We start from the raw sequence: 115,343 nt of genomic DNA, 5'->3' as shown, positions 1-115,343 counted from the left end.
AGGATTGAGGAAGGACATAAAACAATGATTGCTTCCTTATGTAGAAGCCCTATTGCTATGCGTTGTTTTATAGTATGGTATGAAGATTTAGTTAATGAAAAAATGTTACTACGTGATCTGATAGATTTAGAAGCTAACATGTTACATGACGAAACACCCGAAAATGATGAAGAAAATAGTAGTGAGACCGAAGGAGAAGAGCATGAGGATAATCACTTATCTATGTCTAGAGTAGAAACGCAGATATTACCTAATATTATAGAGCGTATGAAAAAGATTGCTTTTATCTGCGAAGAGCTACTCATTGAAGCTAAAAAATGTTATGAGAAATCTTTTGAGCCGAAGGTTTTACAAAATAGCAAAAAATATAATAATTTGGAATTATTAATAAATGAAGTTTCGGAAATACATTTTAATTCTAAAAGAACGGAAGAAATTTTAGGTAAGATGTATGGAATAAATCGTGATTTAATTAATAAAGAAACAGCTTTTTTAAAACTTGCTGAAAAATATGGAGTAACTCGCCAAAATTTCCTTGATGAATATATAGGATCGGTTATCAATGCAGCATGGAAAGAAAAAATGCTGAAAAATAAAAAAGTCGCTTGGAAAGAGTTAATGACTAAAGAATCGGATTATATAGATCAAATGATTGCTGAATTATCGGTTATAGAATCTAAAACCGGTCTTTTAGTTAATGATTTTAAAAAACTAGTGAATACTATACAAAAAAGCGAGAGACAAACGCTACAAGCAAAAAAAGATATGATAGAAGCGAATTTACGTTTAGTTATATCTATTGCTAAAAAATACGCTAATAGAGGATTGCAGTTTTTAGATTTAATTCAAGAAGGTAATATAGGACTTATGAAAGCGGTGGATAAATTTGAATATCGCCGTGGTTATAAATTCTCTACCTATGCTACGTGGTGGATTAGACAAGCTATAACAAGAGCTATTGCCGATCAAGCAAGGACTATACGTATTCCTGTGCATATGATTGAAACAATTAATAAGATACTACGTACTTCAAGACAAATGCTTAATGAACTCGGATACGAACCAACAGCAACGGAAATCGCTAACCGTCTTTCAATGCCGCTTGATAAAGTGCGTAAAGTCATGAAAATAGCTAAAGAACCTATAAGTCTTGAGAATCCCGTAGGTGATGATAGTGACGGCGGTCAATTAGGCGATTTTATCGAAGATAAGAATGCAGTAGCACCGATTGATGCGGCAATTCAGTCAAATTTACGAGAAGTTACCACTAGAGTACTTGCAACCCTTACGCCTCGTGAAGAAAGAGTGCTTAGAATGCGTTTCGGTATAGGTATGAATACTGACCATACATTAGAAGAAGTAGGGCAGCAATTTAAAGTAACTAGAGAACGTATAAGACAAATCGAGTCAAAAGCTTTAAGAAAGTTACAACATCCTATTAGATCCAAAAAACTTAATAGCTTTAGAAGCGGAGGAAAGCGTGGTGACGGTAATTCATCGGATTTACTAGAAGCATGATAATACTTATACTATCATCCCGTGATTTGGGATCTCAGGACACGGGCTGTGATACAAGATCCCGTGGTCAAGCCACGGGATGACAGTGGGCTATTATGTATCGATATAAAATTACCATTGAATATTTAGGCACGGATCTTGCAGGTTGGCAAAGACAAGCAGGAGTAATGTCGGTACAGCAGATATTAGAAGAAGCGATTTATAAATTTTCCGGTGAACAGGTGATATTGTTTGGGTCAGGAAGGACAGATGCCGGTGTTCATGCTATAGGTCAAGTAGCACATTTTGATCTTTCAAAATATTTAGAACCTCACAAAATTATTACAGCTATCAACTATTTTGCAAGACCGTATGCCGTAGGAGTATGGAATTGTGAATTAGCCCCCAATAATTTTCATGCTAGGTTTTCGGCTACTTCTCGTTATTATATATATAGAATTATTAATAGACCTTATCCATCGGTAATTGATTTAAATAGAGCATGGTGGATTAGTGCACCTTTAGATGTTCCGGCTATGCAACAAGCTGCTGTCTATCTATTAGGCAAACATGATTTTACTTCATTTAGGGCTAGCTCATGTCAATCAAAATCACCGATAAAAACTTTAACTGAACTTAATATTATTAAAGAAGACGAAGAAATAAAATTATATCTTTCAGCCCCGTCATTTTTGCATCATATGGTACGTAATATTGTCGGCAGTTTAGTACTTGTTGGTAAAAATATTTGGCAGGCAGAACAAATTAAAGATGTTTTAGAAGCCAAAGATAGAAAAGCCGCTGGTCCTACTGCTCCCGCCTCCGGTCTTTATTTTGTGAAAACAGCGTATTAACAACCATAAATTTTGTCATTACAATGCCTCCCTGCATAGGCATTGTTATGTGGATACCACCTTGTCATTGCGAGGAAATTACGAAGTAATTGACGAAGCAATCTCAGGATATTTGACGAGATTGCCACGCAAGTACTACGGTTGCTCACAATGACAACCGGGTATCCATCTACAAAGCACACTCGTAATGACGTCCTAAATTAGTACACTACGACACTGTCAATAAACTGTATAATTTTTCATGGATGTTAGTTAGCTTACCTATATCATTTCCACCGGCTTGAGCAAGGCTTGCTTGTCCACCTCCGCCGCTGCCACCTAAGAATAAAGAAAGTTTTTTTGCAATTATATCTGCATTGTATTTGTCTGTTATAGCTTTACTCACCGCAACCGTAATAGATAATTTACCAATTCCCTCGGCAATATATACCATTATCAAATCTTCTACTTTTTTTGTTAAATTTTCGGCAGCTTGACGTAATATTTTATTGTCTATATTTCCTACTTTTTTATATAATAGTTTTATTCCTGTTATTTGTGCAGATTGCTTTTCAATTTGCTCTATACTTAAATCTAAACTAGCTAAAAGAGTTTTTTCTAACTCTTTCTCAACTTCCTTGTTACGCTCTAAGATATTATTAACCTTAGTAATAAGTTCATTTTTATTAGTTTTGAAACTGCTTTCTATCGATTTAAGTAAACTATCCTTTTCTCTCATTAATGTAATTACGAATTCACCGCAAACTGCTTCAATTCTACGAACACCTGCTGCTATAGCACTTTCGCTTGTGATTTTAAAGCAACCGATGTCACCGGTACGTCTGACATGCGTACCGCCGCATAATTCTAAAGAAGTCTCACCCATCTTAACTACTCTTACTTCAGAGTCGTATTTCTCGCCAAACAGTGCCATAGCTCCTTGTTTAATTGCATCTTCAGTTGCCATTAATGTAGTAGTTACTTCATGATTATCTCTAATAATCTCATTTACCTTATCTTCGATTAAAGTGATTTCTTCATTAGTCACAGCTTTAGAATGGCTAATATCAAAGCGTAAATAAGTCGGAGCGACTAACGAACCTTTTTGAGTAACATGTTTCCCAAGTACCTCATGCAGTACTGCATGTAATATATGCGTTGCTGAGTGATGAATTCTTAAATTTTGCCTATATCTTATGTCTATACTAAAATTAGCATTCTCGCCTACGTTAATCTGCCCCTTTTTCAAAATACATTTGTGGATTATAATAGAACCTAAATATTTTAAAGTATCTATTACTTCTACTTCAGAATCTTTTGCAAATATCGTTCCGATGTCACCTATTTGACCGCCTGATTCACCGTAGAAAGGAGTTTGGTTGCTGATTAGTAGGAATTGTGTATCTATTTCTTTTATATCATTAACTAAATTATTATTTTTGATTAATGCAATTATTTTACATTTTGCTTCATTAAGTGTATATCCTAAAAACTCCGTGCTACCATGTTGCTCTTTGATATCAAACCACAACTGATCGGTTTTTGATTCACCGGAGCCAAGCCAAGATTTTCTAGCACGTGCTTTTTGCATAAGCATTTGCTCTTCAAACCCTTTGTGATCAACGGCAATATCACGGTTTTTTAGAATATCTTCGGTTAAATCAAGCGGAAATCCGTAAGTATCGTATAGTTTAAATGCTACTTCTCCTGATAATTCATTACCTTTTGTTAGTGTTTCTGTTTCTTCGGTAAGAAGTTTGAGACCACGTTCTAATGTGGCTTTAAATCTAATTTCTTCTTGTTCTAAGATACTGCTTATAAAGCTTTCTGCTCTTTTAAGTTCAGGATAAACATTCCCCATTAAATCAACAAGTTTTGGCAGTAATTTATACATTAACGGTTCTTTTGACCCAAGCATATGAGCATGCCTCATGGATCTTCGCATAATGCGGCGAAGTACGTAACCACGCCCCTCATTTGAAGGAATAACGCCGTCAGCTATTAAAAAGCTACTTGCTCGTAAGTGGTCGGCAATAACTCGGTAAGAAAATTTAGCTTCTCCCTCTACTTTCACTTTTACTATATTTTCGGTAAAATTAATTATTTCCTGAAATAAATCTATATCATAATTGTTGTTAACATGCTGTAATACTGCCGTCATACGCTCAAGACCCATACCGGTATCGATAGATTTTTGCGATAATTCTATGCTAGTATCTTTATCGATTTGTTCATATTGCATAAATACCATATTCCAAATCTCGATAAATCTATCACCGTCTTCATCTTTAGTACCAGGAAGTCCGCCATATATTTGTTCACCGTGGTCGTAAAAAATTTCGGAACAAGGACCGCAAGGGCCAGTATCACCCATTGACCAAAAATTATCGTTTGTTTTGATCTTTATGATGCGATCATCCCCAAAACCTGCTATTTTTTTCCAATAAGCAGCTGCTTCGTCATCAGTATGATAAATTGTTGCATAAAGCTTGTCTTTTGGGAGTTCAAATTCTTTAGTCAATAAATTCCAAGCGTAATATATGGCTTGTTCTTTAAAATAGTCACCGAATGAAAAATTACCTAGCATTTCAAAAAAGGTATGATGTCTTGCCGTATAACCGACATTCTCAAGGTCATTATGCTTGCCGCCGGCTCTAAGAGACTTTTGACTAGTTACCGCTTTGTTATAAGGTCTTTTTCCTTGTCCGGTAAAAACATTTTTAAATTGTACCATTCCGGAATTAACAAACATTAAGCTAGGGTCATTGTGTGGAATTAACGAGCTGGCCGGTACATGTGTATGATTATTTGCTTTAAAGTAAGTTATAAATTTACTTCTAACTTCTTCGGTGGTAAATTTAGTCATGGTAAGATATATTATTTAATGTTATGTCATTCCGGAGAGGATCATTTTTCGTCATGGCGAGGAAAATTACGTAGTAATTGTACGTACGCAATCTCGTGCCAAAGTTCTGAGATTGCCACGCGCCTTATCAGTCGTTCGCAATGACGGTTCGGGTATCCACGCAGAAATGACGTCCAGTATAGTAAAATACACTGAATTATGATTAAAATAAATTTATTTATGAAAAATATTTTTGATTCGATCAAATTACATTTTGTTCAATTTGCTACAAAATTAAAAATATTTTCTTTCAAAAGAAAAAAGATTGTGGTGTTACTAGGTAATAAAGGTGTATTTCTTAGTACTTTTCTCGATAATAAATTATTAGATAAATTATTTATCCCTACTCGGGAACAGATAGACTTAAATCCTTATAAAAACTTTTTTAGTAAATTTCCAAAAAGCGATATTTATTTTTTACTTGACGGCAGTGAATGTAAAACACGGCACGATCAAATACCTATATTACAGTCAATAGTTAAACTTGATCCTATTGAACAATTTATTGAAGGTTATTTTAATAAAGAAGACATTATAGCACATTGTGTTTACGAAATTACTACTACCCCAAGTGAAATTTGGTCGACTTTAATTATGTCGTGTCCATTTGAAGCACCTTTAAGTGATATAATTTCATGCATTATAGATAACAGATCTCTTGATTTAAAAGGAATTTACTTTTTAACGTTAGAGCTAAAAGTTATTATAAATAAAATAGTGCAGAATATAGAAAATGATAAATATAACGATTATTTTCAAATTTGTGTATATGTATCACAAGCTAGCGGTATAAAATTTATTATCAAACATAAAAATAATATAATAACAATTAGAAATCTTGAGTATCCATTTGATAAAACAACCGGCTATGTTCAAGGTATTATAGAACAAGAAATTAATGATTGTTTGATATTATTTAAAAACTATATAAGTAATCTTGACCAAAGAGCCTGTATAATTCTTATAGTAGATGAAGAGTTAAAATCTTTATTAGAATCAACAAACTTTGAAGAACGCCCTGTAATCTTTATACCGGTTGATAATATACTAAATAAGCAAACTCTAGAAAAAGAAAGATTTATAGATACGAATATTAGTAGACTGTTTCTAGAATATAAGAGTTTTCCCGCTTATAATAATAATTTAAAATCAATAAAAAAACTAGTTACTATAAAGGATCTGACATTTAAATTATATAGTGCATTACTTATAATATTAATATTAGTGGTCGGTATTATCAAATATAATACAAAACAAAATTACAAAGACATAAACTCTATTAATGAAAAATATTATGCAACAAATCAAGAATATGATGATATCAAATATAAATATCCTTATATTAAAAATACTACTAGCCTAGCTGATTTATATGTAATAGAAAAATTACTAGAAGCACCGGTACCACTGCCGTTTGATTTACTTAAAAGTCTAATAATTACTTTAAATCCGGCTTTTAAATTAGAAGAAATTAAATGGGAATTAACAAATATAGATAATATTTTGTTAGTTTCTAAGAGACAATTAATAATCAAGTTAATACTTAAATATTATACTAATAATCTATCGGTGGATGAATCTCTAAAGATGCTAGATGATCATATAACAAACGCAAAAAATAAATTATCTAATTTGCAGATAGATTATGTTATATATAAGGATAAAATACTTGATATATTCGGTAAGGTAGTAATTCCTTTATCGGTTAATATAGTTGATAATAAAACGTAATATTCCATGTCATTCCCGCGTAGGCGGGAATGACATAAACCATGCAATGGCACTAATAACCCAAGGTAAAAATAATGTTTGAAAAATATATTATGTATTTAAAGAATCTTATATTTTTTCAATTTATTATATATTTCTTCTTTATTTCCTTAACTATTTGGATAATAAAAATTTTCCAGCAAGAATACAGTAAATCTATTCTTGATAAACAAGTTTTACAAGAAAATCTAACAGAGGAAGTTTTAAAGCTTTATTCTGTCATTAACTCTAAAGAAGAAATATTAGAATCGTACAAAAAATATGTAGATTTAAGCGTGCCAAGTAGTGTGAGTTATTTAAATTATCAAGAACTAATTCCTAAAATAAAAAGCTTAAGCAATAAATATGATTTAGTAGAACCTATAGATGTATTTATAAATTCAGTATTTTTTAAAAATAATGTTCAGGCGATTGAAGGAGAAGGTGAATCGATTCATGTAAATAATTATAGCATAAATATAAAATATGCATGTGCAGATTTTGTGACTTTTCTAAAAATATTCTCTGAAATTTATTCTTATATGCCTCCTAATACTCTTATATCTTTTGTACGAGTACGTAATGAAGAAGTGTTAACACCTAAGAATATATATAAACTTTCAGTAAATCATGCTCCTAATCTTATTTATGCTAAATTGATATTATATATCAGAGAATTAGCCTCAAAATAAATTACCAAAATGAATAATGCAATAGTACTTAATAACGTAAATACTAATTTATTTAAAAAAGATATTGTTAATAATTTTGTCAATAATCTTATGCAATCTACTTGCTCTACTATTGCAAATATGCTTGCTATAGATTATACGCTAAGGCTTAATTCTAAACCAGAGGTTGAAAAATATATTAATAAATGTATTTCTAGACTCAAAAATTATTTAGGTATGCGGGTTATTAACGATGATAATTTTTCCGTAGCATTAGAGTTATTTGCAATAATGATTACTTCTGAAGACGAAAATGAGCAAAATAAGAATAATATTTTAGAGCAATCACAAGATATAATAGCAGAAAATCTTGTAGAAGTTTATTTTGGAGATGAAATAAATAGTACCGAAAAAGAAAAAATTAAAAATATATTTAAAACTCTTTTAAAAGAGAAGAATTTTGATAAAATAATAAATTATGCGGAGTCTCACAAAAAATTATTTAAGGCTTCTGTAATGTATGCCATGAAGAAATATAATAATATTGATAAAGCAACCATCTATATAAAGAAAGAATTTAATAAAATATTAGAGATGTCTTTAGTATTTACACAAAAAAGTAATATATTTAAACAAGCAACTGGAAAAATCGCCGGTGCTGTTTGTGCTTTATTAGTCGGAGCAATCAGTGTTGCGACTGCAGGAGCGGCTTTTTCTATCATAGTTGTACCGGCATCAATTTTTGCCGTCAGATATGCACCTGAACTTGGTGAAAAAATTGGAGGATTAATTTTGAATAATGATAATGCAATAAAACTAGAACAAAGCAATATAGATAAGTTTATGAAAACATTACAAAATGATAAAGAAAGTCTTCTATCTCAAGAAAAAACAAAAAACATCAAACAAAATATTAAAGTTTCTCCTTCTCAAATCAATGTTAAATTAACTAAGAAAGTGGTTAATGAAAAACATAGATAGGGTATATTCATTGCGAAAAGAATTACGCAGTAATTCGACGAAGCAATCCAGTAAAAATTCTGTAAATCAGAATTTTTTTAATTATTTTTCTAGATTGCCACATCTCTACGCTCCTCGCAATGACGACTACGGTATCAACGCAAGCAAAGCTATTTTTACTTGAGAATATAAAATATTATTCTTAGTATCTTTTTTAAATCAATAAAATAACTTAATGAGAAAAGTAGTAATATCCGGCATGATCGGCAACGCTTTAGAATGGTATGATTATGCATTATATGCGCAATTTGCTTATATTATAGGGCAGCATTTTTCCGGATCCAGAAATGCAAGAGACGTTAACTTTTGCGGTATTTGCTGCAGGCTTTGTAGTACGACCGCTCGGCGGTATTATTTTCGGTAATATAGGTGATAGATTCGGTAGACGTAGTTATAAAACTATTGGAATTGCCGCTCCTATTATTTTAACTATTATCAGACTCATACAAGGTTTTTCTTTAGGAGGGGAATTTAGCGGTTGTATTTCGTATATTGTAGAACATGCTTCGTTCGAGCAGCGAGGACTTGCGGGGAGTAGCTCATGTGTTAGTATGTGCGGCGGTATGCTGCTTGGACTTGGTACAGCAGCTGGTTTTTCTTATTTTATGCCTGCCGATATTCTATTTGAATGGGGTTGGAGGATACCTTTTATTGCCGGTTTATTTATTAGCTCCGTAGGTTTATATATTAGAAAAAACCTAGCAGAAAGTCCTATTTATAAAAAAGCTAAGGGAACAAGGCGTTGAGCACGTTTTCCTTTACGAGAAACATTAACAAAATACCCAAAAGAACTAATTATCGCACTTGGTCTGTATATTACCGTAACTGCTTCTTTTTATACTTCTACGGTTTTTATTGGTAATTTTATGCAAACACTCGGTTATACTAATCAGCAAAGCACAATTGTTAGTAGTATAATATTAATCGTAATAATGATAGTATTTCCTATATCTGCGTATGTTTCGGATAAGGTGGGGCGACGTCCTGTACTAATATTGGGGATTATCTTGTTAATTTTATCAGTCTATACTATTTTTGTAGCCTTAGGGTCGATGAATTTTACTTTAGCTATAATATCTCAAGTAATATTTGCTGGAGTTATTAGCATCTATATGGGGCCTATTCCAACGGTTTTAGTAGAGATATTTCTGACTAGCATAAGATTTACCGGTGTTGCACTTTCATACAACCTTGCAGCTGCTATATTTGGCGGTACTGCTCCAATGTTAGCAATGATATTAACGAAAGTTACCGGAGACAATTATGCTATTGCATATTATTTAATTGCACTTGCCTTGTTATCTTCTATAATTCTAAAATTCTATAAAGAAACCTATAAAAAGAATCTAGTAAATTAATATGAGCGAAGTTTTTGAAATACCAAACGGTGAAAGCAAGGTTTTACTCCATTGTTGTTGTGCTCCTTGTGTTGGCCCTTTAATGGAAAAAATGATCGATACCGGCATTAAGTTTATGCTTTTTTTCTATAATCCTAATATTCATCCTAAAAAAGAATATGAGCTTCGTAAAAACGAAAATATTAAATTTGCCGAGAAACATAATATAGAATTTATCGATGCAGATTATGATCCACAAAATTGGTTTAGGCGTGCTAAAGGGATGGAGCTTGAGCCTGAGAGAGGTATACGCTGTACAATGTGTTTTGATATGCGTTTCGAGCGTACGGCTTTATATGCTTATGAGAACGGCTTTAAAGTTATAACTAGCTCGCTTGGTATTTCTAGATGGAAAGATATGAACCAAATTAATGAATCAGGAACTAGGGCGGCATCTCATTATGAAGGGGTGACCTATTGGACTTATAATTGGCGTAAAGATGGCGGTGCTAGCAGAATGTACGAAATTGCAAAAGAAGAGCACTTTTATAAACAAGAATTTTGCGGCTGTGTTTATTCTTTCCGTGATACTAACGATTGGCGAGTAGCAAACAATCGTCCTAAAATCGAGATCGGCAAGGAGTATTATTAAGACCTCAAATTAATAAAAAAATATTTTATTTTTTTGCATATTTATATTATAATAATCTAGACAATCTAGCTATATGAGGATTTTATATGAATAAATGGCAGTTACACGAAGCAAAGAATAAGTTAAGTAATATTATTGATATTGCAATGCATGGTACCCCTCAATGTATTACAAAAAGGGGTGAAGAAGCAGTTGTAATTATTAGTATAAAAGACTATAAACAACTTACTAAACAAAAACCTGATTTCAAAGAATATTTATTGAGCATACCTAAGACAGATAATTTGGATATTCAGAGAGCAAAAGGATATGCTAGAGATTTTGAATTATGAAATATTTATTAGATACTAATGTTGTATCTGAAATTCAAAAGAAAAAATCCAATTCTCAAGTAGCAGCATGGTTTTCAATTATTCATTCTAGCCAGTTATACTTGAGTTGTATTACTATCGGCGAAATAAGAAAGGGAATATCAAAATTAGCAAAGAAAGATAAAATAGCAAGTTTGAAATTAGAAAAATGGTTAGAAAGAATAATAATAGATTATAATGAAAGAATTCTTAATATTGATAAAGAAATATGTGAGGAGTGGGGTGAATTAATGAGTATTGATAGTACAAATGCAATCGATGCTTTAATAGCTGCACAGGCAAAACAAAGTAATATGATACTAGTTACTAGAAATATTAAACATTATAATATGTTTAATATAAAAATATTTGATCCTTTTAACTGATCAAAATTTTCTTTCCCAATAATAATACCCTATGAAAAAACTATCATTTCAGCAAATTATTCTGACATTACAAAATTATTGGCAGGATTATGGCTGTGCAATATTGCAACCTTACGATGCCCATGTTGGAGCCGGTACGTTTCACCCTGCAACTGTACTTCGCTGCCTTGGTACTAAACCTTGGTCTGTTGCATATGTTCAGCCATCAAGAAGACCAGGGGATAGCAGGTATGGCATGCATCCTAATAGAATGCAGCATTATTATCAGTTTCAAGTTATCTTAAAGCCGTCTCCAGATAATATTCAAGAGTTATATCTTAAAAGCTTAGAATGTTTAGGCATAGATTTAAAAATTCATGATATCAGATTTGTTGAAGATGATTGGGAGTCGCCAACCTTAGGTGCTGCCGGGCTTGGCTGGGAAGTATGGTGTAACGGTATGGAAGTATCGCAATTTACTTATATGCAGCAAATCGGTGGTATTGAATGCCGTCCCGTTGCCGGTGAAATCACTTATGGACTCGAGAGGCTTGCTTTATATATTCAAGGTGTTGATGAAGTAAGAGAGCTTGATTGGAGCGGGCAAGTAGGCGAAAAAGCTTTAAAATACGGTGAAGTGGATTTCGAAGCTGAAGGGCAATTTTCAAAATATAATTTAGAGCTTGCCGATAGTGAAATGTTACTGCGACATTTCAAGGATAGCGAAGACCAGTGTGAGAGATTAATCAAAGCTAATTTACCTATGCCGGCTTATGATGAATGCCTTAAGGCAAGTCATGCATTTAATCAACTAAATGCACTTGGAGTAATCAGCGTCACTGAGCGTGCTTCGTATGTTTTAAGAGTGCGTCATTTAGCTAGAATTTGTTGTACAAAATGGTTGGAGATGAACAAGTGAGCGAGTTATTATTAGAACTATTTAGCGAAGAAATTCCGGCTTTTATGCAAAAAAATGCTGAAGAGGGTTATTTAAATATATTCACGAAAATTTTTGAAGAAAACGAAATATTTGCAAAAGTACAAGTATTCGTGGGACCTCGCAGGATAACGCTGCATGCTACCCATTTGCCAAAGATAACTTTGCCAAAAGAGGAAGAAATTAAAGGACCAAGCATAGAAGCTCCGGAAGCCGCTATTAACGGCTTTTGTAAAGCTCATAATGTTAGTAAATTAGAGCTTCCTACTAAATTAATTAGTAATCAGCTATATTATTTCTTTGTCAAAAAAACAGAAGAAAGAGAAATAAAAGAGATTTTGCCGGAGATTATTATAGAGGCTATTAATAAATATAGCTGGGCAAAATCGATGTTTTGGGGTGATTACAAAATAAAATGGATTAGACCTCTGCGAAATATTTTATGCATATTTGACGGCGAAATATTACCGATGCAATTTGGGCATTTAACCGCTAATAATATTACGTATGGGCATCGTCTTACTGATAATAAAAAATTAGAAGTAACAGATTTTGAAGATTATAGAAATAAGCTTTTAGAAAATCATGTTATTTTAGAAAGAGCAAAGAGAGAGGCAATAATTAAAACCGGTTTACTGGAACTAGCAAGTTCTCATGAGTTAATTATAAAAGAAGATAATCGTTTAGTAGAAGAAGTAGTAGGGCTTAGCGAATTTCCTGTTGTGCTGCTTGGAAAAATACCGCAAAAATTTTTAGAGTTACCTAAAGAAGTACTTATTTCTTCGATGCGTACGCATCAGAAATATTTTTGTTTATTTGATAAAACAGGAAATTTCACACCATATTTTCTCTTTGTCAGTAATGGCAGATTTACAAATGCTGAACTAGTTATTCAAGGTAACGAGAAAGTTCTATCGGCACGTCTTTCGGATGCTTTATATTTTTGTAAGCAGGATATAGCTAAAACTTTAGAATCAAGATTAGGCCAATTAGAAGCTGTAACATTTCATGCAAAGCTTGGTAATTTAAGAGAAAAAATTGAACGCATAACCGATATTTGTAATTATATAGCTCCAAATAATAAGGATTTGATTACAGCAGCTAGACTTTGCAAAAGTGATCTTGTTTCTGAGATGGTCGGGGAATTTCCTGATTTACAGGGGATTATGGGTTATTATTATGCAAAACATGAAGGGCTAAATGCAGAAATAGCCGCTGCAATTAGAGACCATTATAAACCGCAAGGTTTGAGCGACAATTTACCAAGTGGAAATGCGGCTTTACTTGCTTTAGCCGATAAGCTAGATAGTTTAGTAGGTTTGATGATAGCAGGGGAAACACCAACAGGCTCAGGTGATCCATATGCCTTAAGACGTCAAGCTCTTGGTATAATAAGAATAATACTTGAAAATAAATTAGAGCTAAATTTTAATGATTTAATTAATTTTTCTATAAACTTATATAAAGATTCATCTGACGAAAATAAGAATTTAATAATATCTTTTTTTGAAGAAAGAGCAAAATTTTACTTTAAAAATGACTATGATATTGCGTTAATTAATGCAGTTCTTGACTTAAATTTAGTAGATACAAACTTTAAGCTTGATGCGTTAAAAGAATTTTTAATAGAAGACGCAGGCAAGCAATTATTAAATGCTTACAAACGAGCTAGCAATATAATTGGTGATCAGAAAATTACCGGCTTAGTTGATGCGAGTCTCTTTAGTACACAACCTGAAAAAGAATTATTTGAAGTAATCCAAAAAATTTCTCCGCAAATTATAGATAGTATAGCTGATAAAGATTATAAGAAAGCATTAAATTTATTATCGTCTCTATTAACTCCCATTACTAGCTTTTTTGATAATGTACTCGTTAATGACTCTGATCCAAAGATCGCTCAAAATCGTTTGTCGTTATTACAGAATATTTGTGAATTATTTGATAAAGTAGCTAAGTTTAACCGCTTATGATAAACAAAGCAGTTCAATTTATAAAATCAGGTAAAGTGGTTGTTTTTCCGACTGAAACAGTCTATGGGATTGGTGCGGATGCCACAAATAATGAGGCGTGTTTAAAGATTTTTCAGTTCAAAGAGCGTCCTGCTATCAATCCGCTTATCGTGCATGTCTCCTCCATAGAGCAAGCAAAGGAAATAGGGGAGTTTGACGATTTAGCTACAAAAATAGCAGAAAAATTTTGGTCTGGACCATTATCTATAGTTGTCCCTTTAAAAGAGAATGCAAATATTGCTCCTAGCGTAACAGCAGGACTAAATACCATAGCACTTCGGATACCATCTTATCCTGTAGCGTTAGAGCTTATCAGACAATCAGGCATACCTATAGCTGCCCCAAGTGCTAACCCTTCAAACTATATTAGTCCGACTAACGCTGAGCATGTCACAAAACATTTTAAGGATAATCAGGAAATTTTTATTTTAGCACCTGAAATCTATCAATCTAAATATGGGCTAGAGTCAACGATAATTGATACAACAACTGTTACTCCTACTATTCTTAGAGAAGGGTTTATAACTGCTGAAATTTTAGGAGAAATACTAGGGATAGAAGTTTTAAAAGCATCAGAGACAAGTACTATAAAAGCTTCGGGAATGCTTGCAAAACACTATTCACCAAAAGTACCGGTTAGGCTAAATGCTATAAATTTAGAGGATAAAGAAATCGGATTAAATTTTAGCAATAGCAATCTTACAGGAAGATTTTCATTAAACTTAAGTGTAAAAGGTGACTTTATAGAAGCCGCTGCAAATCTTTATGCTTATTTAAGAATACTTGACGATTATGCTGCATCTCATGATGTAAGAGGTATAGCAGTTAGCCCTATACCTCAAGTGAATATAGGGGCTGCAATTAATGATCGCCTAAAACGTGCCGCAAAATCATAAATTTCGGCGTTCTATTCGCCTTAATAGCTTTTTGATGATATTTGGTAATTACATAGTTATCGTGCGGTTTTAAATAATCATTTTTATTTATAATTTCAAAATTACCGTTCTGCTGTATTAACTCTATTGCTTCATAAAAATAATTTTCGATATCGGAAGCAAATACTAAATTACCATTGTCTTTTAGCTTATCTTGTAAAAGCTTAAGTCGTTCTTTATTGAAAATACGTTTCTTTTTTTGCTTATTTTTTATCCATGGATCGGGAAATAAAATATAAATTCCATCAAGGCTATTACTTGGTATCTCATTTAATATTAAATCCAAATTATTAGGGAATAATAAAAAATTCGTGATATTTTGTTCGCCTGCAAGCTTTAAAACATTTGCAACTCCGTTTAAATATACCTCTATACCAATAAAAAGTGCATTAGGATTCATTTTAGCTTGATTAATGAAATGCTCACCCATACCAAAGCCTATCTCAAGAAATACTTTACGTTTTTCATTTACAAGCTTTTCTTTAGAAAATAAATATTTTGGTAGTTTGTTATCTAATAAATTCTTTTGCACTCCTGATAAGCTTTTACCGATACGTCTTGCATATGACCGATTGAGATTAATAGGAGAAAATAATATTACCCTACTGTGACCTTGTAGATCCTTATAAACACTTTCAATATTATAACCATGATCTAAGAAAATTTGGGTTACCGCTTCTTCCTGTTTAAACCCTATTTCTAATATAATCTTACCGTTTGGTTTTAAGAATTGTTTGGCATTTTCGGCGATGAGAAAGTAAGCTTGCAGTCCGTCTTTTTCAGCAAATAAAGCAATAGACGGTTCATAATTGATTGTTTCAATTGCCATCTCTGATTTTTCGCTGTGAGCTATATATGGCGGGTTGCTAACGATAAAATCAAATTTCTGAGTTTCAATATTCTCAAACCAATTACTGTGAATAATCTGAATGCGATCCGTTACCTCATATTTTGCCGCATTACTTTTGATAATGTCTATAGCATCAAGACTTATATCGGTTGCAATTACATTAGCATTCGGTAACTCACATAATAGACTGATAGCAATGCAGCCGCTACCTGTGCCAAGTTCTAGGATATTTAAGAATTTGTCATTGCAGTTTTCGCTTATGTCATTCCCGCGAAAGCAGGGATTCGGTTGCTTTTTTTCTGGATTCCCGCTTTCGCGGGAATGACATTGAAATACAACATCCACCAAAACTTCAGTATCGCTTCTTGGAATTAATACATGTTTATTAACAATAAATTCACGTGAGTAAAATTCTTTAACACCTGTAATATATACTATCGGTTCATGCTTTAATCTTCTTGCTAACAGTTTTTCAAAAGCTTCTATCTTGGCTTCATTTAACTGTTCATCAAGATTAATAAGTAAATACTCAATAGGTTTATTTATAACATGCTGTAGTAAAATTCGTGCTTCTAATTGCGGCGAACTAATACCTATTTTATTTAATTTATCTGTAGCGTCACTAAGAATTTGCTTTATAGAACATTGCATGGAAAGTTTTATTTTCTGCCAAAATTTTTCATTTCTAAAATCTCATCTACACTACCTAGTGGTGCTCGTTTTTTAAGTTCAGTAAATTCACGAAATATATTATTACCAAATTTATTCTTATAATATTCGGGTTCCAGAGTTATAATATCTATTTTAAGATAATTTTTGGTTTTAGGTATTTTAATTATTTTCATAAACCGTTTTATGTTATTATATCACCAATTATTTCTGAATAATATCTATATAGCTATTTTTAAAGCTAAGATTTGCTAATGTTTCTAAATCATAAGTGATTAAAGGTTCTTGTTCGTGTTGATTTTTTAATAAATAAGGACTAGTACAAAACCAAGCGAACTCTCCTCTTATCTGGTCAGCAGTTAGTTTATTTAGTACTTCACCATTTTTCCCATACAAAACCAAGTCAGAAAAAGCACCATATCCTGCTTCGGTAAATTTTATGGGAGCTTTCTTCTCACCTAAAATTTGTTTTTTCTCATATTCTTTAATAATAATATGAGTTATATTTTTTGTTGGAACAGTAATCATATATTCTTTTTTGTTAGGATAAATAATCTCTGCACATTTAGCAATAAAATTATGAAGTTTAAGCGAAAGACTAGAATGTTTTTTAGTATTATTATAGTCATATATTGGAGCTTTAAATAAAATTTGCGTTCTGGAAGTTGCCATAGTTATGATCATTTCTATCGATGGTATATCAATACTACTTTTCTGTTCCCATGTTTTATTATAGGTAAAAACTACATATACATCTGTTAAATCTTGGTCATGATATTCTATGCTAGAGTCAAAAGCATCTAGGCCCATAAAAGCTTTTCTATATTCTTTTTCCCGGACTGGTTTATAAACTCCCCCTGTTTCTTTGAGAAATTTTGCCAAGTAGTTACATTTACTCCATTAACTTTTACCATATAAAAATGTAAATCATCTTCTACTTCATAATGATAAATTTCTGATTTTACTTCTTGTGCTTTATATAGCTTTGTAAAAAGATGTTGTAAATTAGAATATTTTTCATCTATTTTACTGAAATCAAATTCGGAGAAAATCCGCAGAGCTTGCATATATTGCATGTCTATATTATCAGGTGCTTTTGCTTCTTTGCATGCAACTTTTATAAATTTATTTAATTGTTCTTCTTGCTCATTAAAATCATTTTTTTTAAATTCTTCTAAAAATTTTTTTAATAAAAGTTCTTTCCTATAATTTGCATCATTAATATACGTACTATTATTAATATCTATGCCTGTTTTTAATCTTAGAGAAAGAATTTCATTAACGAATTCAGAAATTTTAATTTCATGTTCTGTACTATATTGGGAAGAACTAGCAATTTTTATAGATTGCGGTTTAAAAGATAAATTATTACCTAATTTTAAAATAAAATCTTTTGCTTCTGGCCAATCTCTATAATTTTATATCTAAGGAAATAATTTTGTCTGTGGCGGTACTTAAATCTTGCAGAAAAGTAAAAATCTTTTCTAAGCGCGCTTTTTGTTTTTCAGGTTTAAAATACCCTCTTCCATAGAATATAAGGCTTCTTCTAATTTAGCATTAGCTTTTTTCATTTTATAAATAAATATTAATTTTTAATATAATATTAAGGATTAATATTTTGTCAATTATAAACTAATTATCTCTTCCATATCCCTTGGCAACTCACAGGAAAATTCCATAATCTCATTACTAGTCGGATGAGTAAAACTTAAATACCAAGAATGCAGGGCTTGACGTTTAAAATCAATTAATTTTGCTTTTAGTTCAGGGGGAGAATGAGCAATTTTTCGGTCGTTATTGCCGTAAGTTTGGTCGCCGACTACCGAATGCTTTAAATGGCTTAGCTGTACTCTAATTTGGTGAGTTCTACCCGTACTAAGCTTGCACTCCACCATACTAATACTACCTTTATAAAATAATTCTAGAATCTTATAATGTGTAACGGCTTCTTTGCCGCCATATTTTAATATGGTCATTTTTTGGCGATCGCTTCGGCTGCGACCTATATTATTCTTAATGACTCCTTCTAGCGGATTTATTACTCCCCACACTAACACTTTATATTTCCGTATTACCTGCCTTTGTTCTATCTGATTTGCAAGTAGCATATGTGCTTTATTATTTTTAGCAACTACCATCAAGCCCGTAGTGTCTTTATCTAAACGATGTACTATCCCGGGTCTTTCTGATGAGCCGATATCCGATAAGTTTTTTGTATGATGTAATAAAGCATTAACAAGCGTATCGTCATGATGCCCTGCTCCTGGGTGTACCGTCATACCTGCAGCTTTGTTAATTACTATCAAATCATCGTCTTCATATATTATATCAAGTGCTACATTTGCTGCTGCAATTTTTAGCTCTTCAGGTTCTTTAAAAGAAAATAATATAATATCATTCTCCTTGACCAAAACATCAGGATCAGAAATAATTACATCATTAACTAGTACTTGCGAATCTTTAATAGCTTTTTGGATTTGATTCCTTGAAGCATTTTCAAGAAGCGATGATAGAGCTTTATCAAGCCTTATGCCATTTAGTTCGTGTGGTACGGAATATTTTAACATATTTTATTTTAAGATAATGAATAATACGCTTAAATGGTTAAGTGCAATCGGTGTTGAATATTATTGCCATGAACATCCACCGCAATTAAAGGTACGTAATAATACTGAACTAACTGAAAAGCCACAAGTAAAACTTATGTCTACAAAAGAAACTGCATTCAATATGAATGATAAAGTTCATGATAATATAACCCTAGCAAGATCTCTTGCCGATAAAGCTAATAATATCGAAGAACTAAAAGAATCTCTACTAAATTTTAATGGTTGTGAACTTAAGAAATTTGCTACTAATACGGTTTTCGGTGACGGTAATTTGGAAGCTAAAATTATGTTAATAGGTGAAGCCCCGGGAAGTACCGAAGATTTGAAAGGAATACCTTTTTACGGCGAAAGTGGCAATTTACTTGATAATATGCTACATGCTATCGGAATTTCACGAAAAAATAACGCTTATATTACTAATACGGTATTTTGGCGTCCTCCTGCTAATAGACAGCCGACGTTCGAAGAAGTCGATATTTGTAGACCTTTTGTCGAGAAGCATATTGCTCTTATTAACCCGCAGCTAATTATTCTAGTCGGTAGCACGGCTGCAACTAGCTTACTTGGAAAAAATTCGGGTATTACTAAAATTAGACAAGAATATTATTTTTATACCAATAAATATCTATCCGCTCCTATTCAAACTACGGCAATCTTCCACCCTGCCTATTTACTCCGCCAACCTATGCAAAAACGCACCTCTTGGTATGATTTACTCAAGATTAAGGAGTATTTAGTCAATAATAGACTTCTTGCATAACTTGTACATTAATCTAGTACTAACAGCTTCACGTACTTTTCAAAATAATTTTCTACTGGACAATTAGTCGTATATATGTAATCATCTCTAGTTAAGCTTAATATGCAAAACACTAAACAAATACAATTTTTATAACAGATATTCTGCTATTAAATGCAGGTAATAAAGATACTCAAGGCAAAGATATTAAAAAAGCCTTAGAAATAATAGAAGAAGTTTATAAACGAAATTGAGGGTGTTATATGGAAAGTTTACAGATTATTTAAAAGAAAAATTACAACATGAGGAAATATTAGTAGGGTATTATATTAATGAAGCGTTAGAGCAATATTGCGTAGATCATAATAATGAGCTATAATGGCTATTTTAAAAGAAGCCATTATAGCAAGAGGAGGTTGCAAAAATCTCTAAAGAAGCTCATATAAATAGGCAACATACATACATATATATATAATATTATCTAGCAAAGGTAATCCAAGTGTCGACAATATAGGGTCTTTATTAAACGCTTTAGGCTTGCAGTTGAAAGTAGAAGCATGTGCGTTTTTAATTTTCATTAACCTTGCAAGTTGAGCAAGATATCAAAGAAAATTTTTAAATCCTAATAAATCATAATGCATTTCTAATTTCATTAAATTAGGGTTATACTTACTGATGTATAAAAATAAGGTATATCCATATGACCAATGAAAATAATAATGATTCAGAATTTGCTGAATTAAAAATCAGAGGAAAAATATTTAAATTACCTATACTTAAAGCAAGTATCGGTGAGGATGTAATCGATATAAGTAGGGTATCTGCGGAAGCCGATTGCTTTACTTACGACCCGGGTTTTATGTCTACTGCTTCTTGTCAGTCTACTATCACCTATATAGACGGTGATAAAGGAATCTTGCGGCATCGAGGATATGATATTAAAGACTTAGCTGAGAAAAGTGATTTTTTAGAAGTGGCATATTTACTGATTTATGGGGAACTACCAAGTGGCGAGCAGTATAATAATTTCACTAAACAGGTTGCTCATCATTCATTAGTGAATGAAAGATTACACTATTTATTTCAAACCTTTTGTAGCTCTTCTCATCCTATGGCTATTATGCTTGCGGCTGTCGGTTCTCTTTCGGCATTTTATCCTGATTTATTGAATTTTAAGGAAGCAGATTACGAACTTACCGCTATTAGAATGATTGCTAAGATACCTACCATCGCTGCAATGTCTTATAAATATTCTATAGGACAACCGTTTATTTATCCTGATAATTCGTTAGATTTTACCGAAAATTTTCTGCATATGATGTTTGCAACGCCTTGTACGAAATATACAGTAAATCCAATAATAAAAAATGCTCTTAATAAGATATTTATCCTACATGCCGATCATGAGCAGAATGCTTCTACTTCAACAGTCCGAATTGCTGGCTCATCCGGAGCTAACCCTTTTGCTTGTATTAGCACGGGTATTGCCTCACTTTGGGGACCTGCTCACGGCGGGGCTAATGAAGCGGTAATAAATATGATTAAAGAAATCGGTAGTTCTGAGTATATTCCTAAATATATAGCTAAAGCTAAGGATAAAAATGATCCATTTAGATTAATGGGTTTTGGTCATCGTGTATATAAAAACTATGACCCGCGTGCCGCAGTACTTAAAGAAACGTGCAAAGAAGTATTAAAGGAACTCGGGCAGCTAGACAACAATCCGTTCTTACAAATAGCAATAGAACTTGAAGCTATCGCTCTTAAAGATGAATATTTTATTGAGAGAAAATTATATCCAAATGTTGATTTTTATTCGGGTATTATCTATAAAGCTATGGGTATACCGTCGCAAATGTTCACGGTACTTTTTGCAATAGCAAGAACCGTAGGCTGGATGGCACAATGGAAAGAAATGCACGAAGACCCTGAACAAAAAATCAGCAGACCTAGACAGCTTTACACCGGTTATGTACATAGAGAGTATAAGGGTATTCGGGAGAGGTAAACATTTTCGTCATTGCGAGCGACTGCAAGGAGCGTAGCAATCTCAAGAGATTTGATGAGATTTCCACGTCGCTTCGCGCCTTGTAATGACGTTGAAAATATAAATCATATGCATTTTATTGATGAAGTTAAAATATATATAAAAGGTGGAAACGGCGGCAATGGTTGTGTTAGTTTCCATCGTGAGAAATTTATTGACAGAGGCGGACCGGACGGTGGTGATGGTGGACGTGGCGGTAGTGTTATTTTCAGGAGTAATCACCATCTTAATACGCTAGTAAATTATCGATATAAACAGCATTTTACCGCAGAAAACGGCGAAAACGGTAAAGATTCAAATAGAAGCGGTAAATCAGGAAAATCATTAGTTCTTGATGTTCCGATCGGTACTCAAATCTTTTCCGAGGACGGCAATATATTATTTTATGATTTCACTGTGGATGATCAAAGCTTTGAAATAATTAAAGGAGGAAGTGGTGGTCTTGGTAACAGCCATTTCAAATCGTCGGTTAATCAAGCTCCAAGAAAGCGTACGGAAGGAGAAATTGCCGAAGAAATGTGGATTCATTTAAGTTTAAAACTTCTCTCTGATGTTGGGCTTGTGGGGCTTCCAAATGCCGGTAAATCTACTTTTTTATCCGTTGTAACGGCAGCCAAGCCTAAAATTGCCGATTATCCCTTTACTACTTTAGTGCCAAATCTTGGAGTGGTATATGTTGATGACGAAGAGTTTGTCATAGCCGATATTCCTGGTTTAATTGAGGGGGCTCATCAAGGTCACGGACTTGGCGATAAATTCTTAAAGCATATAGAAAGATGTAATGTATTAATACATTTAATAGATGGCTCTAGTAATGATGTAGTTGCAGATTATAATACGGTACGTCTTGAGCTTGAATTATATTCCGATTATTTAAAAAATAAAATCGAAACCATATGTCTTAATAAATGCGATGTTCTCACAGATGAGGAAATACAGGAAAAAATAAATAAGCTGCAGAAAGCTACTAATAAAGAAATTTTTCCTATCTCTACCTGCACTAATGCTGGAGTAAATAAAATAGTTAAACTTGCTTTAGAGACTATAAAAAATCAGAAGTAATACTACTAGGTATTGCCTGCGTGGATACTGAGGATTGTCATTACGAGGATTCCTGAGATTGCCACGTTCACTAACGTTCGCTGGCAATGACAATGAATAAGCTTTAAATTAAAGTAATACGTTGCTCTTCTGCTTCTAGATATTTCTCTAGCTCTTCCTTAGTATATTTCTTTTCTTTAAGCTTTATTTCGTGATTAAATATATATTGTACAGCTTTATCTTCTAAGGCAGGACCTTTAAGTCCTTCAATTGCTCTAGGATTATTTTTATAAAAATCAAATATCATATTTTCCTGCCCAGGAAAATTACGTGCTTGTTGCATAATAACTTTTCTTAAATCATCAGGCTCTAATTGCAAATTTTTAGATTTTGCATATTCAGCAAGTAATAAGCCTATTCGCACACGGCGTAGGGCTAATTTATTATAATATGCTGTTATTTCTTTAGAGGATTTATCTTTCAATAATGATTCATCTTGTTCATTTTTATCGGTTCCGGACTTTAGAATATTTTTTTCTTGCTCTAATAAAGATTCCGGTACATCAAAATCTAACAATTTTTCTAACTTATCAAATAAGTTCATTTTCATTATAGTATTAATAGCTTCTTCCGACTCATTTTCTATTTGTTTAGTAAAATGTGTACGCAATTCTTCAAGGCTATTACTTTGGAATTTTTTAGCAAATTCGTCATCGATAACGGTAGGTTCTGCAGTATGTACTGCTTTAATTTGTACTACAAAACGAGCATCCTTACCTGCTAAATCTTTAGCATGGTAATTTTCAGGAAAAGTAACATTAACATCTACTTTACTACCTGTTTTAGAACCTATTAATTGTTTCTCAAAACCGGGAATAAGCGCATTACTACCTATTATTACCTTAAAATCATTTAATTTACCGTCCTCAAAAGCTTTCTCCTTGATGTACCCGATTGCATCAATAGTAACCTGATCGCCGTCTTTTATTTTTGCTTTACTTTCTTTAGTATAATTTTTTGTTAATGCAGCAAGTTTTTCTAGTTGTTCTTCAACATCTTTAGAGTTTACTTCTAATTTTGGACGATCTAGTGAGATTTTTTTTAAATCCGGAATAGTAATTTTAGGTAATAGCTCTATTTTTACGGTAAATTCTAAAGCTTTATCGGATTCGTTTTGTAATTCTTCAATTTTAGGTCTACCGATTATATTTAGATTATGCTCTTTAATAACGTGATTTACTGAATTGTTAATTCTTCTTTCTATTATATCATTCCTGACGGAAGTACCGTATTTTTTCTTAACAATTGAAACCGGTACTTTACCGGCTCTAAAACCTGCTATTTTAACTTTTTTGGTTAAATCAAGTAATTCTTTTTGAATATCGTCATCTATCTCACTTAAAGGAGTAGAAATTCTTGCATGAAAATCCAATCCTTCGTTTTTTAATATGGTAATTCCCATTTTAATAATCCATTAATTCTGTATATAGTTTGCTAATCAAAATAAACTAAAGAGCTGCAATATGCAATAGTTTTTGTAAAATCCCATTAGGATTAGGCATTGCTAACTGTGAGTTTCGCAGAACTCACCTTTGCTGGCATATAGTCGTCTATTTTTGCAATCACTAACTATTTCGCGTTAGCACTTAACAGCAATTGAACCATTTCCATAGTAGTAAGCTCCTGCTTCTTATAATTTTCAAGGGCTTTAATAATTTTGGATATATCAAATATCTTATCGGTATTATTAATATAACAATATTTAGCCCGATTTCCCTTTTTTATTGTATTAATGTTCGGTTCGATGTTATAGTACGTAATCACCTTAATTTGTGTCTATAAATCATTATGATAATTTTTTTCTGCTACTTTATTCTTAGTGCTAAGTAATCGTTTGCCGTTGCGTGTTTGTACTTTTCGTTTTGTTTTATCAGGATAAGTATTAAACAATCCATGTAGGCTATTTGAGCATTACTAAATTCTTTCCCTGGATGAGCTTTAAGGAACTCAATAACTGCATTTTTACGGTCAAATTTTTTATTATAATATACCTCATTATAATTAACCGCTCTATTAGTATTATTAACATAACAATATTTAGTCAAAAGCCCTTTTTTTATTATCTTAATGTTCGGTTCTATTTGTTGTATAGCGTTCAATAGCTTATTCAATTCATTTCTATAAATCATGATAATAATTTTTCTCTTTCTTACTTTGCTTTTAGCATTAAGTAATCGTTTATCATTGCTTGCTTCCTCTTTTTTCTTTGCTTCTTCAGGATAAGTATCAACTAGCTAGGTTGCTATTTTAGAAGCAGTAAACTCTTTGCCGGCATGAGTTTTAAGAGTTTAATAATTGCAGTTTTGCGGTCAAAAAAAGACATATTCGGTAATTATATTAAGTTAAAATTCATATTACTTTATTTTTTAGACATTGCTAAATTAAAGATGGATATTGTCATGAGCTAAGCGACTAGCCGTAGTCGATTTTGTAGAAGTACTTTTTTCTTTTTTGTTATTGCTCTTTTGTTCTTTATCTGAGTTAACTTTAAAAGCTCAATAATTACATCTTTGTATTGAAATTTTGCAGAAAAAATAAATTATAAATTCTTCAAAGTAAACAAATTAATTATATAGAAATAAAAAATTAATATTATAGTGGTATAAAAATACAACTATTTTTTAAATTATATAAAGATAAGGTATTTATGGGGTAACCCTTTGTTTTTTAAAAAGAATTTAAAGGGTTATATCTTACTTTTTTAGAGTATATTGCAATAAACTAGATGATTTAGGAGCAAAAGCAAGTAAATAAATTGGGTATAAGATTTGTGGCATTGTTAACCAAAGATAGATATCGTTATGAGCTAAATAACTGAAAGTGTTGTTGCGTGGAGGCCAAATCGTCATTGCTAGGCGCGAAGCGACGTGGCAATCCAAAAAAATAATTAAAAAAATTCTGATGTACAGAATTTTTTACTGAATTGCTTCGTCGAATTACTACGTAATTCTTTTCGCAATGACGGAAAACCAATCCACGCAACAATGCCACGCAGGAATGACATTAAGAGCATTTTTTATTAGACCGCTTAGTCAATTACTGAGTAATTTTCCTCACAATGGTGTTAAGCAATAAGATTTAAGCGTACTTCTTCGTTCAGTTCTTTAGCAGAAGATAATTCTATATCAAGTTCGGCAAATATCTGCACTAAAGCTACAGATAAATCATTGATCATTTTGTCGGTATGGGCAGGGGTTGGGATGATGCGGAGGCGTTCCGTACCTCTCGGTACGGTTGGAAAATTGATATGTTGAACGTAAATACCGTATTCATTAAGGAGCATATTTGAGGCTTTCGCCGTTTTAATCGGATCACCAATAATTATCGGCACTATATGACTTTCATTTTTCAAATAAGGTATATTAAAACGTTCAAAAGAATTTTTAAGTTTTGTAACTACTTCTTGATGTTTTATTCGTTCTTCATTCGATTCTTTAAGATGTCTAATACTATGCGTTGCAGCGGTAGAAATTACCGGCGGCAATGAAGTAGTGAAAATAAACCCTGGAGCGGTTAGTCTTATAGCATCGACTAAATTATGGTTGCTAGTGATATAACCGCCGATAGTACCATATGCTTTGGCAAGTGTCCCTTGAATAATATCGATTTGATCACTACAATTAAGAAGCTCGGCAATACCGCCACCCTGTTTACCGTATAAACCGACCGTATGAACTTCATCGATAAAGGTTAAAGCATTATATTTTTTGGCTAAGTTGATTATATCTTTGATAGGTGAGAAAAAACCGTCCATAGAGTAAGCCGATTCAAAAACAACAATTTTCGGTCTATTAATATCGACTGATTGTAAAAGTTCTTCTAGATGCTTAACGTCTAAATGTCTATATATATATTTCTCGGCTCTTGAACTTGTAATCCCTGCAATTATTGATGCATGATTTAGCTCATCGGAGAAAAATACTATATCCGGCATGATTTTAGCAAGACTTGCAAGCGTTGTATCATTTGCAACAAAACCGGATGTAAAAACTAAAGCTGCTTGCTTTTTGTGTAAATTTGCAAGTTCTTTTTCAAGCTCAAGAATGGCAATATTATTACCGCCGATATTGCGAGTTCCACCTGATCCAACACCGTATTTTAGCAAGGCATCTATAGAAGCGTGCATTACTTTTGCATGTTTACTCATACCCAAATAGTCATTAATGCACCACATAACTATTTGTTTATTAGCGTGTTCTGCAAAAGGAAAATTATCGGCTTGTCTTTTTAAGGCCTTAAATTCTCGATATCTTCCTTCGCTTTTGATCTTATCTATATGTTTGCTAAATATAATATCGTAATAAGACATTTTCTCGATGTCATTCCCGCGTAGGCGGGAATCCATTTTATTAATTATAAAATTCTATAATCAGATATTTTGAATGTTCTTTCTAGATTCCCGCCTACGCGGGAATGACATCGAACAGAACAATACTTCCAAACTCACGTTTGCAACTATTCTACATTAAAATTAAAAAAGTTTAAAGTTATAATATGGCTTTTTGTACAATATCGTTTAATCTCTTTGAAAATGCACCTGTATCAGCAACCGGTTCACCCTCTAAAATACAGGCTTGATCAAATATTAGATTAACCAATTCTTCATTATTTTTATTATTTGCTTTTAAGTCGTTAAAGATTTTCTCTATGATTTTATTTTTAGGGTTTAACTCTAGATTTTTAGCTGAGGCATTAGCTATTTGTTTCTGTTCAATCAAAAATCTCTCCATACGAATATCCATAGCAGCGTCGCTAACGGCAAGACAAGCAGGACTTGAAGTAAGTTTTTTAGAGATCTTAACTTCTTTTACCAACTCCCCTAGTGTCTCTTTAAAATAATCTGTTAGCAATTTATATTCATCATTGGATTTTGTACTATCTGTATTTTTCTCCTCAGATTGTGAAGTAGTTTGCTCTACATCGATATCGCTTCTTGTCGCTGATTTAATAGCATGTTCTTTATATTTGCTATTAACATTTACCCAAAAATCATCCACTGTATCGGTAAAAAGTAATACATCGATTTTTTTACTTAACAACCCTTCGATTTGTGGGCTTGAAAGTAATTTATCGGGGTTATCACCGCTTAAATAATATATAGTACTCTGCCCTTCTTTAAAATTCGCTATATATTCGTCAAGGCTGATCATTTTATTATGCAAGGCACTCCTGAATATGCATACCTCTAATAATTTTTCATGGTTGGTAGTAGCCTCACATAAACCCTCTTTTAAAGCACCGCCGAAATTAGCCCAAAACTTATTATATTCTTCAGGTGATTCCTCTTTCTTTTTTCTAAGCTCACCAAGCACTCTTTTTGTAATAGCATTTTTGATTTTCTCAAGCACGCTATTATGCTGCAGTGATTCACGGCTAATATTTAGTGGTAAATCTTCTGAATCAACCACGCCTCGTAAAAATCTTAAATATGACGGGATTAAATCTATATTCTCATCAGATATAAATACTCTTTTTATATATAATTTTACTCGCCTTTTGCGATCAGGGTGGAATAAATCAAATGTTTTGCTTGATGGAATGAAAAGTAGGTTAGTAAATTCTATAGCTCCCTCGTTTTTATTATGCATAGTTATCCAAGGGTCATCAATGGCATAAGATAGACTTTTGTAGAATTCTTTATATTGTTCTTCCGTAATTTCCGATTTCGGTCTTGTCCATAATGCAGAAGCTGAATTAAGCTGGATTTCATTATTACCAGCTTCATCAAAGAAATATATTGGTACTGCTATGTGATCGGAATAGCTTTTAACGATGTGTTTTAATCTAAAATGATCAAGGAATGTATCTTCTTCCTTTTTGATATGTAAAACGATTTCCGTGCCTCTTGTGAACTCTTTATCTGAATCTGAGACAGTATATTCACCAAGCCCGTCTGATTCCCAAATATGGACTTTATCTTCCCCAGCTTTTCTTGAGGTTACAGTCACTTTATCGGCTACCATAAAGCTTGAATAAAATCCAACACCAAATTGACCGATTAGCATATTGTCTTTTTTAGAATCACCGGATAGGCTTTTAAGAAAATTTGCCGTACCCGATCTTGCAATAGTACCGAGATTTTCAATTAAATCGTCTTTATTCATGCCGATGCCATTATCACGGATAATGATTTGTCTGTGATCTTTATCGACTTTAACCGTAATTTTAAAATTGCTATCGCCAGCTACTAATTCACTATTACTTTGAGATAAATAACGTAATTTATCACAAGCATCCGAAGCATTGGAAATTAACTCCCTCATAAAAATCTCTTTATTACTATAAAGAGAGTGAATCATTAAATTTAAAATCTTGCCAACCTCGGCATCAAATTTCTTTTTTTCTTGTATCATAATTATTCCAGTTAATAAATTATTTTTTCGTCATATGACTGCTTATGTCATTCCTGCGGAAGCAGGAATCTAGAAAATAATAAATATAAACTGGATTCCCGCCTATGCGGGAATGACATTGGAAGTCTAGCAACAACTGCACCTTATTTAATATAGGAATTAATAATCAAATTTAAATAGTCTTCATTAATATTTTTTATCAATATCGTTTTTAAGCTATGAGTATGACCTTTAATAATTTCGATATTACTACGTGATAATTTCCATTCTTTTGCTAAATAATTTATGATTTCTTCATTCGCTTTACCTTGTTCCGGTATTGCTTTTATAGATAATTTTAGATATGGGATATTATTAATAATTACAAAATTGCTAATTAGATTTTGTTTAGAATTAGGCTTTACTTTAAAACTAAGTAAAGCCTGATGTGAAGAAGAATTGTAATTGTAGAATTTATCCATGAATATTTTTTATCATATTTGCTTATTATTTTTAATAAAAAAAGAATCCTTGAAAAACTTTGCTTAAACTGATATTATGTTTACCATAAATGTTTAGCACCCTTAGCTCAGCTGGATAGAGCAACAGATTTCTAATCTGTGGGTCAGAGGTTCGAATCCTTTAGGGTGCGCCATTCTGCATTTCTCGGTATTTCTACAAACGTATCAAACCGCAGATGCAGCATAAAATCAAGCTTTTGACCGTTTAACTGAATATTAATTGTCTTTCACCAAGTCTCTAAACTAAGCAGCTTTTCTCTTTCTGCTAAATAGTAAATTTATCACCTTATAAAACGAAATATTAAAAATATTTCTCAAGTTTATTAATTAAAGCTTTAATTTCTTTTGTGTTAACTAATATTTAATAATCATGATATCACAAGTATCGCTCCATATTTAGACATAAATATGAAAATTTGCTTAATGGAGCTAATAATGGATTAAAAGAAGAAATGATTATTAATACCCTCACAGAACTATCATCAGACCATTCTGGTGTAATGCTTAATTTAAAACCGAGTAATAACGAAAAAGAGTTTAAAGAAAAATTAGAAAAGATTATTAATACTTATGAAAAATGGAAGGAAAATCCTGAAAACAAAAAAGCAATTTCTCAATAACTCAAAAAAGAATTAGAGAATCTAGATATATTGTGCAAAGAAACAGCTAAAAAAGATAATTCGCATGTTTTTAAAAATATTGGACAAGTTATAAAACATAGTTTTAAAGCTTTGGCTAACATAGGAAATAAAGAAGCTTTCAAAAAAGAACAGAAAGAAGTAGGTATTTTATATGGATGCTATAACACATGCTAATAAAAATACTAAACAAACACTAGAACGCATAAGGACTACTATTAACAAACATAAATCTCCCCTTCCTCATTTCTTATTACTACTCCCAAGAATATATCGCAAAAAAGCAAGCGAGGATCTGTAGAAAGATAAATAATAATTACTCGAAGCTGGTAAATGTATCGATAATCGTCCACTAGGGTGTGCCATTAACCGAAAACCAACAAGCCGCCTTAATCTCGTTTATTTTCAACTGTGGGGCTGGGGCATTTCAAGCATCAACATTGCAGCAAAAGCTAAACAGAGGTGAATATGCAAACGCTGCTAACGAGTTACTGCGATGGATGTGTGCTAAAGGCGGTCTTAAGCTGCAAGGCTTAGTGAAACGTCAATATTATAGATTATAATTATTACTAATTATTAAAACTTTTGATTATTTCCTGTAATTCTCTAATAATATGCTTAAACTAAGAGATATTACAGGAAACCTGCTATAAATATTTATCAATTAAGCAGACATCACCGGAGAAGGAGCAAAAGATTTTGTCGGATAATTTCCACTTTCTTTCTCCAATTTTTCAAAATGAAATATACCAAATCCAATACTTGTTGGAATCATAATAATTAATACTTCTCAGTTGCTAAAGGTTTTTATTAAATGAGGAAAGCCAAAAGAGCTAATAACATACATACAAGCAGCTGATACAGCATATGTAAATGTTACGGAAGTAAAGCGTTTAAAGATTGGAAAATGTCTAAAACAATTTGGTACAGCCGGCATAACATTAAGGGCAAAAGCCATGATAAGTGCTTGAATATAAATTAATAATATTTCCTAATGCCTAATTACAAATCAGAGGAATATCTAATATATTAGACCAAACTTTATCCCAACCTTTTGCATGAGAAATATTAGGAAAAGTTTGCTTTTTTACACACGGTGAGTTACTTGTTTTTACGTAAAGTGCTGCTATGAAAGGCGGGACTCTTTTGTCATCCATGCCGGAGAGATGTAATTGAGGGATATTATTAACCTGTTTTGCATAATTTATCGGGTTTAAGGATTTAACTAAGTAACCACGATAATTATGATATTTATCAAACTTTTTAGTATCTAAATTACCGGCAATCGTTATAATATCTTTAACATTACTATTTTGAGCGGCAATTAATATTGTAAGCCCGCCGCCACCGGAGAAGCCGACTAAGCTAAATTTTTGTCCGTTATTGATAATATTTATGACATTGTTAATTGAATCTACGACTTCCTGTCCCATTCTTTTATCTAACCAATAATCGCTAATGCATTTTGAGTTCATTTCTAAAGGAGTATATTGGCAAGGTCTTGCTATATAAACAATATTCGGTCTTTTATCCATTGTAGCAAGCTTTAAGAGCATCGGATTAACGGGAGTAGGGTTGTCGGAATTAGCAGATCCATCCGCAAGATGTCCATCTCCCTCAATATAGAATACAAAAGGTAGGTTACGGTCGGTAATACGCTGATAAGTCGTAAGAGTAAAATCACCACCGTTTACTAGCCTCATCTGAAAGTTATTTTGAGTTGCTATATCTTGCGAATGCTTTACCCTTCTAGCTACATCATGAGTAGTAGAACACCCTGAAAGAAATATTGGTATTAAAAATATTATTGCCCAAATAAAATTTTTCATAACAATTTTGATTAAAACGGTATTTCGTCGTCTAAGTCGCTATGGTCAAAGGAATGATTTTTAGTTTCAGGATGTTTATATTCGCTATGCCCTGAATCTTGATTATGATTATTAGAGTTTTTACTATCTAATAATATTAATTGTGAATTAAAGTTTTGTAACACAACTTCCGTGGTATATTTTTCTTGACCTGAATTATCATTCCACTTACGGGTTTGCAATGAACCTTCAATATATAATTTGCTACCTTTTGTGACATAGCGTTCTACAACAGATACTAACCCTTCACTAAATATCACTACTCTATGCCATTCAGTTCGTTCTTTTCGTTCGCTGGTAATTCGATCTTTCCAAGTTTCGGTTGTTGCTAAGGAAAGATTAATGATTTTTTTTCCTTCGCCCGTAGTTCTCATTTCCGGATCACGCCCTACATTACCTATTAATATTACTTTATTTAAACTACCTGCCATAGATTACTACCTACTTTAAAATATTACTATTGCAATAATAAAATAAAAGAGCCTATAATACTACAGGTTTTTTAAAAAATATCTCAAAAATTTTGTAGTGAAGTGATTATGAACCAAGAATATATTAAGGTACGCGGTGCTAAAGAGCATAATCTAAAAAATATAAATGTTAATATTCCAAGGAATAAATTTGTTGTTATCACCGGTCTTAGCGGTTCAGGCAAGTCTTCTTTAGCGTTTGATACTATTTATGCAGAAGGTCAAAGGCGATATGTTGAAAGTTTATCTTCATATGCAAGGCAATTCTTACATTTACAAAATAAACCTAATGTAGAATCTATTTCCGGATTATCGCCTGCTATTGCAATTGACCAAAAAACTACTTCCAAAAATCCACGTTCTACGGTTGGAACTATAACGGAAATTTACGATTATCTTAGGTTATTATATGCAAGGGTGGGTATTCCTTACTCTCCGGCAACCGGTCTTCCGATACATAGCCAAACAGTTTCCGAGATGGTAGATATAATTAACGAACTACCTAAGGGTACGAAAATATATTTACTCGCTCCTATTGTTAGAGGACATAAGGGTGAGTTCAAGCGTGAAATTATGGATTTGAAAAAGCAAGGCTTTCAGAAATTAATAGTTAACGGGGAAGTTTGCGAAATTGATGATTTACCGAAACTTGATAAAAATAAGAAACATAATATAGAAGTGATCGTTGATAGAATAGTTCTAGACGAAAGTTTAGGTAATAGACTTGCAGATAGCTTAGAGAGTTCGTTAAATCTTGCCGAGGGTATTACTTATTTGGAAATTGTAGAATTACCGCCGGCAGTTAAGAGCGAGTTTGAAAAAAATCAGCGTATTACTTTTTCCGAGCAATATTCTTGTCCGGTATCGGGTTTTCAGCTTACTGAAATAGAGCCTCGAATCTTTTCTTTTAATAGTCCTTTTGGAGCATGTCCTAAATGTGAAGGGATAGGTAAGGAGTTTTTCTTTGATAGAGATTTAATAGTTCCGGATCAAAGAATTGCTATTAAAGACGGTGCAATAGTGCCTTGGGGTAGTACAGCTTCTAAATTTATCCTAGAGACATTAAAGGCTCTTGCCGATCATTATAAATTTTCTATTGAAGTACCTTTTGTAAGTTTATCACAAAATGTTAAGGATATTTTATTTGAAGGTTCAGGAGAAGAGGCAATAAAGTTTGAATTTCACGATGGTTCTAAAACGCAAATAATAAAACAACCTTTTGCCGGTATAATACCAAGTTTGCAAGAAAAGGACCGTACTATAGAATCGGTTTTAATTAAAGAAGAACTAGCTAAATTTAAGTCAGAGCATAAATGTACTGCTTGTTCAGGGTTTAGATTAAAAGACGAAGCATTATGCGTTAAAATAGCAAATTTGCATATAGGCGAAGTAGCAGGTATGAGTATTGCAGCCTTGCAAAAATGGTTTAGTCACTTAGAAGAAAAATTAAATAAAAAGCAATTATTTATTGCTGAGCGTATACTCAAAGAAATTACCGAGAGATTAAAATTTCTTATGAATGTTGGGCTTGATTATCTAACGTTATCACGAGAAGCAGGTACTTTATCGGGGGGGGAAAGTCAGCGTATTCGTCTTGCATCTCAAATAGGTTCAGGACTGAGCGGTGTTTTATATGTACTTGATGAGCCGTCTATTGGTCTTCATCAACGAGATAATACAAGATTAATTGAGACACTAAAAAGGCTTAGAGATTTGGGTAATACCGTTTTGGTAGTCGAGCATGATGAAGAAACAATATATGAAGCAGACCATATTATTGATATAGGACCGGGAGCCGGTATTCACGGCGGTCGTGTTATTGCGGAAGGAAATGTTGAAGAAATAAAGAATTTTGAAGAAAGTATCACAGGTAGGTATCTAAGTGGTCGTCAAACAATCAAAGTGCCGTCTGAAACAAGAGTAGGGCATGATAATAGGGCAATTGAATTACTTGGGGCGGTTTCCAACAATTTAGATAATGTTGATATCAAAATTCCGCTTGGTACTTTTACCGCTATAACGGGAGTATCGGGAAGCGGTAAATCAAGCTTGATGATTCATACTCTGTATAAAGCGGCTCTAAAGCATTTAGAGCCAACTAGCAAAGTATTTCCTGGCAAATATAGAGAGTTAAAAGGACTTGAATATATTGATAAAATTATCGATATTAATCAATCTCCGATAGGTAGAACTCCTCGTTCAAACCCTGCGACTTATACAGGTGCCTTTACCCATATTAGGGATTGGTTTGTGGAGTTACCTGAATCAAAAGCTAGAGGGTATAAAGTAGGCAGATTTTCGTTTAACGTTAAAGGTGGTAGATGTGAAGCATGCCAAGGTGATGGGCTAATAAAAATAGAGATGCATTTCCTACCTGACGTATATGTAAAGTGTGATATTTGTAACGGTCACAGATATAATAGAGAAACGCTTGAAATAAAATATAAAGGTAAATCTATTGCCGATATTTTGATGATGACTGTAGAAGATGCGATGCAGTTTTTTGAAAAAATACCGTTAATCTATGAAAAATTAATTACCTTAAATGAAGTGGGTCTAGGCTATATTAAAATCGGTCAGTCTGCTACTACTCTTTCAGGTGGTGAAGCACAACGCGTTAAGCTTGCTAAAGAATTATCAAGACGTTCAACCGGTAAAACGCTTTATATACTTGATGAACCGACTACGGGATTACATATCGACGATATTAATAAATTGTTAAAAGTGTTACATAAACTTGTTGATATGGGCAATACCGTTTTAGTTATCGAGCATAATTTAGATGTTATAAAAACTGCAGATTATATTATTGACGTCGGTCCTGAAGGTGGCGACAAAGGTGGTAAGATAGTTGTATGTGGCACCCCTGCCGACATCGCTGCCTGTGAGGAAAGCCATACCGGTAGATATTTAAAGCAATATTTGGTGTGATCTAATATAAATAGCAAGTTACTCTATATAATTTGCTATTTGATGTATTTCTAAATTATCCTTAACACTCATCCCTTGATTTCGTTAAGAAAAATTAATCTAATCCTTGCTATTTTCTAAAAATTATCATGGGTTTTCTGTAGAATAATTATAAAAGAAGAAATTAATGAAAGTTACATTTAATAATATTGAAAAAATTTATAATTTATTAACTACCGAAGAATGGATAGATAAATAAGATCCAAAGCAACGCTTGGAACAATTAAACAAAAAACTAGCGAAAGCTAGTGATCCAAAAGAAAAAATTAATTTAGAAAAGGCCATAACAACCTTAGAAGAAAATGCTAAAAGTAATCCCATGACTTTAGAAAAAGCTGGAATAAACCAAGACGATGCTGAAATATATTATATAAAGAGGGCTTTAATAAAAAGTCTAGTGATACATTAAAAGAATTATTAGAAAATAATTTTGATCAATTAAATACTAATGATGTTTTTGCAAAAATACATAAGCAATATTTAAGTACAAATACACACCTTAAAAAAATCTTATTAGTAAAGACTATGTAAGGAATATTGCCATATTGTCGAAAATCACTGACTTAATATACGGAGAATGGCGGTTTAAATTCTTTAGAAATGGCTAAAAAAGTATCTACTTACTTTGGAAATTTAGAAGATATAAAAAGTTACTTAAAAACTGTTAATTATGATACAAAAGAAACAATAGAATTGAGTTTTCAATTTAATTTACCACAAACATTGTCTTCCAAAACATTAGAATTTTTTCAAATTTTAAATAAATCTGGAAGAGACTCATTATATATTTTCAGTAATGCACACTTACTGGAAAAAACTGAAAAATTTCAAAAAATTCTTAAAGAAAATAAATTAAATGATTTTCAGCAGATAACTAAAAATGATTTAAAGAATTAGTAAATCAAGTAACTGAAATAGTAATTAAAGAATCTTATAAGTACAACGAAGAAGAATTATCAGAAGAAAATAAATTACATGCAAAAAATTTAGCTAATTTTTCTTTAAAAGGAAAACTAGATAATAATAGTTTTCAAAAAGCATTGAACTTTATAAAAGAATATTTATGCCTGATATTAATTTTGATATAGAGGTAACAGGCAAAAAGTATAATTTTCCTAAATTACCTGCCGATGATATGAAAGGTTTTATGCTTGGTAAATTTAGTAATTCTTGCCAATCTATAGGACATGATTCCGAAAGATGTATTTTAGACGGTATGAGTAAAGCAAATGCCGGTTTTTATATAATTACGGATGATGAAGGAAATATAAGAGCTCAGTCATATGTTTGGCTTGCTGGAGAGGGAAAAAAGAATGAAAAAGCCACTTCTATGTATGGTACTAGATTCATTTGAGCATTTAGGGAAAGAAGATAAATTATTATTTGTACCTATAATAAATAAATTGAGAGAAGCATTACAAAAACAAGCATTAAATTTATATGTAGGATGTGGCGGACAAACTCCTAAACTTGATATAAACACTATACTTCATCCAAAACCAATGGAGCAAGATTTATATATGGCGATGAATGTTTATCCTATTACAAGAGAAGTACCAACAATAGAATTAAATTTAGGAAAAAATGCTAATAACCAGGTTAATCAATATTCTACTATTGAAGAGCTAAAAACTGATAGTAAATTACTACAACAAATTATAATAAGTAAGCAAATTAACCGAGATTTAACAGAAGAGGAAATATCGTTGCTTAACATAGGTTTTACTTTTGCACAAATTTCGAATATAGAAAACAATAAACAAGAATTCTTTGTTGAAAATGACGATAATATAAAAAGTTTGACTGACGCCGGTGTTAGTGTGAAAGAATTACTTGCAATGGAACCAAGTCAGCAGAAACTCTTTATTGAAAATAGTTATAAGGTAAAAAGCTTATCTAAGGCCAGGCTCATTACGAAAGAATTGTTTAATGTGATAACAGGCCAACAAGAATCAGGTAATACAAATGAAAATGATTTAACTCAGTTCGATAATACGGATCACAATGCATTAAAAGTAGAGTTGATAGGTGATGCTACAGAACAAGCTTAGGTGAGCGTGGAATACAATTCAAGTATAATAGAATTCTTGCATAACATAGCTAATAAGGAGAGATCCTTTTGGAGACAAATAAGTTATGCAAGAATTCTAATGCTTATGGTCATGGTGGTGGGTATAGAAGCCTAGAGCAGAAAGTGCATTTGAGAATTCAGAGTTAGGAGTTATTTCATTTGGTATTCCGCTGCAACATATGTGACCGTTTAAGCATATCACTTGATCGGAGTTTTTTATTACGGTAAATAAATCATGAGAAATCATAAAAACCGTAATATTGAGCTTTTTACGAATCAAATTAATAAGCTGATAAAATTCTTGTTGGCTTGTTACGTCTAAAGACTGTAACGGTTCATCTAAAATAATTAAGTCGGGATTATTAACTATTGAACATGCAAGAACTACCTTTTGAAACTGCCCTCCTGAGAGCTTAGAAATTTCTTGATCTTTTATATGTTCCAAATCAATAAATGAGTTAATCTCTTTAATATTGTTATTAAAATTACTCGGTGCTAACAACTCTAAAAAATTTTTTACTGTAATAGGTAAATCAGGGGTTAATCCGAACTTCTGCGGTACATATCCAATTTTTAGTTTGGGATCAATTATAATCTCGCCGCTTGTAGGTTTTTCAAGTCCAAGCATTAAGCGTACTATGGTAGTTTTACCTGCACCGTTAGGTCCGATTAAAGTAGTGATATTATTTTTTTTGACAGTGAAACTAACGTTATTTATCGGCAATTTATTACCGAATTTTTTAGATACGTTACGAAACTCGATTATAGGTTTTTGCATGTGTCAGTTCACTTCTGTCATCCCGTAGCTTGACCACGGGATCCAGTAATAAATACTAAAGTTATTAATGTTTTAAGTTATTTTTCTAGATCCCATGGTTAAGCCACGGGATGACACAGTGGGCAATAAATAGCATTCATTAAATAGAATAAATGCCGATTAGTGCTGCCTCGGCAAGTAAATGCTTTTGCAGGGCTAATACTAAATCTGGCTTGCTAGCATTCTCATCAAGCTCAAGATAATCATTTAGGGCATATAGTTTAAAAAAATAACGATGAGGTTTGCCGGCAGGTGGACAAGGACCGCCGTATTTTTTTTCTTGCCAGCTATTATTTAAAATTTTAATACTACTATCTATTTGTCCTTCTGAAAGCTTAGTAATAGAAGCAGAAATATTATATATTACCCAATGATCCCATATACCGTGTGGCGGTGCTATTTCTACCGGTGCATCCGGATCATCCATTATAAGTGCAAAAGATTTAGTATCTGAAGGAGCATTACTCCATTCTAGATGCGGTGAAACATTTTGTCCTTTACAAGTAAATTTATCAGGAATGCGATCATTATGTTTAAATGCCGTACTTGTTATTATGAAAGTCATAGGTTGCTCCTTTTGTTATAACGTCATTGCGAGCAGCCATAAGCTGCGTGGCAATCTCATGAAATAATAAAATTCCTGAGATTGCTTCGGCAATTACTTCGTAATTTTCCTCGCAATGACGTTTTGTCTATCAATTCACAACTTGCCATTGTCCGTCAGGTTGGCGGCATGCATTACCGTATGCTTTTTGTTGTTTTCCGCCTATTACAACTGTTTGAGTGTACTCACGGCAATATTGACCAGTGCTATTTCTATAAGTTTTATTAGGTGTTACGTAACCGTAATTGCCGTTATCCGGATTACGCCATTCTACGTTACTACCACTAGGAGCTGTTTCTAAAGCTCTCTGTGAGGTAAGCTCTGCAAGTCTTCTATCCTGTTCATCCATACCTGCACCGATTTGTCCACCAAGAACTGCTCCAAGTAATGCACCTACACCTACTCCAACAAGCTGTCCTTTGCCCTTACCGAATTGAGAACCAAGTAATGCGCCGCCAGCACCGCCAAGAAGTGTTCCTGTACCTTGTTTATTCATGCCGCCCGGACCGTTACAGGCTTGTAACATAGAAGTTGCAAGAGCTATAATCATAATTTTAGATAATAGTTTCATATAATTCTCTCTAAATTAATATATAATTAATAAGTATATGGTTTTTAGAATTTTGTAAAGCTAAAACTAGATTCTGTAAACAAAATTTAAATTATTTGTATTTTAAAATATTATTTTTAATTTTGTTCACAGAACCTCATTATAATTGAATTTTATATTTTCTTTGTTAAACTACAAATAAATAAATTGGAAAGATTTGTCATGGATACTAATAGCCGTAATCAGTTAATAAAATCGGCATCTTATTTATCGGTTACTACGGCATTAATTATTTTAAGTATAAAATTATATGCTTGGGTTGTTACCGATTCGCAATCAATCCTTGCTTCTTTAATTGATTCAATGCTTGATATAACTTCCTCCTTTATTAATCTAATAGCTTTAAGATTTGCCCTGCAACCGCCGGATCATCATCATCGATTCGGGTATGAAAAACTGCAGGATTTAACAATTTTTTCTCAATCGATATTTTTCTTTGCTTCAGCTTTTTTTGTAGGCTTTTCTTCGGTTAAATCTTTATTTGAAAAAACAAAACCGGAGAATATGAGCGACGGTACTACTGTAATGTATGTATGTATATTCTTAACAATTATTTTAGTGTTTTACCAAACTTATGTAATTAAAAAAACAGGATCGGAAATAGTAAAAGCCGATAAGCTTCATTATTTCACGGACTTACTAACTAATGTTATAGTAATTATCTCTATAAATTTAAGTGATTATTTTTGGTTTGTTGACCCATTATTTGGTGTAGTTATTTCGTTATATATATTTCACTCTTCTTATTCTTTATTTAAAAAGGCATTTAAAAATTTAGTAGATCATGAATTACCCGAACAAGACAGACAAAAAATTATCTCGATAGTTAATAACCATTTAGGGGCAAAAGGTATGCACGAAATGAAAACTAGATATGCCGGTCAAAAAGCTTTTATCCAGTGCCATCTGGAAATGGACGGTAATATGTCGCTTTATAATGCTCATAAAATTAGCGATGAGATTGCTTTTGAAATATTGCAGGAATTTCCGGAGGCTGAAATAATTATCCACCAAGATCCTTTTGGAATCGAAGAACACGTAAAGTACCGTGAATATATTGTTAGATAAAGAAGCTAATTTTAATAATTTTTTCATGGAGCAAGCTTTAAAACAAGCAAAGATTGCTTTTGATAAAAATGAAGTCCCGGTCGGAGCGGTAGTTGTAGATAGGTTACATCAGAAAATTATTGCTAGTACCCATAACAATACGGAAGAAAAAAATAACGCTCTTTATCATGCTGAAATTATTGCTATTAATGAAGCATGTAATCTTATATCTTCTAAAAATTTAAATGATTATGATATTTACGTTACTTTAGAACCTTGTGCTATGTGTGCGGCAGCTATAGCTCATAGCAGGTTAAAACGTTTATTTTATGGGGCTTCTGATTCCAAGCACGGAGTAGTCGAAAGTAATTTGCGATATTTTAACAGTAGTGCTTGTTTTCATAGACCGGAAATATATAGCGGAATTCTTGCCGAAGATTCGGGGCTATTAATGAAAGAGTTTTTTAAGAGGATAAGAACTGTTATTTCTAGCCACAGAATGACATAAAGAAGTAAGAAAACATGCTAAAACTATTAACCCCCTATTATTTTAATAAATTATCAAAGGTTATAATACCTATATTAGCTATATCTACTTGCGTAATGATGATTATAGGTCTTTATTTAGCCCTCATAGTTTCGCCGGTAGATTATCAGCAAGGTGATTTTGTACGCATTATGTATGTTCATGTCCCTGCCTCTTGGATGGCTCTTGGTGTTTATGTTTTCATGGCAGTATGCAGCTTTAGCTATTTAGTATGGAAAACTACTATTAGCTATTTGCTAGCCGTAGCTTCTAGTTATGTTGGGGCTACTTTTACTTTGATTAGTTTAGTAACAGGTTCTTTATGGGGAAAACCTATATGGGGGACATGGTGGGTTTGGGATGCAAGACTTACCTCCATGCTCATATTATTTTTATTATATTTAAGCTATATTATTATAGTGAATAGTGCGGATAATATAAGAAAGGCACAAAATCCTTCTTCTATTATTGCTCTTATCGGACTGATTAACATACCGATAGTAAAATTCTCGGTAAATATTTGGTATAGTCTGCATCAGCCTGCTAGTGTTTTAAGGCTAGGGAGTCCAACTATTCACTCTTCAATGCTAAAGCCTTTAATTATCATGTTTATTAGTTTTATATTATATTTTCTATTAGTATTACTTTTAAGAACTGCTATATTAATCGACAAAATCAAAAACAGATAATAAAATGACTTATGTTGTAACCGATGAATGCGTAAAATGTAAATATACCGATTGTGTTGAAGTATGTCCTGTAGATTGTTTTTATGAAGGTGAAAGGGAAGATGATTTTATGTTAGTCATTAACCCCGATGAATGTATAGATTGCGGCGTTTGTGTTCCTGATTGTCCTATAGGTGCTATTAAACCTGAATCACCGGGGTTAATAGAATGGGTAGAACGTGCAAAAGATTTTATAGAAAATAAAGGATGGAAAAATATTACAAAAAAAAAAACTGCTTTGCCTGATGCCGATAAATTTAAAGATGAGAAAGATAAGTTTAATAAATATATAGGTTCTGTGAAGATTGCTAATTGATTTGTTATTTTGAGATATTTTTAAGCGAAAATTATAAGATTTTTTTGAAATAGGATTAACTATTCCTTCAAAAATCTTATAATTTTCGCTTAAAAATATCTCAAAATAACAAATCAATTAGCAATCTTCACAGAACCTAAAATAACATGAATTAACTATATGTGTTTATTTTGTCACAAAACTTAATAAAAGCTTTATTATATGAATCTAATTGCCGATTAAATATAGAATTAAAAAATATAATATGTTATATATGCCATTAAAATAATGTTTAATTATTTAATTTGAGGTGCTAATCATGAAAAAGTTACTTTTAATAGCTGCTACAAGTGCAACAATGTTGTCTTCTAGCGTATCATTTGCTGAGGGCATGGATCATGAGTGGTATTTAAGAATAGATACCGGTGCAGCAATGTTTAATGAAGAAAAAGATAAGGCAACCGGTGTTAAATTAAAATCTAATACAACTGTTCCAGTTGCTTTAGGTATCGGTTATTATATTTCCGAAAACTTTAGAGCCGATTTAACTTTAGGTACTATAATCGGTGGTAAGTTAAAGAAATCCGGAGCTGCGACTAATGCACCTTTTACCCGTACTAATATTTCAGCAAGCCATAAACCTACTATTACACGTTTACTCATTAACGGTTATGTAGATTTAACTAATTTTGATATGTTCGATGTTTTTGCTGGTGCCGGTGTTGGTTCTGCATTAGTTAAAGAAAAAATTACATATAATGGGATAACCGGTCTTTCATCTAACACTAAAAACAGAACTAATATTTCTTACAAGCTAACTTTAGGTACTTCTGCACAAATTGCCGACGGTGTTAAAGTAGAACTAGCTTATAGCTGGATAGATGATGGTAGAACCAAAAGTAAGAATGTAATTTACCAAGGAACAAGTGTACCAACCGGTGGTATGCATTATCAAAGCCATAACTTAACAGCCGGTATAAGATTTGATATATAATTAACAAGAATATATTAATAGTTTTAGGTAATAACCTAATATCATACCGTGGCTTAACCACGGTATCTAGAAATACAAAAAAAAAAGACTGGATTCCGGTGGTTAAGCCACGGAGTGATATTAGATGACAACTCAGAAATGTCACTTAAAGCTATTTTTTATCGAATTTAGGTAAAAATTGTAAAATTATTATCTAATATCGTTTTTACTAACAACTAATAAAATTTAAAGGAAAAATTTAACAATATGAAAAAATTACTTTTAATAGCAGCTGCAAGCACAGCACTTTTAACTTCTGGTCTTTCATTTGCTGATTGTGATATGAATTCTTCTGTAGATTCATCTACTAATTCATCGATGTCATCATCTGTGGAAAATCAATGGTATTTAAAACTTAATGCCGGCGGTGTGATTTTTAACAAAACAAAACCTAAAGGAGCAGATTTTAAGTTAAATAATATAAAGTCTAATATAAAGTCTAATACAGGGTTTACAGGTGAGATCGGTGCGGGTTACTATATCATGGATAATCTAAGAACCGATTTAACAATTGGAACGGTAGCAAGTAGTCATTTAAAGAAATCAAAAACTTATCCAGACGGTAATTCTTTCTCAGTAAAAAATAAACCTACTATTGTAAGTGTATTACTTAACGGTTATGTTGATTTCGTCGATTTAAGCATGTTTAAAGTATTTGCAGGTGCAGGTGTTGGTGCTGCTTTTGTAAAGGAAAAAATTCACTCTAAAGATATTAAAGGTGGTGTAACTGACACTTTCAACGGTACTACTAAAAACAAAACTAACTTTGCTTATCAATTATCTTTAGGAACTTCATTTGAAGTTGCACAAGGTGTAAAAGCTGAACTAGTTTATAGCTGGAGAGATTACGGTAAAACAAAAAATACCACCAAAACTATTAACGGGGATAAAGTTAAATTTGGTGGAACCCATTATAAAGGTCATAACTTAATGGCAGGATTAAGATTTGATATGTAATTAGTCTTAAATCTTTTTACAAGCTATTAACACGAAAAAGGAGTCTTTAATAAAGACTCCTTTTTTTGTTTGTATGTCTTGGTATTGCCTACGTGGATACTGAGACGTCATGAGCTAAGCGACTGCAAGGTATTATCGCATGATTCAGCTTTTTTGTCATTGCGAGGAAAATTACGAAGTAATTGATGAAGCAATCCAGTAAAAAATTCTGATTTACAGCATTTTTATTATTTTTCCTAGATCCTACGGTTGCAGAGTTGTTGTATGGTTAGCCCGTACGATGTCATTCCCGCGGAAGCGGGAATGACATAAACTGAGCCAGGCAACAACACCTACAAGCTTGCGGAGTTATAGTAGAGATGGCATTGATATTCATGCCAACAAACTCTTAATCTAAAGACTCTTTTTGCCTTTATAAAACGTTACGTTCATTTGATGTATTGCTGCAAAGCCTAAATAAATTTTAATACGTTCTAGAATAATATCTTGATAATAAGGTAATTCTGCTGCAGTAGCATTATCTTCAGCTTGTATAAACAGCGTATTAATCTTTTGTTTTTTATAAGTATAGGTGGTGATTTTTAAAGGTAATGCTTTAGTGCTGAAGTTAAACCCGACTATTTTATTCCAGTTAATCATGATTTCAGGCAGCAATGGATGTTGTTTAGCAAATATATGTCTAACTATTTTATCGATATCCTCTTTAATTAGCTTCATTTTAATAAACTCTGCACTGTTAAAGTTATGACTGCTAAAGCAAGCATTATAGATATTACGGGAAAATGTAAAGATGTAACCGATATGATCATTAAAAATATATTACAAACTGCTATAATCGATACTACTTGTTTATGAGATTTACCTTTTTGTACTGCTTTTTGAAAAAAATGTTTTAAATGAGGCTGCCAAATTTTTTCTTTATTGAGTAGCCGAATTAATATGGTTAGCACTGCATCAGTGATGTAATATAAGCTAGCAATAGCACAAGCTATAAATAAATTAGTGCTTGTAAGAGCCAGCAGGAGCAAACAAAGACCCGTTAAGAATCCAAGACTAATACTTCCCACGTCTCCTAAAAATATTTTTGCCGGATGCCAATTAAATATTAAAAAACCACAAGAGCCACCAAGAATAATAACATTTACACTAGTTATAAAATATGGATTATTAATAGTCGGAAATTGTAAAAAACATAATATAAGCATAGTGCTAGATAGATGGATAGATTCCACACAACTCATACCGTCTATACCGTCCATAAAATTATATATATTAATAAAACCGCTTAAAGCTATCACTAAAATAGAATATATTAGTATATGTACAGAGTTTAGCTGCGAAAAAAGAAAAATAGCAAAAGCTGCACAAATTAAGTGGACTATTAAACGAATTAGAATAGGTACGGCTTTTAAGTCATCTAAAAAGGAAATCGAAGCAATTGCCAATAATAACGGTAATATTTTTATTGAATTAACAAAGTTATTGCTCGTTATATATTCAAACCCGCTCAAAGCAATCATTACAACAAATACAATAGCAAGACCGCCGCCGCGCGGTGTTATCTTATCATGAGAACGACGGTTACTTGGTATATCAACTAAACCGATAGTAGGAAGATATTTAGTTAATATATATGTTAATATAGCGGTGGATATAAAAGAAAAAATAAATAATGTGCTGTAGCTATTTATATTCATAGGAACATATTAGATTTAAAACTATAATATTTATGGTTTGGCATTTCTCTACTATCTTATTTGTCATATGAATGTTGGCTTTTGAAGGTTCAGGGCTACCGCTTGGATGATGATGCACAAGTATAAGGCTGCTTGCTTCGTTAAATAAAGCTCGTTTAATTATCTCACGTGGATATACCGCAGCTTGGTCTATAGTTCCTTGACTTAAAACCTCATCAGCAATTAAAATATTTTTCTTATTCAAAAATAATATACGAAATTGTTCGAGTCGCATATTGCCCATATTAACTTTTAAATAATCAATCCAAGAACTCCAAGAAGCATTAATATTTTTATTTATTATTTTTTGTTTCAATACTCTAATTTATCAGCTCACGTAGAGCAAAATTGATATATAAATTTTCATTGGTGCCTTTAATACTAAGTAGCCTTTCCTTATCAAGGTTAATTAAATCCGTAATATCAAAATGATCAAGTAATTTTTTAGCAAGAGGTTTTATGTCTTTACGAGGGATAGCCGAAAATAACATTACTTCAAGTAATTCGTAATCAGAAAAATATTCTGCTCCGGCGGCAACGAAGCGTTCTTTTACTCTTTTACGGTGACCTATATAATGAGGCGTATCTATTATTTCATCATTACTAAATTCTAACAAATTATTTTCTAACATTTTTTATGTTTATTCAAATTATAAATAAGTAAAATGTTGCTAATGTCATTCCTAGCTAAAAGCGGGAATCCAGTAATCTTTAATGTGATCCTAGCTAACTTGATCGCGGGATCTAGTCTTTTTAAATGCTTTTTGGATCCCGTGGTCAAGCCACGGGATGACACTGAGTGCGTTTTTTGATCCACGCAACAAATGTCCCGCGGGAATGACATAGATAGCCATACAACAAAATCAAGTTTTACCCTACAGTTTAGTATGGAGGATAATCAAGTTTTTTAGGTGATAACGTAAATATTTCAAAACCGTCTTTAGTCACGCCTATAGTATGCTCAAATTGAGCCGATAATGATTTATCACGTGTAGTAACTGTCCATCCATCTAGTTTACTTAATATAGTGTCATAATTACCGGCATTTATCATAGGTTCAACGGTGAAAAACATCCCTTCTTCTAACGTTAGACCTGTGCCGCTGCGACCGTAATTTAATATTGACGGTTCGTCATGAAAAACTCTTCCGATACCGTGACCCGTATAATCTCTAACCACAGAATAATTATGTTTCTCGGCATAGCTTTGAATAGCATGTCCGATATCACCGAGTTTAGCACCGGGTCTAACTACTTCAATCCCTTTCATCATTGCATCATAAGTTACTTGAATAAGACGCTTTGGCTTAATTGCTACGTCACCGACATAATACATACGGCTAGTATCACCGTACCAACCGTCTAAAATTACCGTAACATCAATATTTACTATATCACCGTTTTTTAACGGTTTATCGTTTGGAATGCCGTGACAAACCACATGATTTATAGAAGTACAAATCGATTTCGGAAAGCCTTTGTAATTTAACGGTGCAGGAACGGCATTATGAGAAGTAATAAAATTATGACAAAGGCCATTTAAACTATTAGTAGTGACATTCGGTTTTACGTGATCAGTAATAAAATCGAGCGTCTCTGCAGCTAATTTTCCTGCTGCTCGCATCTTTATGAAATCTTTTCCCGTGTGGATTTTTATGGTCATGAATTTTGGTTACCTTTCCCTCAAAAAAATATATTTTCATAATACAAAATGGCTCTTTTAATGTAAATAACTTATCCTATTATTGTGAGAAGTGCTGCTATGTTACTTGATGTAGGTTTTGGATATTATATAATTGCTAATATAATTATTATTTAACATAATGGGTGTAGTGAGGTTATTATTTGCTCTTTCTGTTGTGGCTGCACATTCAACTTCTCATCCATTGCTTAAGTTTATAGGTACAACAATTGCAGTACAATCTTTTTTCATGATTTCCGGCTTTTATATGGCTATGATTCAGAGCAATTATACAAGCAAAATAAAATTTTGGAAACGTAGATATTTAAGGCTTTATCCTACTTATATCTTTTGTATTTTAGTTACTTTCTTCTTGCAGCAAAAATTTTCTTTTTTAAGCAACTGTGTCATCTTCCATTTCCGGCTGGTTTTTTTAATTTTTGCAAACCTAACAATGTTGTTGTAAGATGTAACAATGTTTATTGGAAATAATAATACAGTACATTTTACAAAATACTTTATTGACGCCACGCCTCCTCTTTATCAATTTTTGTTGATACCTCCTGGTTGGTCAATTGGGCTAGAAATTTCTTTTTATTTAATGGCACCTTGGATTCTAAAAAAGAAAAATATCTATATTTTATCCATCCTTCTGAACTTGCAGTTTTCTTAATTGGTAGTCAAGCATTTTATATTTATACTAATCAAGAAATAAACGAAAAAAAGTCTTGGCTTAGTCAATTACTCTATTTATATATTATATTAATAATTATTACTTTTCCGTTTATCCCAATAGAGCCTCAACTAAAAAAATTACTTTTTTATTGTTTATTTGCTCTATACTTTAGGAAAAATATTTGACTTAACCAAAGATAATAAGTTAGACAAATTAATTGCTTTACTCTCTACCCAATATATTGTTGTCATTTAATTGTATTGTATAATATATTACCTGCTATTTCATATTGGGCTGATAATGGGACATTTCTTAATACGTTGGTTACTTTTATAACAGTAATAATTATTTCTTTATTGAAAAGCCTATAGAGTATTATAGAAAAAGATATAAAACTCATAATTTAGCTTAATATTTAAAACTATGCTATATTACATAAATAAAATTCTTTCAAACAATAAGGTACAAGCGGTTATCTTAGGGATAATCGGGCTTGGGATTGTTATTGTTCTCACGTCATATAATATAGACGATCCGTCGTTTAACTCGGTCACAACAGAGTACCATAGTAATTTAGTAGGAATTTTTGGCTCTTATTTATCGGATTGTTTATATCAATTTTTTGGGTTGGCTGCTTTTATCATACCGCTTGCTTGCTTTGTTTGGGGGAGAAATTGTTGGTATGGAAGATATCGCGGCTCATTTATCCGTATGTTTGTAATGTTGCTTGCTCTCGTTAGCAGTAGCACATTATTATCTAAGATTAAGCTAGAATTCATACCGGCAAATGCAGGTGGAGCTATCGGAATAATAGCTTCTAATTTTTTTGAGCGATTTACAAATCAACTATACTTATTATTAATATTTTTTACCTTTATTATATTAGTTGTTTTATTTGAAATTAAATTTACTTCTTTAAGTAATTTTATTATTAAGCTAGGGAATTTTTTAATCTATCGGATACAATCTTTTTTACATAATGTATTTTCACGATTGTCGTCGATAAGATTATTCCCTACTAAAAACAATGATAAGATAAATATAACTTCTTCTTACCAAAAGCCTGTAAGTGAAAAAGTAAAATTTCCTGAAGAAGCGAGATCCGTACCTGCAAATCCTATAAAATTCTTTAGCAAACCTGTTAGCCCTAAAATATCTCAAAGCGAAATAGCAGAATTGCCGCCTATTTCGTTATTACGTGATCCTGAAAAACATCATGTAAAAGGAGCTTCGTCCTTAGAGCTTAAACAAAAGGCTGAAGAGTTATTAACCGTGCTGAATGATTTTGGAGTTAAAGGGCAGATAATTAATATCAATCAAGGACCGGTGGTAACTCAATATGAATTTGAGCCGGCAGCAGGTACGAAAACATCAAGGGTAGTAGGATTATCTGACGATATAGCACGCTCACTATCTGCTTTATCAACAAGGATAGCAGTCATACCCGGCAAAAATGTACTTGGTATTGAGCTTCCTAATAAGCAGCGTGAATTCTTTTGTTTAAAAGAACTTATAGAGACCCCAGAATACCAAGACAAATCAACTTTATTGCCGTTAGTCTTGGGTAAAGATTTAGCAGGTAAGCCGCTGGTTGCCGATCTTGCTAAAATGCCTCATTTATTAGTAGCAGGAACCACCGGCTCAGGTAAATCCGTCGGTATTAATGTGATGATTGTGTCGCTCTTATACCGCTATACTCCCGAAGAATGTCGCTTTATCATGATTGATCCGAAAATGCTTGAATTATCGGCTTATGATGGAATACCGCATTTGCTAACTCCTGTGGTAACCGAGCCTTCTAAAGCGGTAGTTGCTCTTAAATGGGCAGTTAAGGAAATGGAAAACCGTTATAGAATGATGAGCAATATCGGTGTTAAGAATATCGCAGGTTATAATGCAAAAATCTTAGAAGCGGTTAAAGAGAATAGGATAATTGAGCGTTCGATTCAAACTGGTTTTGACCCTGAAACAGGTAAGCCTATTTACGAAACCGTTACAATGAAAATGGAAAAACTGCCTTACATAGTGGTTATTGTTGATGAGATGGCTGATTTAATGCTAGTTGCCGGTAAGGATATTGAAATGCTGATTCAAAGGCTTGCTCAGATGGCAAGAGCGGCAGGCATCCATATTATTATGGCAACGCAAAGACCTTCTGTAGACGTTATTACTGGTGTCATTAAAGCCAATTTTCCAAGTCGTATTAGTTTTAAAGTTACCTCTAAAATCGATAGCCGAACGATTTTAGGAGAGCAAGGCTCCGAGCAGTTACTCGGTATGGGTGATATGTTATTTATGGGCAGTACTTCCAAGATAAGTAGGGTACACGGACCGTTTGTTAATGAAGCCGAAATTGAGCAAATTACGGAATATTTGAAAGAGAGCGGTACGCCTGAATATATTTCTGCCGTTACCGAGCAACCTGAAGAAGACGATAGTGGCATTGATATCGGTGACGGCACCTCTGATGAAGTGCTTTACAAAAAAGCTGTGCAGATAGTGCGTGACGAACGCAAATCTTCCATTAGCTATATCCAAAGGTCGCTTAGAATTGGCTATAACAAAGCTGCCAACTTAGTTGAGAAGATGGAGAAAGAGGGAATAGTCTCGCCACCGAATCATACAGGTAAAAGAGAGATATTATTGCCTGAGAGGTAGGGTATTTTTTCGTCATGCGCTACGCAGCCGTAGGCGTTGTTGCATGGCTCTTATGGAAATCCAGCATAAAGCGAGCTTTAAATTTCAAAAATTTGGTAGAAACTTTATTTATATAGTAAAGGTGTTGATGCCCAGTACAAAGACCAATTAGGACGTATAGCTCTGCATCATGCTATAAAAGCTAATTGCGGTGAAGAATTAATACAGTTTTTAATTGAACACACTGCGTATATTAATTATCGTGATAAATCAGGTCTAACACCGCTGGCTATGGTGAAGAGTAATCATTGTGTCCCGGCTACAGAATTATTGCTCAAAGCTAATGCTTCTGAATATTATATGTATGATGTGTTATTAAGGTGTTAGGAGAATATGGATACTAAATAGTCATTGCGAGCGGGCATTGCCCGCGTGGAGCGATCCTCCCTGTCATCCCATGGTTTGTCCACGGGATGACACCCAGCAGATTTCTCGAGCCATGCAACAAGGCCAACGTCGCTACGGAATGACAATCTATACATAAAAATATCATCTATGTTATTAATTATAATAGACATACTAAAAAAGTTGCGTTATAACACTTTTTAAGTGAGTTAATTTTTATTAAGGTTTACGTATATGGCGAATATTTCTCCAAAATTATTTCAAAAAGCAATACAACAAGGTCTTAAAGCCGCTTTATTCACCACCTCAACCGCAGCGATAATGCTGAGTAGTAGCGGGGCACTCGGTATTGCTGTTTCAGGTGTTATTGCTACTAATAATAATGCAGCATTTAGTGATAATGTTGGCAATAATTGGAATGAGATAACGGCTGCAGGGGTAGCTAATGGTACTCCTGCTCGCGGTCCTCAAAACAATTGGGCATTTACTTACGGTGGTGATTATACTATCACTGCAGATGTAGCCGATCATATTATTACGGCTATAAATGTTGCGGATACTACTCCCATAGGTCTAAATATTGCTCAAAATACCGTCGTTGGTTCGATTGTAACGGGAGGTAACTTGTTGCCTGTTACTATTACTGCCGGCAAAAGCTTAACTTTAAACGGTAATAATGCTGATGCTGCAAATCATGGTTTTGGTGCTCCTGCCGATAATTATACAGGTTTAGGAAATATAGCTTTAGGGGGAGCGAATGCTGCACTAATTATACAATCTGCAGCCCCGGCAAAGATAACACTTGCAGGCAATATAAATGGAGGAGGTATAATAACTGTCAAGACAGATGCTGCCATTAACGGAACAATAGGTAATACAAATGCGTTAGCAACAGTGAATGTAGGAGCAGGTATAGCCACGTTAGAGGGAGCGATTATTAAAGCTACTACGACTAAATTAACGAATGCTGCGTCGGTATTAACCCTTACAAATGTAAATGCAGTATTAACAGGTGCGATTGATAACACCACAGGCGTTGATAATGTAGGTGTCTTAAATTTAAATGGTGCATTAAGTCAAGTAACCGGGAATATAGGTAATACAAATGCATTAGCCACGATAAGTGTAGGAGCAGGTAAAGCCACGTTAGGGGGAGCGGTTATTAAAGCTACTACGACTAAGTTAACAGATAATGCGTCAGCAGTGACATTTACGAATCCTGTAGTGGTGACCGGAGCGATAGATAATACCGGTAATGCAAATAATGGTATAGTAACGTTTACCGGTGATAGTACAGTAACTGGCAATATAGGTAATACAAATGCATTAGCCACGATAAGTGTAGGAGCAGGTAAAGCCACGTTAGGGGGAGCGATTATTAAAGCTACTACGACTAAGTTAACGGATAATGCGTCAGCAGTGACATTTACGAATCCTGTAGTGGTGACCGGAGCGATAGATAATACCGGTAATGCAAATAATGGTATAGTAACGTTTACCGGTGATAGTACAGTAACTGGCAATATAGGTAATACAAATGCATTAGCCACGATAAGTGTAGGAGCAGGTAAAGCCACGTTAGGGGGAGCGATTATTAAAGCTACTACGACTAAGTTAACGGATAATGCGTCAGCAGTGACATTTACGAATCCTGTAGTGGTGACCGGAGCGATAGATAATACCGGTAATGCAAATAATGGTATAGTAACGTTTACCGGTGATAGTACAGTAACTGGCAATATAGGTAATACAAATGCATTAGCCACGATAAGTGTAGGAGCAGGTAAAGCCACGTTAGGGGGAGCGATTATTAAAGCTACTACGACTAAGTTAACGGATAATGCGTCAGCAGTGACATTTACGAATCCTGTAGTGGTGACCGGAGCGATAGATAATACCGGTAATGCAAATAATGGTATAGTAACGTTTACCGGTGATAGTACAGTAACTGGCAATATAGGTAATACAAATGCATTAGCCACGATAAGTGTAGGAGCAGGTAAAGCCACGTTAGGGGGAGCGATTATTAAAGCTACTACGACTAAGTTAACAGATAATGCGTCAGCAGTGACATTTACGAATCCTGTAGTGGTGACCGGAGCGATAGATAATACCGGTAATGCAAATAATGGTATAGTAACGTTTACCGGTAATAGTACAGTAACTGGCAATATAGGTAATACAAATGCATTAGCAACAGTGAATGTAGGAGCAGGTATAGCCACGTTAGAGGGAGCGGTTATTAAAGCTACTACGACTAAATTAACGAATGCTGCGTCGGTATTAACCCTTACAAATGTAAATGCAGTATTAACAGGTGCGATTGATAACACCACAGGCGTTGATAATGTAGGTGTCTTAAATTTAAATGGTGCATTAAGTCAAGTAACCGGGAATATAGGTAATACAAATGCATTAGCCACGATAAGTGTAGGAGCAGGTAAAGCCACGTTAGGGGGAGCGGTTATTAAAGCTACTACGACTAAGTTAACAGATAATGCGTCAGCAGTGACATTTACGAATCCTGTAGTGGTGACCGGAGCGATAGATAATACCGGTAATGCAAATAATGGTATAGCGACGTTTACCGGTGATAGTACAGTAACTGGCAATATAGGTAATACAAATGCATTAGCAACAGTGAATGTAGGAGCAGGTTTGCTACGAGTACAAGGCGGAGTGGTAAAATCGAATACAATAAACTTAACGGATAATGCGTCAGCAGTGACATTTACGAATCCTGTAGTGGTGACCGGAGCGATAGATAATACCGGTAATGCAAATAATGGTATAGTAACGTTTACCGGTGATAGTACAGTAACTGGCAATATAGGTAATACAAATGCATTAGCCACGATAAGTGTAGGAGCAGGTAAAGCCACGTTAGGGGGAGCGATTATTAAAGCTACTACGACTAAGTTAACAGATAATGCGTCAGCAGTGACATTTACGAATCCTGTAGTGGTGACCGGAGCGATAGATAATACCGGTAATGCAAATAATGGTATAGTAACGTTTACCGGTGATAGTACAGTAACTGGCAATATAGGTAATACAAATGCATTAGCAACAGTGAATGTAGGAGCAGGTGTAACATTACAAGCTGGAGGAAGTCTAGATGCGAATAATATAGATTTTGGAGCTAGGAGTACTTTAGAGTTTAACGGACCTCTTGATGGTGGTGGTAACGCAATCCCTTATTATTTTAAAGGAGCTATAGCAAACGGCAATAATGCTATATTAAATGTTAATACAAAGTTACTTACGGCATATCATTTAACTATAGGAACAGTTGCAGAAATCAATATTGGAGCCGGTAATCTTTTTGCAATTGATGCAAGTGCTGGTGATGTTACTATATTAAATGCTCAAGATATTCATTTTAGAGCTCTAGATTCTGCTTTAGTACTTTCTAACTTAACCGGAGTCGGAGTAAATAATATATTATTAGCAGCTGATTTAGTAGCTCCCGGTGTTGATGAAGGTACGGTAGTCTTTGATGGTGGGGTTAATGGTCTGAATATTGGGAGTAATGTAGCAGGTGCCGCTAGAAATATCGGTGATGTAGGCGGTAATAAATTTAACACTTTACTTATTTATAATGCCGTTACAATAACTGACGATGTAAATTTAGAAGGTATACAGAACGTGCTTATTAACAATAATGCAGATTTTACTAGTAGTACAGCATTTAATGCTGGTACTATACAAATAAACGATGCTACTTATACGATTGATGCAAATAATGGTAATTTAAATATACCGGCAGGAAATATTAAATTTGCACATGCGGATGCTCAATTAATATTACAAAATAGTTCAGGAAACGACCGTACGATCACACTAGGTGCGAATATAGACCCTGATAATGACGATGAGGGTATAGTAATATTAAATTCTGTAACTGCAGGAAAAAAATTAACAATAGCCGGAGGCAAGACGTTTGGTGGAGCTCATAAGTTACAAGATATAGTTTTCAAAGGAGAGGGAGATTTTGGCACGGCAGGTACCACTTTTAATACAACAAATATAGTGCTTGATATTACAGGTCAATTAGAACTTGGAGCTACTACGGCAAATGTAGTTTTATTTAAGGATGCTGTTCAATTAACTCAAACCGGTAATATTGGAGGTTTTTTAGATTTTAATGCAAAAAACGGTACGGTAACATTAAATAACAATGTAAATGTTGCGGGAACAGTCAAAAATACCGGTGGTACTAATAACGGTACGTTAATAGTTTTAGGTGCAAGTAATCTTAATAGAGTAAACGGGATTGCTATGTTAAAAGTAGGTGCAGGAAATGTAACTATTGCCAAAGGCGGTAACGTTAAAATTGGCGAAATCCAAGGTACAGGTACAAATACTTTAACATTACCTGCACACTTTAAGTTAACAGGCAGCATAAATAAAACCGGTGGTCAGGCTCTGAAGCTAAACTTCATGAATGGCGGTAGTGTTAGCGGTGTTGTAGGGACTGCGGCTAATTCGGTTGGTGATATCACAACGGCAGGTGCTACAAGTTTTGCAAGCAGTGTTAACGCAAAAGGTACGGCGACACTTGGCGGTACTACAAGTTTTGCCCATACATTCACTAATACAGGTGCGGTTACTTTAGCCAAAGGTTCTATCACTAGTTTTGCTAAAAATGTAACGGCTACCAGCTTTGTAGCTAACAGTGCTACTATTAATTTCGGCAATAGCCTAGCCTTTAATAGTAATATAACAGGTAGCGGTACTACACTTACTTTAGGTGCAAATCAAGTAACATATACTGGTACCGGTAGCTTTACCGATACGCTAACCTTAAATACTACTTTTGACGGAGCAGCTAAGTCAGGTGGTAATATCTTAATTAAATCAGGTAGTACTCTTGATTTATCAGGGGTTTCAAATTTAGCACTTGTTGTTACTGCTACTAATTTCGACATGAATAATATAAGCCCAGATACAAAATATACGGTAATATCTGCAGAAACAGCAGGTGGTTTAAAGCCTACTCCTAAAGAGAATGTTAAAATAACTATTAATAATGACAACCGTTTTGTTGACTTTACTTTTGATGCATCGACTTTAACGTTATTTGCAGAGGATATAGCTGCAGGTGTTATAGATGAAGATTTTGCACCGGGTGGACCGCTTGCAAATATCCCAAATGCTGCAAATATAAAGAAATCGCTTGAGTTAATGGAGGATGCTCCCAATGGTTCAGATGCACGTCAAGCTTTCAATAACTTTGGTCTAATGACACCGCTACAGGAAGCAGATGCTACAACTCATCTCATGCAAGATGTTGTAAAACCTAGCGACACTATAGCTGCCGTTAATAATCAAGTTGTAGCGAGTAATATATCAAGTAATATAACTGCTCTAAATGCTAGAATGGATAAAGTACAAGCAGGGAATAAAGGTCCTGTTTCTTCTGGTGATGAAGATATGGATGCTAAGTTTGGTGCGTGGATAAGCCCGTTTGTCGGTAATGCAACGCAGAAGATGTGTAATAGTATAAGTGGTTATAAGTCTGATACAACTGGTGGCACTATAGGTTTTGACGGCTTCGTTAGCGATGATCTAGTACTCGGACTTGCATATACAAGAGCCGATACTGACATTAAGCTAAAAAATAATAAAACGGGCGATAAGAATAAGGTAGAGAGCAACATCTATTCTTTATACGGTTTATATAGTGTACCTTATGAAAATCTCTTCGTTGAAGCTATAGCATCTTACTCAGATAATAAGATAAGAAGCAAATCAAGACGTGTTATTGCAACAACACTAGAGACTGTCGGTTATCAAACTGCAAACGGTAAGTATAAATCCGAAAGCTATACAGGTCAGTTAATGGCTGGTTATACCTATATGATGTCTGAGAACATTAACTTAACACCGTTAGCTGGGCTTAGATATTCGACTATCAAAGATAAGAGCTATAAGGAAACCGGTACTACTTACCAAAATCTTACCGTTAAAGGCAAGAACTATAATACTTTCGACGGTTTACTCGGTGCTAAAGTATCAAGTAATATCAATGTCAATGAAATAGTGCTAACACCTGAGCTTTACGCAATGGTCGATTATGCATTCAAGAATAAAGTTTCGGCGATTGATGCAAGATTACAAGGTATGACTGCTCCTCTTCCAACCAACAGCTTTAAGCAAAGCAAAACAAGTTTTGATGTTGGTGTCGGTGTTACTGCTAAGCATAAAATGATGGAATACGGGATTAACTACGATACCAATATCGGAAGTAAGTATTTCGCTCAGCAAGGTAGTGTGAAAGTTCGTGTTAATTTTTAATTAACCGTTCTATAATCATAAAAAAAGCCTATATAGTTTGACTATATAGGCTTTTTTGCTTTATAATGTAGTTTTGAGAAGCGTCATTGCGAGGAGCGAAGCAACGTGGCAATCTCGTCAAATATCCTGAGATTGCTTCGTCACTTACTTCGTAATTTCCTTGCAATGAAGATAAAAACTTAAATAAAAAATTATGTTAGATAATATTAGAAAAACTACCGATAGTTTTATAATGCGGGTTTTATTCGCAATGATAGCTTTTGCTTTTGTCGGCTTTGGTATTAAAGATGTATTAAATGGAAGAAGAAGTGGCGATATTGTTACTTTTTCTCATGTGAAAAATATCTCCCAGGAAGATTTTTTGAGAGCAAAATCTTTAGAAATTAATGCTATAAGTAAGCAAACGGGAACAAGTTTAACGGATGAAGAAATAGCACAGTTAAATATTGATAACCGAATCCTAAAAAGGCTTGTTTACGATAATGTCTTAGATTATTTAGTGAGTTATTATGACTTAGATCTAAGTGATGATACAGTTAAAATTTTAGTTAAAGAATCACCGGTTTTTAAAAATGAGCAAGGTGTTTTCAATATAAAAATTTTTAAAACTTATTTTAGAAATTCTTATATGGATGAAGAAAAATATTTATTAAACTTCAAAGAAAAAGCTCTAAAAAATATTTTTGTTGGTACTTTTATAGAAAGTTTCTATGTTCCTAAAGCTATGACTGACAATATAGTAGATTATATGGCTGAAAAAAGAGAAGTAGAATTAATACAAATAGATTTACAAAATAAACCGAAAGATTTACAAATCCCTACTCCTACCGGTCAGCAATTAAAGGATTTTTACCAAGATAATAAAACCGCATTTGAGGTACCTGAGAAACGCAGCTTTTCTTATATTAAAGCTAATATTAAGGATTTAAAAGTCTCAGTTACTCAAGATGAGTTGTTAGAATTTTATAATGAAAATAAAGATGAATTCGGTGATCAAAGTTTTGAAGCGGTACAAAAACAATTACATGATTTATTAAAGGCTCAAAAAATCGACATACTTAATATGGAGTTTGCTAAAAAGCTGGAAGATGAGACGGCAGCCGGTTCTAGCTTAGTTGAAATTGCCGAAAAATATAAGCTACCGATACAAAACGTTAACTATATCAGTTATGCAGAGCTTATTGAAGATAAAATAATTGCTGAAAGTGCCGATAGTATTTTTGAGCTTTCGGAAGGTGAATTATCTTATCCTATAGAAACAGAGGATAAAAGCTATCTTATATTGGTAGAATTAAAATCTATTCAGCCGGCAAAAATACCTGAATTTGATGCTATTAAAGAGCAGGTAAATAAAGCTTGGATAAAGCGGAATATTGCAGATGTAAACTTAAAAATTATCAAGGATTTAGCAAAGGAATATAATTCAGATCAAAAGAACATAAAAGAGCTTAAAGCTACCGGAATAAAAATAAGCAACAAAAGCTATATTAGATCCGAAATGGAAAATGATCTAACACTAACTCCTGAAATATTATTATCAATTTTTAATACTACAATAGGAAGTAATACGCCTGTATTTCAAGTAGGTGATGAAGTATATTTTGCACATATTAAATCTAGCAGTATCGATGAATTAACAGCTAAAAATATTCATGTCAATTCAGAAAAAAATATAATATATAATATTAAAAATTCTGTAATTGACGAGCTAATTAACTACACAATTATTCAGAATGATATGCAGGTAAAAGCTAATTTTAGTAAGTAGCGAAATCCATCAGGTCATACCGTATCGTCATTGCGAGGAAATTACGAAGTAATTGAAGAAGCAATCTCAGGATATTTAATGAGATTGCCACGCAGCCTATGGCTGCTCGCAATGACGATAAAATAAGCCGCACATTATAAACAAAAAAAAACTATGAGCTTTAAAGATTTACCGGAGTTTTTAAAATTTTTAGAAAAAAACGGTGAGTTAAAGCGTATTGCTCTTGAGGTTAAAACTGACTTAGAAATTACTGAAATTAGTAGAAGAGTATTAGCACAAGGCGGACCTGCATTACTTTTTGAAAATGTTATAAAAGTCGACGGCATTAAGTCCGACATACCTGTTCTAACTAATCTTTATGCTAGTATAAATCGTATTTGTATGGGGCTTAAACTTAAGTCACCCAAAGAATTAAGAGAACTTGGCGTTTTACTAGCATTCCTTAAACAGCCGCAACCACCCGCATCTTTTAAAGAAACATTGTCAATGTTACCGCTTGCTAAGCGTATATTTGCTATGTCTCCTAAAACCGTATCAAAAGCAGCTTGTCATGAAATCGTCATTGACAAACCGAATATTAATATATTGCCGATCCAAAGATGTTGGCCGGATGATATTTCGCCTTTAATTACTTGGGGTATAGTATTTACTAAAGGTCCAACAAAAGATAAAATCGATAATTACAACCTTGGCATATATAGAATGCAGGTTATTTCAGAAAATAAGCTATTGATGCGTTGGTTAAAGTTACGGGGGGGAGCAGAGCATCATAAACGTTGGAAAGAAGCAAAAAAAGAATCTTTTCCTACTGCTATCGTTATCGGGGCAAATCCAGCGGTAACTTTGGCAGCAGTTATGCCGATACCTGAGAATATCTCGGAGTATAATTTTGCTGGTTTACTCGGTAATAAAAAAGTAGAGTTGGTACAATGCAAAACTATTGACCTCAAAGTACCTGCACATAGTGAAATAGTTCTGGAAGGCTATGTAAGTTTAGAGGAGTATTTGCCTGAAGGTCCTTTTGGGGATCACACCGGATATTATAATGATGTTGAGGAATTTCCTGTATTTACGGTTACCGCAATAACGATGAAGAAAAATCCAGTATATTTAAGCACCTATACAGGAGAACCGCCTGATGAGCCATCAATCTTAGGTGAAGCATTAAATGAAATTTTTATTCCTATATTACAGCAACAATTTCCGGAAATAGTCGATTTTTGGCTTCCACCTGAAGGTTGTTCATATAGAGTTGCGGTAGTATCGATTAAAAAATCCTATCCCGGTCATGCTAAAAGAATAATGCTTGGGATTTGGTCTTACTTACGGCACTTTATGTATAGTAAGTTTATTATAGTTGTAGATGACGATATTGATGTTCGTAATTGGCAAGAAGTAATTTGGGCAATAGCAACAAGAAGCGACCCAAGGCGTGATACGAGCTTTATAGATAATTCCCCGATAGATTATTTGGATTTTGCATCTCCTGAGTCAGGCCTTGGTAGTAAAATGGGAATAGATGCAACCGATAAAATATACCCTGAGACAAATAGAAAATGGGGTAAGAAAATAGAAATGAGTCAGGAAGTTATCGACAAGGTTAATAGTATGTGGAATAGTTTAAAGATATAAGGTATACTCGTTTAATTTGAAAAATTGGCGTCGTTGTGTCATATTTTTTGATCCTCACGTAGGGCTAATGATTTAATTTGGACGTTTTTTGTCAATAATTACTTACTCGGTAAAAAACCGATGCCTTTTGATTTGCTATATTGGAATGCGGATTCTACTAATTTGCTGGCAAAAATGTATGAGGAATATTTACAAAATACATATTGCAATAACTTGCTAAAAGAGTCTAATAATTTAGAGGTACTCTGAACAAAAATAGATCTTGGAAAAGTTAATTGTAACTCTTTTTTCGTAGCCGCAAAAGAAGATCATATAGCTCCATGGCGTTCAATATATGATGGAGTAAAATTATTAAACGGACATAAGATTTTTTGTCTCACGGATTCAGGGCATGTAGCAGTTGTAGTTAATCCTCCCGCTAGTGCTAAATATAATTATTGGTTTAATGACGACTTAAGTTTAAGTAGTCATGAGTGGCTTATGAAAGCTACGGAATATAAAGGCTCATGGTGGAATTATTGGCTTAATTGGCTTATAAAAAATAATGATAATAAGCTAGTAGATTCTTTAGATTATCAGAATCTAGAGGTTATTGAAGAAGCTCCAGGAAGTTACGTAAGGAAGTAGGTGTTGTTTGTGGGGATACTAAATCGTCATTGCGAGCAGCCATAGGCTGCATGGCAATCTCATGAGATTTTGCTTCGTCAATTACTTTGTACTTTTCCTCGCAATGACGGAAAAGCCGATCTATGCAATGCCTAAAATATAAATAAGTCATGAAGAGAAAAAATAATAAATTTATAGAAATATCTATTGCCTTTATTTTGGGAATTGCTTTAGGTCTTTATGGACAGAATCCGGATTATTTTACTAATCTAATAAGTCAAAAATCATTAGCTTTATCTGCTCTGCAAATAAAGCATTACAATATTTCAGAGCTTTCAAGAAGTAAAGTTAGTACATGTTTTACTCCGCCTGCCGGTTGTACTAAGTTTATAGCCAATCAGATAGATAAAGCTGAAGAATCTATTTATATGCAGGCATACGGTATGAGCGATGCGTTAATTACTACTGCACTTATTAATGCACAAGCGCGAGGAGTAAAGGTTAGAATATTGCTTGATCGTAGTAATTTAAAGCAAAAATTTTCTAAATTACATGAATTACAACGAGCAAAAATTGATGTAGATATAGATAAAGTACCGGGAATCGCTCATAATAAAGTTATAATTATTGATAAAAAGAAAGTAATAACCGGTTCGTTTAATTTCACGGCTGCTGCCGATAAACGTAATGCTGAAAATGTAATTATTATAGAAGATCAGGAGCTAGCAGAATCTTATTTACAAAATTGGTTAAACAGAAAGGCGAGCAACTGAGAGGAGATTCCCACTATGTCATTCTTGCGAAAGCAGGAATCTAGTAGCTAAAAGATATAAATAAAACATTTTTGATGACATTCACTAGCTTGTTTGAAATCTTTAGAAGTTGCTGCTTCTTTAGTAGTATTCAAAATAGTATTAACATTATTTTGTATAATTTTGGAATTTTTCTTAAGCAAAGATTGCATGCTTTCTGTAGCAATTTGGTTAGTTATTAAAAGAATATTCATAGCTCTTTGCATTGTATTTGTGATAGATGCAAGATCTACACTAGGGATATTTTTCATAGAACTCATATAAAATTCTGGATTCATATAGGATTTCATTAAAAATTGTGTATTATTTCACATTATTCATTATCCTAAAAAATTTTTTGTGTTTTATAGGTTACGTATATGTAAACATAAACCCTCAATTCATGCTCACATTTATAAAATTATGAGTCAATAATTGTTAGCATTAAGAATAATTAAAAATAGTTAAGTTTTTATAAATGTTAGATACATCAATTCAAGCATTAATAAATAAGTGGCAAAAATACCTCGCTTTGCAAAGAAATTACTCTAATCATACAGTAATTTCTTATAATAATGACCTTAAGCATTTTCTTGAGTTTATGAATTATTATAATTCAGAGCTTGTAACGATAAATCATATTAAAACCGCAGATATCAGATTAATCCGAAGTTGGCTTGCAAAACGTAACTGTGATAATTTTACCGCTTCTTCAATTTCACGTGGTTTATCTGCAGTAAAAAATTTTTATAGGTTTTTAGAGAAAACAACACAATTAAATAGTCATATAATTTTTTCTATAAAATCTCCTAAAAAGACTAAATTGTTACCAAAAGCTTTATCGGAAGATGATGTAGTAATATCACTTGAACATATTGAAGAATACGGGAATGTTAAGTGGGTAGAACTTAGAAATAAAGCCCTACTTGTCCTTATATATGCTTCAGGTCTACGTATATCGGAAGCATTATCAATTACGAAACTTCATCTACAAAATCTAGAATTTATAAGAATAATAGGTAAAGGTAGTAAAGAAAGAATAATTCCGTGGTTACCGATTGCTAAAAATTTAATTACCCAATATTTAGAAATATTGCCGTATAAGTTAGGTGATAATGAACCCATATTTAGAGGAAAGCAGGGTAAGAAATTGCAACCACCGGTATTTAATCGTGAATTAATTAAATTAAAGCATTTTTATGGTTTACCGCAGCATTTAACTGCTCATTCATTTAGACATAGTTTTGCTTCACATTTGCTTGAGCATGGTGCAGATTTACGCTCTCTTCAAGAACTATTAGGTCATAAAAGTCTATCTACTACACAAAACTATACTAAAACAAGTATAAAGCATTTAGAAGCTGTATATACTACCGCATATCCAATTAAAAAATAAAATATATTAATATTCATAATCTTCTTGCATTAATTTTAAGTTATATATTATTTTAAAAACCTTATAAACATAATATATTAAAGTTAATTGAGATATTAATATGCTAGAAACACTTTTAAAAACCTTATAAACATAATATATTAAAGTTAATTGAGATATTAATATGCTAGAAACACTTTTAAAAACCTTATAAACATAATATATTAAAGTTAATATTGAGATATTAATATGCTAGAAACACTTTTAAAAACCTTATAAACATAATATATTAAAGTTAATATTGAGATATTAATATGCTAGAAATACTTTTAAAAACCTTATAAACATAATATATTAAAGTTAATATTGAGATATTAATATGCTAGAAACACCTAAATTACCTATGGGATATAAACCTTCTCAAGATGAAGAATATATGTGTCCTAATCACCTAGAATATTTTAGACAAAAACTTTTAAGATGGAAAGAGGATTTATTAAAGGAATCTCAAGAGACTTTAAATCATTTAAAGGAAGCAAATTTAAAAGAATCCGATCTTAACGATTGTGCTACTCATGAAACAGAAAGAGCTTTTGAGCTTCGTAGTAGAAATAGATATTGTAAATTAATGAGTAAAATAGAAGAAGCATTATCACGTATTAAAAATGGAGAATATGGTTACTGTGAAGAAACAGGCGACCCAATAGGTATAAAAAGATTAGAAGCACGACCTATTGCTGCATTATGTATTGAAGCTCAAGAGCGTCATGAAAATTATGAGAGAAGTCATTTGGATGAGCCTGGGAATTAAGTAGCTAGGTAATTTATGTGCGTGGATCGCAAGAATCCAAAAACATTTAATGCCACCCCGTGGCTTGACCACGGGGTCTAGAAAAACAAATTATTATATTAATAATTTTAGTATTTTTAACTAGATTCCGCGATCAAGTCGCGGAATGACAATAATTCATTTTTGCAGGCATGATACTTGAACATCTAAAACCTAAAGAAGTTAGAGCATTTACTGTTTCAAATAAAGGTAATCCCATAACATTTGAATATGAGCCGGAAATAAATGAGATAAAAGCTTCTGCATAACCGGAAATTTTACATCCGCCGGCTTTATCTATTCCCTCATCCAAAGAACAATAAAAATTAATCTCTTCATCACTTAATTTTTTGAACTTAACAATAGTCTGAACTATTTTTTGTCTAACTGTAAGCTGATCATTCTCTTTTTTGATAATACATAAACCGGTATAGATACGATGACGACGCCCGGATAACATCTTAATACAATTCTTGACTTCTTCATAAGTAGTAGCTTTCGGCAATATTCTTCTACCTACTGCCGCTACGGTATTGGCAGCTATAATTATAGCTGATTCCTCTATTTGAGATGCAATTTTTATAGCTTTTTCGTAAGCAAGTCTTATGGCTAAGGGAGCGGGTAATTCACGCAAATTAGGTGTTTCGTCTATATCTGCCGGAATAATTTGTGAAGGGATAATTTTGATTCTGTTTAGTAACTCAATTCTTGCAGGAGAGCTTGATGCTAATATAATCGGTAGGTTTTTTCTGTTCTGCTTCATACTTATAAAGACTAGTGACGATGAATCACACGCCCCTTAGTTAAATCATAAGGAGTCATTTCTACCATAACTTTATCTCCTAGTAATATTCTGATACGATTTTTACGCATCCTACCGGAAGTATGAGCAATAATTACATGATCATTCTCAAGCTTTACTCTGAAAGTAGCATTAGGTAAAAGTTCAAGTACTGTACCTGTAAACTGAATGAGGTCGTCTTTTGACATTATAATTTATGTTTTTATGGTCGGGGCGGAGAGATTCGAACTCCCGACCCTCTGGTCCCAAACCAGATGCGCTACCAGGCTGCGCTACGCCCCGATAATTAATTATGTCTATACTATATACTCTATTATTCGTAGCAAATCAATTTGTTTATATAAAAATTTATAGATTTTACCTAGAAAAAGTGGTTTTGTTAGGTTCTAAGCGTCATTGTATTAGTCCTGCGGCTTTGTTGTATGGCCCTTATGTTCATACCCGTGGAAGCGGGAATCCAGTCTTTTTTGCTGTTATACTGTGACTTGACCCCGATCTTGTATAACAGACTGTGTCCTGAGATCTCGCAATCAAGTTGCGGGATGACATTAAAGATTACTGGATTCCTGCTTTCGCAGGAATGACATAAGAGGTACAAAAATTAATAAAGTTTTGCGGTTTTCACTAAGAAGATAAAATAGATAGGTTTTACCCTTGTATTTCTTAAGTTTTATATACGATTTACCGAATTTCTATAAAGAGTACATAAAGTTTAATTTATTTTAAACAAGAAAAAGTAACCATAAGTTACTTTTCTATATAGAAAATACCTTCTTTATAAGTAATATGTTATTTATATAACAAAATCATAAGTTAGAAAAATTAAGCCCAAATTTAGGAGATATTATGTCAAGTCAACGATAAAAAATTTAATAAAAAAAGGCATTTTTACATCAATTGCGGCATTGATGCTTGCTAGCACTAGTTAGTGCCCTTGGTATTGCTAACCGAATCGTAACAGTAGGGGGTGGCTCAGTAGCTGATGGTAGTGCTTTTGGCGGAGGAGCATATGTACCAGGTTCATTTGTAACCCTTGGCGAAGTAAATAATTTTACTGCAGATGTGCCAGCAATGCCTGCTATATATTTAGATACCTTTAATAATGCAACAATGACTGTGCCAAATAACATATTTTGGACCGGTTATACCTGTTGATCTTACTAAAGAAAATGTCGGGCGTGTTGTAGATGTCGCTAACACTATAAACATCACTTTAACAGGTACGCCAGTTACAAATGCACAAGCACTTGCAGTGATTCCTCCTTTTGCTCCAGGACCAGGAGAAGTACCAGGGCATACTTACTATTTTAACAGCTTTAATTTTAACGATTTAGCTAGTACTTTGATTTTTCAAGCTACATCACTTTTTCCTTCTACTGGTGATAATAGAATCGCCTTTATCTCAGGTCCAGGTAGTATAGTAACTTCTGTTCAAGGCCAGGCAGATCTTACATTACAGATTGACACTGACTTTCAATTTAAACATCCAAGTTGGATTAAGGCAAAAACTTTTAATATTGCAAATAATAAGCTACTTAATTTTGCTACTGATACTTCACCAGCCGCAGGTCTTTACGTTAATGAAGTTATGGATATACAACCTATATAGACATAGTATCAAGTTCGGCGGCCGAAATGCTACTTATGACGTAAGTAATGAATCGCCAAATGCTGCAGAATTTGTGGCTAGCTTCAACCTAGTTCCAGCAAATGATGTAGATGGTCAATTAAGAGTACACGTGGCTTCCGGTAGCCGAGAAATTGCACTTAATGCAGGTAGCGGTAATGGAACAGGAGGGACAATAAGGCTTAACAAATTTTTAACCGATGGGATAGGAGCTCCTCTAAATCACACTCCAGCTACAATTACAGGAACCATCTTTGTCCAAACTATTCAGATAGGGAACCAGTATCAGCCTATTAATATAGGAGTAGACACGCCGTATGGTGTGGATTGGATACCGGCGCGGGAGGATTATAGTACAATTTACGCAGAACTCGTTAGTACGATTTCAGCAAGATGTAATTTCTGATATAGATTTTAACGGTACGGCCGCACAAGTAACAATCGCTGATGGTAAGAATGTTGGTGGGGCTACCGGTGGTAATATAGATAATAAATTAGGAGGAGGTGTGAATATATTAAATTTTGTCGGTAATAGTACGGTTATCGGTAATGTAGGAGCTACAAATCCGGTTAATATATTAAATGTTCAAGGCAATAATGCCGGTACAATAAACCTTGCTGCGGGCGGTAATTTAGCGGCAGTAACAAGTAGCGGAGGTGTTAACGGCATTGTTAATGTTTTAGGAGTAGGTACGCTTGGACCTGTAACAGGTATTGCGGCTTTGAATCTTAACGGAGCAGGGAATGTTATGATAGTCGGAGCATCTAGTGCAACTACTCTTACCATAAATAATGCAGGTGTGGTAGCTACAGCTGCGGGTGGTTTTACCAGTAATGCTGCGGTCGGAGCAGGCCAACTTACAACAAATACTACGGGTAATGTTACTGTCGGAACAGGAACATATACAGGCAATATTACCGGTAATGCAACTTTTGGCGGGGCCGGAACTATTAACACAACAGTTATTACAGGACAGACTGATTTTAAAGGGTCTGCAGGTACGGTTAACGTTAATGATATCGGTACTTTAGCAGCAGTGACAAGTAGTGCAGCAACTAACAGTAATTTAGTATTTTTAGGAGGCGGTAACGTTACCGGAGTCATAAATAATATTGGAGCAATTACTGTTAATGCAGCGGGTAATAAAACGGTTATCTTGCAAAAAAGTGTATCCGCTACTTCTTTAACACTTGGTAACAATGCTGTGGCGAATTTACAAGACTCGCTTACAAAAAGCGGTAACGTGGATTTTACCAATGGCGGTGTTTTAGAGTTTTCGGGAGCAAATCCTGCAGGTTATTTACTTAACAGCCAAATCAAAAACGGGAACACAGGAACATTAAACGTTTATACTACCGGTACTATTTTAACGGCTACTGATTCAAGTATAGGTATGGTAAACACAATTAATATCGGGCAGGGAAATGCAGTTGCGGCATTTACGATAGATGTATCTAACAAGGCTTTAACGCTAGGAAGTGATATTAATTTGAATAATACTAAATCCGTATTTGGTTTAACTACTAGCAAAAATCAACAAGTTACCTTTATGAATAGTGTCGATGGTTTTGCCGGTGGAGGCGGTAGCGTCAATTTAAGTAGTACTTCTAGTACTATACCTAATGATAATGTGTTAACTTTGCAGGGTAATTTGGGTAATGAAACTCTTGGCACAAAGGCAAATCCCCTTGCTGTTATAAATGTTAGTGGTAATGTCGGCGTTGTTGGTACTAATGCTACGTTAGGTACAAATGGACTTGATATGAGTAATACTGCAGTGCTTAATATTGCTGCTGGCGGGGTTTTTGCCGATGCATCACTTACCTCGGCTAAGATTGCCAAAATTAATATCGGTGAGGTTAATGCTGGACCAGCCGTTTATGCCCTTGATGCATTAAACGGTGATTTTCCATTAGATGCACCAGGTGTTACATTCGTGAATTCCGCATCTGTTTTAAAGTTAATGACTACCGTAGCTAGCGGCAAAAACAGTACTATAGAGTTAACAGGTAATATAGAGCCAGTTGTTCCAAATACCGGTGTAGTTGAGATAAATGCAAGAAATGCTAATACCAAGTTAACAATAGATGGTATGGCTAATAAGTATGCTATCGGAACAAAAGCAAATCCGGTGAGTAAAGTACAACTTACAGGGCACGGAACACTGGTAATAACTGCTCTTAATACCCCAAATATCGACGTATCCGTTGCAAAAGTTGCTATAGGATCACAGTGTGGATCAAATTTTTTTCTCCACTCCTTCCGGTTCTATTAATAGCGAGCTTGGGGCTGTAAAGATTGACGGTAATATGAATTGCCAAAATAATGCCGGTACCGTAGCAATATTTGCTCGTGATATAGCAAATAATATAACATCAGCTATTACTGGTAATATAACAAGTACCGGAGGTACTAACGGTACTATAGGTACAGTTGACGGTAATGGAAACTTAACGAATACAATTACGAATCTTGCAATGTTAAAAGCGGGTGTTGACAACAGCACCGTTACGATTAATGCCGGCGGTAATATGTCAATTGCTGAAATCCAAGGAACCTGCACGGGTAATAAGTGTTTACTCAAGCAACTAATTTAACCAGTGGTATTAACATCACAGGCGGTAAAGATGTGGATTTAATGTTTACCGGTCCAAGCAGCGTTAGTGGAGCTATAGGTAGCAGTACTTCAAAAGTGGGTGATATATAACTATTAGCGGTGATGTATTAAATGTACCGGAGGTATTAATGCAGGATATGTAATATTAATAAATGGTGGCGACATAAAATTTAAGGGAACAACGAATAGTTTAGATATTTCTAAAGGATCAAGCTTTTCTCCTTTTGCTTTTAAAGCCTGAGGATAGAGCATGGTGATTTTTGATGAATTTACTGCTATTACTTATTCCGGTAGTATAGGTACTAAAGGAATGGTCGATATAGTTCAAATAGACAGGGGTGATGTTACAATTCAAGGTACCGTGAAAACAGGCTCGATTTCATTTACTACTGCTCAGTCTGCAACTTTAAGTCTTAATAATACAAGTATAATAAATGAATCAATTACGACCACAGGTAATAAAATCCATACTCTTGCAATATCAAATGATTTAACAACTGGAGCTAGCGGTAGTGGTTCGGTAGGTTCAGACTCAAATCACCTTAAAACCGTTCAGTTCAACGGTGTAGACAGTAAAATCACAATCGATAGCGAAGATTTTTACTCGAGTATAACAACCAAGACTAATAATCAAGGTACGGCAATATTTAACGCTAATAATGGTTTGACCGATGATTTAGGCGGTGAGAATTTAAACCTTAAACTAGTTCAGTAGTAATAAAGACACGGTAAAAGGGGATACCTATGCTAAAACTATTGATGCCGGTAAATCAGCGGTATTTACCGGTTATAACAGTAGAAGTTTAGACATTTCGTCAGCCACGGTCGGCGGTGTTAAAGTGCCAAGAGCAACAACAAAATTTCATTACAAAACAAAAATCGTTTCAGAGAACTTCAAAAAAGGGAGCAGCAGCAACTCTTCAGCGGAATACATTAATGCTGCACTTGTACAAGCACCGATTAATGGCGGTAGTCATAAATTCGATGATGATGTATGGTTACAAAAAGCGGTAACAGGCACTAATACTATTACTTTTGCACCGAAGAAAACCGCTTTTATTATTGCATCGGATTTAGGAGCAAATACTATAAGTTGCCGATCAAGCAACAATGATGTTTACCTGTGATAATACTAGTGTAAATGTCGGGGGCAATATCTCAGGAAGTAATATAACTTTCGATCTTGGTAATAATAAAGTTACTTATACAGGCTCTGCTACTCCTACCGGTGAGCTTATTATAAATGTCTTCTATGATACTATAAATGCAGGGCAAACAGGCAACGCTAATAGCCGTAATATAGTACTCGCAAGCGGTAGTACCTTTGATTTATCAAATGTTTCTTCAATTAAAGTATTTTTAACTGCACAAAATAATCCGTTTGCTATTGGGCAAGGTAGTGCTTATCCTATCATCACCACGGCAGGAGGTAATATCATAGTTGGTAATGCTGTAAGCTTACCGTTTAATGTAACCGCTAATGAAGGTGGTTTTGTCAGATGGCAAATTACAGGTAATTCCTTTGTACTTTTGACGATAGAACCAACAGGAGATGTAACAATAGATAATATCATCAAAATTTTAATAAATACTCCTGTTGGTAATGTTATAGTAAATACCCTTGTAGGGCAAAGATGAGAAGTCGTTGAACATCTATTACCTATAATTCAAAGACCTTCAAATGAAATACATAGAATAACTACTCCGCTTATTACCCCAATGGGGTCCTTCCGTCGGTTCGAGTGTTGGAGGTTTTAGCCCTCTACAGCCGCCACCAACTAGCGGTAGTGTAGTTAACAATATATATGTTCCGCCTACCACTCCGGGCGGCTACGACGTAACACCTAGCAATCCGGCAGGATATAATACTCCGACTACTCCGGTTACAGGCACAGGCGGATTTGGTCCTAACGGTCCTGCTAATGTCGGAGGCAATCCTTACGGTCCGAATGCTTCGGTCGTAACGATTCCAACCTCAAACGTAGGCGCTAACCAGTTATCAACTGGAGGAGGCGGTAGCTTTGGAGGTACTACGGGTTATAACAGTCCGTCAACAGGTGGCTCAAGCTACAATAGTCCAGTTTTCGGTTCGGATGTATACAGTCCATCAACGACTTCTAGTGGTTAGAGTGGTGCCGGTGGCTCAAGTTATAATAGTCCTGCTGCAACCGGTATTGCTCCTGCTAATAGCGGTAACTCTTCAGCACAAGGGAGCAGTTCTAGTTTGGGAGGTACAACTAAAGGCGGTGTAACCAACAGCGGAAGTAGTCCATACGGTAATAGCTATAATCCTAAAGCAACAGGTATTTCTTCCGCTAATAATAGTAACGGTATGGGAAGTAGTTCCGGTAGCGATATGTCTGCTATAGGTAGTAGCCGAGATAATTCTGCAGGTACAAGTAGCGGTGGAAGCTCAGGTAGCGGAATAAGTCGTGCTAAAGCGAATGACGGCTTTAATGCTGCACAAGATAATATACTAGTATCGGTAATCAGAAAGTAAGGGAGAGAATTAAGGCTCTTGAAGATGAAAATAACAATGCTACGAATCCTACAGCAGAAGATGCTACATCACGTAAGAGAGGTGTAGCTGTCGGAGGCGGTGATTGTGAACTTGATGAAAGTAAAGCTAATAATTCCATTTACGGGGTATGGGCTAGCCTATATTACGGTAAGGCAGTACAAAAAGCCTTTAACGGACTTTATAAAGCTAAATCTACCGGTGGCTCAATCGGGATTGATACCGTTATAAACGATAATATAGTTCTGGGTGCTGCTTATTAGAGTCGATACGAAGTTACGTAAAATGCTAAAGCCCTAAAGCCGGCACTACTAAGGTCGGAACTAATATGGGCTCTATATACGGTTTATATAGCTTTATAATAACCTATTTATAGAAGGCGTAACCACCTATGCACGAAGTGATATTAAAACTAATGAACTACGTAATATTATAGGCGGTTATGAAACAGCACACGGTAAATATAATTCAACTTCTTATAGTGGTCAAGTAGTTGGGGGTTATAATTATCTATGGAAAGAAACTGCATTTGCACCGATGGCAGGAATCAGGCTTACTAAGATTAAAGATTCCGGTTATCAGGAATATGGTATTTCTTTCCAAAACCTAACTATTCAGAAACGTCAATATAACAAGGTTGAAGGTATACTCGGCGGTGAAATTAAGACAACCTACTATAAGGATGAATTCATAATTAGACCGCAAATTCATGCCTTTATTAATTACGATTTCAAAGGTAAAACACCGGCAATCGTTGCAGATCTTAACGGTCTTAATGAGCCTCTACTGGTACTGGCACCTAAACCTACTAAAATGCTATATGATTTAGGGGCAGGTGCAGTAATTAAGAAGGGTAGAATGGAGCACGGAGTGCATTACAGTCTGAACTTAGCTAAAAAATACCATGCCCAGTCCGGTACGCTAAGATTTAAAGTAAATTTCTAAAAACCCGCATCAATTAAGAATAAGGATTTTAAAATCCTTATTCTTAATTACACACCGAATAGCGGATTACTATATAATCAGCTGTTTGCATAAAATTAAATAATAAGTTGAATTTATACAAGGATTATCATATTAATATTTGTAATTATTTTTCGGGAACTGCGATAGTTTTTATGGTAATTGCATGTAGTTTTTTATTTAATATTTCAGACAGGACGTTTTTTACTAATTTATGTTGATTAATTAAAGAAAGTCCATTAAATTGAACATCTGATATTTCTAAGGCATAATGGTCTTGATCTCCTACTAAATCAGTAATTTTCATTGTACTGTTCGGAAATGATTCTTTAAGTATTTTTTCTAACTCTTCTACAGATATTGCCATTATTTTATCAATATTAATTTAAGTATTAATTAAAGTTTTTTTGCTTAAAGTAAAGCTTTATATGAATTTTTATTATAGAATTTTAAACATTCATTGATAAAATCGACTCTTATGCATATAATAATTAATATTATTATGTCATTCTATTAATTATTATGAAAAAAGAAACTGAAGAATTAAAATTATTTATCTTAGAATGTTTAAGTGAGAAAAAAGCAGAAGATATTGAGGTAATTGATTTAACAGAAAAACATAAATTAGCCGATTATATTATATTTGCTAGCGGTCGTTCGACTAAAAATGTTGGAGCAATTGCTGAATATGTAGCTTTAGAATTAAAAAATAATGCTGGTATAAATAGTAATATTGAGGGGCTTGGTAAATCAGAATGGGTACTAATAGATGCAGGTACTATTTTAATTAATATTTTTTATCCTGAAGTACGGGAGCATTTTAAGTTAGAAGAAATTTGGAAAAGATGAACGATCATATTCTTATTAACGTTATAATTTTACTCGGTACTGCGGTTTTTATCGTGGCTATACTTAAGCGTCTTAGATTAAGTCCGGTACTTGGTTACTTAATTGCCGGAGCTGCAATAGGTGATCACGGTTTAAAAATCGTAACATATGACCAAACTAAGTTACTAGGTGAACTTGGTGTAGTATTTCTATTATTTGCGATAGGACTTGAGTTATCCTTCGAGCGATTAAAAGCTATGAGACGATATGTATTTGGTCTCGGTAGTTTGCAAGTTTTAACAACCGCTATAGTAATTGCCGGTGCAATGGTGCTTATAGACGGCAATAGTAGTGCGGCTATTATTACCGGCGGTGGTCTGGCCCTTTCATCTACAGCACTTGTTATGCAGGTTATTGAGGAAAATCGTAGTCAATCAACGCAAATAGGAAGAGTTTCTTTAGCTATTCTGTTACTACAAGATTTGGCCGTAGTGCCATTGCTTGTGATAGTTCCGTTACTTGCCGGTAACAATAAAGCCTCGCTTGCAGCGGCTCTTGGTATTGCACTCTTAAAAGCCGTAACGGCCTTACTTACAATATTTATTGTCGGTCGTGTTTTTCTTCGTCCTGTATTTTCATTCATTTCATCAGAAAGTAATAATGCAAGTGAGTTACCTATTTCGATGACTTTGTTAATAGTACTTTCTGCTGCTTGGGCTACCGAAACATTTGGTTTATCTTTAGCTCTAGGAGCATTTGTTGCCGGAGTATTAGTTGCAGAAACTGAATTTAGATTGCAGGCAGAGGAAAGTATTTATCCTTTCAAAAGTTTATTTTTAGGATTGTTTTTCATGACCGTGGGTATGAATATCGATGCCCTAGAAATGTATGAAAAAATATCTCATATTCTTACTTTATCTATTGCTTTAATAGGTATAAAAACCTTAATCATAACGGCTTTTTGTATTTTATTCGGTTTTAATAAAGGAGTTGCTTTTTATTCAGGCTTATTATTATCGCAAGGTGGAGAGTTTGGTTTTATATTATTCAGTTTAGGTAAAGATAGTGGAGTATTAGAAGAAAGTACTGCCGATATATTATTACTCGTAGTTACTTTTACTATGGCACTTACTCCATTACTCGCAGCTTTAGGGCAAAAGATTGCTGAGAAAGTTGATAAAGGACTTGGTAAAACTCCGACTCAAATGATTGAGCTTGGGGCAAGAGATTTAACAAACCATATTATTATTGCCGGACTCGGTAATACCGGTAAAATGGTAGCAAGAGTTTTGGAAGCGGAAGGTATAAGTTACGTAATACTTGATTTAGATGATGATAGAGTAAAAGAAGAGCTATCAAACGGTTTGCCGGTTTTTAAAGGTGATGTATCGCAAGCCGATACTCTAAAGGCATTAGGTACGGAAAGAGCATTCGCTATAATACTTACTATGAATAATCAAGTAACTATCAAGAAATCGCTTAAAACAATTAGTGGTAATTATCAGGATATACCGGTTGTCGTTAAGTTAAAAAATTTAAAAAATGCTAGAGAGTTTTATGATTTAGGTGCCACAACTATTATTCCAGAAAGTTATGAGACTGGATTACAAATAGGTGGAACAGTCCTAAAAAATATAGGTATTAGTGAGCAGGAAATTAATAGAATAAAAGTACAATTTAGGCTTGGTAATTATATAATAGCAAAAAAAGAGGATGCTTTATCTGAAGTGGAAGATAATGATTAAAATTCTTATTACTTTAATTATTGTAATATTATCAACAACAATTAATGCCGATAATAAAAAATTGCCTATTCCGAGATTTGTTTCAATAAAATCTAATGAAGTAAATGCAAGGAGCGGACCAACTACTAAATCTGCCGTAGAATGGGTTTTTGTTAAAAAAGGCGAACCGGTAGAAATAACTGCAGAGTACAAGCAATGGCGACAAGTACGTGACATTAACGGCGAAGGCGGTTGGATACATTCAAGCGTTTTATCAGGTAAAAGATCAGTAGTTATTACTTCTGATAAGGAAATAGAACTTACCAAATCCGCAGACCATAAAAGCCGAGTTATAGCAAAATTAATGCCAAAAGTTCGTTGTAGTTTAAAAAAATGTAAAGAACAATTCTGCCAAATTACATGTAAGGATTACACAGGTTGGATTTCCAAGAAAGTAATTTGGGGAGTGTATGATGATAATGATAGGTATTAATAGGCTTCTTGCATAACCTCCTTCTAAAGGTAATTTGTACGTCAATCCGGTACTCGCATCCTCACGTACTTTTATGTACGCTGCAGTGCTGTGTTCCGTGTTTCCTTCAAGTTCCTCTTTATAAGATAGGTGATGCAAGAAGCCTAGTACCGATAATAAATTGTAAAAGTAATTTACTGCCTGAAGTTAATTTGCTATGTATAAAAACTTACCAAAGATATAATTATTTATCCAAAGATATTTAGACGGTACAAATGATGTCGCATTTAAAAAACTATTTAGCGATAAAGTAAAATTAATAAATTTATTGAATTCTCTTCTTAGGTTATCGCAAGGAGATAGAATCATAGATTTAAGCTATATAACTACTGAACAGTTACCTGTATTTCTTGAAGGGCAAAGAAGTTTGTTCGATATAAAAGTTAAAGATGAAACCGGTAGATGGTATATAATCGAGATGCAGCGTAAAATGGAGAAAGATTATCTTAATAGAACGCAGCTTTACGGTTGTTATACCTACGTTAGTCAAATTAAGAAGGGTATGAAACATGAGGATTTATTACCGGTAGTAATAATTTCTATCATAGGAGCAAAAGCTTTGCCTGATGAATTGCCGTATATTAGCTATCATCATATAAAAGAAAGCAATATACATAAATAATATTTGTTTTCATTATTATGTATTTATTGAACTAGGGAAGTTTAAAAAAATGATCTTAAAGATGATACCGATGAATGGTTGTATTTATTAAAATATGCTTCGCAAGAACAAGAACCGCCAAAAGAGATTAAAAATGAAATTGTGTTATCGGTATATGCAAGTTTAGAGCAATATAAATGGACAGAACAAGAGCATAATGATTATTTTAGAGCTGAAATGGCTATATAACAAGAAATAGACAAGTTTGAAGAAAAGTGTAATGCCGGGATGGAGAAGGGCATAGAAAAAGAGAAAATTGAAACTGCAAAAGAAATGCTAATAGAGAATGAACCTATAGAGAAAATAGCACGATATACTAAGCTTACAATAGAAGAAATAAAAAAGCTAAAAGCAGAAAAATATAAAGTATAGATATTTAAATAAAAACCACCTTACCCGAACGTTCTCTTAAAATTAGAGCAAGGCTTAATTTTATAGTGCAGCAGATTTTAGATATTGCACAGGAAAAATCGCTATGATTATCTTGTACGGCTCTTTTGCTAGAGGCGATTGGGTACATGATCTACCTTACGGCTATCATAGCAATACTGATATTTTGATAATTCTGAAAAAAGGTAAATATAAAGGATACACTGCTTTAAGATTAAAAGATAATATAAATATATAAGATTAGAAAACACAGGAATAATAAACCCTAAGCAAATTATTCCGTATGATTCAAGAATATCGATAATTCTAGAGTCAATAGAGGAAATAAGTAGGCAGTTAGAAAAAGGACGTTATTTTTATACCGATATAAAAAAAGAAGGTATTCTTTTATATGATAGCGGTGAATTTATACTTAGCGAGGCTAAAGATTTATCTTGGAGCGATTGGTAGAGGTAAAGGTTTTTTAAAAGGGGCAACTACTTATTTAAGCGATTTGTAGTATGCTTTTTATCAGCCTTTGCCCTTCATCAAGCTACGGAAAGTCTTTACAGTACTATTTTATTAGTTTCCTCAAACTACAAACCTAAATTACATAATTTACAAGAACTAGGTAGCATGGCAGGAAATTATGACAATGAATTATGGAGTGTATTTCTTCAATTAACCGAAGAACAAAAAAAGTGTTTTGAGTTTCTTGAAAAAGCTTATGTTGATGCAAGATATGATAAAAACTATAAAATTACTAAAGAACAGCTGTTTTGTCTTATTGAAAGAATAGAAAAATTAAAAGAAATCACCGCAAGAATCTGCACAGCAAGAATTAATCCGTAAGGATTGAGTGTCATTCCTAACTCAGCATTACCTGCGTGGATACCGAGTCGTCATTGCAAGCGACTGCAAGGAGCGTAGCAATCTAGCAAAAATAATAAAAATCTAAATATTAGCATTTTTAACTGGATTGCTTCGTCAAAACTTGCAGTTTTTCCTCGCAATGACGGGGCTTTTAAAGATATCTATAGTTATTGAGCAATGCCCATCAAGGTTTTAGTTTAAAGATTGATATAAATATAGTATAATATAAAACTTTAGTATATTCGATGAACTGCAAAAATTGGCTGAGTCGTTCTACAAGAGCTTCGGTTCTCGCGTATTACGTTATACGCAGCTCATCTTGCTTTGTGAACTCCTCGCTCTTTTTGAATTTGATCTTCGTATACTAGGCTTTTAGTTTAAAGATATATATATATAAAATTATGAGTAAGAAGCTTTATATTAAAACCTACGGATGTCAGATGAATGTTTATGATTCTGTTAAGATGCAGGATTTGCTTTATCCCTTTGGCTATGAACCTACTGAAAATATTGAAGAAGCAGATGTTATTATTCTAAATACTTGTCATATCAGAGAGAAAGCAGCTGAGAAAACTTATTCTGAACTCGGTCGTATTAAGAAACTACAAGATACAAGAACAAAACAAGGTTTAAGTTCTGCAATAATAGTTGTAGCCGGTTGTGTTGCACAGGCGGAAGGGGAGGAGATTTTTACAAGAACTCCTTATGTTGATATTGTTGTCGGTCCGCAATCTTATTATAACCTACCGGAATTAATCTCAAAAGTCGTTAGACACGAAAAGCACTTAATCGATCTTGATTTTGTTGAAGAAGCAAAATTTGATCAGCTACCTGAGCAATTATATCCGCAAGGAACAAGTGCCTTTATATCGGTACAGGAAGGGTGCGATAAATTTTGTACTTTCTGCGTAGTACCTTATACTAGAGGTGCTGAATTTTCAAGAAATGTAGAGCAGGTTTACAGAGAAGCACTAAAAGTAGTTAGTAGCGGTGCTAAAGAAATTATGTTACTTGGACAAAATGTCAATGCATATCACGGTAAAGGTCCTGCAGATAAAATATTTAGTCTAGCCGATTTACTCAAACATCTAGCACAAATTCCCAATTTAGAGAGATTACGTTATACCACCTCACACCCGATAGATATGAATAATGATCTAATAAAGCTGTACGGCACCGAACCTAAATTAATGCCGTTTCTACATCTACCGGTGCAGTCAGGTTCAAATAAAATATTAAAAGCCATGAACCGCAAACATGATCGGGAATATTATTTTGATATAATTAATCGCTTAAGAGAAGCAAGGCCTGATATAGTTTTATCCTCTGATTTTATTGTCGGGTTTCCCGGTGAAACAGATGAAGATTTTGAGGATACATTAGATTTGGTCCGTAGAGTAAAATACGGTCAGTGTTATTCGTTTAAATATAGCCCACGTCCCGGCACACCTGGTGCAACTAGAACCGACCAAATACCTGAACATATAAAATCAGAGAGATTAACTATATTACAACAAGAACTCATGGCTCAGCAACTAGCTTTTAATACAAGTTGTGTTGGTAGTACTATGAAAGTTCTATTTGATCGCAATGGTAAATTCGACGACCAGATAATAGGTAAAACTCCATACATGCAGTCCGTATATATCCAAAACCCTAATAAATCTTTACTTGGTAAAATCAGTGATGTAAAAATTACTAAGGCTTCACTTAATAGTTTAACCGGCGAAATATTATAAGTCATGTATAAATCTCTTCTTTTTTGTTTAAAAATTTTTGTCTTCCTTATTTTAGTAGGTTGCGGGATTACTGCTTATATAATATACCACTATTCACGTGATTTGCCTGATTACTCACAGCTTGCACGTTATTATCCGCCGTCGGTAACGCGTATTTATTCCCGTGACGGCAAATTAATGGAGGAGTACGCTTTTGAACGTCGTGTATTTGTACCGATTAATAGCGTACCGAGTTCGCTAATAGAAAGTTTTATTGCAGCTGAGGATAAGAATTTCTATAACCATCCCGGCGTTGATTTGTTTGGAATAGTTAGAGCGGCATTTTTAAACATATCTAATTATTTACATCATAGGCGTATGGAAGGAGCGTCTACCATTACTCAGCAAGTGGTTAAAAATTTTCTGCTAACTAACGAAGTTTCTCTTGAACGTAAGATTAAAGAAGCGATTCTTTCTTATATGATTTCAAGAGTATTTACTAAGGATCAAATTTTAGAATTATATCTTAATCAAACATTTTTTGGTCGTGGTGCATACGGTGTTGCGGTAGCTGCACAAAATTATTTTAATAAATCCGTAGAGGAACTTACTATTGCAGAATCAGCTTTTATTGCGGCACTGCCTAAAGCTCCTTCCGAACTTAATCCTGAGAGAAATTATGCTAGAGTAAAAGCTCGTCGTGATTACGTAATAACACGTATGTTTGAAGATGGTTATATAACAAGAGACGCTGCGAAAGAAGCTATGGATAGCCCGATAGTTTTACGTAAACGAGCTAAGGAAGAAACTGTTACGGCAGATTATTATGCTGCACAGGTCAGAGAAGAAGTAATTAGGATGTTAAATAGTAAGGAAGTATTTTATACCGGAGGTCTTACTATCATTACTTCTTTAGATGCAAAGATGCAGCAATTAGCTGAAAACTCTCTAAGAAAAGGTCTAAGGGAGTTTGATAGAAGGTGTGGTTTTAGAAAGCCTATAGCTAATATTTCTCTTGATAATTGGCAAGGAGAGCTAAAAAAACTACCGACTCCTCCATCGCTTTTAGAGTATAAATTAGCTGTAGTTCTAGATGTAGCCGATAATCATGTAGAGATTGGACTTATAGACGGCAGCAAATCTAAGATGCCTATTGCTGAAATGAAATGGGCAAGAAGTAATTTTAAATCAGTTAAGACCTTGCTTAAAAAAGGTGATGTGATAGTGGTTGAGGCTATAAAAGAGGGGTATGCTCTTCGTCAGATTCCTGAAGTAAACGGTGCTATTATGGTTATGAACCCAAATACCGGACAGGTACTTGCAAGCGTCGGCGGTTATGATTTTTCCACAAGTAAATTTGATAGAGTAACTCAAGCACTGCGTCAACCCGGTTCTTTGAGTAAAACCTTTGTTTATTTAGCAGCTCTTGAAAACGGTGTTAAGCCGAATCAGATTTTTAATGATGGACCTATTGAGATTTCGCAAGGTCCAGGGATGCCTAGTTGGCGTCCTAAAAATTATGAGGGTAAGTTTTTAGGTGAAATCACTATGCGTACTGGTCTTGAAAAATCTCGTAATCTTATAACCGTAAGAGTTGCAACTGCCGTAGGACTTACAAAAATCGTTGATATAATTAAGCGTTTCGGTATTAATAATGAACCAAAAAAAGTTTACTCTATGGTACTTGGTTCCATTGAAACCACACTTAGCAGAATGACTAATGCTTATGCAATTATTGCTAACGGCGGTAAAAAAGTTGAGCCTCATTTTGTAGAATTAATTAAAGATCGTAACGGTAAAATTATTTATAGGCGAGATGATAGAGAATGTCTTGCTTGTAATGTTTCGGATAGTAATTTAGATACCGCAATATTAGAAATACCGAAAGAATATATCTATAGAGTTACGGATGAAGCTAGTGATTATCAAATTACTTCGTTTTTAACCGGAGCAATAGATAGAGGTACCGGTTATGCTGCGAAGAAGTTAGGGAAAATTATCGGTGGAAAAACCGGTACTAGTAACGATAGTAAAGATACATGGTTTGTAGGTTTTACACCCAAAATAGTAGTCGGCAGTTATGTGGGTTATGATACACCGAAAGAGCTTGGAAAAAGAGCAACAGGCTCAAACGTAGTATTACCGATTTTTATTGATTTTATGAGTAATGCTTATAAGGATAAGCCATCGCTGCCTTTCAAAGTTCCAGATTCAATTAAGCTAATCGCCGTAGATAGCGCAACTGGTAAAATTACACCAGGCGGTACTGTTATAGAAGCATTTAAAGTAAATAATGTTCAGATGCTTGAGAATGAAGATATGATTGATAATCAAGATAATAATGATATTTTTGATTATGTACCGAGTAAGGAAGATCAATCGCAGGAAATTTACTAAATTGTATAATTAGTTTAAGCCGATGTCATTCCCTGTTCTCTATGTCATGCAACAAAACCACCTATTTTTATTTGAACCTATGAAAAAAATTATTTTATATCTCACTGCCCTAATATCACTTACTATAACTTTTATAATTCAAGCGGATTGTTTTTTAGTTAATGAAAATTATAAAACAAGAAGGTAATTGTGAGTCTCGTTATGCTCCATGCTCAACATTTAAAATTGCTATAAGTTTAATGGGTTATGATGATGGGTTTTTAATTGATGAAACTCATCCAAAATTACCTGTTAAAGAAGGATATGCTGACTATCTTGAAGTTTGGAAACAATCCCAAACACCTAAAGATTGGATGAAGAATAGCTGTGTTTGGTATTCTCAGATTATTACTAAAGAATTAGGTATGGAAAAATTTCGTGATTATGTAACATAATGTGATTATGGTAATCGTGATATTTCAGGAGGAGATAAAGGAAGGAATAACGGTTTAACTAATTCATGGCTTTCTAGTTCTTTAGAAATTTCACCGTAAGAACAATTAGCTTTTCTTCAGAAACTAGCAGAGAATAAATTGCCTGTAAGTGTTCAAGCCCAAGAAATGACTAAAAATATTTTGTTTATTGAAGATTTTGTAGATTGTTGGAAGCGTTACGGTAAAACAGGCAGTGGTAATAAACTTAGCCAAGATAGAACTGTAAAGTTAAAGGATCGTAAAATCGGATGGTTTATAGGTTGGCTACAAAAAAATGACAGAACAGTTTTCTTTGTACATTTCATTGAAAATAATAAAAATTATGATTCTTATGCAGGGCAACGTTCTAAAGAAGCAGCGAAAGAAAAGCTAAAAGAATTGATAAATCAAGAATTGAAATAAATCTCAATTTTTATTTTCGAGGAACAACCAACAGTGAATTTGCTATTGGTTGTTGATTAAAAAGCAATACTCTAGGTTATCTATACTAAAGTACCTTCTTCTTCATAGGAGACTCTGGTCATATCTACCACAGTATGATCATTATCAAGTAGAGTGTTATTTTCAGTAGTAACATCTTCATTAATTTCAGCAGCAAGTTTTTCAGCTTCAATTTCATCAATATATTGTTTTAATTTAGCGTTTGTTGCGTTTTTATTTCTAACATACCAAGTTACCCCTACACCTATTATAACAGCTATGGAGGCAACTACAGCTGTGCCAATGCTTATATGTTGAGCAATCAAGGAATTATCGTTATCACTCTCGTCAAACATATTTTCTTGAGAGTTGTAAGTTGTATTGAAAACAGTATTAGTAAGGTTTGCTACGGTGTTATTAATTAAATTTATTCCCGTTTTAGTCTAACTTTCGGTGTTATCGGAAAAGATTGATTCAGAAATTTCGGCAGTAGAGCTTGTTATTGTGTTATTAATCGGATTAGCTGCTATTTCAGATAAGTCTTTTGTTATGAGTTCTAATAAGTTTTCTATTGTGTTAGTACCTTGAGTAGTGCTAGATATCTGGTTAGATATTAAATCCTTTATTTCTGAAGAAATTCCATTTAAATTATTTCCTTTAAGTACCTCAAATATTTTGCATCCTTTACTATAACCTATAGTAGTAGGGTTATTAGTTGCTGCAGTATTAAGTATATACTCAATAGTAGGGTTTTAAATTTTAGTATAATTTTGTGGATCAAAATAATAACGAAATTTTTCTTGACATATTTTCATCAATGCTGCCTCATACATAAAAGTATTATCACCTTGTTTTTTTTTATTAATATATAATCTCGTATATCGTCTCCATTATCATTAACTGCGGTAATAATAGCCTCGTCTATAGTTAGTTAACGCTTTCTTTATTTTGAAAAACCCTCTAAATATTAGGTTCATGATATCGTTATTTAATAATTCAATTCTTTTGCTATACTCCATCGCTGCCATATTGTTTTTAGGACAATTCGATACAATTAAATTTTTTGTAGTAGGATCTATATAATAATTTTCTCCGTTATATCCTATTTGAAGCATATTATATTCTTGATCTCCAATTGTTGCTCTTGCTGTTGTAGTAATTCTTGCCACAGTGGTTAAAAATGAAGTTAATTGATGTATCATTTTGCTATTCCTTTGGATTTTTAAAATTGAAGGGCATAATCAGCAGTACTTATTTGATAGTCAAGAAATTATTAACAAAAATTAATAATTAATATATAATCATTGCAATTAGGTGAAATTATATAAATTTCAATATCACTTGAAGTATCTAAAGAAATGTTATAAAGTCAAAAAGTTCATAGAAATTTAAGGGTATTATGCAAGTAGTAAAAGCTTTAGAACACATTTTAGCAGATAGCTATGCTTTATATTTTAAAACACAAAATTATCATTAGAATGTAGAAGGAGCAGAGTTTAGAAGTCTACATTTATTATTTGAGGGGCAGTATGAAGATTTAGCTGAAAGTTTAGATGAGCTTGCTGAAAGAATAAGAAGTTTAAATGCTAAAGTTCCCGCATTATCAGATTTAATAAAACTTGCATCTATAGATGAGGCAAATCTAAACGCAACGGCAAATGAAATGCTGAAAAGTCTAACAAAAGATCAAGATATTATTAGAGATACATTATATAAGGGACTCAAAGTAGCACAAGCAGAGGGCGATGAGGGTACAGCCGATATGATTATTGGACGAATTAAGGTGCATGAAAAGAATAGATGGATGCTGAAGAGTAGTATACTCTAGTGTCATTTCCATTTTCGTCATTGCAAGCGACTGAAAGGAGCGTAGCAATCTCAGGAGATAGTGTATGATTCCTGAGATTGCTGCGTCGATGCTGTGCATCTCCTCGCAATGACGTTAATGTGCATAACAAACTAACAAAATAAAAATAAAATGGAACAATATGATGTAGCCGTTATAGGCGGTGGTCCAGGTGGATATGTTGCAGCAATTAGAGCAGCACAATTAAAGAAAAAAGTTGTATTAATAGAAAAAGAGCATTTGGGTGGGGTATGTCTTAATTGGGGGTGTATACCGACTAAATCCCTGCTTAAATCTGCTGAGGTTTTTGAATATATAAAACATGCTAAAGATTATGGAATTGATGCTAAAGGTGCTGAAATCAACATTAAGAAAATAGTCGAACGCTCAAGAGAGATTTCAAATAAGCTTGCAGGCGGTGTTAAGTTACTACTGAAAAAAAACAAAGTGACCGTGATAGACGGAGTAGCAAGTCTTGCAGGAAATAAGGTAATAAATATAAATGATAAACCTATAGTAAAAGCAGGAAATATTATTATAGCTACCGGCGCAAGATCTAGGGTTTTAAAAGGCTTTAAGCCTGACGGTAAACAAATTTGGACTTCTAAAGAAGCTATGATACCGCAGCATGTGCCGAAATCTATGATTATTGTCGGCTCAGGTGCAATCGGTATAGAATTCGCTTCGTTTTATAATAGTATTGGTGTGGATGTTACCGTAATTGAGGCTCATAATAGAATATTGCCTGCTGAAGATATGGAAATTAGCGGAATCGCTCGTAAGAACTTTGAGAAGAAAGGTATAAAAATTATTACAAATGCTAAGTTAATTAAGCAAACAAAATCAAAAGATAAGATAGAAGTTGAGTTAGAGTTAGCAGATAAAACACAAAAATTACAAGCTGAAATTTTACTTATGGCAGTAGGTATTACAGCTAATACGGAAAATTTAGGTCTTGAGAAAACAAAAATTAAAGTAGAAAACGGCTATATAACTACTAACGGGTTAATGCAAACTGCGGCATCAGGAATTTATGCTATAGGCGATGTAGCAGGAGTGCCTTGTTTAGCTCATAAAGCAAGCCATGAAGGTATTATTGCAGCGGAAAGCATAGCGGGCTTAAAACCGCATACTATTAATAAACATAATATTCCTGGTTGCACTTATTCTTCGCCGCAAATAGCAAGCGTCGGTTTGACTGAAGAAGCAGCAACAACCTTAGGTTATGAACTTAAAATAGGCAGATTTCCTTTTATAGCTAACGGTAAGGCTTTAGTAAGCGGTGATAGCGATGGCTTAATTAAAACTATATTTGATGCTAAGACGGGTGAGTTGCTTGGAGCTCATATGATAGGTTCGGAAGTTACGGAATTAATACAAGGATATGTGGTTTCAAAAAATTTAGAAGGAACGGAGTTGGATTTAATTAACACTATCTTCCCGCATCCGACTTTATCGGAAATGATGCATGAATCAGTATTCTCTGCTTATGATAGGGCAATACATATATAATACTTGATGAACTTCAAAAATTGGCTACGTCGTCTTATAAGAGCTGTGGTGCTCACGTATTAAGTATATGCTCCGCTCCTTGCCTTATAGACTCCTTGCTCTTGTTGAAGTTGATCTTCGTATATACGTTTCATTTTACTTCGGAGATATAAATTAAGAAAATGAACAAAGGTAATTTAATCAAGAATTATGCAGTAGCGTTATTAAATAACGCTATGGTTGATAATATACAAGATAAGATCTTTGAAGAAATTACTTCTATAAACCGTATAATTACCGATAATTTTGATATTAGAGAGTTCCTATTTTCTCCTATAGTAAATAAGAACGACAAAATTAACGCAGTCAATTCATTAGCAAAAAATATCAAAATTAGCACAATAGTACAAAATTTTTTATTGTTATTGGTAAAAAATTCTCGTACTGCTATTTTATCTAATATAGTAGATGCTTATAATACTTTACTATATGAAAGTAAAAACATAAAGATAGTTCAGGTTATTTCTGCAAATAAATTACAACCTAAAGAGCAGGAGTGGATTAAATCTCGTATAGAAAAAGAATTAAATCAAACAACAGAAATATTATTTGATATAGATAATACTATTATTGGCGGTATTATAATTAAATATGATAGTATGTTGCAAGATTACTCAATAAAAGGTAGTTTAGAGAAAATAAAGAAAGCTTTAAAGATAGTTAATATTGCTGTATAGATATTTATATAGTCATTGCGAGGAAATTACGAAGTAATTGACAAAGCAGTCTCAGGATATTTTATAAGATTGCCATGAGGCCTACGGCTGCTCGCAATGACGACTCGGTATCCACACGGGCAATGCTCGTTCGCAATGACAAGAAAATTAGGAGACATAAACCACATGAAACTAAAGCCTATTGAAGTAGCTGAAATATTACAAAAGGAAATAGCTAATATTAATTGCTTAAGTGAGCTTGAGGAAGTAGGGCAGGTAATAACCGTCGGTGACGGTATAGCCCAAATTTACGGTCTTGCTAATGTAAAATCCGGTGAAGTAGTAGAATTTAAATCCGGTGTTAAGGGCCTTGTTTTAAACTTGGAAAACGATAGTGTTGGTGCTGTAATTATGGGGGATGATAACCAAGTACAGCAAGGTGATAATGTCAAAAGAACTAAAGCAGTTTTAGAAGTACCGGTAGGAAAAGCTTTGCTTGGTCGTGTTGTTGATGCTCTAGGTAATCCTATTGACGGCAAAGGCGATATTGCAAGTAAAGAGTACAGACATATCGAGATGAAGGCTCCGGGGATAATAGAAAGAACGAGCGTGAGTGAACCCGTACAAACCGGAATAAAGGCTATAGATTCGTTAATCCCAATAGGTAGAGGACAAAGAGAGTTAATAATCGGTGATAGGCAAACTGGAAAAACGGCTATAGCCGTTGATACTATTATTAATCAAAAACAAGCTCATTCACTTACTAATGAAAGTGATAAAATTTATTGTATTTATGTAGCTATTGGGCAGAAAAGATCAAGTGTTGCACAAATAGTAAAAAAACTAGAAGATGCCGGAGCCATGGACTATACACTTATTGTTTCGGCTACTGCTTCGGAAGCTGCAGCTCTTCAATTCATTGCCCCTTATTCTGCCTGTAGTATGGGCGAATATTTTCGTGATAACGGCATGCACGCACTTATTATTTATGATGATTTAAGTAAGCATGCCGTTGCATATAGACAAATCTCATTATTACTTAGAAGACCTCCCGGGCGAGAAGCCTATCCCGGCGACGTGTTCTACCTGCATTCAAGGTTGCTTGAGCGTGCTGCTAAAATGTCAGAGGAAAAAGGCAGCGGTTCACTTACTGCTCTTCCTATAATCGAAACGCAGGCAGGTGACGTATCCGCATATATCCCAACAAATGTTATTTCGATTACCGACGGTCAAATTTTCTTAGAAAGTGAGCTATTTTATAAAGGCGTAAGACCTGCCGTTAATGTCGGTATTTCGGTAAGTCGTGTTGGTTCTGCAGCACAAATAAAGGCTATGAAGCAGGTAGCAGGTTCGGTAAAGCTAGAGCTTGCTCAATTTAGAGAGCTTGAGTCTTTCTCGCAATTTGGATCAGATTTAGACCCTGCCACTAAAGCACAAATCGATCACGGTAAAAGATTAGTTGAGATATTAAAACAAGCTCAATATCATCCTTTTCCGGTAGAAGAACAAATAGTAAGTATTTATGTCGGAACTAAGAAATATTTAAATGATGTCCCGCTTCAGAAAGTAAAAGAATTTGAAGATAAAATGCTTACGGAGATAAGGTTAAATAAAAAAGATATTTTGGAATCAATAAAAAACGAGCAACGTATAACCGAAGAAACCGAGCAGAAACTGAAAGCATTTTTAGAAAATTTCGTTAAGGAATTTGTTAAATAAGATGATGTTGTTTTTGTGTGGATACTAAATCGTCATTGCGAGTGACTGAAAGGAGCGTGGCAATCTCAGGATATTTGATGAGATTGCAACAAAGCTTCGTTCCTCGCAATGACATAAAAATACTAAATAAATATGTCAAATTTAAAGCAGTTAAGAACTAGAATTAAAAGCGTTAAATCTACACAAAAGATTACTAAAGCAATGCAACTAGTATCAGCTTCTAAAATGGCAAAAATAAAGAGTCAAATAGCCAATTCAAATTTTTATATTGAGGCTGTTAGTAAAATGATGTCTGCTATATTATCAATTGATATGTATGAGTTATCTATAGAAGAGCAGAAATTTTTTAATACCGTGCCAAATAAAGCAAATTTATTGATAGTTATGACATCACAGCGTGGTTTATGCGGAACGTTTAATTACAGTATAATTAAGCAAGTTAAGAATGATATTAAAGAGTTAGAAAATAAAGGCGAACAAATAAAGCTTATCATTATTGGAAAAAAAGGTTACGAAGCACTAAAAAGGCAATATGTAAATTATATTGATAGTTATTTTGAGTTACCCAAAATTCATGATGAAAATCTGATGCTACAAGTAAAACAAAAAATTATGTCGGCAGTAGAAAATCTAGAAGTTAGTAATTGTGTTATATATTTTAATAAATTTAAGAACGCAATGACTCAAATTATGACTAGACAACAGATTTTACCAGTAGCAAAATATCAGGATGATTCTATGATAGATAATCCTATAGTTAATTTAGTCGGATTCGGATACAAGGAACGAGGAGTGAAGCCTATAAATAATAGGAGAGCGACGAGTGACATAGTAGGCGAGTCCAAATCAATTGACTATAATTATGAATATGAGGGAGAAAGTCTCATTTCTAATCTAATTAATTTATATGTGAATTCCCAAATAAATTATGCTTTACTACAAAGTAGAGCAAGTGAGGAGGGAGCTAGAATGACCGCTATGGAAAATGCAACAAATAATGCTAATGATTTAATAAGCAAGTTAGTTTTAAAGCTAAATAGATCAAGACAGGCTATTATTACTACGGAATTAATAGAGATTATAGCCGGTTCAGAAGTGGTTTAGATATACTCGTTTAATTTGAAAAATTGGCGTCGTTGTTTCATATTTTTTGATCCTCACGTACTAGTATATACGCTGTCAAAAAATATGAAACGCCTTGCTCTTTTCCACATTAAACTGCGTCTATCTGTTCTTCATTTTATTTGTATTATATTTTTTAACAAAAGAAAAAATCATGACAAAAAATATTGGAAAAATTACTCAGATTATTTCAGCGGTGGTGGATGTAAAATTTACGAATAACGGTGAGTTACCGAAAATTTTAAATGCTCTAGAGTGCTATAACGATAAACAAAGGATAGTCCTGGAAGTAGCACAACATATAGGTGATGATACAGTGCGTTGTATTGCTATGGATTCTATGGAAGGGTTAGTGCGGGGCGTAGAAGTAATAGATACAGGCAGTCCTATTCGTATTCCTGTAGGTACTGAGACGCTTGGGCGTATTATGAATGTTGTAGGTGAGCCGATTGACGGTAAAGGAGACATTAAAAGCTCAAATATTTCTTCTATATATAAGCCTGCTCCTGATTTTACCCATCAGTCAACCGAGTGTAATATATTAGTAACTGGTATTAAAGTTATTGATTTACTTGCTCCTTATACTAAAGGCGGTAAAATAGGACTATTCGGTGGTGCAGGAGTCGGTAAAACCGTGCTTATAATGGAGCTTATTAATAACGTAGCTAAAGCACACGGCGGTTATACGGTATTTGCAGGAGTTGGTGAGAGAACTAGAGAAGGTAATGATCTTTACCATGAAATGATTGACTCGGGTGTTATTAACCTTGCAGAGCCTGAAAAGTCAAAAGTAGCTTTAGTTTATGGACAAATGAACGAGCCGCCGGGAGCAAGGGCAAGAGTTGCGTTAAGCGGTCTGACCATTGCAGAGAGTTTTAGAGATATGAATGAAGGGCAAGATGTTTTGTTTTTTGTAGATAATATTTTCCGTTTTACTCAAGCAGGTTCTGAAGTATCGGCGTTACTCGGTAGGATTCCGTCAGCGGTAGGGTATCAGCCTACTCTTGCAACCGATATGGGTGAGCTACAAGAGCGTATCACCTCTACTAAGTACGGCTCAATAACTTCCGTGCAGGCTATATATGTACCGGCGGATGATTTAACTGATCCTGCTCCTGCTACTTCTTTTGCACATTTAGATGCTACAACGGTACTTAGCCGTCAGATAGCTGAGTTTGGGATTTATCCGGCAGTTGATCCGTTAGATAGTAATTCGCAGGTACTTGATCCGATGATTGTCGGTGAAGAACATTATAGTGTAGCAAGACAAGTGCAGCAGGTTTTACAAACTTATAAATCGTTGCAGGATATTATCACTATTTTAGGTATGGATGAGCTATCCGAAGAAGATAAACTAACCGTGGCACGTGCTAGAAAAATACAGCGTTTCTTATCGCAGCCTTTCCATGTCGCTGAAGTATTTACCGGAGCTGCAGGCAAATTTGTTAATCTAGCCGATACTATCGCAGGCTTTAAAGGACTTGTAGAGGGTAAATACGATGATTTACCGGAAGCTGCTTTTTATATGGTCGGAACTATAGACGAGGCTATAGAGAAGGCGCAGACGTTGAAGTGACGTTGATGTCATTCCCGCGTAGGCGGGAATGACGTAGTAATTTTACTATATTATTCTATGAACGCAACAATTCTAGTCAAAATAATTACTCCTTTAAGTATTGCATTGGAAAAGCAAGCTAAAATGGTAACAATGTCGGGTGAGGAGGGGATGTTTGGAGTGCTGCCGAGTCACGTTCCGATGATTGTTAGTTTAAAAGCCGGTTTAGTGCAGGTTTATATAGATGATATGCATAAATCCGAAAACACTTATCTTATTTCCGGCGGTGTAACCGAAGTAACGGCAAATTATATTAATATAGCTACGGAAACGGCTATTAACGTTACGAATTTAAGTGAAGTGGAAATAGCAACTAAGCTTCTCGATCTTCAAAAAACTTTATCAGATCAACATTAATTTGTTTGAAAAATCTACGTTTTGGGATAAGGTTATTTTAATGTCATTGCAAGGCTTTTTTCCGTCATTGCGAGGAGCGAGAAGCGACGCGGCAATCTTGTCAAACTTCCTGAGATTGCCACGCAGTTCTACGGCTGCTCGCAATGACGATGTTTATTCCACATAATCAAGTGAGAAACAAATGTCAAAAGTACATAATTCGGAATATATACAAGAGTTATCAGTCGATAATACTTCATACAAAATTTACGATATAAATAAAGCGGCAAGCGATATAGATCTTCCCTTAAAAAAGCTTCCATATAGTTTAAGAGTATTATTTGAGAATGTATTACGTTCTAATGGTTCAAAGCAAAGCTTACTTGTATTTAAAGAATGGCTAAAAACTAAAAAATCTGATGCGGAAATAGATTTTATGCCGGCAAGAGTTTTGATGCAGGACTTTACCGGTGTGCCTGCTATTGTAGATTTGGCGGCTATGCGTGATGCGATGAAGAAAATAGGAGGTGATCCGTTAAAAATTAACCCGCTTATTCCTGTTGATTTGGTAATAGACCATTCCGTAAGCGTTGATTCTTATGCAGCTAAGGATTCATTCAATAAAAATGTTCAAATGGAAATGAAACGTAATATAGAGCGTTATGCATTTCTTAAATGGGGGCAGCAAGCATTTAATAATTTTAAAGTAGTGCCGCCGGGTACGGGTATTTGTCATCAGGTAAATTTAGAATATTTAGCAAAAGTCGTGTGGCATAAAGACGGCACCCTTTATCCTGATAGTTTAGTTGGAACGGATAGCCATACAACTATGGTAAACGGTTTATCGGTGCTTGGTTGGGGAGTCGGCGGAATAGAGGCAGAAGCTGCCATGCTAGGTCAACCTCTTACTATGATTCTGCCGGAGGTAATTGGGGTAAAACTAACAGGAAAATTAACAGGTATAGCTACCGCAACCGATTTAGTTTTAACCGTTACCGAGATGTTGCGGAAAAAGAAAGTAGTAGGTAAATTTGTCGAGTTTTTCGGTGAGGGTCTTAAAAACCTAATGATTGCCGATCGTGCTACTATTTCTAATATGTCGCCTGAATACGGTGCTACTTGCGGCTTTTTCCCGATTGATCAAGAAACTATAAAATATCTAGAGCTAACAGGTAGAGAAAAAACGCAAATCAGATTAGTAGAGCAATACGCAACCGAGCAGAATCTTTGGTATGATTTTGAACATGCGGTAGAATATACTGAGGTTTTAGAGCTAGATTTATCTATGGTACATGGTTCACTTGCCGGTCCAAAACGTCCGCAAGATCGAGTAAACTTAAATGATGTAGCAAGTAATTTTAAATATGAATTACCGAATTTTGCTTTAGACAATAAAGACATTGATAAAAAATATGCCGTAGCAAATCAGAATTACGAAATTGGTAACGGCGATGTGGTAATTGCAGCAATTACTAGCTGTACTAATACTTCTAATCCTTCGGTTATGATTGGTGCAGCACTTCTTGCTAAAAAAGCACTAGAACACGGGTTAAAGGTAAAACCTTGGGTTAAAACTTCTCTTGCTCCTGGTTCAAAAGTCGTAACGGAATATTTGAAGCTTAGTGGTCTTGATAAATATTTAGATGAATTAGGGTTTAATCTAGTAGGTTACGGCTGCACTACTTGCATCGGTAATTCCGGACCTCTAAATCCAGAAATAGAGGAAACTATTAATAAAAACGGGCTAGTTGTTGCTTCTGTTTTATCTGGTAATAGGAATTTTGAAGGGCGCATTAATCCGCTTACTAAAGCAAGCTATCTCGGCTCGCCTATTTTAGTTGTAGCATATGCACTTAGCGGCACTCTTAATATAGATCTAACAAATATGCCCATAGGAGAAAATATTTATTTAAAAGATCTTTGGCCAAGCAAAGAAGAGATAGATGAAGTTATTGCAAATTCAATTAATTCCTCTATGTTTATAGAAAAATATTCTGATATATTTAGCGGAACGAAAGAGTGGAAAGATTTACAGGTTACTAATAGTTCTACTTATAACTGGAATAAGAATAGTACCTATATTAATAATCCGCCTTATTTTAAGGATATAGGCAGCAAGAATAATATACAAGATATAAAATCTGCAAAAATTCTAGCAATTCTCGGTGATTCTATTACTACCGATCATATTTCGCCGGCAGGTAGTATTAGTAAAACCAGCCCTGCTGCTAAATATTTAACGGACCATCATATAGAGCCTCTAGATTTCAACTCTTACGGATCACGTAGAGGAAATCATGAAGTAATGATGCGTGGCACATTTGCTAATATTCGTATAAAAAATGAGATGTGTAAAGGTGTAGAAGGCGGGTTTACCATAAACCAGTTAAACGGCACGCAGCAAACTATCTACGATGCAGCTATGGACTACAAAGCTCATGATGTATCGGTAGTGATTTTTGCAGGTAAAGAATATGGCAGCGGCTCATCTAGAGACTGGGCAGCAAAAGGACCTGGGTTGCTTGGTGTAAAGGCAGTGATTGCCGAGAGCTTTGAGCGAATACATCGCTCAAATTTAGTAGGTATGGGTATTTTACCGCTAACTTTTACCGGCAATAATACAAGATTAGATTTAAAGTTAGACGGTTCAGAAACTATTGACATTACAGGCTTAAGCGAGAATATAAGCTCTTATCATCCTGTTAAATGCGTGATAAAAAAACAAACCGGTGCAATAAGAACAATCGATTTAATATTGCAAATATTTACGGATAATGAGATAAATTATATAAAGCACGGCAGTATTATGCATTTTGTGGTAGAGAGTTTGAAGGGGTAGTTTTCTGGTATCGTCATTGCGAGGAAATTGCGTAGCAATTGTACGTACGTAATCTTGGGAGTTTGTTATTATTTTATGAGATTGCCACGCAGCCTACGGCTGCTCGCAATGACAGCTCAGATAGCCATGCAACAACGCCACATGGGAACGACATAAAGAGGTAAAAATATGGACAAGCATCTTAAAGAATATACCGAGAGTGGTAAGAAAAATTTAATAGTGGTATATATATTATATTTATGCGGGATCGTAGCTCCGATATTGCCGTTAATCGGGGTATTTTTTGCATATCTTAACAAAGATAAAGGCGATAACTTTGCAATTAGTCATTACGTGTTTTTATTTCGTACTTTTTGCATTGGGGTTCTTGGGTGGATTGTATGTTTTATATTTACGTTTATCATGATTGGAGTAGTACTATACGTTATACTCGCTGTTTGGTATATACTTCGTGTTGCCATCGGTTTTAAATATATGATAGAAGACAAAGCATACCCAAACCCTATGACTTATTGGATAAAATAAAAATGATAAAGCTGAACGTAGACGGTTCTGAAATAGAAGTATCAGAAGGTAGCACCGTTTATCAAGCCTGTACACAAGCAGGAAAAGAAATCCCTCATTTTTGTTATCATCAGCGTCTAAAAATTGCTGGTAATTGCCGTATGTGCTTGGTTGAAATGGAAAAATCACCAAAGCCTATAGCTTCTTGTGCTATGCCGGTAAGTAACGGTATGGTTATTCATACCGATACGCCGATGGTAAAAAAAGCACGTGAAGGGGTGATGGAGTTTTTACTGATTAACCATCCTTTAGATTGTCCTATTTGTGATCAGGGCGGAGAGTGTAATTTACAGGATCAGGCTTTCAGATACGGCAAAGGTACTAATAGATTCCACGAAAATAAGAGATCTATTAAAGATAAATATATGGGACCGTTGATTAAAACAGCGATGACTAGATGCATACAATGCACAAGATGTATTAGATTTGCGAGCGATATAGCGGGAATAGAGGAAATAGGAGCTATTCACCGTGGAGAACACATTGAAGTAACTTCATATTTAGAGCAAACTTTAGATTCCGAAATTTCCGGTAATATGATCGATATTTGTCCCGTCGGTGCTTTGAACTCTAAGCCTTATGCTTTTAAAGCTCGTAAATGGGAGCTAAAACATACCGCTAGCATTGGAGTGCATGATGCCGAAGGCTCTAATATTCGTATTGATAGTAGAGGCGATGAGGTAATGAGGATATTACCTCGTGTTAATGAAGAAATAAATGAAGAGTGGCTTTCGGATAAGAATCGTTTTAGTTATGACGGTTTAAAATATCAGCGCTTGGATCGTCCTTATATCAGAAAAAACGGTAAGTTAGTAGAAGCTAGCTGGAGTGAAGCTTTAAAGACAGTAGCGGATAAAATAAAATCCGTAAAACCAGAAAAGATTGTTGCTATTGCTGGTTCTCTCTCTTCTGTCGAAGCAATGTTTATGTTAAAAACATTATTGCAAAAGCTTGGCTCTAATAATTACAGCGTTAATCAGTTTGACTATAAACTAGATACCATGCAGCGAGGTAATTATTTATTTAATACTACTATTGCAGGGATAGAAAAGGCTGATTTATGTCTGCTAATCGGAGCAAATCCAAGGCAAATAGCTCCAGTATTAAATAGTAGAATAGGTATGCGAGTACGTGCCGACTCACTAAAAGTAGCAAGAATAGGTGGGGGGCATAACCAAACCTATAAAATTCAGGATTTAGGAAGTGATATTAAGATTATTGAGGAGCTAGCCATTGGTACTCATGAGTTTACGAAAGCCTTAAAAGCAGCAAAATATCTGATGATTATAGTAGGTGACGGTGTATATGCAAGAGATGACGGATATGCTATATTGTCGCTTATTCATAAGATAGTGACTGAATATAATATTATGCGTGATGATTGGAAAGGTTTTAATATATTGCATAATCACGCTTCTATAGTTGGCGGTCTTGATATTGGTTTTAATACTCCTATTAAGCTCGAAGAGTTGGAACTCGCTTATTTACTTGGAACGGACGCCATCCCATTTGATAAGCTGAAATCGACTTTTATAATATATCAAGGACATCACGGGGACGCAGGTGCTAGCAGTGCTGATGTAATTTTACCTGCGGCTGCTTATACCGAGCAGAGCGGAATTTACGTAAATTTAGAAGGTAGACCGCAAATAGCAGAAAAAGCAGTATCGCCTGTAGGGGTAGCTAAAGAAGATATAGAAATTATTAAAGAGCTTGCCGGTTATCTAAAAATAGATATCGGAATGGATAATTTGCAAGAAGTAAGAGTAAGACTTGCTAAAGAATATAAGGTATTTGCTAGTATTGATAGAATTATAGAAAATAAATTTAGTAAGTTTAGCTCTAAAGATAAGTTATCAAAAGAGCCTATAACTGCAGAACCTATTAATTATTATATGACTGACGTGATTAGTAAAAATTCGGTCACTATGGCTAAGTGCGTTGAGGCTAAGGAAGCAAGAGACGAGGAGGTGGCATGATGAAAAATATGCTATTCTCACCCCGTATGTCATTCCTGCAAAAGCTGGATTCTCACTTTTGCGGGAATGATATAATAAGAGTACAACCATGCTAGAACTCTTTTTTGAATATATTTTTCCGTTAATTATCATCGCTCTAAAGGTAGTTGCAATTACTATCCCTTTAATATTGTGCGTTGCGTATTTAACATATGCAGAGCGTCGTGTTATTGGATTAATGCAGCTTCGACGAGGACCTAACGTTGTCGGTCCGTTTGGATTACTTCAGCCTATTGCCGATGCGGTTAAGCTCTTATTCAAAGAGCCGATCATTCCAACCAATTCCGATAAAATATTATTTATTTTAGCACCGATGATAACTTTTATATTAAGTTTAATCGGTTGGGCAGTTATACCCTTTGCAAAGGGCGTAGTTCTGGCAGATATTAATGTAGGTGTTTTATATATTCTTGCTATTTCTTCTTTAAGTGTTTACGGCATTATTATTGCTGGTTGGGCTAGTAACTCAAAATATGCTTTTTTAGGAGCTATACGTTCCTCTGCCCAAATGATTTCTTATGAAATGTCGATGGGGCTGGTTATTATTACCGTGCTACTTACTAACGGTACTCTCAATTTAAGTGGGATCATTGAAGCACAAAGAACAATGCCGTGGTGGATTGATTTAATGCTACTACCTATGGGTGTCGTGTTTTTTATCTCGGTGCTTGCCGAAACAAATAGATTACCTTTTGATTTACCTGAAGCAGAATCGGAGTTAGTTGCTGGCTATAATGTTGAATATTCCTCTATGGGATTTGCTTTATTTTTTCTAGGTGAATATGCTAATATGATATTAGTTAGTGCAATGACTACGACTTTCTTTTTAGGAGGTTACTTGCCGCCCTTTAATATATCGTGGTTAGATTGTATTCCGGGGTTCTTTTGGTTTGTATTTAAGGTCGGATTCTTATTATTTTGTTTTTTATGGATTAGAGCGACCTTACCAAGATATCGCTATGATCAATTAATGCGACTTGGTTGGAAAGTATTTTTACCTCTAACTTTATTTTGGGTAGTGTTAGTATCAAGTGTGCTTGTTTATACAGATAATTTACCGAGTATTTAGGTGTTATTATCATTGTTGCTTGATCGGTTTACCCGTCATTGCGAGGAAATTACGAAGTAATTGACGAAGCAATCTCAGGATATTTGATGAGATTGCCACGCAGCCTACGGCTGTTCGCAATGACAACTCGGTATCCATGCGGGTGATGCCCCGCAGCAATACATCGATCTTTAATATATAATTTTTATGATAAACTATTTAAAATCGTTTTTTCTATATGAGATAGTAAGGGGGATGGTTTTGACTTTAAAGTATTTCTTTAAGCCCAAAGTTACCATAAATTATCCTTATGAAAAAAGCCCTATTAGTCCAAGATTTAAGGGTGAACATGCCCTGCGTCGCTATGAAAACGGTGAAGAACGCTGCATTGCGTGCAAACTCTGTGAGGCGATTTGTCCGGCACAAGCGATAGTAATTGAAGCGGACGAACGAGAAGACGGCAGCAGGCGTACTACTCGTTATGATATAGATATGACAAAATGCATTTATTGCGGATTATGTCAGGAAGCTTGCCCTGTAGATGCAATAGTTGAAGGTCCTAATTTTGAGTTTGCAAGTCTAACTCATACCGCACTTATTTACGATAAGGAAAGATTACTGCAAAATGGCGATAGATGGGAACAGGCACTCGCTAGTAAACTACACAAAGATTACGAGTATAGGTAATATACTCGTTTAATTACTCTTCATTTATTCGGAATATATACGTATATTATGCTATTGTGATTCTGTTAATAGGTTCATTTCAAAAAAGTTAAATTAAAAAAATATATCATGAAAATTCGAACCTTGCATTCGAGATTTCATAAACCTTTGTAATGTAATTATTGCTTTTCTTTTTTTTGACTTTTATTCTCTTAATTATAAAAACTAAAAAACTATATTCCTACTGGAATAAGAGGAACTCATAATAGTACTAATGAGCAATATTTAAAGCTAAAATCATATGATAAGGATTTATATGAACAATTAAAAGCCTCCAAAAGAGCTAGAAGACAAGAGAATTAGTTATAAGAATAATATATAAAGTTACTAAAACACATGCTGTAAGTACAATAATTAATTGTTCAATTTGGATTATAGTTAGTCTTATATTTTTTATTGTACATTGGGAGATTTATAAAAATACGCAAAACAATAATAATTAATCAATCCGTAATATCTGTGCAGATTTTATAGAGCTTTCTAGATGAGAGGATAGAAGAACAATACCGCCGCTATTTGCTTTCATGACAATTAGATTATTGAGTAAAGCCCTATTTTCTTTGCTTAAGTTAGTTTCAACTTCATCAAGCAGCCATAAGTCAGATTGGCAAGCAATAAGCCTTGCTATGGCTACGATTTTCTGCATTCCGCTAGACAAACTATAGCATTTTTTATCTAATAAGTCGTGTAATTTGAAGTAATGAATAGCAGCATATACGGTTGCAGCGGAATTATAAATTTCTGACCAAAATTTTAGATTCTCAAAAACAGTCATTTCTGATTTTAGACCTAAATTATGACCGATATAAGTGCAGTAAAGTTTAGCGATATTGTTAATATTACAGTTTCTATAGTAGATATGACCGCTACTTGGTTGCATAATTCCTGCTATCATTCGTAGCAACGAGCTTTTCCCACAACCGTTAGCTCCTTTTATATATGTTATAGAAGAAGGAAGAAAAGTAATATTTAGATCAAATAAGTTTTTAAATTGTAATTGATGAAGTGACAGCATGTCCTTGTTATACCGTAGCTTGACCACGGTATCCATATAAAAGCAATTCAAAATACTAATAATTTTACTAGATATCGTGGTCAAGCCACGGTATTACAGCTGTTGCTTTTTAATAAATTTAATTTTCATTATGCTCTTCTGGTGTGGTCCGTTAATTCTGTATTATCTTGTTGATTATTATGACCAATTCCAAGTTTCTCACGAGCATCTCTTCAAGCTTCTTTATGATCTGATGCATCAGGATTTACCACATGACTTATATCTATGCCTGTTACCTTATTAGCTTCTTGACCTAGTTTTTTAGTTGCGTTATTTAATTCATGGTTTATTTTTTAGGTTCTTTTGCTATTTTTCATATAAATCTCACTTTTAAGTTCTATAATTAGAGTAGCATTTATATTTTTTGTAAGCAATTAAAATTTTACCAGCAAATTTTCCACCGATAAGCTAAATACATTTAAAATAGAACTCGGCATTAGACCAAAGTAAATAATTAATAATATTAAAGGAGCTATTGAGATTATTTCGTATTTATATAAATCTCTGAAATGCATAATTTCTTTATTGGTAATTTCACCGAGCATTACTTCTTTGTATAATTTCAGCATATAAACCGCCCCGAAGATTATGCCAAGAGCTGCTATAAAGGTTGCTACTACATTCACCTTATAAATCCCAAGCAGGCTTAAAAATTCTCCAATAAATCCACTAGTTCCGGGTAACCCGACAGAGCCGAGCATTGCAATCATAAAAAATGCGGCAAGCACCGGCATTTTACTTGCTACACCACCATATTTAGCTATTTCTTTTGTATGTAATCTTTCGTACAAAGTACCGACTATTAAGAATAGACATGAAGAAATCACACCGTGGCTAAGCATCTGAAATATTGCTCCGCTAACTCCGGCTTTAGTAAAGCTAAAAATACCTATCGTAACATATCCCATATGTGCAATAGATGAATATGCTATCATCTTCTTCATATCTTTTTGAGCAAGCGCAACGAGTGATGCATATATTATAGCAATAACGCTAAGGTAAATTACGTAAATTGCAAATTCTTGTGATACACTCGGACATAGAGGTAGTAATACTCTTAAAAAACCGTAACCGCCGAGTTTTAGCAAAATACCGGCAAGAATAACCGAACCGCTGGTTGGAGCTTGTACGTGTGCATCGGGTAGCCAAGTATGAAAAGGAATAATAGGGATTTTAACGGCAAAAGCAATAAATATAGCCCACCATAAAATTTGCTGAGCAAATAATGGAATATTATCGGTAAGCTGAAAGATATAGGTTAAATCAAAGCTATGCATTTTGCTATAAATATAAATTAATGAAAGTAGGAAAAATACAGAACCAAAGAACGTGTATAAGAAGAATTTAAGAGCCGCATATATTCTATTCTTGCCACCCCATACGCCGATAATAATATACATCGGCACTAATATTGCTTCAAAAAACAGATAAAATAATAGTAAATTTACCGAGGTAAATGCCCCTATACAAAAAGATTCCATTAATAAGAAACATACCAAATATTCTTTAATATATTTTTTAACGGTAAATAAGCTTCCAATTATACAAATAAGAGTAAGAAAAGAAGTTAGAACCACAAAAAGTATTGATATACCGTCAACGCCTACATGGAATTCAAGCCCGATCTTATCAAGCCAAGCGTAGCGTTCAACGAATTGATAAGCGGGGTTTGAGGAGTCAAACTCTATTAAAATATAGATAGTTGAGATGAATGTTAAAACAGAACTAAGCACTGCAACATACATTACATATATCGGTTTATCTGCTTTTTTACTTTGACTAATAAACAGCAAAATATATAGCACGCTTATTAGCGGCAGAAAAATACTGATAGATATAATAGGTAATTCTAACATTCTTTAAGATTTTATGAGTTTTGTTCCGTCATTGTGAAGCAAATTACGAAGTAATTGACAAAGCAATCTCAGGAATTTGTTATTATTTTATGAGATTGCCACGCTCTTTACGTTCGCTCGCAATGACGGTTTTAGTTTTTAACGCAAATAACATCAGTACATTATGTTTTTCCAAACAAAATAACTAATTGTTACAACAATAAATGATACTATATACAAAGCATAATTAAAAACATATCCTGTTTGTATTTTGCCGGTAAGAACGCTAAAGCAATTAACGACTCGTGAAAAACCGTTTGGTCCAAAACGATCGATTATTTGCTGATCGCCAAGATAAAATAAAGAAGCTAAACAGTTAATAGGTTTCACAATTAAGCAATTATATATTTCATCGAAGTAATATTTATTGCGTAATATGTTGGAAATTAATACAAGGGGTGTCATCCCGCGGCTTGACCGCAGGATCCAGGCGTTTTTAATATTTTTACTGGATTTCCGCTTTTGCGGGAATGACATAACAGTACTTGACTTATATAAGTAAATCCCAGTAACAATTCCCACTATACCGACTGCCATAGGTAGTAGCTTAATATATAAAGGCGGGTGGCTAATTAGTAATTTATAAATATGTAAATTAAATAGGCTTGCATGGAAATAACCGTTTGGTTTGTCCATAGCAAGTAAATAATAGCCGATCATACCGCTAAAAAAGCTCCCGACGACAAGTAATATAAGTGGATTATTCATTACTTTAGCCGGTTCGTGAGCATGCTCAAAAACATCTTTTTCTAGCTTAGTTTTGCCATGAAATACCAACATAATAATCTTCATTGAATAAATAGCGGTAAGTATTGCTGCTGCTATTCCAAAAATAAACATAAACGAGCCGCTACTATAAGCCGCTTCTAAAATCGAGTCTTTAGAGTAAAATCCTGCCAAAGGATAAATCCCTATTAGTGCAAGTGAGCCGATTAAGAAGTTGCCATAAGTTACCGGCATTTTATTTCTTAAATCACCCATTTTAAAAATATCCTGCTCGTGAACGGCATGTATTACGCTGCCGGCTGATAAGAATAATAAGGCCTTAAAAAAGGCATGAGTTACTAAGTGAAATATTCCGCTATTATAGGCAGATACTCCGCACGCCATGAACATATAACCAAGCTGACTGCAAGTTGAGTAAGCAATAATCTTCTTGATATCGCTGTGCATAATAGCAATGCTTGCAGCAAAAAGACAAGTAACACCGCCGATAATCGTAATAAATTGTAGAATTAAAGGGCTATATTCAAATAAATACGAGCAGCGTGCTACTAAGAATACTCCTGCCGTTACCATGGTTGCTGCATGAATAAGTGCAGATACTGGAGTCGGTCCTTCCATCGCATCAGGAAGCCATACATGTAAACCGATCTGTGCAGATTTACCCATACAACCGATGAATAATAATAAACAAATAATGTCTAGAATAGAAAAATGTAAAAATATTTTTATATTAGATAATAATTCTGCAGATGACAATACATCTTTGTAATTTGCTGAGCCACAATAAACAATAATCGTTATTACGCCTAAGATAAAAGCAAAATCGCTGGCTCTATTTATTATAAAAGCTTTAATCGCTGCTTTATTGGCTGATTCTTTTGAATACCAAAAACCTATTAGTAAATATGAGCAAACGCCGACGCCCTCCCAACCGAAAAATAACTGTAAGAAATTATCGCTAGATACTAGCATTAACATAAAAAAAGTGAATAAAGAAAGAAAAGACAAGAAGCGTATAATCCCCTTATCTTCGGCCATATAGCCAAGCGAGTAGATATGCACGATGCTTGACACCCATGTTACGGCTATAAACATTATGCTAGTTAGCTGATCGATATAAATCGACCAATTTACTTTAAAAGTTCCAACCTCAATCCATGGTAATAATTTAATATGGATTATATTCCCGTCTAAGCCTGTATCGCAAAATATTATTAATGAGAATAAGGCAGATAAAGATAAAAAGCCGGTTGCAATTACTTGCGCTAATTTTTTGTCTATTACCCTTAAGAATAACCCGTTTATTATGCTAGATGCAAGCGGTAACATGATGATCATTATGCAAATATTTTGATACATCATTATCCCCACATCTGATTAATGTCAGTAATTTCAATGGAGCCTTTATTACGGAAATATATTAGTAATATTGCAAGCCCGATTGAGGTTTCGGCAGCTGCTACGGTTAAGATTATAATACTAAAAATTTGTCCCGATAATTCTTGCATATATATGGAAAATGCAACAAAATTTATGTTAACTGCAAGCAGCATTAACTCAATAGACATTAATATATTGATAATATTTTTGCGATGCATAAATAATCCAAACATTCCGATAGTAAAAACTAAGCTGCTTAAGATTAAATAATGATTAAGCGAAATATATTCATTCATATTTAATATTCTCAACACCTTTATTTAGAATAGGCTTTGTCATTAATACGGTATTTTCTTTATTGTGACGTAGTTGTTTTGATATATCTTGACGTTTTACTCCCTCACGCTTCTTTAGTGTTAACGTAATACATGCAATCATAGCGACAAATAATATAAGGCCCGCCATTTGAAACGGTAGCATAAAGTCTGTGTAGAGTACGCCTCCTATTGCTTTAGTATTTGAGATATTATTTGTTATGGTAAACGATACATTGGAGTTGAAATTAATATTTTTAGTACCAAGTAAAATAATTATTACTAAATCGGCAAACATAATCAAAGCTATAAAAATACTTAAAGCTAGATTTGCTTTTAGTTGCGTTATTGTCTTATTAAAATGCATATCTAGCATCATTATCACAAATAAGAATAATACTGCTACAGCTCCAACATAAATCACTATCAGCATCATAGCTAAAAATTCTGCTCCAAGCAAAATCATAAGCCCTGCACCGTTGATAAATGCAAAAATTAACCATAATACCGAATATACGGAATTTTTGCTTAAGACAACGCATACGCTACTGATAGTTATTAATGTTGCAAATAAATAAAAAAATATAGGCATGGTGTTTATATAGGTTGTGTCGTATCTCTATTTTATCCTCGTAAAACTCGTTTTACAACATTAGGTTCTTTCTCAATAATCTTAAGAAGTAATTTTGCAGCTCCGGTAGGTAATCTTCTGCCTTGTTCCCAGTTTCTTAAAGTTGCAACACTCACTCCAAATGTTGTAGCAAATTGTTGTTGTGTTAATTTTAACTTATCTCTTGCTTCATGCACGTCTATATTAGATAATTTTATATCATGTTTATTTGCTTTTAATTTTCCTTTAGTATATAAAACAGCCTCTTGCATTCCAATTAATATACTTTTGTCGGTTTGATTAGTATTTTTATTATTTATTTTTGCCTCGTCCGACATATAATTTTCCAATTCTTCAGTTAGTTTTTTTAATTCATTACAACTATTATGATTAATATTTTCCATCTTACTTTTTATAAAACCGGTTATTAAAAATACCGGCATATTTTCATTGTAGTAAAAATAAATTATTCTTATACTGCCACTTTTACCTTTATTATTACTACTTATAAGTAAATCGTAACTTTCTTCTTATACCTCCAGTGCCTTTTATTATATCACCTTGGTCAGGATTAGCAGCAATGTAATGTATTATTTCAAAGCATTCTTTTTTATTTAAATTATTCTGAGCGAATTTTTGAAACTCTGGAAGCTCAACAACTGAAATCAGTTTTTTACTCATAATAATTATACGCCATTGGCGTAGGAGAATCAATAAATAATTTTTGTTTAGTATCATGGATACCGTGGCAAGACCACGGTATGACAGAGTGCAAATTGGCTACACCAACAAAGCATTAGAAGAAAATTTCTTGATCATCGGAATAAATAAGCTTTCTAGTTCTTTGCGTATTTCTTCCTTGTTTTCTACTTTTTGACCTTCTTTACTTAAAGTTAGCTCGCCTTTTTCTACATGACCAAGTACAGCCTCAATGATTGCTTTTTTATCATGTTTACCATCCATATATCTAAGTGCAAACTTCTCAAAGAAATTAACGCCGATCGGTTCATGTTTTAAATTTGTAACCCACATAGAAGGTGTATGGGTTGCTTGATGTATCACCATTTTTGTTGTTTTAGGCTTATCAAGCTCAGGGTTATTTCGATGCTTCTGATTTGTAATACTAATATAACCTTGTAGTACTAGCTTCATTGCATTATTTAAAAGCTCAGCTTTGATTTCGTTTAATTTAGTATTATGTAGCTTTTTATTAGCTTCAGTGGTTATTTTCTCAAAGCTTAACGGATTATTTAGATTTTCGCTGAAAGTGTATAAAATAGCTTTCATATAAGGCGAACTAGTTGTTAAGTTAGAGTCTTGATTGCCGTTTAAGAAGAATTTTAAATTTTCGGAAGCATTATTAAGATCTATTTCTTTGAGTGGTTTTTCAGGCACTATATTAAAGATTATATTAAATTTCGTTATATCATCATTGTTAATATTTCTATTAATTTTCACATCACTATGACATAGTAAAGTGGTTCTAAAACGACGATTCGTAATGAAATCCATATATTGTTCGGTTCTAACTATATCGTTTACCGCTTTTAACTGCTCTACTACTTTCGGCGGCATATTACCGAGATACATAGTCGAAAGATTACAATCGGCTAAATATTGTAAATTGTGCTTTCTTGCTTCATTCATAAATTCATGGAAGTAGAATTGAGCATTTTCTTCTTCTAGATGATCATGACGTAAATAATGATCGGTTTGTTTAGCAAGTAGCCCTGCTTCGGTTTTTAATGCTTCTGCATAAGGAGTTTTAGAGTTTTCTAAGCTATCCTTAACAAATTCTAGTAACAATCTAGATTGAGCTATTCTATCCCGTACATTTGCAAATGAGCTAGAATGATACATCATCATATCTCTAATAGTACGGACCATATTCCAGCCAGGGAGGGTATTATAGCTAATATATGCTATTCCGTTTGGACTAAGATTTTTATTACAAACTTCAAAAATTTTATCTCTAACGGTTTTTGGTACCCAAGAAATTACGCCATGGCAAATTATATAATCAAACTTACCGAAAGAATCGTTAATATCAGTTATCGAACAATGATGGAACTCTATATTTTTTAATCCTAGTGCTTTAACATTTTTATTTGCTTCGTCAATTTGTACCTTAGACAAATCAACCCCAACAAAATAAGCTTTTGGATAAAGAACTGCATGTGGTATTAAATTACCGCCTGCTGCACAACCAAGCTCTAATATTTTTGCATTCTCGACTTCAGGAGCATTTACACCGAAAAGAGTTGCAAGTGTACTTAAGTGATAAGGATGTGTAAGAGCATATGGGTAGCTTTCATACGGTATTTCATCATAAGTGTTATGATCTGAAACCGCACCGTTAACAACGGATTGTGCGGAATGTGTTTTTTTTGCCATCTTATCATGACCGTTAGGGGTAGAAGAAGAGTTAGTAGCTTTTGGAGACATATTTTTCCCTTATATAGTTGAATTATTCGTGTCATCCCGCTGGATGATGACATTGTAGCTTTCATATAAATATTTCACAGAATTATTAAAATGGCAATCTATAAGTAAATCCTATGCCAAATTCTCCAACGGCTATAGTTTTTTTGATAGGATTTGTTGGCACGAATTGCCCCGTTTTCATATCAAGCGTATCATAATTAATTCTTACTCTATATGCCGTTTGTAATTTTGCAGTTGCATCAATACTTAAATTTGAAGTTACATCTTGTGAAATTCCAAGACCTGCTTGCCAAGCAACACAATTTTTATGAGTTTTGTTTACTTTAAAATAATCGCTATTTATAACACTCCACCTAGAAGAGGTAGGCTTAACTTTTACTTGTGCTATTCCACCTCCAAGTATTACAAAAGGTGTGAAAGTTTTTATTTTTTCTAAATCATAAATAAGATTTAGCATATATAGATTTGATAATACGGTAGTATTACCTGGGGTTTTAGGAATAGTGAGACCATTACTTAAATTTTGCTGAGGTAATACGTAATGCAGACTATATTTAGGTTGATAAGTTGCTGAGAATTCAATAGCTATCTTTGGATATATTATATAGCCTATTTTTCCACTATACATACTTGATTTTTTTAAAATTATTTCGGTATTTGAGTGTTTATGTCGGAATTTACTAACGACCGGTTCAATTATTCCGCCTTCTACTCCTATATAGAACCCTGTTTCTTTTGCGAAAGCAATGTTATTAAAAATGATGATAGTAATAAAAAATAATTTTAGTAATTTAGTCATTATAATTGCTTAAAAAATAAAAAAATATTATATACCCCCTTTATTAATGGTCAATCATATTTTTCCTAATTATGGAAGCAATTATACCAAATAGTAATAAAGTCATAGTTACAGTGAACGCAACATATTCCGGAATCGCTATATAATGATGAATAAATATTTTAAAGCTGATAAATATTAAAATTAAAGCCAAAGAATATTTTATATAACTGAAACGTTCTACAATTTCTGCTAAACAAAAGAATAACGCTCTAAGCCCTAAAATAGCAAAAATATTTGAAGTATAAATTATATAAACATCATTAGTAATTGCGAATATTGCTGGTATACTATCTATAGCAAAGACTAAATCTATTGCTTCTATCAGTACTAGAGATATAAAAAGGGGGGTGCAATATAGTTTGTTATTACGTTTAACAATAAATTTATTCCCTTCAAGGTTAGGGGTAATATTTAGATTTTTTATTATTGACTTGTAAATATAAGAATTCTGTATATCAAAAGTTTTATGTGATACATAGAAAGTTTTTATACCTGTAGCAATAAGTATTACGGCAAAAATATATAATAACCAGGCAAATTTATTTATAAGAATAATACCGCCGTAAATCATTACAGCTCTGAATATTATTACGCCTATTATACCGAAAAATAAAACACGATGTTGATATTGCCAGGGAATTTTAAAAAATTGGAAAATAATAGAGATAACAAAAATATTATCAAGTGACATAGCTTTCTCAATGAGAAAGCAAGTATAATATTCACGAGCATGATCTGCCCCCGTATTATAGTAAACATAGATACCGAATAAACAAGCTATTACAAGATAGAAAAGACTAAAAAGTACGCTTTCTTTAAAGCTCATTATGGTATTGTTTTTGTGTATTATTCTCAAATCGAGAATTAGTAAAGCAGCGATTACCGTATAAAAAATAATCCAACTCATTTATTTATCTCTTCATTTTATATTGCATGTGGAAATATAGTCCTCCCTCAAACATAACTCTTAGCTGGAATCTTATAGTATTTTCTCCTTGTTTTAAATAACGCTTTATATCAATCGGTAAATTTTTAGCTTGTAATGCTTGACCTTGGTCATTTCCATTGTTACAGTACCTTTTCTCATCTAGAGAATCAATGTTAGTAGGGAAGCTAAGTAACTTTGTGTCGTTGACATATATTAATGTGCAATCATCATACCATAAATCTTTTACTTCAAAATACTCAATATCGTCCATTATTGCATCTAAAGTTACTTTGAATTCTACAGTATGCAATATTGTATTGTCCGGTTTATTTGTTGCAGTTATAAGTGCTCCATCCTTTGGAAATGCCATAATGCTCCCATGTGGTACCGGTTTTTTGTTGAAGATATAGTCACCTATTTGAGTTACCGGATTATAAGGGGTCTCAAGTAATTGGTCTGATGGAAAGTCGTTATAATCAACTTTTATGGGGAATCCTTTAAATTTTCTACAGCCGACATTGTGGCCTAAAGGTTCAAACTCGACAACCTTTCTATCAAAATATGATAAACAATGGCGTTCTAAAGGTTTATTAGGATCAATAGGTATCCAATTCGTCGGGCATTTTCCTTTTGCAAGTTCTCCTATATCGCTTTCAGGCCATTCTGCATTACCGTGATTGTTACCGGAAGGAGCTTTCTCTGTGCTAGGAATTTTAGCACAAGTAGGTACTAATATAGGAGCACAAAGATTTAGCTCTTGCCAAGTTTTATCTCTTACATCCTCAGTCTCAGCGTTATATGTCGGCTCAGGAGGAGTATTGTTATCTCCTTTTGTATATGTCACTGTATAATATTTTGAAGGATCTACCGGTACTAATATTGGTCCTATGTTAGGTTTCGGCTCGATTCTATCTGTATAATCCCTACTTAAAACACATATTGGAGTATTAGCCTTATCGTTATTGGTATAGCATTTACTCGGAATCTTATTTATATTGCAAGTATAAATTGTAATACCTCTTCCTGGACCTGACACTGTTTCTTCTAGAGTACAGCGCGTTAGATCTATATCTTTTTTACATAAGCCAAGATTTGGATATTTAACGTTATATTTATTTTTAAAATCTTTACAATTTATAGTATCGTTGTTGTTGAGTTTAGCAAGTACACAATTTATTGAGTCATGATTGTAACCGGGCATAGGTGATCCATCAGGTAAAGTAGGACGCAGCATAGGGTTACAATGTTGGAAATTTTTCGGCATCAAGCAGGCATGCGTTCCACCTTGGATATATTTACCATTTATATATTCTAAATATTTTAAATATACCGCACTTGAGTCAGGATTTCCATTACTATCATAAGGTGCTTTATCGTCTTTATATTTACCGTGAATAGTCAACTGATTTAGAGCATTCTCTCCTGAAAACGGCATAGCAATATATTTATCTTCCTTTGGATCTTTAGGTATAAACGCAACGGAAGAACTATACTTATAACCGGCAAGCATTACTATGCTTTCTGTGTCAGTGGGGTTGGGAGGTGGAGGTCCGGCGTATGCTAACGGCGTTACAAGAGTGCTTGTTTCATCTATGATATTGTCGCCTTCTCTTACTTGTACTGACGCAATGAATTGCGGTTTATAATAAGCATCGTTGGGATTGCTATTATTAGTACAGGTAATTCCGGCATATTGCTTTGCACATTCATAAGCAGCTAAGCTGTAAGAATGATTTACTCGCGGTACACAATCTATTAAATTACCGGACTCAAATAAGCAAATATTATTAGGATTTTGCTTATCGTCTTCGGTATTACTAATAGAGACATAAAGCTTTCTATCTTTACCGTTGTTGTCTTTTAAGATGACATCTGTCTTTATAGGCATTAAGCTAGTTGTATCTTGCTTTTGTACCTCAGGAAATTTTACGCTTACATCCTTAAATTCACCGATATTAACTCCCCACACTTTTTGACAGGTAGTTGAATTAGAACTTGGACAGTCCGGTATATCGCTTATGTAGTAATCGCTGGGTGTTTCTACATTTCCAATTTTCTGCGAATATACTATTCTAAATCCCTCATTACAACCGTTAGCCGTAACACTACATGGCGTAGAAATTTCTGTATTAATACATGGAGTGTTGCCTGAAGTATTCTTACACGATTTAATTAAATCTTTAAAAGCCGTATTAGTATGAGTAATTTTTGCTGAAGAAAAATCTATATTACGTGGTTCTACACAAGTTTTGAGGTCAGAGCGAGAACTCGTGCAAAGCGGAACAAGATTGCTAAAGCTAACACGTATGGTATTATTAACAATATTGTTTTTAACATTAATATTAGATGGTACTACACAAGCCGGATTAGTAGAAGATTGGTCAAACTGGCCGCTTGCATCTTTTATGCTACATACATTATGAGCACTCGCACTAGTGCTAATATAATCTAAATTTGGACAATATGGTGGTGGAAAAGGCCCTAAAGGTAATTGTACACAACCAAAAGAATAGCTATCTACAGCACCGTTTAATGACCCAAGTGCTTCAATAATTTTTATTATTAAAGCAGGAAAAAAATTAAAAATCTCTCCTATTGCATTAAGTATTGATTGAAGTACTTTTATAAATTCTGAATTTTGATCTATCATACCAAGAAGCTGCCCTAATAAACTTGGTAAACTTACTCCTTTTATCGTTTCAACTAAAAATTTTAATACTTTTGCAATAGGGCTAAGTTCGTTAGTGTGATGAAGAGGTTGACGATTAGGATTCCAGTCCATCGGATCAAGATGTACACCAGAATCTGAAACAAGGTTAACAAGTCCAGGATCGCTATAAGCACAAAGTTTAGGAGGTTTTAAAGTAATTATTTTTCCGTCTATACCGATTATCTTATTATCAGTTTCTGTATAACCGACTTTATTGAGATGTACTCCATCGGTATAACCTGGATCTGCAGGGGAAGGTGGGGCATTTATCCCGGGAGGTGGAGGCATATCCGGTACGGCAACTCTAGCACAGACTCTAGTTAGAGGTATACCGTAACCTGTAGGCCATAATACACATTCTCCATCCCAATTTAAAGTAGAGTTTTGGTGCCAACAAGCTATGGCATTACAGCTTTGAACTCTAATACGAATTTTTGGAGTAAAGTAACTACTATCAGGAGCTTCTTCTGCACATCTATTGAGTAAAAAACCGATAAATATACCTGGGTAATCAAATTTTAATAAACAAGTATCATTATTACGACCGTCGCTTTTATTCCAAGGAGGACATAATGTGCCTGGTTTAAAAGGTCCTCTTGGCTTTGCATTGATGCCTCCATCCTTATTCCAAATTTCCGTTCTCTCACTTTGACCGCAATTACATGGATCGCTAAGACACGTGACTATATCATCCCAAATAGATGCATATACATTAAATGAGAAAAATGAAAATAAGAAAAATAGTAAATATTTTTTTAACACTTTGAGTATTCTTTATGCTCGTTGTTTTTATAGTTCATAATAAATTATTGTCATCCCACGAGCTTGTAGCGGGATCCAGTCCTTTTTAATTTTTTTTGGATCCCATAATAAATCACGGGATGACAGAGTGAAATATTAGTCCGTATTTAACTCATTATATAGGTAATTAACCCAATTATCCGGAGGACCTTGGTGTTGTTCAAGTATTTTTTTATAAATATCCATTTCCTCCTGTCTGCTTGATAAAATACGGACAACTCCTATTAAAGCGGCAATACTTAATTCAGAAGCTATCGATTCATTATCCTTACTAATTAAGAACATTCTTGCAGAAAGTATTAGCTGTGATAATTTTCGTATTTCCGGCTTGCTTAAACCTAAAATTTTATCTAAATCTTCTATTTTAACGTCAGACGGTAGAATAATTTTAGTATTAATTAAATCAAGCCAAGGTTTTATAGTATATTTTGGATATGACTTAAGATAAATAAAATTGAAATTACTGACGAAAATACCGTTATTTTGAGACAAATTATTATAGATTAAATTTATATTATCATAATAAATCTCAGGTCTGTAAAGTTTATCAAAATTATCGGCAGCAAATATTTTAGGTTTTGTGCCAACTAGACTTAAATGATAAGTAAAAGCATAAATTACTGCTGCACTAATACTTTGGTGTTTCTTTAAATTATTATTAAATTGTTCTAAAAATTTTCTCTCCGTCGGGTAAAATTGTTTAGAAAACGGCTCATCAGAAAGTTTATATAAATTAAACCCTATAACTTTCCCTTCTTCAATGTTAAGAGACGATCCGTCAAATAATCCGGAATATAATTGTTCTTCGGTAAAAACTTTAAGTTTATCAAGTATTTGTATTCCTCCTTCCTCCTTAAAATCTTCTAATTTTAAAATATCGGAAAAAATACGTTTTTCTTTTTCAATTGATAAAATTTTATTTTTTAATTTCTCTAGAAAGGATATCTCTATTTCGCTAAGAGGTGAAATATAATGACCACTGATTAATTTTAAAAATTCTAAAATGAATGCTTGTGATTTTTCTGTATCATCTACTAAAAATGGATTGATAATTTGTTTGTCCGGTTCTAACCATTTGCCTTCTATTGCCTCGATAAAAATTTTAGAATCATTATTATTAGAGATATAAATTATTGTTGGATCGTATTTAGTCGATTCTGATATTAAAAAGTTCAATAATACGGTTTTGCCGGTTTTCCCCGTACCAAAGATGCAAGTATTACCTTTATTCGTTTTATCATGAAAATTCATGAAATATGGAGTACCTTTCTCGGTTCGCAGTAAAGTTATAGCCTTACCCCAAGGATTATATTGATTACCGAGTGTAGTATTATGAAGAGCGGTAAGAGAAGCAATATGCTCTACGGATAATGGCGACATTCTACGTATAAAGGCAAAGTTAGCAGGTAATTGCGACCAAAATATTTGCTCAATATTAATATCTTCTTTTACATGAATAATACCAAGTTTAAAAAGTTCGGTTGATGCTTTAGCTACGGCTGCATCTAGTTTATTTTCATCTTCTTCTATAACGGCAATTGAAATTTGCTGATTACAAAATTGAAAATCTAAGTTAGCTGCATCAAGCTTATTAATCCCTTTGTGATTAAGTAAAGTTGAGTCGTTAGTAATTTTTAGAATATAATCTTGACCACGCAATTTGGATATTACTTGTTTTTTGCTAACAAAGTAAAATATTTCAGTTATTATTAATTCAATCGGTAACTGTAAAAATTTATCCAGTGTATTAGAAGGAGTTTCATGATATTCTTTTATAGATAGTAAAGAAACGAATTTATTATTTTTCTCATGATCCGTAACTACCATTTTATCGCTGCTAATTGTATAAATACTTCTACCTATTGCATCGGATAAA

Annotated in this window: 116 protein-coding genes, 2 tRNA genes and 4 pseudogenes (2 of these 122 cut by a window edge); 79 read left to right on the top strand and 43 right to left on the bottom strand. The window is 33.8% G+C overall.

Translation table 11 applies throughout. The features are described 5' to 3' along the window. Together rpoD and truA are read left to right on the top strand one after the other, a co-directional pair. On the top strand, positions 1 to 1,518 hold the 3' portion of the coding sequence (rpoD, locus tag RC_RS06600; RefSeq protein WP_010977884.1) for an RNA polymerase sigma factor RpoD. The gene continues 387 nt to the left of window position 1, outside the view; 1,518 of the gene's 1,905 nt are visible here — the last part of the coding sequence; the start codon falls outside the window, past its left edge; the stop codon is at positions 1,516 to 1,518. Between the two features lie 95 nt (positions 1,519 to 1,613). Then, the gene (gene truA, locus RC_RS06595; protein ID WP_010977883.1) at positions 1,614 to 2,351 is read left to right on the top strand and encodes a tRNA pseudouridine(38-40) synthase TruA; all 738 of its coding nucleotides are present in this window, start codon (positions 1,614 to 1,616) and stop codon (positions 2,349 to 2,351) included. Positions 2,352 to 2,559: 208 nt separating this feature from the next. Here truA and alaS read toward each other — a convergent pair whose 3' ends face one another. Then, positions 2,560 to 5,196 carry an alanine--tRNA ligase gene (gene alaS, locus RC_RS06590; RefSeq protein ID WP_010977882.1) on the bottom strand — a complete coding sequence of 879 codons (2,637 nt, stop codon included), beginning with the start codon at positions 5,194 to 5,196 and terminating at the stop codon, positions 2,560 to 2,562. A gap of 198 nt (positions 5,197 to 5,394) precedes the next feature. Between alaS and RC_RS06585 the strand changes: the two genes are divergently transcribed. The 11 genes and pseudogenes from RC_RS06585 to RC_RS06535 all read left to right on the top strand — a co-directional run bounded on the left by RC_RS06585 (position 5,395) and on the right by RC_RS06535 (position 15,224). Beyond that, positions 5,395 to 6,966 (top strand): hypothetical protein, encoded by a 1,572-nt coding sequence (locus RC_RS06585; RefSeq protein ID WP_010977881.1) that lies wholly within the window; start codon positions 5,395 to 5,397, stop codon positions 6,964 to 6,966. Between the two features lie 74 nt (positions 6,967 to 7,040). After that, entirely contained in the window at positions 7,041 to 7,676 is a 636-nt protein-coding gene (locus RC_RS06580; RefSeq protein ID WP_010977880.1) for a hypothetical protein, read from the top strand. 9 nt (positions 7,677 to 7,685) lie between these two features. Beyond that, positions 7,686 to 8,636, top strand: a complete 951-nt coding sequence (locus RC_RS06575) for an RP853 family protein (protein WP_010977879.1) — start codon at positions 7,686 to 7,688, stop codon at positions 8,634 to 8,636. Continuing rightward, a complete protein-coding gene (locus RC_RS09375) occupies positions 8,620 to 8,799 on the top strand; it encodes a hypothetical protein (RefSeq protein ID WP_152023030.1) in 180 nt (59 codons plus the stop codon). The genes RC_RS06575 and RC_RS09375 overlap by 17 nt, the downstream gene beginning before the upstream one ends. 51 nt (positions 8,800 to 8,850) lie before the next feature. Beyond that, positions 8,851 to 10,033, top strand: a pseudogene (locus RC_RS10610) (MFS transporter). A 1-nt stretch (position 10,034) separates the two neighbouring features. Further along, positions 10,035 to 10,664: an epoxyqueuosine reductase QueH gene (locus RC_RS06560; RefSeq protein WP_004997144.1), complete on the top strand. Its 630-nt coding sequence runs from the start codon at positions 10,035 to 10,037 to the stop codon at positions 10,662 to 10,664. Between the two features lie 86 nt (positions 10,665 to 10,750). After that, positions 10,751 to 10,996 (top strand): type II toxin-antitoxin system Phd/YefM family antitoxin, encoded by a 246-nt coding sequence (locus RC_RS06555; RefSeq protein ID WP_004997145.1) that lies wholly within the window; start codon positions 10,751 to 10,753, stop codon positions 10,994 to 10,996. Beyond that, the gene (locus tag RC_RS06550; RefSeq protein ID WP_010977875.1) at positions 10,993 to 11,400 is read left to right on the top strand and encodes a type II toxin-antitoxin system VapC family toxin; all 408 of its coding nucleotides are present in this window, start codon (positions 10,993 to 10,995) and stop codon (positions 11,398 to 11,400) included. Before RC_RS06555 ends, RC_RS06550 begins: the two co-directional genes overlap by 4 nt. Before the next feature lie 31 nt (positions 11,401 to 11,431). Then, on the top strand, positions 11,432 to 12,298 hold the full coding sequence (locus RC_RS06545; RefSeq protein ID WP_010977874.1) for a glycine--tRNA ligase subunit alpha: 867 nt from the start codon (positions 11,432 to 11,434) through the stop codon (positions 12,296 to 12,298). Next, the gene (gene glyS / locus RC_RS06540) at positions 12,295 to 14,289 is read left to right on the top strand and encodes a glycine--tRNA ligase subunit beta (RefSeq protein ID WP_010977873.1); all 1,995 of its coding nucleotides are present in this window, start codon (positions 12,295 to 12,297) and stop codon (positions 14,287 to 14,289) included. The genes RC_RS06545 and glyS overlap by 4 nt, the downstream gene beginning before the upstream one ends. Further along, complete coding sequence (locus RC_RS06535) at positions 14,286 to 15,224, top strand: L-threonylcarbamoyladenylate synthase (RefSeq protein WP_010977872.1); 939 nt, start codon at positions 14,286 to 14,288, stop codon at positions 15,222 to 15,224. The genes glyS and RC_RS06535 overlap by 4 nt, the downstream gene beginning before the upstream one ends. Here the strand turns inward: RC_RS06535 and trmB are convergent. From trmB to RC_RS06515, 4 genes are read right to left on the bottom strand one after another with little or no spacing between them, the layout of a single operon-like run. Next, entirely contained in the window at positions 15,190 to 16,764 is a 1,575-nt protein-coding gene (gene trmB, locus RC_RS06530; RefSeq protein WP_010977871.1) for a bifunctional peptide chain release factor N(5)-glutamine methyltransferase PrmC/tRNA (guanosine(46)-N7)-methyltransferase TrmB, read from the bottom strand. The two genes, RC_RS06535 and trmB, sit on opposite strands and share 35 nt — an antisense overlap. An 8-nt stretch (positions 16,765 to 16,772) precedes the next feature. After that, the gene (locus RC_RS06525; protein ID WP_004997160.1) at positions 16,773 to 16,958 is read right to left on the bottom strand and encodes a hypothetical protein; all 186 of its coding nucleotides are present in this window, start codon (positions 16,956 to 16,958) and stop codon (positions 16,773 to 16,775) included. Between the two features lie 28 nt (positions 16,959 to 16,986). Then, positions 16,987 to 17,592, bottom strand: a complete 606-nt coding sequence (locus tag RC_RS06520; RefSeq protein WP_041471754.1) for a hypothetical protein — start codon at positions 17,590 to 17,592, stop codon at positions 16,987 to 16,989. Further along, positions 17,583 to 17,849, bottom strand: a complete 267-nt coding sequence (locus RC_RS06515; RefSeq protein WP_146709460.1) for a hypothetical protein — start codon at positions 17,847 to 17,849, stop codon at positions 17,583 to 17,585. Before RC_RS06515 ends, RC_RS06520 begins: the two co-directional genes overlap by 10 nt. A gap of 178 nt (positions 17,850 to 18,027) precedes the next feature. Here RC_RS06515 and RC_RS09700 point away from each other — a divergent pair, with 178 nt between their 5' ends. Further along, positions 18,028 to 18,198, top strand: coding sequence for a hypothetical protein (locus RC_RS09700; protein ID WP_016830565.1), 171 nt, complete (start codon positions 18,028 to 18,030; stop codon positions 18,196 to 18,198). Between the two features lie 209 nt (positions 18,199 to 18,407). Here RC_RS09700 and RC_RS06510 read toward each other — a convergent pair whose 3' ends face one another. Further along, positions 18,408 to 19,349, bottom strand: a complete 942-nt coding sequence (locus RC_RS06510) for an RluA family pseudouridine synthase (protein ID WP_010977868.1) — start codon at positions 19,347 to 19,349, stop codon at positions 18,408 to 18,410. A gap of 16 nt (positions 19,350 to 19,365) precedes the next feature. On the opposite strand from RC_RS06510, the gene RC_RS06505 reads away from it, so the two are divergent. The 4 genes from RC_RS06505 to obgE all read left to right on the top strand — a co-directional run bounded on the left by RC_RS06505 (position 19,366) and on the right by obgE (position 23,239). Then, positions 19,366 to 20,151, top strand: a complete 786-nt coding sequence (locus tag RC_RS06505) for a uracil-DNA glycosylase (protein ID WP_004997170.1) — start codon at positions 19,366 to 19,368, stop codon at positions 20,149 to 20,151. Between the two features lie 235 nt (positions 20,152 to 20,386). Then, positions 20,387 to 20,509: a hypothetical protein gene (locus RC_RS10900; protein ID WP_016830563.1), complete on the top strand. Its 123-nt coding sequence runs from the start codon at positions 20,387 to 20,389 to the stop codon at positions 20,507 to 20,509. Between the two features lie 321 nt (positions 20,510 to 20,830). After that, positions 20,831 to 22,138, top strand: coding sequence for a citrate synthase (locus tag RC_RS06495; protein WP_010977866.1), 1,308 nt, complete (start codon positions 20,831 to 20,833; stop codon positions 22,136 to 22,138). 108 nt (positions 22,139 to 22,246) lie between these two features. Continuing rightward, complete coding sequence (obgE, locus tag RC_RS06490; RefSeq protein ID WP_010977865.1) at positions 22,247 to 23,239, top strand: GTPase ObgE; 993 nt, start codon at positions 22,247 to 22,249, stop codon at positions 23,237 to 23,239. A gap of 103 nt (positions 23,240 to 23,342) precedes the next feature. Here obgE and tig read toward each other — a convergent pair whose 3' ends face one another. The 5 genes from tig to RC_RS06460 form a co-directional block, all read right to left on the bottom strand. Then, on the bottom strand, positions 23,343 to 24,680 hold the full coding sequence (gene tig, locus RC_RS06485) for a trigger factor (RefSeq protein WP_010977864.1): 1,338 nt from the start codon (positions 24,678 to 24,680) through the stop codon (positions 23,343 to 23,345). Positions 24,681 to 25,083: 403 nt separating this feature from the next. Continuing rightward, entirely contained in the window at positions 25,084 to 25,407 is a 324-nt protein-coding gene (locus RC_RS09985; protein ID WP_010977862.1) for a hypothetical protein, read from the bottom strand. A 935-nt stretch (positions 25,408 to 26,342) separates the two neighbouring features. Continuing rightward, entirely contained in the window at positions 26,343 to 27,587 is a 1,245-nt protein-coding gene (hemA, locus tag RC_RS06470) for a 5-aminolevulinate synthase (protein ID WP_016830561.1), read from the bottom strand. Between the two features lie 178 nt (positions 27,588 to 27,765). Continuing rightward, entirely contained in the window at positions 27,766 to 29,631 is a 1,866-nt protein-coding gene (htpG, locus tag RC_RS06465; RefSeq protein ID WP_010977860.1) for a molecular chaperone HtpG, read from the bottom strand. Positions 29,632 to 29,774: 143 nt separating this feature from the next. After that, on the bottom strand, positions 29,775 to 30,092 hold the full coding sequence (locus RC_RS06460) for an A1G_07140 family DUF167 domain protein (protein WP_004997180.1): 318 nt from the start codon (positions 30,090 to 30,092) through the stop codon (positions 29,775 to 29,777). A gap of 96 nt (positions 30,093 to 30,188) precedes the next feature. On the opposite strand from RC_RS06460, the gene RC_RS06455 reads away from it, so the two are divergent. The 3 genes from RC_RS06455 to RC_RS06445 all read left to right on the top strand — a co-directional run bounded on the left by RC_RS06455 (position 30,189) and on the right by RC_RS06445 (position 31,332). After that, positions 30,189 to 30,265, top strand: a tRNA-Arg gene (locus RC_RS06455). A 282-nt stretch (positions 30,266 to 30,547) separates the two neighbouring features. Then, positions 30,548 to 30,751, top strand: a complete 204-nt coding sequence (locus RC_RS06450) for a hypothetical protein (RefSeq protein ID WP_004997182.1) — start codon at positions 30,548 to 30,550, stop codon at positions 30,749 to 30,751. 377 nt (positions 30,752 to 31,128) lie between these two features. Then, positions 31,129 to 31,332: a lysozyme gene (locus RC_RS06445; RefSeq protein WP_010977858.1), complete on the top strand. Its 204-nt coding sequence runs from the start codon at positions 31,129 to 31,131 to the stop codon at positions 31,330 to 31,332. A gap of 101 nt (positions 31,333 to 31,433) precedes the next feature. Here RC_RS06445 and RC_RS10605 read toward each other — a convergent pair. The 3 genes and pseudogenes from RC_RS10605 to RC_RS06430 form a co-directional block, all read right to left on the bottom strand. Continuing rightward, positions 31,434 to 31,727, bottom strand: a pseudogene (locus RC_RS10605) (hypothetical protein). Positions 31,728 to 31,767: 40 nt separating this feature from the next. Beyond that, complete coding sequence (locus tag RC_RS06435) at positions 31,768 to 32,598, bottom strand: alpha/beta hydrolase family protein (RefSeq protein ID WP_010977856.1); 831 nt, start codon at positions 32,596 to 32,598, stop codon at positions 31,768 to 31,770. 11 nt (positions 32,599 to 32,609) lie between these two features. After that, positions 32,610 to 33,068 (bottom strand): single-stranded DNA-binding protein, encoded by a 459-nt coding sequence (locus tag RC_RS06430; RefSeq protein ID WP_010977855.1) that lies wholly within the window; start codon positions 33,066 to 33,068, stop codon positions 32,610 to 32,612. A gap of 108 nt (positions 33,069 to 33,176) precedes the next feature. Here RC_RS06430 and uvrA point away from each other — a divergent pair, with 108 nt between their 5' ends. The 5 genes from uvrA (at position 33,177) to RC_RS10600 (ending at position 38,128) form a co-directional block, all read left to right on the top strand. Beyond that, positions 33,177 to 36,038 (top strand): excinuclease ABC subunit UvrA, encoded by a 2,862-nt coding sequence (uvrA, locus tag RC_RS06425; RefSeq protein WP_041471753.1) that lies wholly within the window; start codon positions 33,177 to 33,179, stop codon positions 36,036 to 36,038. A 253-nt stretch (positions 36,039 to 36,291) separates the two neighbouring features. Further along, on the top strand, positions 36,292 to 36,486 hold the full coding sequence (locus tag RC_RS06420; protein ID WP_010977853.1) for a hypothetical protein: 195 nt from the start codon (positions 36,292 to 36,294) through the stop codon (positions 36,484 to 36,486). A 191-nt stretch (positions 36,487 to 36,677) separates the two neighbouring features. After that, on the top strand, positions 36,678 to 36,974 hold the full coding sequence (locus tag RC_RS06415; RefSeq protein ID WP_010977852.1) for a hypothetical protein: 297 nt from the start codon (positions 36,678 to 36,680) through the stop codon (positions 36,972 to 36,974). A 166-nt stretch (positions 36,975 to 37,140) separates the two neighbouring features. Continuing rightward, on the top strand, positions 37,141 to 37,431 hold the full coding sequence (locus tag RC_RS06410) for a hypothetical protein (protein ID WP_010977851.1): 291 nt from the start codon (positions 37,141 to 37,143) through the stop codon (positions 37,429 to 37,431). After that, positions 37,412 to 38,128 carry a hypothetical protein gene (locus RC_RS10600; RefSeq protein ID WP_233417451.1) on the top strand — a complete coding sequence of 239 codons (717 nt, stop codon included), beginning with the start codon at positions 37,412 to 37,414 and terminating at the stop codon, positions 38,126 to 38,128. The genes RC_RS06410 and RC_RS10600 overlap by 20 nt, the downstream gene beginning before the upstream one ends. 96 nt (positions 38,129 to 38,224) lie before the next feature. Here RC_RS10600 and RC_RS06395 read toward each other — a convergent pair whose 3' ends face one another. Then, positions 38,225 to 38,926, bottom strand: a complete 702-nt coding sequence (locus RC_RS06395; RefSeq protein ID WP_010977849.1) for an ATP-binding cassette domain-containing protein — start codon at positions 38,924 to 38,926, stop codon at positions 38,225 to 38,227. Positions 38,927 to 39,065: 139 nt separating this feature from the next. Then, positions 39,066 to 39,530 (bottom strand): YbhB/YbcL family Raf kinase inhibitor-like protein, encoded by a 465-nt coding sequence (locus tag RC_RS06390; protein ID WP_010977848.1) that lies wholly within the window; start codon positions 39,528 to 39,530, stop codon positions 39,066 to 39,068. A gap of 45 nt (positions 39,531 to 39,575) precedes the next feature. Here RC_RS06390 and RC_RS11335 point away from each other — a divergent pair. After that, positions 39,576 to 39,662 (top strand): annotated as a pseudogene (locus tag RC_RS11335) (lytic transglycosylase domain-containing protein); the annotation flags it as partial. On the opposite strand, the gene RC_RS06385 reads toward RC_RS11335, so the two are convergent. Continuing rightward, on the bottom strand, positions 39,661 to 40,140 hold the full coding sequence (locus RC_RS06385; protein ID WP_004997204.1) for an RT0821/Lpp0805 family surface protein: 480 nt from the start codon (positions 40,138 to 40,140) through the stop codon (positions 39,661 to 39,663). The pseudogene RC_RS11335 and the gene RC_RS06385 overlap by 2 nt on opposite strands. Before the next feature lie 201 nt (positions 40,141 to 40,341). On the opposite strand from RC_RS06385, the gene RC_RS06380 reads away from it, so the two are divergent. From RC_RS06380 to RC_RS06355, 6 genes are all read left to right on the top strand, one after another. Next, complete coding sequence (locus RC_RS06380; protein WP_041471752.1) at positions 40,342 to 41,247, top strand: cation diffusion facilitator family transporter; 906 nt, start codon at positions 40,342 to 40,344, stop codon at positions 41,245 to 41,247. After that, entirely contained in the window at positions 41,228 to 41,734 is a 507-nt protein-coding gene (locus RC_RS06375; protein WP_010977846.1) for a nucleoside deaminase, read from the top strand. The genes RC_RS06380 and RC_RS06375 overlap by 20 nt, the downstream gene beginning before the upstream one ends. Positions 41,735 to 41,748: 14 nt before the next feature. Then, positions 41,749 to 42,441 (top strand): heme ABC transporter permease, encoded by a 693-nt coding sequence (locus RC_RS06370; RefSeq protein WP_004997210.1) that lies wholly within the window; start codon positions 41,749 to 41,751, stop codon positions 42,439 to 42,441. Between the two features lie 4 nt (positions 42,442 to 42,445). Then, positions 42,446 to 42,796, top strand: a complete 351-nt coding sequence (locus RC_RS06365; protein ID WP_010977845.1) for a ferredoxin family protein — start codon at positions 42,446 to 42,448, stop codon at positions 42,794 to 42,796. Between the two features lie 298 nt (positions 42,797 to 43,094). After that, a complete protein-coding gene (locus RC_RS06360) occupies positions 43,095 to 43,769 on the top strand; it encodes an outer membrane beta-barrel protein (RefSeq protein WP_016830997.1) in 675 nt (224 codons plus the stop codon). Between the two features lie 246 nt (positions 43,770 to 44,015). After that, positions 44,016 to 44,765 (top strand): outer membrane protein, encoded by a 750-nt coding sequence (locus RC_RS06355; RefSeq protein WP_010977843.1) that lies wholly within the window; start codon positions 44,016 to 44,018, stop codon positions 44,763 to 44,765. Between the two features lie 393 nt (positions 44,766 to 45,158). On the opposite strand, the gene RC_RS06350 is transcribed toward RC_RS06355, so the two are convergent. The 5 genes from RC_RS06350 to map all read right to left on the bottom strand — a co-directional run bounded on the left by RC_RS06350 (position 45,159) and on the right by map (position 48,163). Beyond that, the gene (locus RC_RS06350; RefSeq protein WP_010977842.1) at positions 45,159 to 45,482 is read right to left on the bottom strand and encodes a DUF721 domain-containing protein; all 324 of its coding nucleotides are present in this window, start codon (positions 45,480 to 45,482) and stop codon (positions 45,159 to 45,161) included. Continuing rightward, positions 45,479 to 46,462: an MraY family glycosyltransferase gene (locus tag RC_RS06345; RefSeq protein ID WP_010977841.1), complete on the bottom strand. Its 984-nt coding sequence runs from the start codon at positions 46,460 to 46,462 to the stop codon at positions 45,479 to 45,481. The genes RC_RS06350 and RC_RS06345 overlap by 4 nt, the downstream gene beginning before the upstream one ends. Further along, a complete protein-coding gene (locus tag RC_RS06340; RefSeq protein ID WP_010977840.1) occupies positions 46,449 to 46,817 on the bottom strand; it encodes a JAB domain-containing protein in 369 nt (122 codons plus the stop codon). Before RC_RS06340 ends, RC_RS06345 begins: the two co-directional genes overlap by 14 nt. Positions 46,818 to 46,821: 4 nt before the next feature. Next, a complete protein-coding gene (locus RC_RS06335) occupies positions 46,822 to 47,133 on the bottom strand; it encodes a UPF0758 domain-containing protein (protein ID WP_010977839.1) in 312 nt (103 codons plus the stop codon). Between the two features lie 250 nt (positions 47,134 to 47,383). Further along, positions 47,384 to 48,163, bottom strand: a complete 780-nt coding sequence (map, locus tag RC_RS06330; protein WP_010977838.1) for a type I methionyl aminopeptidase — start codon at positions 48,161 to 48,163, stop codon at positions 47,384 to 47,386. A gap of 160 nt (positions 48,164 to 48,323) precedes the next feature. Here map and RC_RS11320 point away from each other — a divergent pair, with 160 nt between their 5' ends. From RC_RS11320 to pld, 8 genes are all read left to right on the top strand, one after another. Then, positions 48,324 to 48,647: an acyltransferase family protein gene (locus RC_RS11320; RefSeq protein ID WP_010977837.1), complete on the top strand. Its 324-nt coding sequence runs from the start codon at positions 48,324 to 48,326 to the stop codon at positions 48,645 to 48,647. A 633-nt stretch (positions 48,648 to 49,280) separates the two neighbouring features. Next, positions 49,281 to 51,515 (top strand): DNA translocase FtsK, encoded by a 2,235-nt coding sequence (locus RC_RS06320; RefSeq protein ID WP_010977836.1) that lies wholly within the window; start codon positions 49,281 to 49,283, stop codon positions 51,513 to 51,515. A 156-nt stretch (positions 51,516 to 51,671) separates the two neighbouring features. Further along, complete coding sequence (locus tag RC_RS08155; protein ID WP_324602846.1) at positions 51,672 to 51,881, top strand: ankyrin repeat domain-containing protein; 210 nt, start codon at positions 51,672 to 51,674, stop codon at positions 51,879 to 51,881. A gap of 252 nt (positions 51,882 to 52,133) precedes the next feature. Continuing rightward, positions 52,134 to 58,199 carry an autotransporter outer membrane protein OmpA gene (gene ompA, locus RC_RS06315; protein WP_010977835.1) on the top strand — a complete coding sequence of 2,022 codons (6,066 nt, stop codon included), beginning with the start codon at positions 52,134 to 52,136 and terminating at the stop codon, positions 58,197 to 58,199. A gap of 193 nt (positions 58,200 to 58,392) precedes the next feature. Then, positions 58,393 to 59,967: a SurA N-terminal domain-containing protein gene (locus RC_RS06310; protein WP_010977834.1), complete on the top strand. Its 1,575-nt coding sequence runs from the start codon at positions 58,393 to 58,395 to the stop codon at positions 59,965 to 59,967. A 153-nt stretch (positions 59,968 to 60,120) separates the two neighbouring features. Continuing rightward, positions 60,121 to 61,599, top strand: coding sequence for a UbiD family decarboxylase (locus RC_RS06305; RefSeq protein WP_010977833.1), 1,479 nt, complete (start codon positions 60,121 to 60,123; stop codon positions 61,597 to 61,599). Positions 61,600 to 62,079: 480 nt separating this feature from the next. Beyond that, on the top strand, positions 62,080 to 62,226 hold the full coding sequence (locus tag RC_RS09475; RefSeq protein ID WP_014411112.1) for a hypothetical protein: 147 nt from the start codon (positions 62,080 to 62,082) through the stop codon (positions 62,224 to 62,226). Positions 62,227 to 62,375: 149 nt separating this feature from the next. Beyond that, a complete protein-coding gene (pld, locus tag RC_RS06290) occupies positions 62,376 to 62,978 on the top strand; it encodes a phospholipase D (RefSeq protein WP_010977832.1) in 603 nt (200 codons plus the stop codon). Positions 62,979 to 63,025: 47 nt separating this feature from the next. On the opposite strand, the gene RC_RS06285 is transcribed toward pld, so the two are convergent. Beyond that, positions 63,026 to 63,295: a phasin family protein gene (locus RC_RS06285; RefSeq protein ID WP_233417450.1), complete on the bottom strand. Its 270-nt coding sequence runs from the start codon at positions 63,293 to 63,295 to the stop codon at positions 63,026 to 63,028. Positions 63,296 to 63,474: 179 nt separating this feature from the next. Between RC_RS06285 and RC_RS06280 the strand changes: the two genes are divergently transcribed. Together RC_RS06280 and dksA are read left to right on the top strand one after the other, a co-directional pair. Continuing rightward, complete coding sequence (locus tag RC_RS06280; RefSeq protein ID WP_010977830.1) at positions 63,475 to 64,392, top strand: tyrosine recombinase XerC; 918 nt, start codon at positions 63,475 to 63,477, stop codon at positions 64,390 to 64,392. Positions 64,393 to 64,750: 358 nt separating this feature from the next. After that, the gene (gene dksA / locus RC_RS06275) at positions 64,751 to 65,182 is read left to right on the top strand and encodes an RNA polymerase-binding protein DksA (RefSeq protein WP_004997250.1); all 432 of its coding nucleotides are present in this window, start codon (positions 64,751 to 64,753) and stop codon (positions 65,180 to 65,182) included. Positions 65,183 to 65,315: 133 nt separating this feature from the next. Here dksA and RC_RS06270 read toward each other — a convergent pair whose 3' ends face one another. The 3 genes from RC_RS06270 to RC_RS06260 form a co-directional block, all read right to left on the bottom strand. Then, the gene (locus RC_RS06270; protein ID WP_010977829.1) at positions 65,316 to 65,963 is read right to left on the bottom strand and encodes a Maf family protein; all 648 of its coding nucleotides are present in this window, start codon (positions 65,961 to 65,963) and stop codon (positions 65,316 to 65,318) included. 11 nt (positions 65,964 to 65,974) lie between these two features. Then, on the bottom strand, positions 65,975 to 66,190 hold the full coding sequence (gene infA, locus RC_RS06265) for a translation initiation factor IF-1 (RefSeq protein ID WP_010977828.1): 216 nt from the start codon (positions 66,188 to 66,190) through the stop codon (positions 65,975 to 65,977). 17 nt (positions 66,191 to 66,207) lie between these two features. Continuing rightward, a tRNA-Pro gene (locus tag RC_RS06260) sits at positions 66,208 to 66,284 on the bottom strand. A gap of 630 nt (positions 66,285 to 66,914) precedes the next feature. On the opposite strand from RC_RS06260, the gene RC_RS06255 reads away from it, so the two are divergent. The 6 genes from RC_RS06255 (at position 66,915) to RC_RS10895 (ending at position 70,337) form a co-directional block, all read left to right on the top strand. Further along, on the top strand, positions 66,915 to 67,157 hold the full coding sequence (locus RC_RS06255; RefSeq protein WP_010977827.1) for a hypothetical protein: 243 nt from the start codon (positions 66,915 to 66,917) through the stop codon (positions 67,155 to 67,157). A gap of 97 nt (positions 67,158 to 67,254) precedes the next feature. Continuing rightward, on the top strand, positions 67,255 to 67,611 hold the full coding sequence (locus tag RC_RS06250) for a hypothetical protein (protein WP_010977826.1): 357 nt from the start codon (positions 67,255 to 67,257) through the stop codon (positions 67,609 to 67,611). Next, positions 67,583 to 68,035 carry a hypothetical protein gene (locus RC_RS06245; RefSeq protein WP_233417449.1) on the top strand — a complete coding sequence of 151 codons (453 nt, stop codon included), beginning with the start codon at positions 67,583 to 67,585 and terminating at the stop codon, positions 68,033 to 68,035. The genes RC_RS06250 and RC_RS06245 overlap by 29 nt, the downstream gene beginning before the upstream one ends. Next, entirely contained in the window at positions 67,947 to 69,905 is a 1,959-nt protein-coding gene (locus RC_RS10595; RefSeq protein WP_010977824.1) for a beta strand repeat-containing protein, read from the top strand. Before RC_RS06245 ends, RC_RS10595 begins: the two co-directional genes overlap by 89 nt. Then, positions 69,865 to 70,227 (top strand): hypothetical protein, encoded by a 363-nt coding sequence (locus RC_RS06230; RefSeq protein ID WP_010977823.1) that lies wholly within the window; start codon positions 69,865 to 69,867, stop codon positions 70,225 to 70,227. The genes RC_RS10595 and RC_RS06230 overlap by 41 nt, the downstream gene beginning before the upstream one ends. Continuing rightward, entirely contained in the window at positions 70,203 to 70,337 is a 135-nt protein-coding gene (locus RC_RS10895) for a hypothetical protein (protein WP_016830988.1), read from the top strand. The genes RC_RS06230 and RC_RS10895 overlap by 25 nt, the downstream gene beginning before the upstream one ends. A 3-nt stretch (positions 70,338 to 70,340) precedes the next feature. Here RC_RS10895 and RC_RS10590 read toward each other — a convergent pair whose 3' ends face one another. Continuing rightward, positions 70,341 to 70,499, bottom strand: a complete 159-nt coding sequence (locus RC_RS10590) for a hypothetical protein (protein ID WP_016830987.1) — start codon at positions 70,497 to 70,499, stop codon at positions 70,341 to 70,343. On the opposite strand from RC_RS10590, the gene RC_RS06220 reads away from it, so the two are divergent. From RC_RS06220 to RC_RS06200, 6 genes are all read left to right on the top strand, one after another. After that, positions 70,498 to 70,962: a hypothetical protein gene (locus RC_RS06220; protein ID WP_010977822.1), complete on the top strand. Its 465-nt coding sequence runs from the start codon at positions 70,498 to 70,500 to the stop codon at positions 70,960 to 70,962. The two genes, RC_RS10590 and RC_RS06220, sit on opposite strands and share 2 nt — an antisense overlap. 124 nt (positions 70,963 to 71,086) lie before the next feature. After that, complete coding sequence (locus RC_RS06215; RefSeq protein ID WP_010977821.1) at positions 71,087 to 71,374, top strand: hypothetical protein; 288 nt, start codon at positions 71,087 to 71,089, stop codon at positions 71,372 to 71,374. Beyond that, positions 71,361 to 71,885, top strand: a complete 525-nt coding sequence (locus tag RC_RS06210) for a hypothetical protein (RefSeq protein WP_016830986.1) — start codon at positions 71,361 to 71,363, stop codon at positions 71,883 to 71,885. Before RC_RS06215 ends, RC_RS06210 begins: the two co-directional genes overlap by 14 nt. A 586-nt stretch (positions 71,886 to 72,471) precedes the next feature. Continuing rightward, positions 72,472 to 72,747, top strand: coding sequence for a hypothetical protein (locus RC_RS10585; protein WP_010977819.1), 276 nt, complete (start codon positions 72,472 to 72,474; stop codon positions 72,745 to 72,747). Continuing rightward, entirely contained in the window at positions 72,729 to 73,028 is a 300-nt protein-coding gene (locus tag RC_RS11120; RefSeq protein ID WP_324602845.1) for an autotransporter outer membrane beta-barrel domain-containing protein, read from the top strand. Before RC_RS10585 ends, RC_RS11120 begins: the two co-directional genes overlap by 19 nt. 109 nt (positions 73,029 to 73,137) lie before the next feature. Then, a complete protein-coding gene (locus RC_RS06200; RefSeq protein ID WP_324602844.1) occupies positions 73,138 to 73,710 on the top strand; it encodes an autotransporter outer membrane beta-barrel domain-containing protein in 573 nt (190 codons plus the stop codon). Positions 73,711 to 73,855: 145 nt separating this feature from the next. Here the strand turns inward: RC_RS06200 and RC_RS06195 are convergent, their stop codons facing one another. Next, positions 73,856 to 74,095, bottom strand: coding sequence for a BolA/IbaG family iron-sulfur metabolism protein (locus RC_RS06195; protein ID WP_004997285.1), 240 nt, complete (start codon positions 74,093 to 74,095; stop codon positions 73,856 to 73,858). Positions 74,096 to 74,250: 155 nt separating this feature from the next. Between RC_RS06195 and rsfS the strand changes: the two genes are divergently transcribed. From rsfS to RC_RS10570, 6 genes are all read left to right on the top strand, one after another. Further along, on the top strand, positions 74,251 to 74,577 hold the full coding sequence (gene rsfS / locus RC_RS06190) for a ribosome silencing factor (RefSeq protein WP_010977817.1): 327 nt from the start codon (positions 74,251 to 74,253) through the stop codon (positions 74,575 to 74,577). Next, positions 74,574 to 76,301: a monovalent cation:proton antiporter-2 (CPA2) family protein gene (locus tag RC_RS06185; protein ID WP_016830982.1), complete on the top strand. Its 1,728-nt coding sequence runs from the start codon at positions 74,574 to 74,576 to the stop codon at positions 76,299 to 76,301. Before rsfS ends, RC_RS06185 begins: the two co-directional genes overlap by 4 nt. Further along, positions 76,294 to 76,773, top strand: coding sequence for an SH3 domain-containing protein (locus RC_RS06180; RefSeq protein ID WP_004997294.1), 480 nt, complete (start codon positions 76,294 to 76,296; stop codon positions 76,771 to 76,773). The genes RC_RS06185 and RC_RS06180 overlap by 8 nt, the downstream gene beginning before the upstream one ends. Positions 76,774 to 77,002: 229 nt before the next feature. Further along, positions 77,003 to 77,434, top strand: coding sequence for an Rpn family recombination-promoting nuclease/putative transposase (locus RC_RS10580; RefSeq protein WP_071597822.1), 432 nt, complete (start codon positions 77,003 to 77,005; stop codon positions 77,432 to 77,434). A 78-nt stretch (positions 77,435 to 77,512) separates the two neighbouring features. Then, positions 77,513 to 77,662 carry a hypothetical protein gene (locus RC_RS10575; protein ID WP_233417448.1) on the top strand — a complete coding sequence of 50 codons (150 nt, stop codon included), beginning with the start codon at positions 77,513 to 77,515 and terminating at the stop codon, positions 77,660 to 77,662. A 39-nt stretch (positions 77,663 to 77,701) separates the two neighbouring features. Further along, positions 77,702 to 77,845, top strand: coding sequence for a hypothetical protein (locus tag RC_RS10570; protein ID WP_014014833.1), 144 nt, complete (start codon positions 77,702 to 77,704; stop codon positions 77,843 to 77,845). A 4-nt stretch (positions 77,846 to 77,849) separates the two neighbouring features. Here the strand turns inward: RC_RS10570 and RC_RS10565 are convergent, their stop codons facing one another. Then, entirely contained in the window at positions 77,850 to 77,993 is a 144-nt protein-coding gene (locus RC_RS10565; RefSeq protein WP_233417447.1) for a hypothetical protein, read from the bottom strand. 425 nt (positions 77,994 to 78,418) lie between these two features. On the opposite strand from RC_RS10565, the gene RC_RS09315 reads away from it, so the two are divergent. The 5 genes from RC_RS09315 to RC_RS10555 all read left to right on the top strand — a co-directional run bounded on the left by RC_RS09315 (position 78,419) and on the right by RC_RS10555 (position 83,705). Further along, positions 78,419 to 78,694, top strand: a complete 276-nt coding sequence (locus RC_RS09315) for a HEPN domain-containing protein (RefSeq protein WP_100206912.1) — start codon at positions 78,419 to 78,421, stop codon at positions 78,692 to 78,694. A 422-nt stretch (positions 78,695 to 79,116) separates the two neighbouring features. Next, positions 79,117 to 80,454, top strand: coding sequence for a tRNA (N6-isopentenyl adenosine(37)-C2)-methylthiotransferase MiaB (gene miaB / locus RC_RS06165; RefSeq protein ID WP_010977810.1), 1,338 nt, complete (start codon positions 79,117 to 79,119; stop codon positions 80,452 to 80,454). 3 nt (positions 80,455 to 80,457) lie between these two features. Beyond that, positions 80,458 to 82,830, top strand: coding sequence for a penicillin-binding protein 1A (locus RC_RS06160; protein WP_010977809.1), 2,373 nt, complete (start codon positions 80,458 to 80,460; stop codon positions 82,828 to 82,830). 161 nt (positions 82,831 to 82,991) lie between these two features. Then, positions 82,992 to 83,264 (top strand): penicillin-binding transpeptidase domain-containing protein, encoded by a 273-nt coding sequence (locus RC_RS10560; RefSeq protein WP_010977808.1) that lies wholly within the window; start codon positions 82,992 to 82,994, stop codon positions 83,262 to 83,264. A gap of 165 nt (positions 83,265 to 83,429) precedes the next feature. Further along, positions 83,430 to 83,705, top strand: coding sequence for a penicillin-binding transpeptidase domain-containing protein (locus tag RC_RS10555; RefSeq protein ID WP_016830978.1), 276 nt, complete (start codon positions 83,430 to 83,432; stop codon positions 83,703 to 83,705). A gap of 80 nt (positions 83,706 to 83,785) precedes the next feature. On the opposite strand, the gene RC_RS06145 is transcribed toward RC_RS10555, so the two are convergent. Beyond that, positions 83,786 to 84,079 (bottom strand): hypothetical protein, encoded by a 294-nt coding sequence (locus tag RC_RS06145; RefSeq protein WP_010977806.1) that lies wholly within the window; start codon positions 84,077 to 84,079, stop codon positions 83,786 to 83,788. A gap of 97 nt (positions 84,080 to 84,176) precedes the next feature. Here RC_RS06145 and RC_RS10885 point away from each other — a divergent pair, with 97 nt between their 5' ends. After that, the gene (locus tag RC_RS10885) at positions 84,177 to 84,311 is read left to right on the top strand and encodes a hypothetical protein (protein WP_016830976.1); all 135 of its coding nucleotides are present in this window, start codon (positions 84,177 to 84,179) and stop codon (positions 84,309 to 84,311) included. Positions 84,312 to 84,619: 308 nt separating this feature from the next. Here RC_RS10885 and RC_RS06140 read toward each other — a convergent pair whose 3' ends face one another. Beyond that, positions 84,620 to 84,925: a hypothetical protein gene (locus tag RC_RS06140; protein ID WP_010977805.1), complete on the bottom strand. Its 306-nt coding sequence runs from the start codon at positions 84,923 to 84,925 to the stop codon at positions 84,620 to 84,622. A 197-nt stretch (positions 84,926 to 85,122) separates the two neighbouring features. On the opposite strand from RC_RS06140, the pseudogene RC_RS06135 reads away from it, so the two are divergent. From RC_RS06135 to nuoI, 12 genes and pseudogenes are all read left to right on the top strand, one after another. Further along, positions 85,123 to 85,551, top strand: a pseudogene (locus RC_RS06135) (Dps family protein). Between the two features lie 150 nt (positions 85,552 to 85,701). Further along, on the top strand, positions 85,702 to 87,081 hold the full coding sequence (gene lpdA / locus RC_RS06130) for a dihydrolipoyl dehydrogenase (RefSeq protein ID WP_010977804.1): 1,380 nt from the start codon (positions 85,702 to 85,704) through the stop codon (positions 87,079 to 87,081). Positions 87,082 to 87,242: 161 nt separating this feature from the next. Next, a complete protein-coding gene (atpH, locus tag RC_RS06125; RefSeq protein ID WP_010977803.1) occupies positions 87,243 to 87,797 on the top strand; it encodes an ATP synthase F1 subunit delta in 555 nt (184 codons plus the stop codon). Between the two features lie 165 nt (positions 87,798 to 87,962). Further along, positions 87,963 to 89,495, top strand: a complete 1,533-nt coding sequence (atpA, locus tag RC_RS06120; RefSeq protein ID WP_010977802.1) for a F0F1 ATP synthase subunit alpha — start codon at positions 87,963 to 87,965, stop codon at positions 89,493 to 89,495. Positions 89,496 to 89,627: 132 nt separating this feature from the next. After that, positions 89,628 to 90,599, top strand: coding sequence for an ATP synthase F1 subunit gamma (gene atpG / locus RC_RS06115; RefSeq protein ID WP_010977801.1), 972 nt, complete (start codon positions 89,628 to 89,630; stop codon positions 90,597 to 90,599). Between the two features lie 172 nt (positions 90,600 to 90,771). After that, entirely contained in the window at positions 90,772 to 92,193 is a 1,422-nt protein-coding gene (atpD, locus tag RC_RS06110; protein ID WP_041471750.1) for a F0F1 ATP synthase subunit beta, read from the top strand. Positions 92,194 to 92,250: 57 nt separating this feature from the next. Further along, entirely contained in the window at positions 92,251 to 92,589 is a 339-nt protein-coding gene (locus tag RC_RS06105) for a F0F1 ATP synthase subunit epsilon (protein WP_010977799.1), read from the top strand. Between the two features lie 181 nt (positions 92,590 to 92,770). Next, positions 92,771 to 95,407: an aconitate hydratase AcnA gene (gene acnA, locus RC_RS06100; protein WP_010977798.1), complete on the top strand. Its 2,637-nt coding sequence runs from the start codon at positions 92,771 to 92,773 to the stop codon at positions 95,405 to 95,407. A gap of 168 nt (positions 95,408 to 95,575) precedes the next feature. Continuing rightward, positions 95,576 to 95,932, top strand: a complete 357-nt coding sequence (locus tag RC_RS06095) for a DUF4870 family protein (RefSeq protein ID WP_010977797.1) — start codon at positions 95,576 to 95,578, stop codon at positions 95,930 to 95,932. Between the two features lie 2 nt (positions 95,933 to 95,934). Further along, the gene (gene nuoG, locus RC_RS06090; RefSeq protein ID WP_041471777.1) at positions 95,935 to 97,950 is read left to right on the top strand and encodes an NADH-quinone oxidoreductase subunit NuoG; all 2,016 of its coding nucleotides are present in this window, start codon (positions 95,935 to 95,937) and stop codon (positions 97,948 to 97,950) included. Between the two features lie 88 nt (positions 97,951 to 98,038). Continuing rightward, positions 98,039 to 99,058: an NADH-quinone oxidoreductase subunit NuoH gene (gene nuoH, locus RC_RS06085; protein ID WP_010977795.1), complete on the top strand. Its 1,020-nt coding sequence runs from the start codon at positions 98,039 to 98,041 to the stop codon at positions 99,056 to 99,058. 186 nt (positions 99,059 to 99,244) lie between these two features. After that, positions 99,245 to 99,724, top strand: a complete 480-nt coding sequence (nuoI, locus tag RC_RS06080; protein ID WP_010977794.1) for an NADH-quinone oxidoreductase subunit NuoI — start codon at positions 99,245 to 99,247, stop codon at positions 99,722 to 99,724. Positions 99,725 to 100,202: 478 nt separating this feature from the next. Here the strand turns inward: nuoI and ccmA are convergent, their stop codons facing one another. The 12 genes from ccmA to RC_RS06020 form a co-directional block, all read right to left on the bottom strand. Next, positions 100,203 to 100,778 carry a heme ABC exporter ATP-binding protein CcmA gene (gene ccmA, locus RC_RS06075; RefSeq protein WP_016830969.1) on the bottom strand — a complete coding sequence of 192 codons (576 nt, stop codon included), beginning with the start codon at positions 100,776 to 100,778 and terminating at the stop codon, positions 100,203 to 100,205. Positions 100,779 to 101,191: 413 nt separating this feature from the next. Next, positions 101,192 to 102,673 carry an NADH-quinone oxidoreductase subunit M gene (locus RC_RS06070; protein ID WP_010977792.1) on the bottom strand — a complete coding sequence of 494 codons (1,482 nt, stop codon included), beginning with the start codon at positions 102,671 to 102,673 and terminating at the stop codon, positions 101,192 to 101,194. 153 nt (positions 102,674 to 102,826) lie between these two features. Further along, positions 102,827 to 104,800, bottom strand: a complete 1,974-nt coding sequence (nuoL, locus tag RC_RS06065; protein WP_041471749.1) for an NADH-quinone oxidoreductase subunit L — start codon at positions 104,798 to 104,800, stop codon at positions 102,827 to 102,829. Further along, positions 104,800 to 105,114 (bottom strand): NADH-quinone oxidoreductase subunit NuoK, encoded by a 315-nt coding sequence (gene nuoK / locus RC_RS06060; protein ID WP_016830967.1) that lies wholly within the window; start codon positions 105,112 to 105,114, stop codon positions 104,800 to 104,802. The genes nuoL and nuoK overlap by 1 nt, the downstream gene beginning before the upstream one ends. Further along, positions 105,107 to 105,724 carry an NADH-quinone oxidoreductase subunit J gene (locus RC_RS06055; RefSeq protein WP_010977789.1) on the bottom strand — a complete coding sequence of 206 codons (618 nt, stop codon included), beginning with the start codon at positions 105,722 to 105,724 and terminating at the stop codon, positions 105,107 to 105,109. The genes nuoK and RC_RS06055 overlap by 8 nt, the downstream gene beginning before the upstream one ends. Before the next feature lie 32 nt (positions 105,725 to 105,756). Beyond that, a complete protein-coding gene (locus RC_RS09980) occupies positions 105,757 to 106,209 on the bottom strand; it encodes a helix-turn-helix domain-containing protein (RefSeq protein ID WP_233417478.1) in 453 nt (150 codons plus the stop codon). A gap of 34 nt (positions 106,210 to 106,243) precedes the next feature. Next, on the bottom strand, positions 106,244 to 106,480 hold the full coding sequence (locus RC_RS09975) for a hypothetical protein (protein ID WP_010977787.1): 237 nt from the start codon (positions 106,478 to 106,480) through the stop codon (positions 106,244 to 106,246). A 42-nt stretch (positions 106,481 to 106,522) separates the two neighbouring features. Beyond that, the gene (locus RC_RS06040) at positions 106,523 to 108,187 is read right to left on the bottom strand and encodes a methyltransferase regulatory domain-containing protein (protein ID WP_010977786.1); all 1,665 of its coding nucleotides are present in this window, start codon (positions 108,185 to 108,187) and stop codon (positions 106,523 to 106,525) included. 85 nt (positions 108,188 to 108,272) lie between these two features. Beyond that, positions 108,273 to 108,986: an outer membrane protein gene (locus tag RC_RS06035; RefSeq protein ID WP_010977785.1), complete on the bottom strand. Its 714-nt coding sequence runs from the start codon at positions 108,984 to 108,986 to the stop codon at positions 108,273 to 108,275. Positions 108,987 to 109,029: 43 nt separating this feature from the next. Further along, a complete protein-coding gene (locus tag RC_RS06030; protein ID WP_010977784.1) occupies positions 109,030 to 109,935 on the bottom strand; it encodes a TerC/Alx family metal homeostasis membrane protein in 906 nt (301 codons plus the stop codon). Between the two features lie 4 nt (positions 109,936 to 109,939). Next, on the bottom strand, positions 109,940 to 113,428 hold the full coding sequence (locus RC_RS06025; protein WP_010977783.1) for a hypothetical protein: 3,489 nt from the start codon (positions 113,426 to 113,428) through the stop codon (positions 109,940 to 109,942). Between the two features lie 135 nt (positions 113,429 to 113,563). After that, on the bottom strand, positions 113,564 to 115,343 hold the 3' portion of the coding sequence (locus tag RC_RS06020) for a VirB4 family type IV secretion/conjugal transfer ATPase (protein WP_010977782.1). The gene runs 653 nt beyond the window's last position; only the last 1,780 of its 2,433 coding nucleotides appear in the window; its start codon lies beyond the right edge, outside the window; it ends in the stop codon at positions 113,564 to 113,566.

The organism is Rickettsia conorii str. Malish 7 (assembly GCF_000007025.1).
GTDB classification, from domain to species: domain Bacteria; phylum Pseudomonadota; class Alphaproteobacteria; order Rickettsiales; family Rickettsiaceae; genus Rickettsia; species Rickettsia rickettsii.
Note: the sequence above shows the minus strand (reverse complement) of the source record. Positions and strands in the feature narration are given on the sequence as shown.

Coding starts and splice junctions, on each gene's coding strand:
- infA (WP_010977828.1), bottom strand. CDS start 66,190: ATGTCAAAAGACGACCTCATTCAGTTTACAGGTACAGTACTTGAACTT.
- RC_RS06210 (WP_016830986.1), top strand. CDS start 71,361: ATGTTTACCTGTGATAATACTAGTGTAAATGTCGGGGGCAATATCTCA.
- RC_RS10595 (WP_010977824.1), top strand. CDS start 67,947: ATGGTGTGGATTGGATACCGGCGCGGGAGGATTATAGTACAATTTACG.
- RC_RS06525 (WP_004997160.1), bottom strand. CDS start 16,958: ATGAAAATAATTAAAATACCTAAAACCAAAAATTATCTTAAAATAGAT.
- RC_RS06415 (WP_010977852.1), top strand. CDS start 36,678: ATGGCTAAAAAAGTATCTACTTACTTTGGAAATTTAGAAGATATAAAA.
- RC_RS06505 (WP_004997170.1), top strand. CDS start 19,366: ATGAATAATACGCTTAAATGGTTAAGTGCAATCGGTGTTGAATATTAT.
- alaS (WP_010977882.1), bottom strand. CDS start 5,196: ATGACTAAATTTACCACCGAAGAAGTTAGAAGTAAATTTATAACTTAC.
- atpD (WP_041471750.1), top strand. CDS start 90,772: ATGACAAAAAATATTGGAAAAATTACTCAGATTATTTCAGCGGTGGTG.
- truA (WP_010977883.1), top strand. CDS start 1,614: ATGTATCGATATAAAATTACCATTGAATATTTAGGCACGGATCTTGCA.
- nuoI (WP_010977794.1), top strand. CDS start 99,245: ATGATAAACTATTTAAAATCGTTTTTTCTATATGAGATAGTAAGGGGG.
- nuoH (WP_010977795.1), top strand. CDS start 98,039: ATGCTAGAACTCTTTTTTGAATATATTTTTCCGTTAATTATCATCGCT.
- RC_RS06180 (WP_004997294.1), top strand. CDS start 76,294: ATGATTAAAATTCTTATTACTTTAATTATTGTAATATTATCAACAACA.
- RC_RS09475 (WP_014411112.1), top strand. CDS start 62,080: ATGAAAGCTACGGAATATAAAGGCTCATGGTGGAATTATTGGCTTAAT.
- dksA (WP_004997250.1), top strand. CDS start 64,751: ATGCTAGAAACACCTAAATTACCTATGGGATATAAACCTTCTCAAGAT.
- RC_RS06095 (WP_010977797.1), top strand. CDS start 95,576: ATGGACAAGCATCTTAAAGAATATACCGAGAGTGGTAAGAAAAATTTA.
- RC_RS06355 (WP_010977843.1), top strand. CDS start 44,016: ATGAAAAAATTACTTTTAATAGCAGCTGCAAGCACAGCACTTTTAACT.
- RC_RS06040 (WP_010977786.1), bottom strand. CDS start 108,187: ATGTCTCCAAAAGCTACTAACTCTTCTTCTACCCCTAACGGTCATGAT.
- RC_RS06560 (WP_004997144.1), top strand. CDS start 10,035: ATGAGCGAAGTTTTTGAAATACCAAACGGTGAAAGCAAGGTTTTACTC.
- pld (WP_010977832.1), top strand. CDS start 62,376: ATGAAGAGAAAAAATAATAAATTTATAGAAATATCTATTGCCTTTATT.
- RC_RS10560 (WP_010977808.1), top strand. CDS start 82,992: ATGAAAATTATAAAACAAGAAGGTAATTGTGAGTCTCGTTATGCTCCA.
- RC_RS09375 (WP_152023030.1), top strand. CDS start 8,620: ATGAAAAACATAGATAGGGTATATTCATTGCGAAAAGAATTACGCAGT.
- RC_RS06185 (WP_016830982.1), top strand. CDS start 74,574: ATGAACGATCATATTCTTATTAACGTTATAATTTTACTCGGTACTGCG.
- RC_RS06515 (WP_146709460.1), bottom strand. CDS start 17,849: ATGCAAGCTCTGCGGATTTTCTCCGAATTTGATTTCAGTAAAATAGAT.
- tig (WP_010977864.1), bottom strand. CDS start 24,680: ATGGGAATTACCATATTAAAAAACGAAGGATTGGATTTTCATGCAAGA.
- RC_RS06140 (WP_010977805.1), bottom strand. CDS start 84,925: ATGATACATCAATTAACTTCATTTTTAACCACTGTGGCAAGAATTACT.
- lpdA (WP_010977804.1), top strand. CDS start 85,702: ATGGAACAATATGATGTAGCCGTTATAGGCGGTGGTCCAGGTGGATAT.
- RC_RS09700 (WP_016830565.1), top strand. CDS start 18,028: ATGCCTGTTTTTAATCTTAGAGAAAGAATTTCATTAACGAATTCAGAA.
- nuoG (WP_041471777.1), top strand. CDS start 95,935: ATGATAAAGCTGAACGTAGACGGTTCTGAAATAGAAGTATCAGAAGGT.
- RC_RS06320 (WP_010977836.1), top strand. CDS start 49,281: ATGCTATATTACATAAATAAAATTCTTTCAAACAATAAGGTACAAGCG.
- RC_RS06145 (WP_010977806.1), bottom strand. CDS start 84,079: ATGTTTGACGAGAGTGATAACGATAATTCCTTGATTGCTCAACATATA.
- RC_RS06390 (WP_010977848.1), bottom strand. CDS start 39,530: ATGACTTTCATAATAACAAGTACGGCATTTAAACATAATGATCGCATT.
- RC_RS06430 (WP_010977855.1), bottom strand. CDS start 33,068: ATGGCAGGTAGTTTAAATAAAGTAATATTAATAGGTAATGTAGGGCGT.
- RC_RS06380 (WP_041471752.1), top strand. CDS start 40,342: ATGGATACTAATAGCCGTAATCAGTTAATAAAATCGGCATCTTATTTA.
- RC_RS06305 (WP_010977833.1), top strand. CDS start 60,121: ATGAGCTTTAAAGATTTACCGGAGTTTTTAAAATTTTTAGAAAAAAAC.
- RC_RS06585 (WP_010977881.1), top strand. CDS start 5,395: ATGATTAAAATAAATTTATTTATGAAAAATATTTTTGATTCGATCAAA.
- RC_RS06030 (WP_010977784.1), bottom strand. CDS start 109,935: ATGAGTTGGATTATTTTTTATACGGTAATCGCTGCTTTACTAATTCTC.
- ompA (WP_010977835.1), top strand. CDS start 52,134: ATGGCGAATATTTCTCCAAAATTATTTCAAAAAGCAATACAACAAGGT.
- RC_RS06580 (WP_010977880.1), top strand. CDS start 7,041: ATGTTTGAAAAATATATTATGTATTTAAAGAATCTTATATTTTTTCAA.
- RC_RS06575 (WP_010977879.1), top strand. CDS start 7,686: ATGAATAATGCAATAGTACTTAATAACGTAAATACTAATTTATTTAAA.
- hemA (WP_016830561.1), bottom strand. CDS start 27,587: ATGTCTTATTACGATATTATATTTAGCAAACATATAGATAAGATCAAA.
- RC_RS06410 (WP_010977851.1), top strand. CDS start 37,141: ATGCCTGATATTAATTTTGATATAGAGGTAACAGGCAAAAAGTATAAT.
- RC_RS06280 (WP_010977830.1), top strand. CDS start 63,475: ATGTTAGATACATCAATTCAAGCATTAATAAATAAGTGGCAAAAATAC.
- ccmA (WP_016830969.1), bottom strand. CDS start 100,778: ATGCTGTCACTTCATCAATTACAATTTAAAAACTTATTTGATCTAAAT.
- RC_RS06160 (WP_010977809.1), top strand. CDS start 80,458: ATGTATAAATCTCTTCTTTTTTGTTTAAAAATTTTTGTCTTCCTTATT.
- RC_RS11320 (WP_010977837.1), top strand. CDS start 48,324: ATGGGTGTAGTGAGGTTATTATTTGCTCTTTCTGTTGTGGCTGCACAT.
- RC_RS10600 (WP_233417451.1), top strand. CDS start 37,412: ATGGTACTAGATTCATTTGAGCATTTAGGGAAAGAAGATAAATTATTA.
- miaB (WP_010977810.1), top strand. CDS start 79,117: ATGAGTAAGAAGCTTTATATTAAAACCTACGGATGTCAGATGAATGTT.
- RC_RS06510 (WP_010977868.1), bottom strand. CDS start 19,349: ATGTTAAAATATTCCGTACCACACGAACTAAATGGCATAAGGCTTGAT.
- RC_RS10590 (WP_016830987.1), bottom strand. CDS start 70,499: ATGCTCTATCCTCAGGCTTTAAAAGCAAAAGGAGAAAAGCTTGATCCT.
- trmB (WP_010977871.1), bottom strand. CDS start 16,764: ATGCAATGTTCTATAAAGCAAATTCTTAGTGACGCTACAGATAAATTA.
- atpH (WP_010977803.1), top strand. CDS start 87,243: ATGAACAAAGGTAATTTAATCAAGAATTATGCAGTAGCGTTATTAAAT.
- RC_RS06350 (WP_010977842.1), bottom strand. CDS start 45,482: ATGAAGCTAATTAAAGAGGATATCGATAAAATAGTTAGACATATATTT.
- RC_RS10565 (WP_233417447.1), bottom strand. CDS start 77,993: ATGTACCCAATCGCCTCTAGCAAAAGAGCCGTACAAGATAATCATAGC.
- RC_RS06395 (WP_010977849.1), bottom strand. CDS start 38,926: ATGCAAAAACCTATAATCGAGTTTCGTAACGTATCTAAAAAATTCGGT.
- htpG (WP_010977860.1), bottom strand. CDS start 29,631: ATGATACAAGAAAAAAAGAAATTTGATGCCGAGGTTGGCAAGATTTTA.
- RC_RS06310 (WP_010977834.1), top strand. CDS start 58,393: ATGTTAGATAATATTAGAAAAACTACCGATAGTTTTATAATGCGGGTT.
- RC_RS06385 (WP_004997204.1), bottom strand. CDS start 40,140: ATGAAACTATTATCTAAAATTATGATTATAGCTCTTGCAACTTCTATG.
- acnA (WP_010977798.1), top strand. CDS start 92,771: ATGTCAAAAGTACATAATTCGGAATATATACAAGAGTTATCAGTCGAT.
- RC_RS06360 (WP_016830997.1), top strand. CDS start 43,095: ATGAAAAAGTTACTTTTAATAGCTGCTACAAGTGCAACAATGTTGTCT.
- RC_RS06335 (WP_010977839.1), bottom strand. CDS start 47,133: ATGTTAGAAAATAATTTGTTAGAATTTAGTAATGATGAAATAATAGAT.
- RC_RS06055 (WP_010977789.1), bottom strand. CDS start 105,724: ATGCCTATATTTTTTTATTTATTTGCAACATTAATAACTATCAGTAGC.
- RC_RS06345 (WP_010977841.1), bottom strand. CDS start 46,462: ATGAATATAAATAGCTACAGCACATTATTTATTTTTTCTTTTATATCC.
- RC_RS06195 (WP_004997285.1), bottom strand. CDS start 74,095: ATGGCAATATCTGTAGAAGAGTTAGAAAAAATACTTAAAGAATCATTT.
- RC_RS06365 (WP_010977845.1), top strand. CDS start 42,446: ATGACTTATGTTGTAACCGATGAATGCGTAAAATGTAAATATACCGAT.
- atpG (WP_010977801.1), top strand. CDS start 89,628: ATGTCAAATTTAAAGCAGTTAAGAACTAGAATTAAAAGCGTTAAATCT.
- RC_RS10555 (WP_016830978.1), top strand. CDS start 83,430: ATGACTAAAAATATTTTGTTTATTGAAGATTTTGTAGATTGTTGGAAG.
- obgE (WP_010977865.1), top strand. CDS start 22,247: ATGCATTTTATTGATGAAGTTAAAATATATATAAAAGGTGGAAACGGC.
- RC_RS06370 (WP_004997210.1), top strand. CDS start 41,749: ATGCTAAAACTATTAACCCCCTATTATTTTAATAAATTATCAAAGGTT.
- RC_RS09975 (WP_010977787.1), bottom strand. CDS start 106,480: ATGATACTAAACAAAAATTATTTATTGATTCTCCTACGCCAATGGCGT.
- nuoK (WP_016830967.1), bottom strand. CDS start 105,114: ATGAATGAATATATTTCGCTTAATCATTATTTAATCTTAAGCAGCTTA.
- RC_RS06550 (WP_010977875.1), top strand. CDS start 10,993: ATGAAATATTTATTAGATACTAATGTTGTATCTGAAATTCAAAAGAAA.
- RC_RS06555 (WP_004997145.1), top strand. CDS start 10,751: ATGAATAAATGGCAGTTACACGAAGCAAAGAATAAGTTAAGTAATATT.
- RC_RS09985 (WP_010977862.1), bottom strand. CDS start 25,407: ATGATTTATAGAAATGAATTGAATAAGCTATTGAACGCTATACAACAA.
- RC_RS06460 (WP_004997180.1), bottom strand. CDS start 30,092: ATGGATAAATTCTACAATTACAATTCTTCTTCACATCAGGCTTTACTT.
- RC_RS06105 (WP_010977799.1), top strand. CDS start 92,251: ATGAACGCAACAATTCTAGTCAAAATAATTACTCCTTTAAGTATTGCA.
- RC_RS06520 (WP_041471754.1), bottom strand. CDS start 17,592: ATGGGCCTAGATGCTTTTGACTCTAGCATAGAATATCATGACCAAGAT.
- atpA (WP_010977802.1), top strand. CDS start 87,963: ATGAAACTAAAGCCTATTGAAGTAGCTGAAATATTACAAAAGGAAATA.
- RC_RS06070 (WP_010977792.1), bottom strand. CDS start 102,673: ATGTTAGAATTACCTATTATATCTATCAGTATTTTTCTGCCGCTAATA.
- RC_RS06285 (WP_233417450.1), bottom strand. CDS start 63,295: ATGAATCCAGAATTTTATATGAGTTCTATGAAAAATATCCCTAGTGTA.
- RC_RS06535 (WP_010977872.1), top strand. CDS start 14,286: ATGATAAACAAAGCAGTTCAATTTATAAAATCAGGTAAAGTGGTTGTT.
- rsfS (WP_010977817.1), top strand. CDS start 74,251: ATGAAAAAAGAAACTGAAGAATTAAAATTATTTATCTTAGAATGTTTA.
- RC_RS10570 (WP_014014833.1), top strand. CDS start 77,702: ATGGAGAAGGGCATAGAAAAAGAGAAAATTGAAACTGCAAAAGAAATG.
- RC_RS06035 (WP_010977785.1), bottom strand. CDS start 108,986: ATGACTAAATTACTAAAATTATTTTTTATTACTATCATCATTTTTAAT.
- map (WP_010977838.1), bottom strand. CDS start 48,163: ATGACCATAAAAATCCACACGGGAAAAGATTTCATAAAGATGCGAGCA.
- RC_RS06545 (WP_010977874.1), top strand. CDS start 11,432: ATGAAAAAACTATCATTTCAGCAAATTATTCTGACATTACAAAATTAT.
- RC_RS06245 (WP_233417449.1), top strand. CDS start 67,583: ATGAAGTTATGGATATACAACCTATATAGACATAGTATCAAGTTCGGC.
- RC_RS06220 (WP_010977822.1), top strand. CDS start 70,498: ATGGTGATTTTTGATGAATTTACTGCTATTACTTATTCCGGTAGTATA.
- nuoL (WP_041471749.1), bottom strand. CDS start 104,800: ATGATGTATCAAAATATTTGCATAATGATCATCATGTTACCGCTTGCA.
- RC_RS06495 (WP_010977866.1), top strand. CDS start 20,831: ATGACCAATGAAAATAATAATGATTCAGAATTTGCTGAATTAAAAATC.
- RC_RS06435 (WP_010977856.1), bottom strand. CDS start 32,598: ATGAAAAATTTTATTTGGGCAATAATATTTTTAATACCAATATTTCTT.
- uvrA (WP_041471753.1), top strand. CDS start 33,177: ATGAACCAAGAATATATTAAGGTACGCGGTGCTAAAGAGCATAATCTA.
- RC_RS06270 (WP_010977829.1), bottom strand. CDS start 65,963: ATGAAGCAGAACAGAAAAAACCTACCGATTATATTAGCATCAAGCTCT.